This window comes from Tenacibaculum tangerinum (assembly GCF_029853675.1).
GTDB classification, from domain to species: Bacteria; Bacteroidota; Bacteroidia; order Flavobacteriales; family Flavobacteriaceae; genus Polaribacter; species Polaribacter tangerinum_A.
The window spans coordinates 3485141-3600483 of sequence record NZ_CP122539.1 but is presented as its reverse complement, the minus strand read 5'-3'; the positions used below and the strand labels follow the sequence as shown (position 1 = coordinate 3600483).

Below are 115343 nucleotides of genomic sequence, written 5' to 3'. Positions count from 1 at the left end.
TAACAAAAACTGTAATTCTGTTTTCAATACTCCGTCTCCAACCCCGTGAATTAACACCAATTTTGATATCCTTTTAGAGATACAATATTCTAATTTGTGTTTTGCTGTGTTGATTTGTAATGTTAAAATATCGTAATTATCCATACCCCTTGTAGATTTGACCAACTTTTCAGCGTGCAAATCTACCTCCATTACCACCTCTTTTTTATCTTTTATAAAAGAAGTTGATTTCTTTTTTTCTTTGGATGTAATTTTAGCTTTTAACATTGGGTTATTTATATCAAAATACTTACTAAGGTCATTTTGATCTACTTCTACTTTTACCAATTCCTTTTTTGTAAAGCAGTATTCCATTCCTTCATCATCTAATACGTACACTTCATCTCCTATTAATTTCACCACTACTCCTCTAATATCGGCATCGATAACTGCTACTTTATTTCCTATTTCTAAACACATTCTTAACCATTATTTAATTAGCTAAAAGAGCATTAGCCTGTATTTTTGCAAATAATTTCACTTTACAAAAGAACTGCAAATAAATGATAAACACTAAGAATATTCACACAAAAGTTTTCTTTGAAGAAGCAAAAAAAGAGTTAATTCTTACCAAAGAAAGAAAGGATTTATTACTCGATATTGCTGATATTATTTTTGAAGAATACTCGGATAGAGATAAGATAAACTTAAACTTTATTTGCACTCATAATTCTCGAAGAAGCCAATTTGCACAGGTATGGAGCTTTTTTGCTATTGAATATTTTAATTTAAAAAACATATTCGCATATTCTGGCGGAACTGAAACTACTTCTTTTCACAGAAACACAGTTAAATGCTTACAAAAAACAGGCTTTACTTTTAGTGTTGTTGATTTTTCTCATCAAAATCCTAGATATTTGATTTCTTTTAACGGAACTGAAAAATCTATTCTAGGTTTTTCAAAATTATACGATCACCCTGAAAATAGTTATCCTTTTATCGCCATAACTACTTGCGATAACGCAGATGAAAATTGTCCGTTTATACCCGATATTATAGAGCGTTTTCACTTACCATATAATGACCCTAAAACATCAGACAACACTGAACTAACTGAAGAAACTTATCTTCAAACAAGCAAACAAATAGCTGGTGAATTATTTTTTATTTTTAATAAAATTCAACAACGATTAGCGTAACTATACCTCGATGTCTTTATCGTAAGGAATCCTTTTTAAAATATAATTAATCACGTTTATCCTTGCTGTTGTTTTCTTATTGGCTCGAATAACTTTCCATGGAGATATTTGGGTATTAGTTTTTGAGAACATTGCTTTTTTATACTCTGTGTAATCATCCCAAAGTTCTTGTGCCTTCTCATCAACAGGAGTCATTTTCCATTGCTTTAAAGGGTCGTTTTTTATTTCATTAAACCTTTTTGCTTGTTCTTTTTTATTGATTGACATGTAAATTTTTACTAGACGTATACCCGACTCTAAAATCATACGCTCAAAATCATTTACCTGATTCATAAAAATTTCATACTCCTCTTGTGTACAAAATCCATTTACAGGTTCTACAACAGCACGATTGTACCAGCTTCTATCGAAAAACACCATTTCTCCTGCTTTTGGAAATTGTTCTACATATCGTTGAAAATACCATTGGGTTTTCTGATCTTCATTGGGTTTTGGCAGAGCTACAATTCGCATGTGACGGGGGTTTATACGTTCTGATATTCTACGAATCGCGCCCCCTTTTCCTGCGGCATCTCTTCCTTCAAACAATATAATAATACGTTCATTTTCTTCAATTGCCCAAGTTTGTAAACGAATTAATTCTAACTGTAATTTTTTTAGTTTACGTTCATAATCTACATATCGAATTGCTTTTTCTAAATTAAAAGATTCAGAAAGCAAAGCCTTTAATCCTCTAGATGTATTTAATTTATTGACGTCTTTTTGTGTTAACTTTTCCATATTTAATCTAACTGTTTTACTGAACGATAATAACGCATCACTATGTTTGGATCTGGTGTTAAATCTGTTTGTGCTATTTCCTTTCCTTCATAATTAAACTGCGATAAAACATAACGCATACATTCTACTCTTGCTTCTTTTTTATTGTTCGTTTTTACTAATATCCATGGACTGTAGGTAGTATGTGTCTTACTAAACATTTCTTCTTTATAGTACGTGTACTCATCCCATAATTGTTGTCCTTTTCTATCTACAGGACTAAATTTCCAACGCTTTAACGGGTTGTTGTTTCGAGAATTAAAACGTCTTTCCTGTTCTTCTTTTGATATAGACAACCAAAATTTAATCACCACCACTCCATCTTCATACAACATATGCTCAAACTCTGGAACTTGAACCAAAAACGTATTGTACTGCTCTCTAGTACAAAAGCCCATAACAGGCTCAACAACCGCTCTATTATACCAACTGCGATCAAAAAAAACAAGTTCTCCTGGATTGGGTAATTCTTTAATATATCGTTGAAAATACCATTGCCCTTTTTCTACCTCGGTTGGTTTATTTAAAGCAACTAAGCGTGTAGAACGTGGGTTTAAATGCTCCATAAATCGGCGAATACTCCCCCCTTTCCTGCTGCATCTCTCCCTTCAAAAATAACAGCAACTCGTTTTTCATATTTTTCAACCCATCGCTGTAATTTTACCAATTCTACCTGCAATTTTCTAAGTTCTTCTTCATAGTCTAATTTTATTTGAACACTCTCTATAGGAATTTTCTTTTCTTTAATAATTTCCAAAAGCTCTTCTTTTGTTGAAACGCTCTCAAAGTCTTTAATAGTTAATTTTGGCACTTCCTTCATATCTTAACACTGGGTTTCATTAATATTTCACATACATACTTTTGCTAAAATAACACGATATTTACAGCTATAAAAAAAATATTCTATTTTTATTTATCTTGTTGTACCTTACCATCTTTACGTCAATATAAATATAGCAAAGAATTTAGCTTTTTAGATGATAATGATTTATTGCATCTACTCATCAAGACAGATATTATACAAATGGTATTTTTTTTAAAACATTACAGATGATGTAAGCAACCAATAATTCAAAGGAATATTAAAAAGAATTATAGAATTCAAATTATACATCAAATACACACTCCTTTTAAAGCTATTGTTAAAACTATAGAAGAATATGACAAAACTTTTACTGGTCATTTGTTTGGAAGTTTTTTGAACAGTGAAAGCCTGTTACTCTTGAAAAAAACCTTTAAATTCACTTCAGAATTCGGTATCTGTTTTACTAGCAATCATTTTAACTTTGTTTACTGTGTAATTTCTCATACCAAAAAATTGAAAAGTACTCGCATAACTGAAGGAAATTCTTATGGTAGTGCACCAATAAATTACCAATTTAACTAAGCTTAAAGCACCCGTGAAAAAATAATTTTTAAAATCATCAAATTAAGATATATTTGTACATCTAATAAATAGAAAAATTACTCAATGAAATTTATCGTATCTAGTTCACAGTTATTAAAACAACTACAAGTTTTAGGAGGAGTTATAAATAGCAACAACACGCTACCAATTTTAGATAACTTTCTATTTGAACTATCTGAAAACGAATTGAAAGTATCTGCTTCCGATTTAGAGACCACCATGTCGTCGGTTATTGAAGTTGAAAGCACAGATACTGGAGCAATTGCCGTTAATGCTCGTTTATTACTAGATACTTTAAAGACATTTCCTGAGCAACCACTTACTTTCAAAATTGAAGAAAGCAGTACTATTGAAATCATATCTGAACAAGGAAAATATGACATGGCTTATTTTGGCAGTGACGAATTTCCTAAAGCTGTAGAATTACCTTCTCCAAGTAGCACAGAAATTCCATCGCATATTTTAGCAACGGCTATTTCTAAAACTATTTTTGCTGCTGGTAATGATGATTTACGTCCAGTTATGAGTGGGGTATTTTTTCAATTCAACTCAAAAGAATTAACTTTTGTAGCTACCGATGCTCACAAATTAGTAAAATATACGCGTACTGATATTACCGCTGATAAGTCGGCAGAGTTTATCATGCCTAAAAAGCCTCTAAATTTATTGAAAGGGATTTTAGCAGGTTCAGAAAATAATGTTACTATTGATTATAACGATACCAATGCTAAGTTTACTTTTGACAACGTAGTATTAATTTGCCGATTAATTGACGGAAAGTATCCTAATTACGAAGCAGTAATTCCAAAAGAAAACCCGAATAAATTAACGGTAGACAGGGCTTCTTTCTTAAACTCTGTTCGTCGTGTATCTATTTTCTCAAGTAAAACAACACATCAAATCCGTTTAAGAATGGCGGGTACTGAGTTGAATATTTCTGCAGAAGATTTAGATTACTCAAATAAAGCTGACGAACGATTAAATTGTGATTATCAAGGTGACGATATGCAAATTGGATTCAACTCTCGTTTTTTAAGCGAAATGTTAAGCAACCTGAATTCTAACGACGTTTTAATTGAAATGAGTTTACCTAACAGAGCAGGAATTTTAACTCCAATTGATGGAACTGAAGAAGGCGAGTTAATTACCATGCTTGTCATGCCAGTGATGTTAAACGGATAGTAAAAACTACACATAAATTAAGAAAAAAAAGGTCGTCTATAAAGTAATTTTTAGACGATTTTCTTTTTACTATTTTTGGTTTAGTTAACAATTATTTTGTTTAACATTATTTCTAACTGTTTTTTGATAGCTTCTTTACTCATAGTTTTTTGCTTTTCACATAGCCATTCTTTGACTTTTTTTAAGTTTTCAAAACAATGGTTTTTAACTCTTCTTTTATATACGCTCAAAAAGATAGTCTTTCAGATAACAGTATTTTCACCAACACTCTTATGTTGCATTAAAATTGAATACATTTGCTTTTGTAAATTTTCGATACATGAAACTCGTTTTTGCAACCAATAATTTAAACAAGTTAGCCGAAGTACAAAAAATGCTTCCTAGTAGTATTGAGTTACTATCACTAAAAGACATCAATTGTTTTGATGAGATTGAAGAAACCGCCACTACGCTTGAAGGAAATGCTAAACTAAAAGCGAATTATATAACCGAAAAATTTGGGTATAATTGCTTTGCTGATGATACGGGCTTAGAAGTTGCCGCTTTAAACGGAGCTCCTGGTGTATACTCTGCACGATATGCTGGTGAACCTGCCAATGCAGAAAATAATATGCAAAAACTACTCACAGCGCTCGATGGCAAACCTCATCGAAATGCGCAGTTTAGAACTGCCATTTGTTTAAACTTAAATGAAAAGCAATTTTTGTTTGATGGAATTTGCAAAGGGTATATTTTAACCGCTCAACAGGGAGAAAAAGGTTTTGGATACGACCCTATTTTTCAACCCGAAGGATACAACAAATCGTTTGCTGAAATGACTACTGAGGAGAAAAACAAGATTAGCCACAGAGGATTGGCAATTCAGCAATTGGTCGCATTTTTAAAATCAATTCACTAATTGAGTTTATCTAAAACATATACTACATATTTTTTTGTACTATCAGTATTGCTGGTTGTTTTTCTCCTACTTAATATTAGTTTAGGTTCCGTTTCTATTCCTTTAGACGAGATTTTCAATTCCTTAGTCGGAGGCACCGTATCGAAAGATAGTTGGGAAACGATTATCCTAAATTACAGATTGCCCAAAGCGATTACTGCCATGTTGGTGGGTTCTGGACTCTCTATAAGTGGTTTGTTAATGCAAACCTTATTTAGAAATCCGCTTGCTGGTCCTTTTGTATTAGGTATTTCTTCTGGAGCGAGTTTGGGTGTAGCGTTGCTTATTTTAGGCTCTAGCATTTTTGGTGGTTTTTTTCTGGTAACCATGTATGCGAACTGGGCATTAGCCATAGCAGCTAGTGTTGGATCTTTCATCGTTTTGTCTGCTGTGATTATTGCAGCCAATAAAGTACGTAATACTATGTCTATACTAATTATTGGACTAATGTTCGGTTCTTTAACAGCCGCAGTAATTAGTGTACTAACCTTTTTTAGTCGAGCAGAACAAATACAGCAATACCTATTTTGGAGTTTTGGTAGTTTAGGAAATTTAACTTGGCAAGAACTTACCATTTTTGGAATTATTTATTTGATAGGAGTTCTTGGAACACTTTTAGTTATAAAGCCTTTAAACAGCTTTTTGTTAGGAGAAAGTTATGCTAAAAGCTTAGGCATTAATATTAAAAAAAGCAGAACTATTATTTTAGTCATCACCAGTATTTTAACGGGGGTTATTACTGCTTTTTCTGGCCCTATCGCTTTTGTAGGTCTCGCTGTTCCGCATATTGCTAAACTGATTTTCTCGACCTCTAATCATAAAATTTTATTACCTGCCGTAGCTTTAATTGGTGCTATCATTTTATTAATTTGCGATAGCATCGCCCAATTACCCACCAGTGAATTTACCTTACCTATTAACGCTATCACATCGTTGTTTGGTGCTCCTGTTGTTATTTGGCTATTGGTACGAAAAAAGAAGATTTATGTGTAGTACTTTTGGTTGTTAGTTATTATTCAAAGATTGAAAAATTGGAAAAATTAATCGTACGAAAAAATCCCTTCTCTCTTCTCTCTTCTCTCTTCTCTATTTTCTCTATCCTCCTAACTTCTAGCTATTAGTCTTGGTTCTTAGCTCTTGGTTCTTGGTGCTATTCAAAAAATCAAAGATTGAAAAATTGAAAAATTGAAAAATTTAATCGTACAAAAAACCTCTCTTCTCTATTCTCTATTCTCTCTTCTCTATTTTCTATTTTCTATTTTCTATTTTCTTAACTTCTAGCCATTAGTCTTGGTTCTTAATTCTTGGTTCTTGGTGCTATTCAAAAATTCAAAGATTGAAAAATTGAAAGATTTAATAGTTTTCAAAAAAACCTCTTCTCTCTTCTCTCTTCTCTCTTCTCTATTTTTTCAGTTTATAACTCTTGACTTACAGCTTATCGCTGTTATAAAAAATATAGTTAGTACATTTGAAACATTAAAAATTTAACATCGGTACTATTAACAAGCTAGAAAAACATATCGTTTTACAAACAGAAAACCTTTCTATAGGCTACCCATCAAAAAAGCAACAAACTGTGATTGCTTCCGATATTAATTTAGCCATTGAGAAAGGAAAATTCGTTGCATTGTTGGGTAAAAACGGTATCGGAAAATCAACCTTACTTCGTACCATTTCAAAGGTTCAAAAACCACTTACGGGTACGATAAAAATCAATCAAAAAAAGCTTACTGAATACACGAGTCAAGAACTATCAACGACCTTGAGCTTGGTTCTTACAGAACGCTTACCTTTGAGTCAGCTTACTGTTTTTGAATTAGTTGCCTTAGGACGCCAACCGTACACAAACTGGATTGACAAATTGACTCCCAATCATTTAAAAAAAATTCTTTGGGCACTAGAACAAACTGATATTACACACCTAAAAGACAACCGATTTCACGAACTAAGTGACGGACAATTGCAACGTGTACTTATTGCCAGAGCATTAGCACAAGATACCGAGATTATTATTTTAGATGAGCCGACTGCACATTTAGACATTCACCATACTTTTAAGGTATTTTCGTTGTTAAAAAGATTGGTAAAAAGCACAGGAAAAACGATTATTATTTCTACTCACGAAGTAAATTTAGCCATTCAACTAGCCGATGAGTTTATCCTTTTATCTGAAAAACAACTCTATACAGGCACTTCACAACAGTTAATCAATCAAAATGCTTTCGAAGAACTTTTTCCGAAAGAATTAATTAGTTTTAACAAAACATTAGAACAATTCGTTATTAAGAAAAGTTAAATTTGAACCAATTTAACATTTTAGCACATTTGAATACTAATCAAATAACAAAATCGTAATTACATATTGATGAAAAAATTACTTTATACATTTAGCGCAGTTGTATTTGTTGCTTGCGGAGCTAGTAAGGATACGGCTACCGATAATGAGACCAACATAGATGATGCTGTACCCTACGCAAAAACGATTACCGCAAAAGATTTAGGAAAACATCTTTTTGTGTATGCCTCAGATGAATTTGAAGGAAGGGATACAGGAGAACCTGGACAAAAAAAAGCAGTAAATTATTTAAAAGATTTTTATGTAAGCCAAGGCATTGCTTCTCCATTAGGAGGCAATGATTATTTTCAAGAAGTTCCTTCTGAATATTTAAGCAACAATCGAAGAGGAATGACTTTAAAAGATTCTGAAAATGTGGTTGCTTTTATTAAAGGAACCGAAAAACCAGATGAAATCGTAGTGCTCTCTGCACATTTAGACCACGAAGGTGTTAAAAATGGAGAGATTTATAACGGAGCTGACGATGATGGCTCTGGTACAGTAGCTATCTTAGAAATTGCGGAAGCCTTTAAAAAAGCAGCAGATGCAGGTAAGGGGCCGAAACGCTCTATTTTATTTTTGCACGTTACCGGAGAAGAAAAAGGATTGTTAGGCTCTAAGTATTACACTGAAAACCCAATCTTTCCGTTAGCTAATACAGTTACTAACTTAAATATTGATATGATTGGTAGGGTTGACGAGCGTCATAAAGGAAACCCTAACTACGTGTATTTAATTGGTTCTGACAAATTGAGTACGGATTTACACAATATTTCAGAAGCAATCAATAAAAAGTACACACAAATTGAATTGGATTACAAATACAACGATGAAAATGACCCAAATCGTTTTTATTACCGTTCTGACCACTATAATTTTGCAAAGCACAATATTCCTATTATTTTTTATTTTAACGGAACACATGCCGACTATCACCGACCAACTGATACTCCTGACAAAATCAACTATGAAATGTTAGAAAATAGAACTCGCTTAGTTTTTCATACTGCTTGGGAAATTGCGAATCGCGAAAATCGTTTGGTTGTGGATAAAGCCACAGAATAACATCTATCCAAATTTAAATTTCAAGTTTATTTTATATTATAAAGCGCATCAAATGGATGCGCTTTTTTTATTACCATGAATCTAATACAGTTTGTGAATAATTTTTTCATGTACTGTCATAGTTCAAGAGTGATTTTCAAGAATTGTAATGAATTAAAAACTGTACTTCGGCTAGGCTTAGCAGACCTACCAATAGAGAACGATACTATCACTTCTCAATACAAACTATTTTCATTCAATTCAACTAATTTACTCTGATAAGAACATAACCAAATTCTAAATAATAAACCTAAAATGATAATTTATTCTAGAAAATCTAAAAATTAGTTTTCTAAATAATAATTAGAATTATATTTGCAGCCTTATTTATTAACTAAAAAAATTATCATGAAAAAACTAGTATTATGCGCAATGTTGTGCGTATTGTCTGTTGCTTATGGACAAGAAAAAGTTCAAAATGAAAAATTAACTATTGAAAAAGGCACTTACTTTTTAAACGGAGATTTTTCTGTAAATCATTCAAATAACATTATAAAAGATTTTTATTATGGGTCTTCTTATGAATCCAATATTTTTAATTTTTCTATCGCGCCAAAAATAGGATATGCGATCAAAGATAATTTACTTATTGGGTTAGGAGTAGGATATGGATATTCGGAAGTTGAAGCAATAAACCCTTTTAACGAAAGCAATGCTACTACTTCTTTTAACAATTTCAGCATCCTTCCTTTCATAAAAAAACTTTTCCCTGTAGGTGAAAAATTAACACTATCTATACGAGGAGAGTTTAATTATACCTATACCGAACAAAATCAAATTTATTATATCGATAGTTTTGACCATGCTGAATCGTATTTTGTTGGAATTCGCCCAGGTATTAGTTATTTCTTAACAAAGGCAATCGCATTGGAAGCTACTATGGGTGTTTTAGGATATACCTATCAAAGTTATAAAGACACAGACGGAGATAGAAACTCCAATAATTTTGGCGTAAATTTGAATTCTAATAATTTATTTTTTGGTCTTTCTTATTACTGGTAGTCCAGCTAAAACATGAAACGAAGAACGCTAAGAGAATTTTCTTAGCGTTTTTTTATACATTCTATTATTTGAAATTTTTTGTTCTGTTGTAGAATTTTTACAGAAGTAAAAAGCTGTGTTAACTGTGTGCTGTAATTTAAGTGTGAATTGGCTACCAATACAAATCTTCCTGCTGGACTTAAACATTTTTTCACACCTTCAAAAAGATTCAGTGCTATCTCAATATTGTTTTCATGTTCAAAATGAAAAGGCGGATTTGACACTACCAAGTCAAAAGAAGCTTCTTTAAAACCTTCTAAGGTATCTGAGCAAATAAAATCTGCGTTTTTTCCTTGTAAATTTATTTTTGAGGACGCAACAGCCAAGTTAAAATCATCTACTAAGCTAACCTCAACATTGGGGTTTTGTTCAGAAAACCATCGGGCAATTACTCCGTTTCCAGAAGCAAGATCTAGTATTTTTTCTTCGTTTGCTTTTAACTCAATATGTTCTAAAAAGAATTGTGTTCCTATATCAATACTGTTCGATGAAAACACTCCGTAATATTGCTGATACTCTTTTTCTTTCCACAGAAACGAATGCATCAATCTTTTGTATTCAGTAATAGGCTTAGGCTTTTTTAAAACTAACAAACGCGCTTTTTTCCATGCTTTAGATTGCGTGACTTCTTCAAAATAGTGCTCGGCAACCTTTACAAAAGAAGGAGAAAAATACTTTGTCATAAACCCACAGACAACTTCTGTGTTTTCGTGAGAAGCCTTATGAATTTGCTGCAAAAACATCTCAAATAATTCTATTGACTTCGGTATTTTAACGAGCGCTAGGTTTACGGTTTGCAGGTCGTCGAGAGGTGTTTTAAAATCAATTACTGTTGAAAACTGATTTAATTTTAAGTTTTTCTCAATGGCTTTCTGTTGGCTTGCATACGTCCAAATAGTAGTGAGTTTTTTTTCTTGCAAAGCACAATTCCACACACCAAAACGGTCGTTAAAAAGGTGTACATGCGCACTACTTTTATCGGCTATATACTTTAATACCAATAATTCAGCGTTGCTCCAAGCTCGCAAACTTTTATCAAAAGTCTTAGGATATCGCTGTAACTGGTACGTTGTTGAATTAATGGTGACTGTTGTTTCCAATGATATGGTCTTAACTCGCTAAAACGGTATCTTCTGCGTAGTAAATGTTATCTAACGAGGTAATGTCTCCAGCTTTATTTCTTCTAAAAATATGCTTAGGCTCCACCTCTGTGATAGATTCTTTCCCCATAGCTGCAACCACCTCTTTAACCGCACTTATTGTTTTATTATGATAATTCTTTACACGAACATTTTTATATTCTACTACCAATGCTTTTACCAAGTCTTTTTCTTGTGTAGCTACTCCTACAGGACAAGTATCTAAATTACACTCACGTGCTTGAATACACCCCAAACTCAACATAAAACTACGTGCCATACCAATAGCATCAGCACCCAAAGCTAGGTATTTAACTACATCGAAAGCGTCGATAGCTTTACCACTTGCGATGATCTTTACCTGCTCTTTTAATCCGTATTTTTTCAACATCTTATTCACAAAAGACAATCCTTCCAATAGCGGAGTACCTATGTAATTCGAAAACTCTAACGGTGCAGAACCTGTTCCTCCTTCACCTCCATCAACAGCTATAAAATCAGGATAGTTATTCGCTTCGGCAAATGTTTTAATCATGGTTTCAATTTCATCGTTATCTCCGACACAAAACTTGATTCCTACGGGTTTTCCTTCCGATAATTCTCTTACTTGTTGAATAAATGCTATCATTTCATCGAAATTAGAAAAAGCATCGTGGGCGGGTGGCGAATCTACTCTTGTATAGGGTTCTACAGCCCTAATTTCAGCAATTTCTTCAGTATTTTTTTTGGCAGGGAGAATTCCTCCATGACCGGGTTTCGCTCCTTGAGAAAATTTAATTTCAATCATTTTTACCTCAGAACGCAGGGCATTTTCCTTAAAAATTTCAGCATCAAAAACTCGCTTACCATTCACGCTTTTTCCTGCTCCAAAATAGCCTGTTCCTATCTGAAAAATTAAATCTCCTCCTTGCAAATGGTAAGGTGATATTCCTCCTTCGCCTGTATTGTGCGCAAAATTCCCCATCTTCGCCCCTTGATTCAATGCCATGATAGCATTTTTGCTTAACGATCCGAACGACATTGCAGAAATATTAATAATAGATGCGTTGTATTTTTGACTGCATTTATCTGAACCTATCACTACTCTTTCTCCTTTAATCTGATGATGATCTTTAGGAAAGATAGAGTGTTTTACAAACTCATATCCCTTAGCATAAACATCATGCTGTGTACCAAAAGGAAGCGTTTCTATTTGCTCTTTTGCACGTTGATATACAATACTTCTTTTCTCACGATTAATGGGTCTTCCATTCAAATCATCTTCTATAAAGTACTGCTGAATTTTCTCTCGCTCTTCTTCAAATACCCAACGTAAACGAGCCACTATAGGAAATGCACGCATTAACGAGTGCTTTTTTTGAATAAAAGCATCGTAAATAGCCAATAGGGTTACTGCTGAAGCTATTGTTAGCAAAATATAAGTTCCCATTTGGGGCATAAAGTATACCAACACACCACACAAAACATTCACTATAATTACTACAGATAAAATAGTATCTCTCATTTTTTAAATTTTAGGGTAAAAATACAATTTTAGCACAAAAAAAGCCCTGACTTATCGCCAGAGCTTTCTAATATATTAAAATACCCGAAATTACTTTTTGAATTTTGCGTATTTGCTTTTGAACTTATCAATACGCCCTGCAGTATCTACCAACTTAGACTTACCTGTGTAGAAAGGATGTGAAGTTCTTGAAATTTCTAATTTGATTAATGGATACTCAACGCCTTCTACCTCTAAAGTTTCTTTCGTATTAGCAGTTGAACGTGTTAAAAAAACATCTCCGTTAGACATATCTTTAAACGCTACCATTCTATAATTTTCTGGATGTATACCTTTTTTCATCTCTTGTAAATTTAAAATCTTTTATTTTTGTTGAAAAAATTATAAAGTTGGTAAAGCTTTATAGTTGATTCATATATCAAAAACCTGCAATGGCTATTTGAGGATGCAAATTTAACTCTTTTTTTTATTTGCAAACAAATAATTTGCTTTAATTTGTATGACATCTAAATAAACTACAGAAAATAATAATTGTATATGCGTTTTTATAAACTTTTAACTCTTGGATTAGCTACGGTACTTGTAACCTCTTGTAGCGAAACAAATTACAAATTCAAATTAAACACTACTAAAAAAACCACTTTGGGTGAAAAAGCCGCCATAAAATTTGAACAGCTTAAAGGCGAGCAAATAGATTCTGTACAACTATATGTAAATGCAAAGCGTGTAAACAAAAACGAAACAAGTGTTACGATAAATACGACAGATTTTGGCGTTGGAAAACATGCAGTTACTGCCATTGCCTTTTATCCTAATAAATCTAAAAAATTAAATAATTCTATCGAAGTTTTAGCCCAGCAAGCGCCTGAGGTGTATTCGTATAAAATTGTAAATACATTTCCCCACGACAAAGGTGCTTATACACAAGGTTTAGAATATAAAAATGGGTATTTATACGAAACTACCGGTCGTAGAGGACAATCTTCTTTGCGAAAAGTAGATGTAAAAACAGGTGAAGTACTACAAAAAGTAGACCTTGACAAAAAGTATTTTGGAGAGGGAATGACTATTTTTAACAATCAAATTTATTGGTTAACCTGGAAAGCACGTAAAGGTTTTATTTACGACTTTGAATCTTTTAAACAACTAGGTTCTTTTGAATACAACAATAGTAATGAAGGTTGGGGATTGACACATAACGATGCTGAATTGATTAAAACTGATGGAACTAACAAAGTTTGGTTTTTAGACCCCACTACCAAAAAGGAAAAAAGAGCTATTCAAGTATACACTAATAAATACGCCATTGGTAATTTGAATGAAATTGAACTTATTAATGGAAAAATTTATGCAAATAAATGGCAACAAAACTCGATAGTTATTATAAATCCTGAAACAGGAGTCGTTGAAGGGGTAGCTGATTTAAGTGGATTGAGAGATATTGTTGCGAAAGGTCAAAATTTAGAACCCCAAGACGAAGTGTTAAACGGTATTGCTTACGATGCTGAGAACAATCGCTTATTTGTTACGGGTAAACATTGGGGCAAGTTATTTGAAATACAACTAATTAAGCAATAACCAACTAGTACAACAATTTATGAAAAAATCCCTTCCCATACTAGCAATCATCTTAGCTACTCTTGTAGCATCGTGTAGAAAAGACTTCACCACAGTGCCTAGTTATGGGAAATTGCAATTTTCTAAAGACACCGTGTTTTTAGATACTGTTTTTAGTACTATTGGCTCTTCAACCTATACCCTTAAAGTATATAATAAGAGTAACAAAAACATTACCATTCCTGAAATTAAATTAGAAAACGGTACAGCCTCTAATTACCGACTAAATGTTGATGGAGTACCTGGTAACACCCATGAAAACATTGGTATTTTGGCAAACGATAGCTTGTATATTTTTATAGAAACAACCATTGATTTTAGTACTGTAACCAACCCTTTACATACCGACAAAATCTTATTCGACAATGGAGAAAATCAACAAGACGTAGATTTGGTTACCTTGGTACAGGATGCTCATTTTATTTTTCCTTCAAAAAATAGTATGGGGATTGAAAAACTTACCATCAATGGGCAGGAAACAGCAATTCAAGGTCGATTTTTAACAGATGAAGAGCTTACCTTTACCAATGAAAAGCCGTATGTTATTTATGGGTATGCTGCAGTAGCTTCGAACAAAACATTATTGATAGAGGCTGGAGCAAAGATCCACTTTCATAACAACTCTGGTTTAATCATCGACAAAGGAGCTAATGTACTAGCCAACGGTACGCTCAATGAGAAAATTATCTTTGAAGGAGATCGTTTAGAGCCTCAGTTTAGTGAAATTCCAGGGCAATGGGGAGCTATTTGGATACGTGAAGGAAGTCTAAACAACGAACTAAACCATACCCAAATTAAAAACGGAACTGTGGGAATTTTAGTGGACGGGCGAGACAATACCTCTCCTACCTTAACGCTAAAAAACATAGAAATTTATAACAATACGAACTATGGAGTATTGGGTAGAAATACTCATATAGAGGGAGAAAATTTAGTGATTGGTAATACAGGACAAGCTGCTTTGGCTTGTACTTTTGGTGGTAAATATCGTTTTACACATGCTACTTTTGCTAACTTTTGGAACAATAGTATTCGCCAATTACCCGCCGTTTTAGTCAATAATCATATTTCTTATATTGATGAAAACAATCAAGAAATCACAGAAATTAACGATTTGGCTGCGGCTGACTTTACAAATTGTATTATAAGCGGAAACAACAGTATTGAATTTATTCTTGATAGAATTGAAGGAACTATCTTTAATTATAATATAGCAAATTGTTTCCTTCAATTTAACGACTTCAACAATTCATTTAATAATATTGATGACTTAAACTTTGAAGACACTTCACATTACCAGAATATTATTTTAAACGGAAATCCAGACTTTAAAAACAGCTCTGAAAATGAGTATATTATTGGTGAAAATAGCGATGTAATTAACAAAGCAAAACCATCTACTGTTTCGTTAGATATTTTAGGTGTTAACAGAGAAAACGCTCCAGATATGGGAGCTTATCAACATACAAACTTTAACTAGAAGCTACTATAAAGTGAGTGATTTTATCACAACAGCTCTACATAAGATTTATCTTTCTTAATCTTTCCTTCTTGTTCTAGTTTTTTTATAATTCTAGTAATTACTTCTCTTGCTGTTCCTAATTCGCTGGCAATCTGTCTGTGAGATATTTTTATTGGGTTTTTACCTGTTGTTTCTGTTTTCTTTCTTAAATAATCTAGCAAACGTGAATCGATTTTTTCAAAAACAACTTGATTAATAGTACCAACTAATTCGTTATATCTAATTCCGAACTCTTTATAAAACAATATGTTTATTTCAGGGTATTTATTCGTCCATTCCCTAACTTTTTCTATGGGTAGTAACAATGCCCTTGTATCTTCTTCAATAGATGAATATACTTTACTTGGCTCATTTTCTATCCCTTTTAAGAAAGACAGTATACAGCTTTCGTTAGGTCTTATATAATATAAAAGGAGTTCTTTATCTTCATTTCTTGAAAACACTCTTACTACACCATCTAATACTATAGGAATTATCTTGATATACTGACCCTCTCTAACAATTTCTAAACCTGCAGGCACTTCCTTTAAAATAGCATGAGACGCTATTTCTTGTTGCAATTCAGTTGAAAAATAAGGGAATTTTTTAAGTACTTGTTCAACGTTCATGAGGGACTTTTTAAAACATTAATTATACCCTCAAATATATATTTAATATTTTTAAATAAAAAAGTTATTGCGCTTGAAAGTACATTGTTAACATTCCCCCCCAGAAACTCAAACATTGTTTTTTCAAGTATGCAATAACTAGTTTATACACTGCAAAGTAAGCACTTATTCAGTAAAATATATGTAACAAAAGTCACATATTTCTAATTTTTATTAATTCTAAATAACAAAAATTCAATATTCTTTGACAATTTTTCCATTTTGCATTACAAAAACCACTTTCTCCATAGTATTAATGTTTTGTATTGGATCGTCATTAACCGCAATTATATCGGCTAAAAAACCTTTTTTAACCTGACCTAGTTCTTCTTTCATGCCCAATAAGGCTGCATTGGTGATGGTAGCAGACTGTATAGCTTCCATAGCTGGCATGCCTGCTTCTACCATATATCCAAACTCCTTTCCATTTTTTCCATGCTCAAAAACTCCCGCATCCGTTCCGAAAGCTATTTTCACCCCTTTCTTATATGCCTTACCAAACGTACCTTGTATTTGTGGTCCAACAGTTAATGCTTTAGGCACGACTATTTCAGGATAAAAACCTTCTACTTTTGCTTTTTCTGCCACTTCTTTACCTGCTGTAATTGTTGGAACTAAGTACACATCGTACTTTTTCATCAATTCCATGGTAGCATCACTCATATACGTTCCGTGTTCAATCGTTTTTACCCCTCCAATGATGGCACGCTTCATTCCTTCATCTCCATGAGCATGAGCAGCGACATGCATTCCATAATCTTTTGCTGTTTCGCAAATTGCCTTTACTTCTTCGATAGTAAATTGCGGATTGTCTCCACTCTTCGCAACACTCAACACACCGCCAGTAGCAGTGATTTTAATACAATCTGCACCATTCTTATAACGTTGTCTTACTGCTTTTTTTGCATCTTCTACCGAGTTTACGACTCCTTCTTTCGGACCAGGATTACCTATCAACTCTCTACTACTTCCATTCGTCGGGTCTGCATGCCCGCCAGTGGTTGCTAATGACTTTCCAGCGGTAAACACTCTAGGTCCTTTAATTTTTCCTGCTTTGATTGCTTTTGCCAACGAAATATTAACACCTGTTCCGCCCAAATCTCTCACTGTAGTAAAACCACTGAGCAAAGTGACCTCTGCAAAACTTACAGAATTATAAGCCCTATCAGCCTCATTCAATATGTATTTTTCTACTCTAGATTTCGGACTATGCTGACTTTCAATATGCACATGCATATCAATCAACCCAGGCATAACTACCTTTGTTTTTAAATCGATTATCTGATCATTTGAATTTTCAGGACTTACATATCCGTTTAAAACATCAACTATCTTATTTCCCTTAACAATGACCGTTTTTTGCTGCACTATTATTCCTTTTTCAGTATCAATTAATTTTCCGCAATGTAAGTACGTCTTTTGACCGAATGTGATTGTAGAAATTAGTAGAATCAGAATTAAAAAAAAGTTGTTTTTCATGATAATTTAAGAATGATTAAACGATAAATGTAGTGATTTTTATGTAGCTTGCCCTTTTAAATTTTGACAGTTACATGAAAAACATTGTTATTACTGGAACCAGCAGAGGTATTGGTTTTGAATTGGCTCAGCAGTTTGCTAATCAAGGGCATCAGGTGTTGGCACTATCTAGGAGCACACAACCTTTAGCGAAAATAAGTCATTCAAATATTACAACTATTGCCGTTGATTTATCTGAAGAAAAGGATATAAAAAAGGCACTTGATTTTGTAGCAACCGAATGGAAAAAAGTAGATATCCTCATTAATAATGCTGGAAAATTAGTTAACAAACCCTTTGAAAAATTAACGAAACAAGATTTTGAAGCCGTATACAAAGTAAATGTTTTTGCTGTTGCTGAACTCACTAAAAACCTGCTGCCTTTTATGCAAAAAGGAAGTCATGTAGTAACAGTGAGTAGCATGGGCGGAATTCAAGGAAGCATGAAATTTCCGGGTTTAGCAGCTTATAGTTCTGCCAAAGGTGCCGTAATTACTTTATCTGAGTTATTGGCCGAGGAGTATAAAGAACAACACATCGCTTTTAACGTATTGGCATTAGGAGCGGTGCAAACCGAGATGTTAGAAGAAGCTTTTCCAGGTTATGTTGCTCCTTTATCTGCTAAAGAAATGGCGAATTATATTTTTGATTTTGCTTTAACAGGTAACAAATACTACAACGGAAAAGTATTACAAGTTTCTAGTTCAACACCATAATATTTCAAAACAATACTTTTGAAAAAAACACTTATCAAGTACATTCCTGAAGAAGCTATTCCCTTAGTTGAATATTTAATTATTAAACATAAAATCAACTTAAAAATAGTAAACCAACGTCAAACCAAACACGGTGATTTTCGTCGTTTGCCCAACGGTTTTATGCAAATTACGGTGAATAACAATTTGAATCCGTATCAGTTTTTACTAACCTTAATTCATGAAATTGCGCATCATGTTACGTATCAAAAATTCGGAAGAGTACAGCCCCATGGTAAAGAGTGGAAGACTGTTTTTCAGCATTTAATGTTGCCTTTTTTACAACCTGAAATCTATCCTAAAGACATACTTCCTCATTTAGCGAATTATTTAAAAAATCCAAAGGCAAGTACCGACACAGATGTAAAGTTATCGTTAGCTTTACGACTAGGTAAATCAGAAAGCGGAAAGAATTTTATCTTTGAAGTTCCTAATGGAAGTGTTTTTCAGTATAAAGGAAAACTATACAAAAGAGGAAATAAGCGGAGAACGCGTTACGAATGTTTACATTTAGAAAACAAGCGTGTGTACCTATTCAATCAAAATGCAGAGGTAAAGCTAGTAGCTTCAACTAAATAACAGCTTTTATGAACAGTAATTATTATGCAGTAATTATGGCGGGAGGCGTAGGTTCTCGTCTTTGGCCAGTAAGTACCGAAAAATACCCAAAACAGTTTCACGACTTGTTAGGAACTGGTGAATCGTTACTGCAAAAAACCTTTAAGAGAATTAACCAATTAATTCCCTCAGAAAATATTTTAATTGCCACCAACAAATGTTATGAAGCATTGGTATTAGAACAACTTCCTAATATTAGCACAAAGCAATTGCTACTCGAACCTGTAATACGCAATACTGCGCCCTGTATTTTGTATGCTGCATTGAAAATTAAACAGCAAAATGAACATGCTGTAATGCTGGTAGCCCCTTCTGACCATTGGATAGAAAACGAACCTGAATTTATTAAAAACATCGACACTTCTTTAAATTCTTGTACTCAAAAAGATATGTTACTAACCTTGGGTGTGCATCCTAATCACCCGAATACAGGATACGGCTATATTCAGTTTGAAGAAAATGCTGCTAAAATTAAAAAAGTAACACTCTTTACTGAAAAGCCAAATCTCGAAAAGGCAACACAATTTTTAGCAAGTGGTAACTACTTATGGAATGCTGGTATTTTTGTTTGGTCAGTTGTTAGTATCATCAGCGCTTTCAAAAAACACCTTCCAGAAATGGTAGGGATTTTAGATAGCGAATCTCAGCTCTACAATACCCCATTAGAAGAAGAGTTTATCAATAAAAATTACAAAAAATGTGAGAACATTTCTATTGATTTTGGAATTTTAGAGCACTCTCAAAAAGTATATGTACTTCCCATAAATGTTGGTTGGGACGATTTAGGCACCTGGAATTCTTTATATAAAAAGCTACCAAAAAACAACCAACAAAATTCGATTGTGGGTGCCAAAAGCATTTGTAACAATGCAAGTGGCAACATCGTTCATACACCTCATGGTAAAAAAGTAGTCATACAAGGACTACACGATTTTATAGTGGTAGAAAAAGACGATGTGTTGATTATCTGTCCGCGTAAAGACGAACAAGACATCAAACAACTCCGAGCCCAAGCCAAAGATGTTTTTGGTAAGGATAGTGTATAAACACAACGCACATTACTACTATTTTTAGGAGATAACCGCTTACTTACTGAAAAAACCATAGCTTAATTCTTTTGATGGAAGGCAATTATACATTTAATCATTTTTATTAACGTCTTTCACTTTCAAAAACCATAAATAATTGTAAATTTACCTCTTTCAAACTTTATAAATTATAATGGGTAGAATTATTGCAATTGCAAATCAAAAAGGTGGTGTAGGTAAAACTACTACCTCTGTAAACCTAGCTGCTGCTTTAGGTGTTTTAGAAAAAAAAGTATTGTTAATTGATGCTGACCCCCAAGCAAATGCTACTTCTGGTTTAGGTTTAGACGTTGAAAGTATAGAAATTGGAACCTATCAGGTTTTAGAACATACGGTTTCTGCTAAGGATACTGTTTTAAAGACAAACTCTCCTAACGTCGACTTAATCCCTGCTCATATAGATTTAGTAGCTATTGAAATTGAATTGGTCGATAAGCATCAACGTGAGTACATGCTAAAAAAAGCTTTGAAGGATATTAAAGATGATTATGATTTCATTTTAATAGATTGTGCTCCTTCTCTGGGTTTAATCACCTTAAACTCTCTCGTTGCAGCAGATGCTGTTGTGATTCCTATTCAATGTGAATATTTTGCATTAGAAGGTTTAGGAAAACTATTAAATACGATAAAAAGTGTTCAAAGAATACACAATCCAGAATTAGAAATTGAAGGTTTGTTATTAACCATGTTCGATTCTCGTTTACGTTTATCTAACCAAGTAGTTGAAGAAGTGCGTAAACACTTCAGTTCTATGGTTTTTGAAACAATAGTACACAGAAATATCCGTTTAAGTGAAGCACCAAGTTATGGTGAAAGTATAATTTCATACGATGCTACGAGTAAAGGTGCCGTAAATTACTTAAATTTGGCGAACGAAATTTTAACTAAAAACGCATAATTATTGTACATGGCAAAAGCAACCAAAAAACAAGCTTTAGGTAGAGGTTTATCAGCATTACTAAAAGAAACTGCAGAAGTAAATTCAGCAGAAGATAAAAATGCAGATAAGTTAGTAGGAAACATTATTGAAATCGACATCAACTCGATAGACGTAAACCCATACCAACCTAGAACTTATTTTGATGAAGAAGCGTTGCGTGAATTGGCTAGCTCTATTAAAGAATTAGGAGTAATTCAGCCCATTACTGTACGTAAACTATCGAGTGATCAATTTCAATTAGTTTCTGGAGAACGCCGTTTTAGAGCTTCTAAACTTATTGGAAATAAAACCATTCCTGCATACATTCGTTTAGCGAACGACCAAGAAATGCTAGAAATGGCGTTGGTAGAAAATATTCAACGTAAAAACTTAGACCCTATCGAAGTGGCGCTGTCTTATCAACGTTTAATAGATGAAATTCAATTAACTCAAGAAGAATTGAGTACTCGTGTAGGTAAAAAACGTTCGACTGTTACCAACTATTTACGTTTATTAAAGCTAGATCCTATTATTCAAACAGGAATGCGTGACGGATTTATATCTATGGGGCACGGTCGTGCATTGATTAATGTTGATAGTAATTCAGACCAATTAACGATTTATGAGAAAATTGTTCGCGATAAACTATCAGTACGTCAAACCGAAGAGTTGGTAAAAAATTTAAAAGCTGGTACTGTAACTAAAACCGCAAAAAAGAAAGCATTACCAACTTATATTTCTGAAAGTGTTAAAGATATTAGCGATTATTTTGGTCATAAAATTGATATTAGCGTAAACAATCGCGGAAAGGGAAAAATTTCAATTCCTTTTCATTCAGAAGAAGATTTTAATCGTATTAAAAACTTATTAAAGTAATTGAACATACGTATCGTCATATTTGTTATTAGCAGTCTTTTTTTGTTTCAAAATATTTTTGCACAAAAAGATTCTATCGCTGTTAGAGCAAAGCAACTTCAATTAACAAACGACAAATACAATCCTTTATCTCCTACGAAAGCAGCTTTTTATTCAGCTATTTTTCCAGGAGGTGGGCAAATGTATAATGGAAAATATTGGAAAGCACCGATCGTATGGGCGGCCATGGGTACTAGCGCTTATTTATATATTGATAACAGTAACGAGTACAAGCGTTTTCGAACTGCTTTTAAGCTACGTAAACTAGGGTTACAAGACGAGTTTACTAGAGACGATGGTACCGTTCTTATATCTGAAGCTGGTTTGGAAAGCGCGCAAAAAACCTTGCGAAAAAACAGAGATTTATCGTTATTATCTGGTGTGCTTATTTATATTTTACAAATTATTGAAGCGAGTGTAAATGCACATTTATTGCAGTTTGACACCGACGATAGTTTATCGGTAAAACCAGTAATAACCCCCGACCCTCTGCTTATTGAAGCACCAAAGGTCGGTTTAACGTTAAAATATTCTTTTTAAGATGAAAATTGCCTTACTTGGTTATGGTAGAATGGGTAAAGAAATTGAAAAAATTGCTTTACAAAGAGGACATGAAATTGTAATTAAATCTATAGGAGAAGAAACATACGATATTAAAAAAGCAGATATCGCTATAGATTTTAGTATCCCATCTTCTGCATACGACAATATTCGTAATTGTATTGATAATAATGTACCTGTTGTTTCTGGTACTACTGGTTGGCTAGATAAATACAACGATATTGTTGATTTATGTAACCAAAAAAAGGGAGCTTTTATTTATGCTTCTAATTTTAGCTTGGGTGTGAATATTTTCTTTGAACTGAATAAGCAGCTTGCAAAAATGATGCGTACTTTAAATCAGTACACTGTTTCTATTGAAGAGATTCATCATACTAAAAAATTAGACGCCCCTAGCGGAACTGCCATTACCTTAGCAGAAGGCATTATTGAAAATAGCCATAAAAAAGCTTGGGAATTAGACACAAAAACTTCAGAAGAAAACATTCCAATCACAGCTGTAAGAACCCCAGATGTTCCAGGAACGCACACCACAACTTATGCTTCTGAAGTAGATGCTATCGACATTAAACACACAGCTCACAACCGTAAAGGATTTGCTTTAGGTGCTGTAATTGCTGCTGAGTGGTTACAAAACAAAACAGGTGTTTTTACGATGAGAGATGTGTTAAACTTAGGTTAATAACGTAACGAATACCTTAAAAAATACACCAATACTATTGAATTTTATTCCTGATTAGGAAACTCAAAAATATATTGATTATGACTTTTACAGAATGGTTTTTATTCTTTGTACTTATACAAATAATTCACTTTCTAGGCACATGGAAATTATATAAAAGGGCTGGTAGAAAAGCATGGGAGGCAGCAGTCCCTATTTACAATGCCGTTGTTTTAATGCAAATTATCAACCGCCCAAAATGGTGGGTAATTTTGTTATTTATTCCTATTGTAAACTTGTTAATGTTTCCTATAGTGTGGGTAGAAACCTGTAGAAGTTTTGGTTTTAATAAAAGACCTGATACTATTTTGGCAATTGTAACTTTAGGATTCTATATTTTTTACATTAATTATTTTACTGATGCACCCTATATAGAAAACAGAAGTTTACAACCTCGATCTACTCTGGGTGAGTGGGTTAGCTCTATAGCCTTTGCTATTATTGCAGCTACTTTGGTGCATACGTATTTTATGCAACCCTACACCATACCCACATCTTCGTTAGAAAAAACATTGTTAGTCGGCGATTATTTGTTCGTTAGTAAATTTCATTATGGTGCTCGTGTACCCATGACTACCGTGGCAGCACCTATGGCACACGATACCATTCCTTTGGTAGGTACAAAATCCTTCTTATCTGACGATAAAAACAAAGATGGTTTACTAAACAAATTGTCTTTACCTTACATGCGTATTCCTGGTTTTCAAAAAATTAAACGCAACGATATTGTTGTATTTAGTTGGCCTGCAGACACATTGGCCTTAATGTGGGGAGATAATTCAGGAAAACCAACCTACAAACCTATTGACAAACGTACCAACTATGTAAAACGTGCTGTGGGAGTTCCTGGAGACAGTTTAGAAGTTCGTGATGGATATGTGTTTATCAACGGAAAAAGAACGGTGCTACCTGACAGGGCAAAACCACAATGGTTACATATTGTAGACACTAACGGAGAAAAGTTTAGTGAAGGAGCTGTAAAGAGATACAACATCAGAGAGTGGGGAATGCAAGGAGATAAATATGTATTAAATTTAACAGATGAAGAGGCAGCTTTAATTGCTAAAAACCCTATTGTAAAAAGCATTGAAAAAAATTTAACTCCTAAAGGAAATTTTGACAAATCTATTTTCCCGCACGACCCTAGATATCTTTGGTCTAATGACAATTTTGGTCCTATTTATATTCCAAAAAAGGGAGCTACCGTTGCTTTGAACTCAAAAACAATTCCGTTTTACGAGCAAATTATCCGCAGGTATGAAAATAACAACCTGACTATTTTTGAAGACGATATTTATATTAATGGAGAAAAAGCTAAAGAATACACTTTTAAGCAAGATTATTACTGGATGATGGGTGACAACCGTCAGCGTTCTTTAGATGCCAGAAGCTGGGGGTATGTACCTTTTGATCATGTAGTGGGTAAACCAGTAATGATTTGGTTAAGTTGGGATCCGAATGCGCCTAATTTTATGGCTAAATTAGGTTCAATTCGTTGGGACCGAATGTTTACAACCGTTGGTGGCAGTGGAAAATCTGTTTCTTATCTATGGGTAGTTTTAGTATTAATTGGTGGATATATGGTCTACAGTTTTAGAAAAAGCAAACGAAAAAAAGCCTAATGTCTCTTTTCATTCCAACATACTTTGCTCCTATTTCGCAGTATGCTGCTATATATCAGTCCGATACTATAACTTTTGAGGTAGAAGATAATTATCAAAAACAAACCTATCGTAATCGCTGTTATATTTACGGGGCCAATGGTAAATTGGCTCTAAACATTCCTGTAAAACACCGAACGAAAGAAGGTAGAAAAAAAACAAAGGACACGCTGGTTGAAAATAATTTTCCGTGGCAACAACAACATTTTAAATCGTTACAATCCGCTTACCGTTCTTCTCCTTTTTTTGAGTTTTTTGAAGAAGATTTACTTCGTATTTTTAACAAGCAATACAAATTTTTGCTAGACGTAACTATTGATTCGCATTTATTTGTAACAGATGCTTTGCAAATAGAACAGCAGTATACAAAAACAAAAAACTATGAGTTAATCCATGAAAATAACGATTTTAGAGCTTTAGCTATTGCTAAGAAAGGAATTGAAATTGAAATGGACTCTTATGTTCAAATGTTCGATGATAAGCACGGCTTTATTCCTAATTTATCTATCTTAGACTTATTGTTTATGGAAGGTGGCAACACGATTAGTTTTTTAGAAAAAATTGATGTAGTTTTGAGATAATCTCATTTTTACGTCGTCAATGGATTTTTTTAGAAACTTTGCTCAAAACTTTCATCCCTCCTTATCTGAAGATACCTTTAAACAAATGCTAGCATTTTTAAGTATTCGGCATTTTCCAAAAAACTACGAATTGGTTTCTTTAGACGAAAAACCTACTTATTTTTACGTTGTAAAAAAAGGAATTATTAGGTCGTATAACATCAGCTCCAAGGGTAAAGAGCATACGAAAACTATTTATACACCCACCATGACTTCAGGTAATTTAGGAGCTTTAATAAAGAACGAACCTTCTAAATTAATTTATGAATGCTTAACCGATTGTGAAGTTTTACAATGTAATTACGAAAAGCTGTATGAACTTTCTTTAAAGAATCATGAAGTATCTATATTTCATTATAAAGTTTTACAAAGCGTATACATTAGAGAAGAATCAAAAATTTTAGAGCTCCAAATGCTAAACGCTACTCAGCGATATAAAAAACTTCAGAAGCAATTACCAGGTATTGATAACCTGATAAATCAATATCATATAGCCTCTTACTTAAATATTACTCCTGTCCAGCTCAGTAGAATTAGAAAAAACCTGATTTATTAACATATGTTAATGATTTTGTGATACAATAAATATATTTTCGTGGTATATATTACAAGTTATCTTACTTAAAAACAGACCCTGCTCTTTTTTAAGTGTTTTTTTGCACCCCTATTTTAGGTATTTTTAGTATTTTGGGGCATTACTCTCTATAACTTGTGAATATATGAATGATGACCTCAGCTGTTTTCTAGAAAAATATACTGACTCTCCTGAGTTTTTACTTTCTCATTTCAAAGACGTTATTTCTTATGCCGAATATGAACCTAATCATTTTTTAACAAAGGCTGGAGAGTATCCAAAACATTTTTTTATAATTTTAACTGGCATCGCACGTTCTTTTGTTATTAATGAAAAAGGGATAAATACAACACGTACTTTTTTTACAACTGGCGATATTACTGGATCAAATTCTGCCATGATGCAAAACATTCCTTCTGAAGTAAATTACCAAACCTTAACTAAAGTAACTTGTTATGTAGGAGATTTTCATAAACTTATTGAGTTAACTTTAAAGTATAAAGAATTTAGCTTGTTTTATATTAAAACTCTCGAACAAGGATACCTAAAAGCCGAAGAAGTTCTTTTAAACATTTCTACACTCAACGCAACAGAAAGATATTTAGAATTGCGAAAAAAAATTCCGAACATTGATAATTTAATTACACAACGCAACATAGCTTCTTACTTAAACATTTCTCCTGTACAATTAAGTAGAATCAGAAAAAAATTATTGAAAGAAAAAAATCTTAACATTTGTTAACGATTAATTCGTAAATCTTCTATAAATTTGCACCTGAAACAACCCCTTATAATTGTTTCAATTTCCCTTATATTAAAGACTTACTCCCTTGTGTGTGAGTCTTTTTTTATGTAATGTCAAATCATATATTTCTTTACCTTCCAAATTAATATAACCCAAGAGAAAAAAATTCTTAGAAATTTACTGATTTTAAAGTATCCCTTTTCTTACAGGGTATTTTCTGTAAATCTTAAACTTTTCTGTTGCGTGTAACAATCTCTGAATAGTTTCTTAGACTTTTTCTTTTAATACACTTCAAACATCCATTTTTTTACTGGCTTATAAAAAGCAATGACGAACAAACCTATGATTGCTGAAATGACTCCTAGATTGGCATACACAGAAACATACGTATATAATTGATGAAAATCCTCTGATTGCTCTAAAACTGTTCTCGACGACAAACCTGTAAATACCGTAGTTACTTTTCCAAAAAAGCCTTCTGAAAACACTCCTAAACTACCGTTTACAACAGTTGTTAAATTTGCTATTTTTCCTGCGAAAAAATGCCCGTAAAAGTTCGCTGAAAACCACACTCCCATTATAAAAGCAGTGTACTTTAGTGGCGACAACTCTGTCATTTTAGACAATCCTATAGGAGACAAGAACAGCTCTCCAGTTGTTAGTATAAAGTATCCTACAATTAAATACATCATTGGTGTTTTGGCCAATTCATCAACCTGATAACCCGATAAACCGAAGGTTATAAAACCTACTCCTAAAAAGAACAACCCTAATCCGAATTTTACCACAGAATTTGGGTTTCTATGAATTTTATGTAAATACCCCCAAAGCATTGAAAACGGGATTGCCATTAAAATGATAAAGGTTGAATTGATACTGTTGGTTTGCGCTGCATTCATACCTACTAAATTAACATTCCTGTCAGCAAACAGTGTTAACGAACTACCTGCCTGTTCAAAAATTGCAGCAAACAGCGTATATAAAACTGTAAAGAATATAGCTACAGCTAATTTTTTACGTTCTTTAGCAGTTACACTTCTAAAAATTTTAAATAAAAAAAGCATAAGTACTACCGATACTATCCAAACCAAATAATGTTCAAATTGATAATAATAAATAATCAATGCGAAAATTGGTACTGACAGAAATGCTACGATGGTTACCAAATTCCCTTTTTTAACTCCAAACTGCTTTTCATCATATAATGCTTGATCTGGAACCAAGCCTTGTCCTTCAAAAACGTTGTACTTCACTCCACCTTTAAAAACCAATAAGCCTACTAACATCCCTATGCCCGCCAAAATAAATCCGTAATGCCAACCATACACTTCAGCTAACCATGCACACAATAGTGGTGCTAATGCACCTCCAATATTTATTCCCATATAAAAAATGGTAAAACCAGCATCTTTTCTAACATCTCCTTCTTTGTACAATTTTCCAACAAAAGAAGAGATGTTGGGTTTAAAAAAACCATTTCCGACAATGATTAGAGATAGTGAACCATAAAAAAAAGCAGGGTGTTCAAAAGTCAAAAAGAAATGTCCTAATGCCATCAACAACCCTCCCAAAACAATTGCCTTTCTAAACCCCAAAATTTTATCAGCTAACATTCCCCCTATCATCGGAGTTACATATACTAAAGACATATATGCTGCGTATATACCAAAAGACATCTCATCTGTAAACAACAAGTGTTTGGTCATATACAAAACCAGCAAAGCTCGCATTCCGTAAAAAGAAAAACGCTCCCACAATTCAGCAAAAAACAAGTATAATAGTCCCTTAGGATGACCTAAAAAATCAGTTTTTGAGTTCATATCTTCCATAAATTTTAAGTTTCTGCGAATGTATTTTTAGACATACGAATACCGAAGACATGTAGTAAATTGTAGCAAAAAATAAGCTTATGTAAGTTTTTGTAACTCTTATAAGCAAAAATTTAACATCAATTTAATAGTAAGCATCATTAAATTAAAAGTAATACTATTATATTTGCGCTTTAAATTTTAAATAATGAAAAAATTACTATCAAATTTAAAAATTGAAGTCCCTTCTGGTATTTACATAAAAGATCCAGAAACTTCTGATTTAGGGAAGAGAATTATAGAAAATAGTATTATCTTAATCGAAGAAATTGGATTTGAAAACTTCAATTTTAAAAAGCTAGGTAACTTAATAGGTTCTAATGAAAGTTCTATTTATCGTTATTTTGAAAGCAAACACAAACTTTTAATTTACCTAACTTCTTGGTACTGGGGCTGGCTTCAATATCAATTAGTGTTAGAAACGTATAGCATACATAATCCGAAAGAAAAATTAATCAAAGCAATAGAAGTTCTTACTAGAAGAACTGAAAAAGATAATAACTTTACCCATATTAATGAAGTTTTACTAAATTTAATAGTAATTAATGAAAATGCTAAATCATACTCAACAAAAGAAGTGGATATAGAAAATAAAGAAGGTTTTTTTAAACTGTATAAAGAAGTCGTGAAACGTTTTGCTGAAATCATTATGAATTACAATAATGCTTACCAGCATCCGTTAACACTGGCCAGTACTGTAATTGAAGGAGCTTTACACCAACAATTTATAAAACAACACTTCAAATCACTAACGAATTGTGATGAAGACCTAACTCCTACATCCTTTTTTATTGACTTAACTTTAAACACACTTTTTAATGAACGAAGATAAAAAACTAACCCCTTGGCAACGCTTTTTGGGGTTACTAAAGCTAGAAAAAAAGACACTTTACAAATTGCTTACTATGCCATTTTTGAAGGTGCTGTAGCCCTATCTCTCCCTTTAGGGGTACAAGCCATTATAAATTTATTGCAAGCGGCACAAGTATCTGCTTCTTGGATTGTATTGGTTATATTGGTTACCTGTGGTGTTGCCTTTAGCGGCCTTTTAAAACTAATGCAGTTTAGAATTATTGAAACCATACAACAACGAATTTTCACCCTATCTTCTTTAGAGCTTAGTTATCGATTTCCTAAAATTAAAATGAGTGAGTTGCGCAACTATTATCCGCCAGAACTCGCTAATCGATTTTTTGATACCTTGACTATTCAAAAAGGAATTTCAAAAATTTTGATTGATGTTCCATCAGCACTGCTACAAATTATTTTTGCTTTGCTTTTGTTATCTTTTTACCACCCGTTCTTTATCATTTTTGGATTGCTTGTTTTGCTGTTAATTTACATTGTTTTTAAGTATACAGCGAAAAAAGGACTAGATACTAGTTTAAAAGAGTCTAAAAACAAGTATAAAGTTGCACATTGGTTACAAGAAACAGCTCGAACTATTATAAGCTTTAAAGTATCTGGTAAGACACAATTAGCTATTGCGAAATGTGACACTTTAGTAAATGATTATTTAAAATCAAGAGAAAGTCACTTTAATGTACTCGTATTGCAGTACATTCAAATGATTAGCTTCAAAGTAGTTATCACGGCGGGTTTGCTACTTATGGGAGGTTTTTTAGTATTAACACAACAAATGAATATTGGTCAATTCGTTGCTGCCGAAATCATTATCATCTTAATTATTAATTCTGTAGAAAAACTCATTTTAGGATTGGAGTCTTTTTATGATGTACTCACCTCTTTAGAAAAGTTAGGAGAAGTTATAGACAAACCTATTGAGTCACAAAAAGGAAGCGATATTAACCCAAATATTCCTTTTAAAATTGAAGTTCAAAATGTTTCCTATGTTGTAGAAAACAGACGCAGTCCTGTAATTAGTAACGTTTCCTTTGAAATAAATCCAAATGATAGAATTTTAATTCAAGGAGGCAGTGGTTCTGGAAAATCAAGTTTAATACAACTTATTGCAGGAATAATTGAACCTACTGCAGGACATATTTTTGTAAACGACCTATCTTTAAAAAGTATTTTCATTAATAATTACCGCTCTAATTTAGGCTTGTCTTTTTCAGAAGAGTCTCCCTTTGAAGGAACCATCAGAGAAAATGTCACTTTTGGTAATAAGTCTATCTCAGACGAAGAAATTCATACTGCGTTTAAAATAGTTGGTTTAACTGACTTTTTAAAACAGCAACCCAATGGCTTAGACACCTATTTAAAACCTGAAGGAAAACTTATAGGTTACACCATAGCCAAGAAAATTATTCTTGCAAGAGCCATTATTAAAAAACCAAAATTACTCATTTTAGAAGACCCACTAGATCAGTTTGAAAAGAGTGAAGCTAAAAATATTATTAATTTTATTACTGATATTTCTCAACCATGGAGTTTAATTATTATAAGTCGTAATGATAACTGGCAAGACAAATGTAATAAGCAAATTACCCTTAACAAAGGTAGTATCGTTAACTTCAAATCATAGGCACTTATGTTAAACATATCAAATAACAGAATTTCTGACCAAATTGACATAACAAAATTAAAGTCTGGGAAAGAAATTTTTACCAAAGAGCATCATAAAACGTTTAAGAAATTCTTACTTGCTTTTTCAATTATATTACTAATTATATTGTTTTTACCTTGGACACAGAATGTATCTAGCAAAGGGCAAGTAACCACATTAAAACCCAATCAACGTCCACAAACCTTACAATCTCAAATTCCTGGGCGTATCGAAGAGTGGTTTGTTCAAGAGGGTGATTTTGTAAAAAAAGGAGATACAATTTTAAGAGTCTCTGAAGTAAAAAGCGGCTATTTTGACACGAAACTCGCCGAAAGAACAGGCAATCAGTTAAACTCTAAAACACTATCTGCAAAGGCATATAACAACAAGATTATAGCCCTACAAAATCAAATAAATGCGATTAAACAAGAACGTGTACTAAAACTAGAACAAGCAAAGAACAAATTAAAGCAGGCGTATTTAAAAGCCAAAAGTGATAGTATCGATTTAGAAGCAGTTAAAATAAAACAACAAATAGCACAAACACAGTTTGACCGAGTGGTACTGTTAGAAAAAGAAGGTTTAAAAGCGGTGAAAGATGTTGAAGAAAAAAGAGCTAAACTGCAAGAACTCTCTGCGAAGCTAATTTCGCAAGAAAATAAATTTTTTACCACAAAAAACGATATTATTAACGCACAATTGGCTATAAGCAGCACACAGGCCTCTTATGCCGATAAGCTTTCAAAAACAGAAAGCAGTTTATACAGCGCTCAGTCGGGAGCATACGATGCAGAAGTTCAGGTTTCAAAGTTAGAAACAAGCTTAGCCAATTACAGCAAGCGAAACTCCTTACTTTTTATTACTGCTCCGCAAGACGGATATATTAACAAAGCCATTAAATCTGGTATTGGAGAAACCTTTAAAGAAGGAGAGCAATTGGTAAATATTATGCCTTCAAATTACGACTTGGCTGTTGAAATGTTTATAGAACCTATAGATTTGCCTCTGATACATATAGGAGAAGATGTTCGTGTACAATTTGATGGTTGGCCTGCTATTATTTTTAGCGGTTGGCCCAATGTTTCTTACGGAACGTATGGTGCTAAAATCGTTGCCATTGAAAACTTTATTAGTAGTAACGGAAAATACCGTGTATTGATTGTTCCTAACGAAAATGAAGAGCCTTGGCCAGAAGCAATTAGAGTAGGTTCGGGTGCAAAAACCATTGCTTTGTTAGAGAATGTTCCTATTTGGTTTGAGTTATGGAGACAAATTAACAGCTTCCCTCCTAACTTCTATCAGCCTGAAAATAAAGAATCTGATGAAAAAACCAAGAAGAAAAAATAAGCAATTACTCTTAACTTGTTTGTGTCTTATTAGTATGTTGCATTAAAATTAAAGAGTTTCTTTAAAAAATATTCAATGAAAAGAATAAACATCCTTTTTTTATTACTGAGTTTTGTAGCAACAGCACAAAACAACAACACTACTCTACTTAGTTTAGAAGAATACTTAGGGTATGTAAAAAAATACCATCCAGTAATTAAGCAAGCCCAGCTTATTACCAGTACTAACGAAGCTAAACTATTGAAAGCAAGAGGTGCTTTTGACCCTAAGATAGAAGTAGATTATAGTAAAAAAGAGTTTAAAGATACTGAGTACTACAAAAAACTGAACTCAACTTTTAAAATTCCGACTTGGTACGGAATCGAATTGAAGGGGAATTACGAAAATAACTCTGGCCAGTACCTAAACCCAGAAGGCAATACTCCCGATAATGGTTTGTACAATGTAGGCGTATCTGTTTCACTTGCCAAAGATTTATTTATCAATAAGAGAATGGCTACTTTAAAACAGGCCAAACTATACACAAAGCAGGGCGAATTAGAGCAGCAATTAGTAATTAATGATATTTTGTTTGAAGCCATAAACACCTACTTAAATTGGTTACAGTATTACCAAAACTATACGGTGCATAAAGACTATTATAACAATGCTAGTGTTCGATTAAGAAATGTAAAGAAAAATTTTGAGGCTGGAGATAAACCTGCAATCGATACTTTAGAAGCCAATATTAACTTAAAGAGTAGAGATTTAGATTTAGAAAAAGCCAATATTAAATACATCAAATCTACCTTAGAACTTTCTAATTATTTATGGATTGGAAATAATATTCCTATGGAATTAAAAGAAGGTATCATTCCTGACACCGATACCTTTTCTAATATTGATATTATTTTAAAAACATCGGTAAGCGCCTTATTTGATAATCAAATTGAAAATCACCCAAAACTAAAAATTCTTGAGTTAAAGAAAAGAAATTTAGAAATCAATAAACGATTAAAAATAAATAATTTATTACCTACAATAGATTATCAATATAATTTCCTAGCTTCAAAAGTGAATAATTTTGATGCTTTTAATACCGCTAATTATAAAAGTGCTCTTCAAATTAGTGTTCCTTTATTTTTACGAAAATCAAGAGGAGATTTACAACTTGCTAAGATTAAATTACAAGATATTGATTTTGAAATTGCATCGACAAGAGTCTCTTTGCTAAATAAAATTACCGCTACTGAGCGAGAAATAACTTCATACAAAAAACAAAATGAGATTTTAAAAAACCTGGTAAACGACTACATGGTTATAGTAAAAAGTGAAGAACGTAAGTTTTTTTTAGGAGAAAGTTCTATTTTTTTAATTAACTACCGAGAAGTAAAATTAATTGAAAGTAAGTTGAAAGAGATTAAAAATGAGTACGAATACGCTAAAACTAAAAGCAAACTTATTAAACTACTGGGTAGATTACATACGCTATAATTGTTGTTTATATTCTTCTAACAATGCTTCGTCAATAACTATATGCTCTGGAAGGATTCGCAAACGGTATTTACTTTCTCCTATAAAGGTAATTAGGTCTTTTCGTGCCAGCTTTTCTTCTTCTAATTTTAAAATAGAATTCATATTATCTATGATTCTAGTAATGTATGTTTGACTTTTTATATCGCCTCCTGAATTTACTATAATCGATTGTTTTTCAGCCTCTAAAAACTTTCTTCTATATGCAAATGTTAGTAAGTTTTTATATTGTGTTGTTTTCGAACCAAAATCTATTTTAGCATTGATGATTCCTTTAGATGGAATGGTCAATTTTATTAGCGACCAATCTAAAAACTGAATCTTCATTTCATTGGGTTTTGGCGTATGTGCCAACTGTATTACCCAACTTGTGGCTAATACCAAAAAAACCGATAGTAACGATGTTTTTGCTATAACTCTAATTAACTGATTGACGAATTGGTTATCAAACCCTATAAAAACATCTGATAATTGAGAAACAAATAGTAAAACGATGACTATAACAGATATAAAAGCGACCAATTTTAAGTCTCTGTACATAAAAGTCCTATAAAAAGAAACTCCCATTAAAAAACATAAAAAAGTCGTTAGTAAAACATCAGGAAGCGATGCTATTTTTATTCCATAATAAAAATTTGCACCATACAAAGAAGATAGTAAAAAAGTTATAGAGGCTACTACAACGATGATAAATGCAATAATCTTTACATTCTTTTCATTTCTATAAATGAACTTAGGAGCATCGTGTACATAATACAATGCTAGCAACCAAAATAAATTATTGATAGTTGACAGGATATTTACCCCTATCTGATACATAGTTGTATTTTGAAAAGAAAAGTGGTTTGCCGAAAGAGCCCAAATACCAGAAACTACCCATACTAACATTCCAAAACTGAAATATAGCAGACCTTTATCGACTCTTTTAATTGCATTTCCTTCTTCTAAAACTTCTTTAAATCGCTTGGTAATATTGTAGTAAATTGCTAATAGTAACACAGCTCCAATAAAAGAAATACAAACATGTAGTAGATTATGAAACTGTGTTACTTCAGTCATTTATTGTAAGATTTTAGAAACTAAATCTTTTTTTGCTTTTTCATCGTCTCCAAACAGCCATTGCAATACATTATCTTCCCACATTTTATCTTTCTCTTGCTCGTTAATAATACTTCTTTCAATTGCTAAGTCTAAAATTTTTCCTGGATACGATGACTGATTTTCACTTTCCATTTCTCCTAACGGATACGGATCATCTAATCCTATAAGCACTTGTTTTGACCCTTGATTTTTAATCAACAACTCTAAAGAACCCGTATCGTGAACTAGGGTATCGAAGAAAATATTTTTATGTCCAACTGCTTTACGTGGGTGCTGCTTACCCTCAAACAAATCAGGTCTACCATCAAATCCCTGAATACGTCGACCCAAATTCATTTGTGCTAACTGACCGCCATGTGCAAAACAAATACGCATGTTTGGATACTTTTCGTAATAGCCATTTAACGTTAAAAAGTGATAGGCATCTGCACATTGTGCCAACATCCAGATTAAGTGAAAACGCCACGATGTATTTTGTAGTTTAATGAATTTCTCTCCATCATACGGATGAATTTCTACCGCTAAATTATACTTGTTTGCTAACTCAAAAATAGGTTCGTTTTCTTCATCGAATATACAACGCCAAGTACCAATGGTATCCATATAATGGGTAGGCAAACACAACAAACGCATTCCTAACACCTCAACACAACGTTCTATTTCCCATAAAGCACCACGAACAAAACCTGGATGCACTACGAAACCGGTTGTAAATTTCGATGGATTTTCATGTTGCACACGCGCATTAAAATCGTTTTGAAAACGTAGAGCCTGCTTCATTTCTTCTAAACGCAATCCGTTTCCATATAACTGAGATAGATTTAAAACTACCGCATGGTCAATTTTAAAATGCTCCATCCATTCCAGTTTTTCATCTAAAAAGAAACTAGAGTCTGTTACGGGTCGACTCCAATCTTTTTGCAGCATAAACTTTCTGTCTTTATCCACCCAAAAAATCCCTTTGTCTTTCATAAACTGCGGAATTTGTTCTGGATAAGGTAACAAATGTGAATGTCCGTTTATTCTAAGCTTTCTTTTTTCCATTTTTAGTGTGTGATTGTGAGGCTTTGGCTATGGTAACCTGTTTTTTAAGTTGAGATATGACTTCGGCATCATTTCGACTTTGCTCGATGAACACCTTGCGTTAACAATTCTATTTTGATTACATCTGCTGTCTTCCTAGAAACGATAGGTTACTATATCTTATTAGGCGCTTCCATAACAGTACCACATATATCGCAAGTACATTTCTCTTTATCAGAATAGAACTTATCAAAAATTACAGGCATATCGGTTTCAATATTATCTAACGCAAATTCTTCTCGATACAATTGATTTCCACAACTTTCACAATACCATTCTAAGGCATCCATCATACCTTCATCTCGTGGATATTCAATAACCAACCCTACGGTATTCGCTTTGCGTTGTGGTGAATGTGGCACTTTTCCTGGCAACAAATAAATATCGCCTTCATTAATTTCAACATCAATCATTTTACCGTTGTCGTCAATGATTTTTAGCACCATATCTCCTTCTAATTGATAGAAAAACTCAGGTGTTTCATTATAGTGATAATCTTTACGGTTGTTTGGACCACCTACTACCATTACAATATATTCTCCGTCTTGCCAAACTTGCTTATTACCAACAGGTGGTTTTAATAAATGACGGTTTTCATCAATCCACTTTTTAAAATTTAAGGGTTGTACTAATTTGCTCATTTTTTATGCCCCTCCTAACCTCCCCAAGGGGAAGGAACTCATCACTGGGCGAATCGGAGTTATGATTTAATTACTTCTTAAAGATACTTATTTTTTCAAATATTCACCATCAAGCAACGTTCGAATGTATTTATAATGATTTTGTTCTGCCGCCATCTACTGGAACATTAATTCCGTTGATAAAACTTGCTCTTTCACTTGCTAAAAACACAATCGCATAGGCTACTTCTTCGGGTTTTGCAAAACGCTTTGCTGGCGAAGCATTTTTCATCATTTCTGCAACCTCCTCTGTCGATTTACCTGTTTTAGCAGCCTTATTATTTATAATTTCTGTTAAACGCTCAGTCGCAGTAGCACCTGGTAATACGTTATTTACGGTAATGCTGAATTGTCCTAGTTCATTCGCTAACGTTTTGCTCCAATTAGCCACTGCACCACGAATCGTATTCGAAACTCCCAAGCCATCTAACGGTTGCTTTACCGAGGTAGAAATTACGTTAATAATTCTACCATAACCTTCTTCTTTCATAAATGGCACCACTGCTTGTACCAATACATGATTGCATTTTAAGTGCATGGTAAAAGCGCGTTCAAACTCTTCTAATGTAGCATTGAACACTGGACCTCCTGCGGGACCTCCTGTATTGTTCACCAAAATATGAAACTGCAAATTTATTGCTGCTAACTTTTCTTTTAAATCTGTCGGGTTGGTAAAATCTGCTACGATATAGTTGTGTCTTTGACTGTGCTGAGACACCTCATTCAATTCAGCTAACACTGCTTGTAGTTTTTCCTCATTTCGAGCTACTAAGGTTACATCTACTCCTTCTTCAGCTAATTGTATTGCCGCTGCTTTTCCTATTCCTTGGGTACTGCCACATACCAAGGCGTTCTTATTTTCTAAATTTAAATTCATTTGTTTTAAGATAAAAAGAATCAAGAATGAAGAATCGAGATTTTGTCTTGGTTCTTTGTTCTATCATCTTGGTGCTTTATTCATATTTTATACATACATTTTTGGGTTCTGTAAAGAAACGCAAGGCTTCAAAACCTCCTTCACGTCCTACTCCACTTGCTTTTTGACCTCCAAATGGGGTTCTTAAATCACGTAATAACCACGTATTTACCCAAACAATTCCTGTATGGAGTTTTTTAGACATACTCATGGTTCTTGTTAAATTATTCGTCCATAAGGTAGATGATAACCCGTATACCACATCATTGGCTAATTCTAAGGCTTCTTCTTCTGTTTTAAAGGACATCAACGTCACTACAGGCCCGAAAATCTCTTCTTGATTTAATCGACATTGATTGTTGGAAACTTCAATAATGGTTGGTTCTAAGTAATAGCCATTTTCGCTTCCTTCTACCGTAATTGTATTTCCTCCAAAAAGAATTTTACCTCCTTCTTGTTCGGCAATATCAATATAAGATTTTACCTTTTCTAAATGAGGCTTCGACACCAAAGCGCCGATATGAGTATCTTCATCAAAAGGATTTCCTACTTTTAATTGTGATACTTTTTGAACAAAATCTTTTTTAAATTGTTCATAGATCGTTTCTTCTACAAAAATTCTACTTCCGCATAAACATATCTGTCCTTGATTGGCAAAGGATGAACGAACTGTAGTTTCTAACATCTTCTCATAATCGCAATCTGCAAAAATGATATTTGGATTTTTTCCTCCTAACTCTAACGACAATTTCTTAAACATCGGTGCTGCTGTACGAGCTATATGCGCTCCCGTAGCCGTTCCTCCTGTAAATGAAATCGCTTTGATATCTGGATGCTCAATAATGGCTTGCCCTGTGGTAGTCCCTAGTCCGTGGACTATGTTCAACACGCCTTTTGGCAAACCTGCTTCGTTACAAATCTCCCCTAATAAATAAGCAGTCATTGGCGTAACTTCACTAGGTTTTGCTACGACACAGTTTCCTGCTGCAATCGCAGGAGCAATCTTCCACGTAAACAAATAGAGTGGTAAATTCCATGGAGAAATACACCCCACTACTCCGATAGGCTCACGCAACGTAAAATTCATGGCTCCTAAACCAACACTTTCGTGAGCTTCGGAAGAAAATTGCGTAATCGCATCGGCAAAATACTGAAAATTTGACGAGGCTCTCGGAATATCAATCGCTGTAGCTAAGCTTAAAGGCTTTCCATTATCTTTAGCTTCCGCTTCTGCCAATTCAGGTAATTTCTGTTGAATTAACTGTGCTATTTTCGATAGAATATTGCTGCGTTCATTTAAAGTAGTATTCGACCACTGCTTAAAAGCAGCTTTGGCACTTTGATATGCTTTTTCAACATCTTCAGTAGTAGAATTTGGTATTTGACCATACACTTCTCCAATAGATGGATTGTGATTGTCTATATAATTGTTTGCCACTGGTGCTACCAATTCTCCGTTTATGTAATTTTTAATGTTCATTTCATTTACAGATTCAAGAAAAAAAGAAAAAAGAAAATAGACTTCTTTTATCTTGGTTCTCGGTTCTTTATTCTTTTTTTTATACGCCACTACTTTAATTTCAATCAATAAATGTGGGTGTGGTAATTGATGTACTGCTACGGTTGTTCTAGTAGGGCCGTTATAGTCAAAATATTCAGCATATACTTGATTATAGCCTCCAAAGTCATTCATATTTACCAAGAATGAAGTCACATCTACGATATCTGACAGGTCAGCGCCTACTTCTTGTAAAATATCACGAATGTTTTCGATTACTGCACGAGTTTGTTTTTTAATATCTAAGTTGGTTGTTCCGAATTCATCTACTTCAACACCTTCAAAAGAGTTGTCGGGTCTTCGAGAACTTGTTCCTGATACATAAATGAAATCTCCTACTTGTTTTACATGCGGAAATTTCCCTCTAGGTATTGCTTTTCCTTTGATGACTTTACTGTCCATGTGTTATGTTTTTAATCGTCATTGCGAAACTTTTAAAAGTTGAAACAATCTTTTTATAAGATTACTTCGTCATTTCTCTCCTCGTAATGACGTTTACGAATTGGCTAATTCTATTAATTTATTTGAGGTCTTAAAGTTACGGGTAGTTGCTGAAACTTTTAACTTTCTTTCAAAAAAATTATTCGTCAATTTTGTTTTTCCGTATCCTCCTACTGCATTTACATAAACTACATCTTTTAAAATGGTGAATTCATCTTCTTTCGCGTCTACTTCTACTTCATTTATTTGAGTTTCATGAAACAAAAAGGTAAGATATCGTTGCTTTTCGGGCACATGACGATAGGGATTGTTTTGAAGTATTTCTTCTATTTCTTTTACTTCTTTTGCCAACACAGGAACATCGTAGCTATATTTTTCTTTAATTTTTATGTGAATCTTGTTTGCTACGTCTTTCAAAGTTTCATCAGTTTTCAACACAATATTTCCGCTTTGGATATAGGTTTTTACATCATGATATCCGAGTTCTTCTAACAGGGTTTTTAATTCTGTCATAGGTAATTTGTTTTTACCTGACACATTAATTCCTCTTAATAAAATAATAACTGTACGCATTTTATCCTTCTAGTCCTTTCTTTAAAACTTCTTTAATTCCTTCTAAATTATCTGAAAACGACATCATTTGATTTAATATTTGTGCCATTTCATTTTTATTTCCGAAGCCTTTTAACTTGTTATTCTTAACAAAAATTTCTTTTATATCGCTCCATCGTTTCGCTTCATTGTCTGATATATCGCCTATCAACTCTTTATATTTCAATAAATTTGCTTCCGCAGAAGAAGTCAACGTTTGAGACTCGCTTTCATAATGAGACAACACCAATCTTTTTAACTCACTGTCATTCATTATGGGTACTACTTTCGCTACCAATTTGTTCATATCTCGGTACGAACCTTGTAACTTAAAAGAGGGTTCTGTTCTATACTGATCTTCTTTTGCTGCAGATTCAATATATGTTTTATTCACTTTTAAGATGGTATTTCTTATGGCTATTACTTTTTCTAAAACTGAAATATAATCTTGAACTTCTTGTTTCGTGTGATTTCCTTTCAACTCATTTTCTTGAGTATTGTTTTCAACTCTATCTATCAAGGCGTAAACATCTTCAAAATACTTACTACTTAATTGGTGTAGTATAGGGTTCGATGTTAATGAATTTTCTATCAAACTAAGTTTAAATAAATGATCGGTGTCTCCTATAATATCTCCTAAGTTATATATGTCTGCTCGGTTTGCCAACATATCGGGTATTTGAAACTTATCTCCGCTTTCGGTGTAGGGGTTTCCTGCCATAATTACGCAAAACTTTTTTCCTCTTAAATCATAGGTTTTAGGTTTTCCGTTGTAAACTCCTTCTATTTTTCTTGTTCCGTCAGAAAGGGAAATGAATTTTTGCAAAAACTCCGGATTACAGTGTTGAATGTCATCTAAATACAACATCACATTATCTCCCATTTCAAATGCTAGATTTAACTTTTTGAGTTCTTCTCTAGATGCAGAATTTGTCGCTGCTTCTGGGTCTACTGATGTTACTTCGTGTCCTATGGCTGGTCCGTTAATTTTCATAAAGACAAGTCCTAACCTATTGGCCAAATACTCCATTAACGTCGTTTTTCCGTAACCTGGTGGTGATATTAAAAGCAACATACCCATTCTATCTGTACGTTTGTTATCTCCTACCGTACCTAATTGCTTCGATAAATTATCTCCTATTAAGGGAAAATAAACCTCATCTATTAATTTATTTCTAACAAAAGAAGACAATACCCTTGGCTTGAATTCATTTAACTTTAATGTTTCTTTTAAATTTTCTACAAGTAGGTGCTTGGCTTCTTTATAGGCTAGAAAATTTGGGACATCTTCTTTTGAAAAAGCTTCTAGCTTTTCAATAAATTTATGATAATTAAATTCAAAGTTTCCTTCAACAATAGTCGTATGCTCTCCTTTTAGTCCTTTAATTATTTCTTGCGGATTTACATGTAAAACTGCATTCGGCTCTTGGTGAAATAGCAATAACGAAATTACTTCATCTGTATAATTTTCGTCTCCTTCAATAGATGCTATAAATGAGCTTACCCATTGTTTCGTTAACTGAATTTTTGCTTTATAATTTGTAGTTTTTTCAAGATTGCTTTTAAACACGTGCAAGGCATCTTGTTTTGTTAGATATTTTATAAAATCTTCTTTTATTCCCAACGCAATAGCACTAACTACAAATGAATTTGCTGCTCTTAATTGGTTGAATACATAACTAGCGATTGTTTTTGCTGCTTCTTTTGAGAATAATAATGTTTCTTCTGAAAAAGCAATTATTTCTTTTTCTAACTTATCGATTAAGAAGTCGTACTCTTTACTTTCTGGAAAAAATCGTAAAACGTCTCCGGAAGCTTTTATCGTAAAGTGATAGTAATCTTGATTTTCTTTAGACAAAGAGTTCCAAAAATATTGGGCATACCCCCTAATTTTTGCAGCATATATTAATAGTCCTAATTCGTGATGTTTATGAACTAGCGTGTGTAATATCTTACACGTATCAATATCATGCACTCCTTTTACATATCCTTCTGCAAACAAGTTTCCGCTTTCTTTCTGAATGAGTGTTAATAAATCTTGTTCGTTTAGCTTTAACAATTCTTCTGTCGCATGAGTGGTAAATAATTTATACGCCAAGTAAGAAGCTCTATACACCACATTGTTCTCTGAAACAAGTTCTTGATTCCAATATTTTTCAGACTTGAGTAGCATCTCGTTTTCAACTTCTTGATAGAAATTTGTTCCTGTTAGATGGTACTGTAAGGTTTGATTTTTATATACTATGGATAGGTCTAAGGGTTGTTTATTAACTCCGAATTTATGTTTTCCTAAGCGAATTATGTTTTCACCATCTTCGTATAGTTCTTGTTTGTCTTTTAACTTTCTTAAAGCATCTTCTTTAGCTACTTTAAGTTGTGTTTCTATAGCTTCGGCTTTACCAACTGCCTCTAATTCTTTTAATTGACTAACAATATCTCTAACTTTGTTAATCATTAAATCAGCCGCAAAATACCCGTTAATATCCTCAACTGAAGAGTAACTTTGTGCTTTTTTTGCTATACTTTTTAAAATTCTTTCGGAAGCGGCACTTAAGGCTTCTATTCTTTTGTTTCTTTTTTCTAGTATGGTATTTTTTCGGGCATCAAAAGCATTATGTACTTCTTCTCTCTTCTCTATAATTAAAGAAATAAATTCTTCAAAATCGGCAAACTTGCCTTCAATTTCCTCTAACTGAATTGCTATTTTTGTTAGGTATTCATCGCATTTTTCTGGCGTGGTAGCCATATCAATGTAATTGATGATGCTTTGGTCGATGAGTTTTAACTGCGCCGCAAAGTCAGCCTTCGCCTCTTTACTTCCTAAGGTTTTAATTGCGTTTTTAATCCCTGCTTTTAATTGATTTAATGTGGCAAAGATTAAAGAGATATTATCAATAATTCTGGTTGATTGGGAAGTATCTTCTATTTCTAAATTTGTTACAATTTCAATTAGGAGTTCTAAATCTGTGGTTATTTGGTCTACTTCTTTTTCAAGTTTCTTAGCTTCTACTACCTTTTTGATAGCTGTTAATTCGTGCTGTTTTTCTTTAACACGTTTATGGTAAGGCTTTAAAGCTTGGTCGTTTAATAAAAACTCTACGCATCTTTTTGAGATAATCGTACTTTGTTCTTCAATCGAGTTTTCTATTTCTTCTAAGATATCAGTGGCTATGTAACGAACATCTTTTAAGCTGATTACTTGCCCTCTTAATACGCGTAATTGGTTCAACAATTCAACAAAATCTTCTATGGTCTTAAAAGAAGTACTTTTAATCTTGCTTAAAAGTTCATTTGATTTTTCTTGAATACTCTTGCCTTCTTTGGCTGCTTGTTGCTTTAATTGAGTTACCCTTTCAAATTCATCAATAGCAGCATTTGCTGCTTCATTAATTTCGGCAACTGGTATGCTTAATTGTTCTGTTTCTGGTTCATTTATCCAATAATAACTACTATTGATATCGTTAGATTTTTTAGCGATGTCACTATATAAACCAGCGTAACTATCTTCTTTGTTTAAAAGTGTTATTAATTCATGGCACTCTGCCATTGCTTTTACAATATCTTTATTACCAATTTTATACAGCAAGGTATCTTTGTGTAATGAAGGGATGTTATCTGTTTTTACATAAGGAGTTTGCCAAATCTGTACGACATGATGTTTTGTTTGCTCGTTTTCTGTTTTGAAATAACACAATTCTCCATTCTCTAAAATCGTAAAGCCGTTACAAATAATTGGTGTTTTTACCTCTTGTTCAATGATATTGTAAGACATTAAAATGTATAACCCTCTTATTGTTGCATAAAACACGTATAAAAAGTCTTCTCCGTTAGGAGATACTATTTTCTCTTGAAACTTTACTTTTTTAGTATCATTTTCAAAAAGTTTATACTCGCCTGTTTGTAAATAATATCCGTTAGGAAAAATAAGCCCTTGGTCATCTGGCAGCAATACCGCACAGTCTTTAATGCTGTCTACTTTTTGAACTTCTTGTAATTTGTGGTTATAAATAAAATAACGTGCTTCTTCTTGAAATGGTTTTATTTCAAGTAAAATAAGGTTTCCTAAATCTGCATAGCGAAACTGACCATCATCTAATGTTTGATCGATATGTTCTACTGGTTCTTCAAGAATTCCTTTTCCTTCATCTGTATTGTCTTCTATCTTAATCGTTAAGTCTCCTCCAATGGTTTCAACAAAAACTTTATCTAAAATAGAAATATGAGAATGCGTACCATAACGGTGCATATCTCTGGTTACTTCTTGCCAGTTAAATTCGTGTTGTTTTGGAAACTTGTATTCGTGTTCGCTTCTATTATCGACATAGACTAGTTCGTTTTCCTTAATAAACCATTTAAAGGTTTTTATATCCGTTTTATTCTCACTTAGCTGAAAAACCATGTGAAGGTAATTATCGATGATTGCAAATTTTGCAAAAATGGTATTTCGATAATATTTATATAAATTCGTGAAATCGGTTATAAAAGTTTCGTTATATAGAAAGTCTAGAGACTTAGGCTGAAAGCGATTCTCTTTAAACTCATAGGCACTAAAAACATCTGATAATTGAATGTCTGTTCTTAGTCCGAAGTGAACATTGTATCCAAAGATTGACGTATTTCCCAGAGAAACGATATCTCTCGCGATACAGTTATTTTCTGTATTGATTCTATCGTTGGCAATTAGCTTCGTTTCAATAGTACCAAATACATGCTTTCTAGCGTCATTTAATCTTTGTAACCTATCAAGTAGCTCTTTTTTTTGTTTTTGAAGACGACTCTGAATAATCTCATAAGTTCCGCCATCAAGTTGTTGATTATCCATACAAAATACGAGTTAAAATTAATTTTTAAAACACCTTAAACAAGTTCCGAGTATTGAAAAGTCAATACTCGGAGACAGGTATTCTTCTAACTCATTTTTTTATTAGAAATATCTAAACCTTTTGCTAGGCTAAAGAGATTGCTTAAAAATGTTTGATCTTCATCAGAGGTAGCTCTTTGTTTCAGGGTCATTAGTAAATTTGCAATCGTTACGTTTTTAATATCTTCAGAAGATATTCCGTATTTCACGCCAAAATCTCTTATCCGCTCCATTAAGTTTCCTTTTACATCATCACTACTTAGTATGGCGTCTTTTACCTCCTGTAAATTGGTGCTGTTTTCTATCATCTTATCCAATCCTTTCGCCTTGGTAATTTGTCCCATTATTTGCTCAAAGAACATTGTTTCTCCACCTACGATATCAATCTTAGCAGATTTTAAAGCTTGCGCAATCACATTGGCTTGAGCATCTGCGATGTCTTTTTGGATGTTGATATGTGCTAAGTCTACTTTTAAATCTTTCTCAAGACGCAATTTAAACTCTTCGTGCTCTTTACCAACTCCATCAAGTTTTTTCATTGCTGCTGCTTTCTCTTCAATTCCTGCCGCATCTGCTAAGGCTTTTTCTCTGATAATTTCTGCTTCAGCCATTCCTTCTTTTCTCAAGGCTTCTGCTTTGGCTTCAATTCCTACTGCCTCTGCCTTCGCTTTCTTCTCTATGATAAGAGCCTCCATAGTACCAAATCGTTCACTAGCATCTGCTTTCGCATGCATTACTTGTGCTTCAGACATTCCTAAAGTAGCTTCTTCTTTTGCTTTTGCATCGGCTAATGTTTTACGAGCCTCTGCTTCTTTTTCACTTGCTTCTTTATGTGCTTGTGCTTCAATATTAATTTCTTCAGCCTTTTGTTTTGCTGCCTCTTTTTGTGCCTCTGCTTCTTTAATCGTTTTAATTAAATCTTCTTGGGCTTTTGCTTCTGCTAACGTAATGGTTACTTGCTTTTCTCTTTCTGCTGTTTTAAATGCCTGAATATCTTTCATATTCTCTTGCTCTTGAACAACTCCTTTTTCTAAGGTTACGCGATCGCGAATAACATCTTGTATATTCTTCTTCTCTACTTCAACTACTTTTTCCTTTTCGATTTGGGCTAGTGTAACAATACGTTCGCGCTCAGTGGCTTCTAACATTCTATCTTTCTCTACTCTTTCGGTTTCCACTACATCGGTACGCAATTTATTTTTAGCTGCTACAATAACTTGGCGTTGTTTATTTTCTTCAGCAACCTGTACTTTTTCTTCTGTTGCTATTCTTGCTGTTTCAGATTTTAACAGCTCTTCTTGATTCACTTTTAATATTTCTGCTTCTTCGCGAGCTCTAATATTGGCAATTTCTCGTTTTTGTTGCTCTTCTTTTTCCGCCAATTGTTTATCTAATTCTAAAATAGCCTCACGTGCTTCTACATCTTGCTTTCTGATGGTTTTTTCTTCATCTCTTTTAATCAAGTTTGCTTTGATATTCTGTGCAGCAGTTAATTCGGTAATTTTTTTGATTCCTTCGGCATCTAAAATATTATCTGCTTTTAAATACGATACTGAGGTTTGCTCTAAGTAATCGATTGCGCAATCTTCAAGCGTGTAGCCATTCAAATCGGTTCCAATAATATCTACAATTTCATCTCTAAATTCTCTACGAGCTTCATATAACTCTGTAAAATCAAACTTTTTACCTACTGTTTTTAATGCTTCAGAAAACTTAGCTTCAAATAAATCTTCTAATGTCGAAATATCCGACGCTCTGTCGCAACCTATGGTTTGAGCTACTTTTTTAATGAATTCTACCTCGTTATTTACTCTTACAAAAAAGGCAACTTTTATATCGGCTCGCATATTATCTTTACAAAGCAATCCGTCGTTACCTAAACGTTCTATTTGGATTTTCTTTACAGAAATATCCATGATTTCTACTCTGTGAAACACTGGAATTACGTACATTCCTTTATCGGTTGCTACTTTAGTTCCTCCAAAACCAGTACGCACCAAGGCTTGTCCTTGTGGTACTTTTTTGTAGAACATTGCTATGATAGCAAAGTATAGAATAATAAGAAATAGAATTAGCCCTATTCCTGTTCCGATAATTTGTAATAAACTGTTTGTCATAGTTCTTTTTTTTATTTGTTGTTAATTGATATATGATTGTGCATAATAAAAAGATTTGTCTTGGCTTTGTTTGATAATCAAGATTTGCTCTCTGTATTGGATCGGACTTCCGTCCAACGATTTAATATTAATTGATAAATGAGTGCCCTCTGCTTTTACTTCTGCTGAACCTAATTTTTTGTCCTTGATGTTAGACAAAGAAACTCCCACTCTACCTACAATATCGATAGGAGCATCACCATGCTGGTTCAAATTTTTGAAAAAACTTTTAAATGGCGTTGTAAATATTTTATTGATGAATAACGAAGGAAGGAATCCCGCCAGCATTAACACAAAACCAAAACTATTGTTTATACTACCTGTCAATACGGTTAGCACCGCTGTTAAAATCCACCAGATAAAAATCCAACAGGTAAAGGTGAACATGAATGGCAACCCTACAAAGTTGAAATAAATGAGAAAAACTTGCCACCATTTTAATGGTTTCTTTCTGTTTTTTAGTACGTCTTCTTTGGTAACCTCTGCGTTTGAAACATCGTGAAAATCTGCATTTCCGCCTTCAATACCTGAATCTGAATCGATATCGAAATCGGCATCCATATCTACATCTACGTCGACATCAACATCTAAGTCAAAATCAATTCCAGATATCATCGTTACTACCCAGTACAACAACAGAATCATTACTAAAATTGTTAAGGGTAGGTTTACAGGCGAAAAAATAATATCAGTAAAAGTGTTCAATGTTATGCGTCTTTATCGTTTATTTTTAAACTTTCTTTTAGTTTCAACAAACTTTCTTCAGCAGAAGTTTCTGTTTCATCGGCAGCTTCTGACAGTTCTTGGTCTAAGGACTTAGAAGATTTAGCGATATCTCCATACGCCTCTGCTAAAGCTTCTTCTTGGCGTACTTTATCTTTCATACGTTCAAGCATAGAAACTGTACTTGCGCTGTCGATATCTGCCATTTGCTTGTTTAAGTTTTTAGTTGCTTTTGAGACTTTAACTCTTGCTTTTAATGTTTTTAGTTCGTTCTCCCATTTGTTAATACTCTGCTTAATTTCTTGAACATTATGCTCTAATTGACTCACCGAAGTATTAAATTGAACCATTTCTTTTTTTGCCATGGTAATTTTTTGATGCATTTCTTCCTTTTGTATCAAAGCTTCTTTTGCGAGTCGGTCTGCTTCAGAAGTTTCTATAGCTCCTTTTTGCGCTTTTTTCAAAATTAAAATGGCTTTTTGTTCGTAATCTTGCGCCTTAGAAGTTAATTCTTCTACATCGCTTTTAGCTCGTATTGCTAACGCTTTTACCTGCGCCAGCGATTCTAAGTTTTTTTCTAGATTTAATTTTAAATCTCTAATTCCTTGTTCTGTCATTTTAATAGGGTCTTCCATTTTATCTATAGCAGAGTTTGCCTCAGATTGCCCTATTTTAAAAAGTCTTTTAAAAAAATTCATCTTTTGTTTTTTAATATTTTGAAAAGTTAATTATTTGGTCTGAATACTCGCTTAGCAGCAAACTAAGCGAATTTAAACTTGCTTCAAATTCATTTGCGTCCAAATTTTCTAACTGAAGCGTATCTCTAAAAATAACACGTTCACCACTTTCATCTAGCACAAAAGCTCCGTGTATTATATCTCTATTCTTTTGCAATAAACTTTTAAAAACATCTTGATTTGGCTGTTTGATTTTAAATATATATTGCTCAAAAATTATAATAGGGTCTGCAACTCCTATAATTAAATTTTTAATTCCTTCGTTTTCTTTTTCTATAACAAAAATCCCATCGTTTAGGTTTTCTCTTGTGATATTGAAATTTAACTCAAGTAAAAAACCTTTTATTTTACTGAAATATTCATTCATTTTTAAGTAGTTTGATTAATTTAATATAGCTCTCTTTTTAAGCAATAATATTACAAAAAAGTTTCTAAAACTAAAGACCCTAAGTACACTATTATTAACACCATAATTTTAACAATTTTTAATTACACAATACATTTTTTAAATTTTTAACTAAAAAAAATAGCAAAAACAAAACTTATTAGCTAATATTGTTTGCTCAAATATACGTATTTAAAATTAATTAGCAAATAAAATTAGCAAAATATGTCATTTTTTGGTAAAAACATAAAAAAAATTAGAGGAGTAAAACGCTTGAGCCAACAGGCATTTGCTGAAATATTTGACTTAAAGAGAGCTACACTGGGGGCTTACGAGGAAGGAAGAAGCGAACCAAAGATTGATACCATTATCAAAATTGCTAATTATTTTAGCATTCCGATAGACAATCTATTAACTTCAGAGCTTACCGTTAATAATTTACTCCAATTCAAAGAAAATTTAACTCTTGAATCTGGCGACACTCCGAAAGAAACCTATGCTAAAATTCCTTGCATTACCGAAAATACAATCGCACAATATCTTGAACATTATAATAAACCTGCATTTATTAATGATTTACCTGAAATTCAACTACCTATTAATCCTCAAAAAAAATTCAGGGCATACACCGTTACAAATTTAGAAATGGCGAATCATGACAGTGGTTTGTATCCAAAAGATATGGTAATAGGAGAATTTGTACCTAACAACATCATTAAAAAGCTAAACAACGGAGAACTGGCACTTACCCTTGCTAAAGGTGAATTGATCCTGCGAAGATTATACTGTACCAATGATTCGATTGTATTAAGGGCTGATCATAAAAATGTACCTGATAAAACATTTTCTATCAAAGAAATTAAAGAAGTATGGAAAATACGATATGTGTTTTTTAGAAGAGTTCCTGATTTCAATTTCTCTGTTGAAGACAAGCTTTCTTTTTTAGAACAAGAGTTTTTTAAACTTAAAAGAGGGCTAAAATAAACTATCTTAACCCCGCTATTTCATCTTCTTCTAAGATTTCATTGGTTTCTTCTTGTACTTTTTTTAATACTTCGCTCAAATCGGTAATAGCATCTAAATCGTTATGGGCTACCATATTTAACAAGGCTTTGTCTTGTGCACGTCCTTTTTTCATTGCTTCTGCATAGGGAATCTCTTCATTAAAAGTCACCATTGAGTATTTTGAAAAATATTGATTTGGAAACGTTTCTTCTAAATCCATTTCTAATTTTCTCTTTTGCTTAAATAACGGATTGGCAACATGATCGCGCATTTCATAAAAATTGTCAATCGCTAAATCTGCAATCGCATCGGTATCTTTTTTGCGTGCTTTTTCATACACTTTAAAAGTAGCTTGCCAATCTCCTTCGTGTGTATCTAAAATTGCATCAAAAACCGTAACATCTTCAAAAGAAGCATTCATACCTTGTCCGTAAAAAGGAACTATCGCATGTGCCGCATCTCCCATTAGCAGGGTTTTATTTTGATAATGCCAAGGTGAACATTTTACCGTTCCTAAAGCTCCTGTAGGATTGTTGAAAAACTCGTCTTTTATACTCGGAATCAACTCTAACGCATCTGAAAATTCTTTTTCAAAAAACTCCGTAATTTTTTCTTCAGAAGTTAAGTTATTGAAATTGTACGCTCCTTCGTCGTAACTTAAAAATAGGGTTACGGTAAAACTTCCATCCAAGTTTGGCAACGCAATTAGCATATACTCTCCACGTGGCCAAATATGCAAATGGTCTTTACTTATCTGATGCTTTCCTCGTTTGTCTGCTGGAATTTCTAACTCTTTGTACCCGTGCGTTAAGAAATTCTGTGAATAGCTAAACAAAAATTTTCTTTCTAAATAGTAACTCTTTCTCAATGAAGATCCAGCGCCATCGGTACCAAAAATCACCGTTCCATCTACTGAAAATTCTTCTTTTGTGTCCTGATTTTTAAAATGCGCTATGGTATTTTCTATATCTACAGAGGTACACTCCGTATTGAAATAAATGTTTACGTTCTCGTGTTTCTCTGCCTCAGTTAACAAAATTCCGTTTAAATCGCCACGTGAAATAGAATTGATATACTCTCCTTCTCTGCCCGAATAGTTAGATGTAAAGGTGTTCCCTTCTCTATCGTGCATTAGGCGTCCATACATCGGAATACAAATTTCACGAGCTTTTTCTTCTACGCCACATAAACGAAGCGCTTTGAATCCACGGTCAGATAATGCCAAGTTGATAGAACGTCCTGCTGAAATATCTGTAACGCGTAAATCTGGACGGCTTTCATATACATCAACTTTATACCCTCTTTGTGCTAAACGAAGTGCTAATAAACTTCCGCATAAACCAGCACCTATAATTACTATGTTGTCTTTATTATTCATTTGTATTTGTCATTGCGAAGCAAATTTTAATTTGCTGTGGCAATCTCTTTGTTTTTATGAGATAACTTCGTCATTACCTTCCTCGTTATGACGCCTTACTTGTTTTATAACAAGGTTTTTAAAATTTCTACCATTCTATACACATCCTCAAAACTATTATACATAGGTACTGGTGCACAACGAATGACATCAGGCTCTCTCCAATCGGTAATGATATTGTTTTCGGTTAGTTTTTGGTGTAAGCTTTTATCGGCGTTCTGTACTTGAATGGATAATTGACATCCTCTTTCTTTTGGATTTGACGGGGTTATGATTTTAATCCTATCCGTATCAATCTGGTTGATTAAATATTCAAAATATCCTGTTAATTTCTCTGATTTTGCTCGCAAAGCTGGCATTCCCACCTCTTCAAACATGTCTAACGAGGCTCTAATGGCTGCCATCGATAAAATAGGCGGATTCGACAACTGCCATCCTTCTGCTCCTGGCATAACGTCAAATGGTTGACGCATGTTGAAACGGGTTTCTTTATTATGATTCCACCAACCAGCAAAACGTGGCAATTCTTTGTTATGTGCATGTTTTTCGTGCACGAACAATCCTGCTAAGCTTCCTGGACCAGAGTTGAGATATTTATAGGTACACCAAGCCGCAAAATCTACTCCGCTATCGTGTAATTCTGGAGAAATATTTCCTGCACCGTGTGCTAAATCAATCCCTACCATACAGTTTTTAGCGTGTCCTATTTCAGCAATTCGTTTGATATCTAAATACTGACCTGTATAATAATTCACACCTCCGATTAACAACAGCGCTATTTCATCACCTTGTTCGTCTACTATTTTTTCTAGGTCTTCTATACGTAACAATTCCTCACCTTCACGTGGTTTCCACGCTATCAATCCTTCCTCTGCATCAAATCCATGAAATTCTAATTGTGATTGCACAGCATATCTATCTGAAGGAAAGGCATCACTCTCAATGACTATCTTATATTTTGTTTTAGTAGGTTGGTAAAACGACACCATTAACAAGTGTAAGTTAGTCGTTAAGGTATTCATCACTACTACTTCCAAGGGTTTTGCTCCTACAATTTTTGCCATCGAATTAGTTAAAAATTCATGGTAAGGCATCCATGGATTTCTGGCTTCAAAATGTCCTTCAACTCCATATTTTGCCCAATCGTCTAGTTCTTGTTGAATGTATTGTTGTGTTTGTTTTGGTTGCAGTCCAAGAGAGTTTCCTGTAAAATACAACCAATCATTCCCTTTTGTATCTTTCGGAATATAAAACTGTGCTCTTAAATGAGATAAGTTGTCTTCTTTATCTAGTTGTTGTGCGTAGTCGAGTGTTGGTTTATACATGCTTATCTATCTTAATAAAACCATTTTAGAAACACTAAAGATACTTTATTTTCAACTTAAAATAAAATTAAAAGTGTTTCATATAGTAAAACGGTGTTTTATAAAAATATGTATTTTTTATGAAATGTATTCCTATATTTTTATTTTTTTTAGAAGATTTAAAAAAACAACCCTCTCTTTGAAAATTTTATAGAAAACTTTAAAATAGCAATTGCCAGCTTAGGTGTATATGCTATGAGATTATAAGGTTATCTTGCTAATTCTTTTAAACAGTAGTTTTTGTGATTTTCTGACATCAAATTTATTATAACATCTTGCTGCTAAACCATTTTTTTGCATAATGAGACACCACATCGTTTTTAAAATAGATGTATACATATCTTTTTCTAAAAATAGCGGTTTTATTAATTTTATATATCCACACATTACCATAATGGTTTTTATGACAGGGCCCCATTATTTTTTCTACATCAGACTTATTTAAATTGAGTAGTGCATCAAACTTTTTCAAAAATGAAGGTGTTGTTTTCTTAATATCTACCTTGACATTCTTAAGCATTTTTTCAAATAAAAAATTGTTTTTTGCTTCAGAACCAGATGTTTTAGAAAGTTCTCTATCATTAAAAACACTTTCTTTTTCTTTAGGAATTTCAACATCTTCATCTGCATTTTTTATGATTGATTTTTTTGCTATAATTTCATTCGCCAACTGCAAATAGTCTTTAGCTCCACCACTACTAATATCGTATTCTAAAACACTTTGTCCATAACTTGGTGCTTGGGTAATTTTAGAGCTCCTGTGTATAATCGCCTCAAAAACTAACTCTCCAAAATAGCTACGCATATAATTTACAATGTCTTTAGACATATTTAATCTTTTGTCAAACATAGTTAACAAAAGACCTTCAATATGCAAATTATGATGTAGCTTTTTTTGAACAAAACGTATTGTTTTTAAAACTTTATGCAAACCTTCTAGTGCGTAATAATCACACTGTACTGGAATAATTGTTGAATCTGAGCTCATCAAAATATCTATGTTTTCGGTCTTTAAAAAAGGAACACAATCAATAATAATATAATCGTATAAATTACGAATGCTTTCCAATGCTTTTTTAAATTTCGATATTTCTGGTGTTCGTTTGAAAAAGTTTACATCTTCACAAAAAGGCAACAAATCTACATTAGGACAATTGGTTTTTATAATATTATTGGTAATAACAGACGTAATATCCATAAACTGAAGCGCTGGATTATTTAGTTTTATCGAAGAAAACCCAAATGCTACAGAAGCATTTGCCTGAGGGTCTGTATCAATAACCAAAACCTTATGCTCTAACATTCCTAAAGCTGCTGAAAGATTAACACATGTAGTTGTTTTTCCTACGCCTCCTTTTTGGTTACAAACAGAAATTATTTTCCCCATTTTAGTATAAATAACTAGATAAAACTAAATAATTAAAACATAACTTGGCAGACTATTTACAAATAACTTAAAATCACTTTACTTTTTAAGGTGGATTCTATAAATTTATACATTTTTCTTACTTTATCAAGAAATTACGTCGAAAATATGAGCGATTTTGAAAAAAACTTAAATAAATCTATTATAAAAGCTTTTTATGTATTGGAAGCTTTTACCGATGAAAAAAGTTTCTTGGGGGGTTAGAGAATTAGCTGCTAAAACAGGCTATAATAAAAGTACTGTATATCGATTGCTCAGCACATTAGTTTCGTTAAATGTGGTACAACAAAACGACAATGAAAAATATCAGTTAGGAAGCAAGTTATTTGAGTTAGGAAATCGTGTTTCTATATACAAATCGCTAAAAAATCTAACCAACGAACCTATGCGAAAAGTTGCTTTAGAAATTCAAGAAACGGTTTTATTAGGTATTTTAAGAGAGCATGAAGTATTTCACATAAATAAAGCTGATAGTTTACAAGGACTCAAAATAAGCACCTCGGTTGGCTCTTATGCTCCTGTTAACGGGAGTGCTATTGGAAAGTTACTTTTAGCTTTTTGTTTGCCAGAAATTCAGGATGCTTTTTTTAACTCAACTAAATTACAATCATTTACCAACAATACAATTACAGCTAGCTCAAAACTTAAAAAAGAGTTTACACAAATTCAACAGCAAGGGTATGCCTTAGACCTTGAAGAGTCAGAACTCGGTTTGGTATGCATCGCCATTCCTATTTATAATAAAAAGGGAAAAATAATTGCGGGTATTAGCGCATCTGGACCTTCTAGCCGATTTAAGATGAAAAATGTTGCTAGGTATATCGAAATATTGCAAAAAGGGGCCACTGAAATAGAAAAAAAACTAGACAATATTGATAGGTTGTCTTAAAAACAACTTCTATTAGACCGAATTTCCCCCTTTAATTCTTGAATTATCAACGCTCGTGCAATTTAAAGTCTATGATTCATATATAGTGAGTAATTTTTGCTTGTTAACCAAAATTTAATCTTTCATGAAACCACAAAAAACAATATACGTACTATTTTTTGTTTCGCTCTTATTTTTTAACTGTACAGAGAAGAAAACTAAAAACAACTATGCAGCTATAACCGACAATTATGAATATCCAACAGATTCTACGACTGTTAACAACTGGATTAAAGCCAACAATTTTAACGCTATGTATAAGCATAGTTGGTATATTTGGAAACATTTAACTTCTCCAGTTAACGATGGTAAGTTACGATACCAAACATGGTCTAGCCCATCTCAAATTTTAGATAAACTAAACAATTCAGACAAAAAAAGTTTGATTAGTTTAAAATTTAACAAACCTAATCAGTTTTTACATGCAAAGCTCAACAGTCAAGTGTTTAGCGATACGAAGGTTGTTGAGGTTGTGGCCTATAATGAGGCTGCCGAAAAATATGCGCTTGACAACAAAATTTTTTACTTGTCTACTTTGAAAAAGTTACAAGCAAGTACGTACAGTCAAATACCTGATTTTCCTTCAGAGGCAATTACCATCAAACCAGTGTACAAAATAATTACTCAAAACAAGTTAAATAATGAAGGAATATACACTATGGAAGCTTGGCCTGGCCCTAAATATTTGGAAGATGGATATCCTGAAAAAGATTGGAAATCTCGTATTTATGTAAATACAAAAGAAGACAAAAGCAATCCAAATGGTCGTATTGATTATGATAGTGGTAAAATGACAGCAGAAAACACCTATTATTTAAACGACTTTATTCACTTCCGTATAGATCAGGCTTTAGCGGATTCTTACAACAGCGAAAACAATATAACCGATGACTCAGAAAAAGCCAGAAGTAACGACATCGCTGTTCTTGTTGCTATGCATGTGGGAACTAAAGAAATTAAACGTTGGGTATGGCAAACTTTTTGGTGGTCTGCCAGTCCTTTAACCCCTTCAATACCTAGCTCAAATGACATTGCTTCTGCAAAAAATGGTATTGATTTACATGGCGCTGCCAATCACTATGCTATGGATATTGCCTATTCGATGGTCATTCCGGCACAACCTTATATTGGTGGAAAAAATGAAGGAGGTATTGTAGTAGGTTTCAACCCCTATTTAGAGTCTGGGTTTGGCACAAAAGTCTTTAATCAAGAAATGAGTTATGTCGTAAATAATGGCAATAAAATCAGCACCAATCTTGGAGCTACCTCTAATTGTATGAGTTGTCATATGGCAGCTGCAATAAAAACGAATGGAAAGCCTTCTGAAGGTTATAACGCACCGCCATATATCGGAGACAGATATTTGAGTTACAAAGACTCTATATTTAAAAATAGATTGATGCTAGACTTTGCTTGGTCTATTCAATCAAACATCGATTCTCTTAAGTAAAAAACAATACTTATTATTTATTTAGAAAATCATATCAATTCATAAAAATACAAAAGCACTGTTTTAGACTAAAACAGTGCTTTTGTATTGAAGTTTAATATCAGAGACTTTAATACAATACTCTAAACTTTATCGTTCCTTCAACCTTTTTAAGTTTTGTAATTACTTCTTGATTGTATTCTTTATCTACATCGGTAATAACATATCCTACTTTTTCATCGGTAGATAGGTATTGTCCGGTAATATTTAATTCATATTTTGCTAATACTTTGTTGATTTTCGCCATGACACCAGGTACGTTTTTATGAATATGTAAAAAACGGTGTGCATTTTTATGCTTTGGTAGGCGAATATTTGGGAAATTAACCGCATCTACCGTATTTCCAGAGTTAATGTATGCCATGATTTTATTCGGAACAAAATCAGCAATATCTTTTTGTGCTTCCTCAGTGCTTCCTCCTACATGCGGAGTTAAAATTACATTATCTAAGCCTTTCAATTCGGTATAAAACTCACCATTTTTACTGGGTTCTTCAGGATATACATCCACCGCTGCACCAGCAATTTTACCCGATTTTAATCCTTCAACCAAGGCTTCAACATCTACTACAAATCCACGAGAAAGGTTCACTAAATGAACGCCGTCTTTCATTTGGGCAATTTCTTCTTTCCCTATAAAATTTTTGTTTGCTGAATTGTCGTCTACGTGCAATGTAACTACATCAGAAATATTCAGCAGTTCTTTTAAAGAATTCATTTTGGTAGCATTTCCTAAAGCAAGTTTATCTTCTACATCATAATAGTACACATCCATTCCTAAAGCTTCTGCCAGTACCGATAATTGTTTTCCGATGTTTCCATACCCAACAATTCCTAACTTTTTACCACGAACTTCTCTTGATCCTTCTGCTGTTTTATTCCATTGCCCGTTGTGAATTTCTGTACTCCTCTGAAATACACTACGCATTAACATAATAATTTCTCCAATCGCTAATTCTACTACTGAACGGGTATTACTATACGGCGCATTAAAAACCACTACCCCATTCTCTTTACACGCTTCTAAATCGATTTGTTTAGTACCTATACAAAAAGCAGATACCACCATTAATTTTTCAGCAGCTTCAATAACCTTACGGGTTACTTGTGTTTTAGAACGGATTCCTAGCACATGAACGTCTTTTAACTTTTCTATCAACTCATCTTCTGACAAACTTCTAGAAATGGTTTCTACAGAAAATCCGTCGCTCGATAGCTTGGTAAAAGCATCAGAGTGCACATTTTCTAATAATAAAATCTTTATTCTATTCTTTGGATAGGATAAGTTTCTAGGCAATTTGTTAACATATAAAAATTCATCTAAATTTGGGGTAACATGGTCGGCATTGGCAATTGTTTTATCTCTCGATACATTTTCTGTATATGCAAAAAAAGTATCGGCAACACCTGCTTCTTTGGTAACTGCATCACTATAGCCATCACCAATTACTTGTATTTCACCCTCTAAATTTAAAGATTTTAAACAAGCTATCTTTCCGTTATGCTGCGAGAGTGGATTTTCAGTATCAAACCCAACAATAAATCCATCTTCATCAAATTCAAAAGTATTAGCGTATACTCTTTCTGGAGGAATATTGTACGCTGCAACGATAGGCTCTATAAATTCTTTAAAGCCTGCCGAAATCACATAAATATCTTCAGAAAATAGCTCAAAAAACTCTTTATTTCTTTCTATGGAAGGAGACACTTGTTGCTTCAATTTCTCAATGAGTATTGGTAAATCGGTCTTTTTTGCTTTTAGCAATCGAATACGCTTTTCTAAGGACTCTGTAAAAGACATTTCTCCATCAATTCCTTGATTCGTGATTTGAGTTACTTCCTTAAGAATTTCATCTTTTTTAGGGTTTGTCTTTAAGGTAATTTCGGCTAAAACATCTAATGCTTCTACACTGGTTAGTGTACTATCGAAATCGAAAACGAAGTTTCGCTTTACTAAATTCATCTTACTTTTTATTTGTACTGTTGTTGTGTTGTTAAGCCGACTAATGTACAAAGGTTTTCTTAAAAATCAATGACTTATAATTGTTTAGTGCCAATTTTTAATCAAACCACCATGTGCTATACGGTTGGTTTTTCTTTTAATTTAACATCTATCGTTTGTTTTTTAAATTGACTGCACAAAATTTAGTTTATCGGGTGAGTTATTTTCTAAAGAATGGAACTAGGGGTTGGGTAAATTTAATTTGATTTTTACCCTCTAAAACGATAACTTAGCTATCGGACAATATCAGTTTGTTAAAACGACGGATGTTCACGCTATTAGGCTTCATTAAAAACTGAAATGAAATGGAAAACTTTATTGAATTGAACGCAAACAACATTGCATCAGAACACATTTGCTGTGCCATATCTGATAAAAAATGTGCTGACAGCTATCAAGCTAAAAAGAATTGGCTGAAAAGAGAGTTTAACAATGGATATGTTTTTAGACGACTTAACGAAAGAGCAAAGGTTTTTATTGAATACGGACCAGCCGAATCTGCTTGGATTCCAATTACTGCACCCAATTACTTAAATATCAACTGCTTCTGGGTGTCAGGCAGGTACAAGAAAAATGGATACGGAAAGGCACTCCTTAAGTCTGCAATTGATGACGTAAAAGAACAAGGTAAAAATGGACTTGTAACTGTAGTAGGCACGAAGAAATTCCATTTTATGAGCGACACGAAATGGTTCTTAAAACAAGGATTTGAAGAAGTTGAAAGAATTTCAAGCGGATTTAGTTTATTAGCAATGAAGTTTGACAAAAGTGCAGAAAATCCAAAATTTAATGAATCTGTAAAAAGTGGCGAATGTTCTGATAAAAACGGAATCGTGGTATATTATTCCAACAGATGTCCTTTTGCTGAATTTCACGCTAAAGAATCGTTGGTAGAAACGGCAGCAAACAGAAATCTACCATTGAAAGTAATTAAAATCCAGACTATAGAAGAAGCCCAAAGTGCACCAAGTCCTGCGACCATTTTTAGCCTATTTTTAGACGGAAAGTTTATGACAACTGATTTGAGCGTGTGCATGGACAGTCGATTTGACAAAGTAATTGATGCTTTAAAAAACTAAACCACAATAAACTAAAAACAAATGGGACTAGGGCTGGGTAAATTTAATTTGATTAGTTGCTGTAGTTTTTATGCACTATAGCTAATTGTTTTTTAAAACTAAACTTGTTTTTCTCATTAAATTTTGTTTTCTTTATAGTAATTAGAAATTTTTAAAAAATTACATTATGTTAAAGTCTATTTTAAATTTTGAAGGAGTACAATTATTAAGCAAAGAACAGAAAAAGAATATAACAGGTTCTACAGATGTTTGTGATTATCCTTGTTATGATCCAAAAAAATCTTATCCATGTATCTGCTTCAACTAATTTTAAAGTGAACTATGGTTCGCTTTTCAAGAACATATTTCGCTATTTTTCTAGTATAAGTACATCCCTATAAGGAAGGTTATAAAATATGTAAATATTACATGTTTATATTCTGATAGAAAAATAAATCTTGAGGCTATTTTTTTAATCGACTATAAAATGATTTTTTTATATATTTTAATAGATTTAGCAGTTACAACGCTTTCCCAAAATCTCAAATTACCGTATCTTGCAGCTTCTTAAAAAACACCGTAAATGCAAGACGACAAACTACGTAATTATATAAAAAATGTACTTCAGAATATGCCAGCAGATTGGTTAAACTTAACCACTCACCGACTGGATATCTACGAAGAAAAACTAGCCAAAACACAGTTTTTAGAGCAGTTTGAAAATTTGTATAATAACAACAATGCAACTACTAATGCATTGCGTGCATTACCTACCGCATACGACTATATCCGTTTAGGACACCCTTTATCTTCGGTTTTGGAGTGGACGCTTGCTAAATTGTATCGTACCAACCCAGAAAATATCATTAGTTTTTCGTCGCAAACCATTCCCGTATTGGCGGTACTAAGAGCTAATTTATTAGCCAACAAAAACACGCAAATAGTCTATACGAGTGCATTACCTGCGTCTTTTGATTCCGAAGTACTTAACCATGTGTACGGATATCAGTTTGAGCTAAAAAAAGTTGATAGCCTTGAGGCTATTCCTGAGTTTGACGGTAGCACGGTACTTATTGTTGAACAAGAAGCTATTTGTGATTTTACGATCCCCACCAATGTTGACTTCTATATCAATACTCACCCAGAGCTAGGAAGTTTTGTAGTCGTTAACGGTGAGCAAAACGATGCTTATATTCCAGAAATACAGCATGTACGACGAAGAGAAACGATTGCCATGACGCCTGCGAATTCGTTCAAAGCGTTGAAAGGTCTTATCGATGAACCGTATGATGCTGTCGTTACTGACGTAGCACAAAACAAGGCGAAGGTTACAAAACTTATCAATGAAATTACCAACACCCATACCAAGGCTTTGGTGGGTTCGAGCGGACTTTCAATTCAATATGCCATTGTAATGGGACTCATCGATTATGCTCTTGAAAATCATGCAGGAAAAGACATCAAAATTGTGGTGCCTCCGAACTGTTATGGCGGTACGAACGACCAAGCAAGACGTGTGGCTGCTTGTTTAAACAATGTTGAAGTTGTTGATTTTGCAGTGGATGGAAACAACGATATGGTAGAAAGCATTGATACTGTATTAAGCAACATTGCTGCACAAGATGCCGTTCCTTTTATCATTGCTGAAATTCCGACCAACCCAAGAGTGGAAGTGCCAAATCTTACCGACTTAAGCAATGTTTTACGAAAAAAACGAACCACTCCGAAAGGGGAAACAGCCGTTGAACCTATATTTATTCTAGACCAAACATTTTGTCCGAATGTCCACTTTTTAGGAGATACAGATATCCTTGCCGACGTGAGCACCATTTCTTATGCAAGTGGATCGAAATTCCCAAGTGGCGGAAAATGTACCGCTGGGTATTGTGTTGGAAACCATAAAACCAGTGTGTTCATCGAAAAAATAGAAAAACATTTACATCTTTGCGATAACGAAGCTACGCCCCTTCAGTACGAAATACTGGCAACACAAATGCCATCCATGACACAACGAATTAAAGATGCGTATGCAAATACTCGTGAGTTTGTAAGCTTTATTCAAGAGGTGTTACCCGATGCGAACATTAATTTTGTATCAGAGGAACTAGCAGCACAAGGATTTACCCCATCGGTATTTTCATTAGACCTTCCTACGAAAGGAAACACTGCGGAAGAAAAAGAAGCGTATAAAAGAGCTTTAAACTTAAAATTGATTGATTTAATGATTACTGAAATCCCTGAGGAAAGTAAGTATTGTGTAAGCTACGGACAGTTAAAAGGGTGTTATTGGACGATTCCTGCAACCTCAACACAAGGAACTACCAAAGAAGGTGATAAAGATTATATTGCTCGTGTAGCACTTTCGCCTAATATGGATTTGGAACGTCATAAAAAAGTATTCCTTGATTTTGTAAACAGTATATAAAGCAATAAAACATAATCGAATGAACACTGTGCGAAGTGGAAGTGGTATATAAAGTGCGCTGATAATCGAAGAAAAGATAGCCATGTTCCTACCATTCCTCGCTATGAAGTTGTTTTTCGTCATTACGAGGAGTGATAACGACGAAGTAATCTGTTTATCAAGAACTCATAATGAACAGATTGCTTCGTACTACTCGCAATGACGGTTTTTTGTCTTTGCAAATGGACACTGTGCGAAGTGGAAGTGGTATATAAAGTACGCTGATAATCGAAGAAAAGATAGCAACGTTCCTACCATTCCTCGCTATGACGTCGTGTTTCGTCATTACGAGGAGTGATAACAACGAAGTAATCTCTTTATCAAGAACTCATAATGAACAGATTGCTTCGTGCTACTCGCAATGACGGTTTTTTGTCTTTGCTAATGCACGCTGAACGAAATGGAAGTCGTATATGAAGTACGCTGTTAATCGAAGAAAAGATAACAACGTTCCTGCCATTCCTAGCTATGACGTCGTGTTTCATCATTACGAGGAGTGATAACGACGAAGTAATCTGTTTATCAAGAACTCATAATGAACAGATTGCTTCGTGCTACTCGCAATGACGATTCTTTGTCTTTGCTAATGCACACTGTGCGAAGTGGAAGCCGTATATAAAGTACGCTGATAATCGAAGAAAAGATAGTCACCGTTCCTACCATTCCTCGCTATGACGTCGTGTTTCGTCATTACGAGGAGTGATAACGACGAAGTAATCTGTTTATCAAGAACTCATAATGAATAGATTGTTTCGTGCTACTCGCAATGACGGTTTTTTGTCTTTGCAAATGGACACTGTGCGAAGTGGAAGCCGTATATAAAGTCCGCTGTTAATCGAAGAAAAGATAGCAACGTTCCTACCATTCCTAGCTATGACGTCGTGTTTCGTCATTACAAGGAGTGATAACGACGAAGTAATCTGTTTATCAAGAACTCATAATTAACAGATTGCTTCGTGCTACGCGCAACGACGGTTACTAAGCAAACCTCCAACATGCAATACGGGTTACTTTGTTTCCTTGGTGCATAGGAATGATTTTAAATTCTTTCACTCCTAATTTTTTCCCTGAACTTTGTAAGCTTTCTACATTTTCTTTTTTAGATACCAAACTCGTAAACCATTTACTTGCTTTTGGTAACTGCGAACTTTCGTACAAATAGGTGTGTAAAAACGCTTTTTCTCCGCCTATATACCATAATTCATTGGAATTTCCTGCAAAATTACGGACTGCATTGTTTCCTAAGTTTCTCGATTTTCTTCGGTTCGCTCCCCTCGCCTCTTCTGCCGATTTATAGAATGGCGGATTGCACATCGTGATCGTAAACATATCTTCTTGCCTTATAATACCTTGTAAAATATGGGCTTCATCCTTTTGGTAACGGAGTGTTATTTTTCCCTCTAAATGATTGCTATCAATAATTTTTTGAGCGTTTGAAAGTGATGCAGCGTCAATATCTGACCCTACAAATTGCCAGCCATATACCGCATTTCCTAACAGTGGATAGATACAGCTTGCTCCTATACCAACATCTAACACTTTTATGTTTTTTTCGTCAGCAACCAAATCGGCTAGATGATGTATGTAATCTACTCTTCCAGGTATGGGCGGACATAAATTTTCATCAGAAAAATTCCAATGTTTAATATTGTAGTGAGCTACTAATAATGCCTTATTGAATTCTTTTACTGCTATAGGATTCGAAAAATCAATCGTTTGTTTTCCAAATTTTTCAATAATAAACTTAGAAAGTTTCGGATACTTTGCTACTAATAATGTAAAATCGTATCCTTGGTTATGTATATTTTTAGGGTGTAATCCTTTTTTAGTATTCATTAAAGTGTAATAAGAGCAAACTCTAGTTGCAGTGGGTGTAAGTTTTCTTTCAGAACCTTGATAAAATCGGCTCCATACTCTAAATAAAACTCTGAAAAATTACGTTGGCGTTCTTCTAAACTTTGATTCGGTACTAATTCGTTTTGCAAGGCTACAATTCTTTCAACCAAATCTTTTTGACGTCGTTTTTCTGCACGCAACCATCTTTTTTCGAGGTTTTCCAATCCTTTTAGCTGCTTTCTTTCTTGTGCATTTACCGCTCCAACGAAAGAAACATCTGTTTTTTTTGCGAGTGCACGTAAATCGTCAAACTGTTGTTGTAAAAACTGTTTTTGCTGGGTAAAATCTACCTTAGTCTCACCATTTTCTACTACTTTTTTTGCTAGTAAATCGTCTTGTTTTAAAAACAATTCTTCTTTTGAAACGTTTAGTTTTTCTAACTTTTTTTGTTGTTTTTCTGAAAGTATTTGCGCCGAATTTCTCAATAATAAAATAGGAAACGGAACAGCTACCTTATCAAAATATCCCTTTAATTCCAACCAATACGCTAATTCACCTCCACCACCGATATAACATAAGTTTGGCAAGATTACCTCTTGGTATAGCGGACGCATAATAACATTCGGTGAAAAACATTCAGGCTTACTATGTAAATGATCTAAAATTTCTTCTTTAGTCCAAGAAATATCCGTGTCATTTACTTTATAGATTCCATTTTCAAAAACAATACGTTCACGAATGCTATCGGTAATATAAAACAGGTTTATTTCACGCGGATTTACTTGTATTTTATAGTTTTTTTCGAGTGCTGTAATGGTTTTAGAAACTTCTTTGTACGATGTTTCATGTAACAAATCGTACTCTATATAAGGTATCAATGCTCTTTTTAGCTCCCTTTCGTCGGCATCTAAGATGACCAAACCATACTTTCCGAAAAGCTCATTGGCTATGTATCGAGTTGCATTTGCCAAAGTTTCGTGTTCTAGGTAACCTTTTTTAAATATTTCTTTTATTTCAATTGCATTTCTTGAAGTTCCTAAATGTTCAGAAAATACTTCAAAAACATCTTCAAGTCCTTCGGTAGAAAAACGCCCTACAGGTCCTGTTTGATTCGAATTCCACTGTACTTTTTTTCCTTTGAAATTAAAATAATTAATTTCTTCAAAATCGTGGTCTTCGGTCGCCATCCAATATATAGGTACAAAATTTTCATTCGGATATTGCATCGCTAAATGCTCGCACATATTAATCGTAGAAATAATTTTATACAAAAAATACAATGGCCCGGTAAATAAGTTTAACTGATGCCCTGTAGTGATGGTAAATGTATTTTCTTTAAGTAAGTTCTTTATATTTTGCTGTGTCTCAAAAGACGTTTGTGTGTTGTTGTATTGGTTTCTTAATACCGCAACCAGTTGTTGTCTTTGCGTTGTAGAAATGTTGTTCGCTTTCTTTTCTTCTAGTTGTTTTCCAAAATTTTGTAAACTAGGATAACGATTGTAAAAAGGTTGAATTTTTTCATCGCTATCTAGATAATCTTTCATGGTTTCAGAAAAGAATCCTGTGTCTTTATACGATATATGGGTAACTTTCATTTACTTGCTCTTTCTTTGAAATAATGTGTAAATATAGGGGCGTTCTCCTCCGTACGGATTTACAAATGTGTGGTTAAAACTATCTATTAAAACAAAATCGTTTCCTAGTTTTTCTTGTAACATTGCTGTATTGTAACGTTGTAATTGCAATCCGCAACATTTTTCAGCTCCGTCTAAAGCAAAAACAGCAATAATTACAAATCCGTTAACTTTTACGAGCTTCTTTAATAGACTAAAATAGGCATTTTGTTCTTCTTCTTTTAAAAAGAAGTGTAGTACCGCTCTATCGTTCCAAACATCAACTTCATTAAGCTCTTGTAGTTTGGTTGGCGTCATTAAATCGTCGGTAATAAACCTAACTTTTGAGGCACTTGCTCCCAATCGATTTTGTATATCATTCAATGCTTTTTCTGATAGATCGTTCGCAATTAAACCTGAATATCCATCGGCTACTAATTCGTCGATTATCATAGAAGAACCTACCCCAACGTTTAAGATTTTAGCGTCTCTGGGTACTTTAGCTGTTTTTAGTAATTGAATTGTTTCTTTCGAACGTTCTTCGAACCATCCTAATTTTTCTGTCGGATTTTTTACATAGGCAGCATTCCAGTGTGCTGTATAGTCAATTTCTTCTGGAATGTTACACTCACTCTCTTTTGTAGTCATAGTTCAAAAATAGGAAAATTTAATCCTTTGTCGAAAACTTAACAGACTTCTAACAGATTTTTAACTACATTCTTTTTTTAACCATCTATTTGGGTATTTTTACAGTTAGTAAATTATAATTATGCAATTTAAACATCCTGAGGTTTTATATTTCTTAGCTCTTTTACTCGTTCCTATTTTGGTACACTTGTTCCAATTACAACGATTTGTAAAAGTTCCGTTTACCAATGTTGCTTTTTTACAAAAATTGGTACTGCAAACGCGTAAAAGTTCACGTATAAAAAAATGGTTAATTTTAGCTACTCGTATGTTGTTACTTACGGCTCTAATTTTTGCATTTGCCCAACCTTATTTCAGTAATCAAAGGCTCGACGAAAAGCAACACTTTTTTATTTATTTAGACAACTCTTTAAGCACAAATGCGGTAGGTGAAAAAGGAAATTTATTGCCTGTTGCTACCCAAGAAATTATTGAAAACATTACAGAGAAAACAAGTTATTCTTTACTTACAAACAATCATTTTTACAGTCGTAAAACGGCATCAGAACTAAAGGAAAAACTGCTAAAAACAACAACGACTGCAAAAAAGAGTAATCTTGCTAGTGTATTTTTAAAAATGACTAGCGAGCATAAATCTGCGACTTCTCCAACCAAAAATATTGTCATTTCTGATTTTCAAAACATTAAAAGAGAAGAAATTGATAATGCTCCTGAACATACTTTTTTTGTAAAATTAGTACCTGAGCAAAAAAGCAATATTTCTATTGATAGTGTTTTTGTAGAGGATACTGGCGGTTCTAATATGAGCGTACACGCCATCCTTAAAAATCAAGGAACGACTAAAAACAACATACCAATTGCTATATACAATAACAACAAGTTATTGAATAAACAAACGGTTGCTATTGAAGAAAATGAAACCACAGAAATTACTTTTTCGGTTGTAAAAACTCCTGTGTTTTTGGGTAAAATTGATATTAATTTTAACGACATGTATGCGTTTGATAATTCTTTTTATTTTACCATAAACACGGCTAAAAAAATTAATGTATTGGCAATCGGAGAGTCGAATAGTTTCTTACAACGAATTTATACTGAAGAGGAATTTAATTTTACTTCTTCTTCTGTGCAGAATGTAAATTATAATTTGATAGACAAACAACATCTTATCGTATTAAATGAACTAAAAAACATACCTGAAACACTCTTAAAAAGCCTGGAAAGCTATACAAAAAAAGGGGGAAGTCTTGTAGTAATTCCGAGTAAAGAATCGATACTTTCTTCTTATAATACGTTTTTTAATACGTTGGGGGTTGGAGAATTACTTTCACAAAGAAATGATAGTTTAAAAATTACTTCGATTCATTACAGCCATCCGCTTTTAAAAGATGTTTTCGAAAAAAAAGTGACTAATTTTCAATATCCTTATGTAAAAACCTCATTCAATACTGCCTTTAACAATGCCAGTACTATTGTTTCTTTTGAAAACAAGCAAGGTTTTATTAAACAGATTGATTTACCAAATGCTGCTATGTATTGGGTAGCGGCTCCGCTACAAAAAGACAACAGTAATTTTACGAACTCTCCCTTGATTGTACCTGTTTTTTACAATATCGGAAAACAGGGCTTGCAACTTTCTGAATTGTACTATACCATAAACAAACAAAATACTATTGATATTGACGAGGGGCTGGGTAAGGATGAAGTGTTACGTATTGCTTCTGATAAAGATTCTTTTATTCCTTTACAACAAACTTTTCAAAACAAAACACGTATTACAACTAAAGACCAACCTTTAGTCGCTGGTTTTTATCAAATACAAGAGCAAAATGAGGTGCTTAGAAGTGTTGCTTTTAACTATGATAAAAGTGAAAGTTTGCTAGATTTTTTATCATTTTCTGAGACTGACGGTATAAAGATAGCTACTTCAGTTAAAAATACTTTAGAAAATATTAATAATGAAAACAAAATTCGATGGCTTTGGAAATGGTTTTTGGGCTTGGCTATTGTATCTTTGTTTTTAGAAATTTTGATTTTAAAATTCTTTAAACCATGACAACGCTGCTTAAATCGGCAACCATCATAGATACTTCTAGTCGTTACCACAAACAAACTAAAGATATTTTAATTACGAACGGTTGTATTGCAAAAATTGGCAACAACATTCCTACTAAAGCAAATTACGAAGTATTGGCACTTGATAATCTTCATGTATCTCCAGGTTGGTTTGACACGAGTGTTTCTTTTGGTGAACCTGGTTATGAAGAGCGTGAAACCTTGCAACATGGTGTACAAGTGGCTGCTAAAAGTGGTTTTACCCATGTAGCTGTGAATCCAAACACAAATCCTGTTATTGACAATAAATCAGCCGTTGAATTTTTAATTAATAAAACAAACGGAGCTGCTACTACTGTTCTTCCTATTGGTGCTTTAACTCAACAAAGCAAAGGCGTTGAAATGTCTGAAATGTACGATATGCAACAATCAGGAGCGATTGCTTTTGGCGACTATAACGCCCCTGTTAGCAATGATAATTTGCTAAAAATAGCATTGCTATATGCTCAAAATTTTGACGGTTTGGTATTAAGTTTCCCTAAAAACAATGCAATCGCAGGCGAAGGTGTTGCTAACGAGGGAAAAAACAGTACCCTTTTAGGATTGAAAGGAGTTCCTGCCCTTGCAGAAGAACTTCAAATTTCTCGCGATTTATTTTTACTAGAGTATACTGGAGGTAAACTACATATTCCAACAATTTCAACAGCAAAATCTGTCCAGCTTATAAAAGAAGCAAAAGAAAAGGGGCTCGATGTAACGTGTAGTGTTGCGGTACATAATTTAATTTTAACAGATGATGAACTACATGGTTTTGAAGCTACTAAAAAGGTAACCCCTCCGCTACGTACTGAGGAAGATAAAAAAGCCTTGATACAAGGGGTAAAAGAGGGGGTGATTGATATGATTACTTCTGATCATAATCCTATAGACATCGAACATAAAAAAGTAGAATTTTCTACTGCAAAAGACGGAACTATTGGTTTAGAGAGTGCTTTCGGAGCTTTAAACACCATATTAGATTTAGAGACTATTGTAAGCTGCCTATCTACTAACCCGAGAAAACGCTTCAACGTTGAATTGGTTTCTATAAAAGAAGGCGAAAAGGCCAGTTTAACTATTTTTAATCCGAATCGCAGCTATACTTTCTCTAAGCAACGTATTATTTCTACCTCGAAAAACAGTATCTTTCTAGGAAAGAAACTCAAAGGAAAAACGTACGGTATTTACAACAACAATCAACTAATTTTAAACTCATAAATCATGGAAAACCAAACAGTAAGTCAAGGAAAAACAGCAGCTATCATTAGTCATTTTTGGGTAATAGGACTCATCATCGCATTTGTTTTAAACATGAATAAAAGAAACCCTTTTACTAGTTTTTACATCAGGCAAATGCTCGGTTTAAATATTCTTCAGCTTTTAAATGGTTGGATTATTTACAAGTACTTAGGAAATATTGCTGGATGGATTGTAGGCGTATTATTATTTGTACTTTGGATTATTAGTCTTATTGCCGCTATAAAAGGAGAAAAAAAACTCGTACCCGTTGTTGGAGAGCAATTTCAAAACCTATTTAAAGGAATTTAATACATGAGTTTACAGTATATTGTAAGAGAACCTAAAACCTCAAATGTAAATCCGCCATTATTAATTTTATTACACGGATATGGCAGTAATGAACAAGATTTATTTTCGTTTGCAGAAGAATTACCCGAAGAGTTATTAATTGTAAGTGCGAGAGCTCCTTTCGATATGGGCTATGGCGGTTATGCTTGGTATGCCATCAATTTCGATTCAGTAAATGGAAAGTTTTCAGACTTAACGCAAGCTGCAGCATCGGTTCATACGATTGCTTCATTTATTGATGAAATTAAGGAAAAGTACCACACAAACCCCGATAAAACATTTTTATTAGGATTTAGCCAAGGGGCTATTTTAAGTTATGCCTTAAGTTTTACATATCCTAATAAGGTACAACACGTAGTAGCGTTAAGCGGCTATCTTAATGAAGAGTTATTACCTGCTGAGATAGACCATGCTATAACAACAGAGTATTATATTTCGCATGGAACCGTAGATCAGGTACTTCCAGTAGATTGGGCTCGCAAAGCTCCTGTTTTATTAAATCGTTTAAATCTAAAAAATGAGTATTCAGAATATCCTGTAGGACACGGGGTTGCCCCTCAGAACTTTTATAGTTTTAAAAAGTGGATTGAAGAACGGTTATAGAAAAAACATACATTGTATTACTTACTCATAAAAGCTATAGTAGCATCTAAAAATTACTTTTTTATGTGCTAAAACGAACTACTGTCTGTTGCAAACTCAATTTTCCAACGCTCCCAATCTTCACTAAAATAGTTTAGAATAATGGGTTTATCTAACCTATTTACTTTTGTTTCTTGAATTTGAATATCTCTCGGAAGCGTTAAGGCATACGCTAGCTCTTTTTTATCTAAGAATTTCAGCTTTTCTTGTGGTAAGTTTTCTGTAGATATACTATCCATATCTTTCTTAGACCCTATAACAAATCCCCAGTTTCCAAACGAAGGAATATATACTTGATATGCTTTTTGATATTCAAAAACACTTCCTACTGTGTTGTAAATACACGAAAATGTTCTGTTTGAAAAATAAATTTCTCCTGCCTGTGTTACCGATATTCCTTCAGGTTTTAAACATCTTTTAATTAGTGAATAAAATTCTTTAGAATACAGTCTCGCAATGCTTTCGTTTGCAGGGTCTGGTAAATCGGCTATGATTAAATCGTACTTTTTCTCAGTTCTAAATAAATAATTAAAAGCATCGTTTGCGATTAAGTTTACCTTGCTGTTATTTGCCGCTCCTTCGTTAATGGTAAGCAAATCACTATTCGTTTTAGCTAATTTGAATATCTCTGGGTCGATATCAACTACATCAATACTTTCAACAGTACTATGTTTTAATACTTCTCTACTGGCCAAATTTTCTCCTCCTCCCAAAATCAAGACATTTTTCACCTCTTTTTTATAACACATGGGTACATGAACTAATAATTCGTGGTACCGATGTTCATCTAAAGAAGAGAACTGAATGGCTCTATTCAAGTACAACCGAACATCTTTGTACTTATTTTTTGTTAGCACCATTTTTTGATACACCGTTTGCTTTTCAAAAGCCACTGGATGTTTGTAAATTCTATTTTCCCAAATATTCAATAAACTTCCAGCATATACAATAACGATTAGTAATACTGCGCAAGAAGCCACTCCCCACCAAATAAATTTCTTTTCTAATTTTAACACAAATACCGCTACAATTAATCCTAAGAGAATATTGATAATTCCAAATAATAAAGAGGAATAAAACAAGCCTACAAAGGGCAGCAGTATAAAAGGGAACAGCAAAGTAGCAAAAAGTCCACCTATATAATCGAGTGAAAGTATTAATGATAATTTTTCTTTTACCTGCGTATTTTCAAAAGCAAATGTTAAGAGCGGAACCTCTGCCCCAGTTAAAAGTCCTATTAGAAAAATAATAAACATACTATAAAACTGAAAAGCGGTTGGAGAAACCTTTACGAATAGAAAATACAAAATAGGTACCGATAAGCCTCCGATAAGCCCTAATATGTATTCAAGATAAATAAATGTTTTTAAGGAGTTTTGTGTAAAAAACCTCGAACCATAAGCCCCAATTCCCATAGAAAACAGGTAAACCCCTATGAGAATTGAAAACTGCTTAACACCGTCTCCTAAAAAATAAGAGGCTGTTGCGCTGACCAATAATTCATAAACTATGGAACATAATCCTGCTACTATAACGGTTAAAATCAAGTAGTTTTTAATTTTCATATCAATTTATTTTAAAAAAATCATATATTGCGTACAAGTTTAACGAATTTCAAAAAACTATGAAAAAAACTACTACGATATTTACTATTGCTGTACTTCCTTTTTTAGTTTCTTGTGGTGGAGATGGTGCTCCTAAAATTAAAGATGCCACAGAAGTAACCATTTACGAACCCACAAAAGGAACTGTTACCGAGGTAAATGAAATTGAACCTGGTAATGAATACAAGATTTTAGACGAGCGACTTATTGACAAAAAAGAAGATTCGTATGCAATCGTTCACAACCTCAATGGTACTACAGACACGTTAAGTTTAAGAACCATTGAAAGAGATCATTCTGACGGAACGAGAACATATAGCCCTTTAAGAGGATTGTTATTTTACTCTTTAGCTTCTTCTTATTTTAACAACAGAGTACCTAGCTCTTCTGGTGCGAGAAGTTATTACGCAAACAATGAAGCTTTTCAAAAGTCTCAAGGGTTGCAAAACGAAATGAAATCTTCTGCACGTACAAGAAGAGTAAAATCGCCAGGAGTGCGTTCAAGAGGTTATGGTTCAGGAAAATCTTTCCGTTCGTATGGAGGATAGTAGATTTACTGAAATCAAAAGAATTAAGAAAAAAGATGCTCCACATTCCTTACACTGGTTTATGAAAGAGGAGGTTTTTTCTGAAGAACTGTTTGGTTTTTTTAGTGCCGAAGTGAATAGCTATAAATCTATCGCTTTACAAGCCTATACCTTATTTGAAAAAGCAACGTCTTTGTATCTTGAAAAAGGAAATCTTTTTGGTATTCCTACTGAAATGTTTGACTTGATTACATACACATGGAACCACAAAGAGCAGCACCCTTTTTTAATCGGAAGATTTGATATTAATGGCGGTTTAGACAATTTGATAGCCAAAGTAATTGAATTTAACGCCGATACGTGTTCTACTTTTCCAGAAACCGCTTTGTGGCAAGATTTACAGTTACAACAGTTAAAAGGGAAAACCCACTTTAATGAACTGAAACAAGGTTTGGTAGAAAAACTAAGCGTGTTAAAATCTAAAATCCCTCATGAAAAACCAATTTTTTTAGCTACTTCACTAGGCTATATTGAAGACCAGCTAAATTGCAACATCATCTTAGACGCTGCCCTAGAAGCTGGTTTTACACCAAGATATGCAGACTTACCTGATGTAATTTTTGGAGATGACGGCATATTTTTACAATTTGGGGATGAATACGAACCTGTAGACGTTTTTTTTAAGATGTTTCCTTGGGATTGGATATACAATGAAGAACCCGACCTTTTAAATGATTTATCGTACTTGATTAAAAATAATAAGGTTATGGTGGTAAATCCTCCTTACACCTCATTATGGCAAAACAAACAGTTTCTAACATTTATAACCGATTATTTTCCAAACGAAGTCATTGCAAAAACGTATAACAACCATCCTAACACCGAATCTTGGGTTGAAAAACCTATACTAGGCAGGATTGGCGAAAATATTACCATAAAAAATAAACAAAACACCTATCAAAGCAAAGGAGATTATGAAAATCAAAGTACGATTTACCAAGAGTACCTTCCTTTAGCTAAAGATGTAGAAAATTATTATTATCAAATCGGTATCTTTTTCTCAGATAGGCCTTTGGCTATTAATCTAAGATGTCAAGAGCAACCTATCATTACCGAAGATGCTGAATTTATGTCTCATTATATACTATAACATTATGAAAAAGTTACTAATTATTTTTGGTATTGCTTTCGGAATAGTAAGCTGTACCTCTAAAGTAGATTTAGCAATAGATAATCCTTCAAAAAATCCAATACTTGTATCAATCGATACCTTAACAGTCGAGATTCCTCCTAAAGAAGTAGTTTGGGTCGAAATGGGTAAAGGTCCTAGAAAAATTACCCTGCCTAACGACAGTATCGTAAATTACGATTTTCAAAGATCGGTTTATATGCTAAATCCAACACTTTCTCAATATCTGAAATACGGAGAAGTATATGGATCAAACCCTATGGCTAAATTTAATTATAGACTTAATGATACGGTTAATTTCTACGGTTTTGAGTTTGTTGGAGACTATAAAGTAATAAAAGATTTAGTTAATACAGTGAATTGGGATTACGGCCCACGCGAATCTTTACCATCAATGGTACAGGTTGAAGAGGGTAGCTCTTTTACCACTGTTTATAAACTTATGGATATTAATGAATTTATTGAAGAAATAAATAAAAGAGCACAAGAAACAGCAACTACAGAAGAAAACAAAACAAAGTAAGTTTGAAAAGATTAGGTTATCATGGATTATGGGAAATTAACGATTCCCCATCAGAATTGCTAAAGTTTGAAAAAACGATCAAACCCTTTATGGATGCTGTTGCCGATACGGCAAACTTAACTGTTTTATCTAGAAATTTTAAGCAATTCAGTCCGTATGGAGTTACTGGAGTGTTTTTATTATCAGAAAGTCATTTAAGCATTCATACTTGGCCAGAGCACGGTTATGCTGCATTAGATTTATTTTCTTGTAAAAAATTCAATGCCAGTCTAATAAAAGAACTAATAAAAGAACATTTCGAAACCGAAACTATTGTTTTTACCTCAATTGAGAGAGGGTTGATAGATAGGCTTGAGTTAAAAAGCCAATAAATTACCCTTATGCGAGCATACAGGATATTCAAAAAAATCATGTAAGAATTTCGAGACAATACTCTGATAATTAAACCCGTGGATATCGCCCTTCGATTAAACAAAAAAAGCTCATCAGTTACGATGAGCTTTTTGTAAATCAGTTTAAAATCTGACTGGCGTGTTCTTTTGTTTTTACTTTTGTAATCACATCTTCAATCACGCCATTTTCATCTATTACAAACGTTGTACGATGAATTCCGTCGTACTCTTTACCCATAAATTTTTTAGGTCCCCAAACTCCAAAGGCATTGATTACCTCTTTATTTTCATCAGCCAATAAAGGAAAAGGCAACTCATTTTTATCAATAAAATTTTGCTGACGTTTTGCCGAGTCTGCACTTACCCCTAAAACATCGTATCCTTTAGCTAAAAAAGTATTGTAATTATCGCGTAAGTCGCAAGCTTCGGCTGTACAACCAGGGGTGCTTGCCTTAGGATAGAAAAACAATACGAGCTTTTTTCCTGCATAATCAGAAAGTTTTACAACATTCCCTTTTTCATCTACCGATTCAAAGTTTGGTGCGTTATCTCCTATTTTTAGTGTTGTCATATTATTTGGTTTCAAAGTTAATATGTCAAAGTTACAAAGTTGATTTTGATTATCCATAAAACATACGAAGCTTCTTTGTACCTTTGGTTTTTTCAAATTTTAAAAGCAATGACAAAAGCAGAAAAAGTTCAATTTGTTATCGATACCTTAGAGGAATTATATCCTGAAACCCCTATTCCTTTAGACCATAAAGACCCTTATACACTGCTGATTGCTGTGTTAATGTCTGCCCAAAGTACCGATGCTCGTGTAAATACCATTACACCGTTATTGTTTGAAAAAGCAGATAACCCATACGATATGGTAAAACTTTCTGTTGATGAAATTAGAGAAATAATCAAACCCGTTGGATTATCCCCCATGAAATCAAAAGGAATTTATGGATTGTCAAAAATTTTAATTGAAAAATACGATGGAAAAGTTCCAGCTGATATGAATGCTTTAGAAGAATTACCTGCCGTAGGGCACAAGACAGCTAGTGTGGTAATGTCGCAGGCATTCCATATTCCTGCTTTCCCAGTAGATACCCATATTCATAGATTGATGTATCGTTGGAATTTATCTAACGGAAAAAATGTTACACAAACCGAAAAAGATGCCAAACGCTTATTTCCGAAAGAATTATGGAACAAGTTACACTTGCAAATTATTTATTACGGACGAGAATACTCACCTGCTCGTGGTTGGAAACTAGAAAAAGATCTTATTACCAAAACTATTGGGCGAAAATCGGTTATCGACGATTATATTAAAAGTAAGGCATAAAAAAAGCCTCAACTTAATGTTGAAGCTTTTTCCACTCTTAATTCAAATTCAATTCAATGAGATAGTTTGATTTTGTTTTAACTACTGTTAGCGATTTAGAAAAATTAATCAAAAATTGAATTGTTTCTTGTTTTGGTTTCATTTTATAGTCAGGAGACTTCTCTGAGTAAATTTGCATCATATTATATTCCCTTATTATCACTTATAATCAATGATTTAACGATGCTTTTTTTCAAATATTGTTTAACTCACTAAAATAATTTTATTTTTTTCTATTATTTTTCTCAAATTAATTAAAGCATAACGCATTCTACCTAATGCCGTATTAATACTCACCCCTGTATTTTCTGATATTTCGTTAAAGCTCATATCGTTGTAAATACGCATTTTTAAAACTTCTTTTTGTTCTTCTGGTAGTTCTTCAACCAACCCTTTTACATCATTTAAAATTTGTTCTCTTATAATTTTGGCTTCTGCATTCAAGGTGCCATCACCCAATACTGAAAAAATATCAAAATTTTCAATCGTATTGTTAAAAATAGGTATGCGGTTGTTCTTTCTAAAATAATCTATAATCAAGTTATGAGCTATGCGCATAACCCAAGGTAAAAATTTACCTTCCTCGTTATAGCTTCCTTTTTTTAATGTTCGTATTACCTTGATAAAAGTATCTTGAAAAATATCTTCTGTAGTATCTCGATTCTGTACTTTACTATAAATAAAGCTATACAGTCTTTGTTGGTGGCGTTTAATCAATAATTCTAAAGCAAATTCATTACCATTAATGTAGTTCTTTACTAGAACGCTGTCATCTACTGTGTCTCTCATAATAATTACTTTTTAAAGACTAGTAGCCTGCTGGCTATTGTCTTCTTGTTAGGGAAAATTAAGTTACAAAGTAATAATTATGCTATAGGCTCTTTTATTTATTGATTAATAATAAGTTACAAATATTCAATTTTTTATTAATAAATACAAAAAAAACTATAAAAAATAAGAAAATACTATCATTTATTAATCAGAACCATTAGAATTTGGTATTTTTATCGCTTATTTTTTTGAGTATATGAAGACTGATATTTCAACCGTAAATCCAAAGGAAAATATTATTATAAAAGGAGCCAAACTACACAATTTAAAAGATATTGATGTCGTAATTCCTCGTAATAAATTAGTAGTAATTACTGGACTTTCTGGCTCTGGAAAGTCTTCTTTAGCTTTTGATACCTTGTACGCTGAAGGACAACGTCGTTATGTAGAAAGCTTAAGTTCGTATGCACGTCAGTTTCTTGGAAAACTACACAAACCTAAAGTAGATTATATCAAAGGAATCGCTCCTGCCATTGCCATTGAACAAAAAGTAAATTCGACCAACCCACGTTCAACTGTTGGAACTTCTACAGAAATTTACGACTATATCAAGTTATTATTTGCTCGTATTGGCAAAACCTTCTCTCCCATTTCGGGAAATGAAGTAAAAAAACATACTGTTTCTGATGTTATTACTCATGTACAAACTTTTGAAGAGCGAACAAAACTATTATTACTAGCTCCCATACAAATTACTAAAAACAGAGACCTAAAAACGGTGTTACAAGTACTAACACAGCAAGGCTATGCTCGTTTAAAATATCAAGACACCGTATACAGAATTGACGAATTTCCTGTAAAAAATTTCAAAGGAAATGAATTAGAATTGGTTATTGATAGAATTGTTGTAAAACACGAAGAAGATTTTTACAACCGTTTAGCTGATGCAATTCAAACCGCTTTTTTTGAGGGAAAAGGAATTTGTTGCATTGAAAACTTATCAGACAACAGTACTACCGAATTCAGTAATAAGTTCGAATTAGACGGCATTTCATTCTTAGAACCTAATACGCATTTATTCAGTTTTAACAATCCGTACGGAGCCTGTCCTACCTGCGAAGGGTATGGAAATGTAATTGGCATTGATGAAGATTTAGTAATTCCTAATACTGGACTTTCTATTTACGACAATGCTATTTTTCCTTTTAAAACCGATAGCTACAAAAAATATAAAAATGACTTAATTCTGCATGCTGAAGAATTTGGAATTTCTATTCATAAACCCTGGTTTGAACTTTCTGAAGCCCAAAAAGACTTAGTTTGGAACGGTACCAAAAAGTTTAGAGGAATTAACCATCTCTTCAAAAAATTAGAAGAGAAAAGTTATAAAATTCAAAACCGAGTAATGCTATCTCGCTACCGCGGAAAAACAAAATGTACCGAATGTAACGGAAAGCGTTTACGTAAAGAAGCCAACTACGTTAAAGTATATGGTAAAACTATTGATGAGTTGGTAACCTTACCTTTAGATGAATTAGCCGTATTTTTTAACAACATACAATTAAACAAATACGAAGAAAAAATTGGTAAGCGTTTACTAACCGAAATTAACAATCGTCTACAATTTTTAACCGATGTGGGTTTAAGCTACCTAACTTTAAACAGAACGTCTAACACACTATCGGGTGGAGAAAGTCAACGAATTAATTTGGCTACTTCGTTAGGGAGTTCGTTGGTAGGTTCTATGTATATTTTAGATGAACCAAGTATAGGCTTGCATCCAAAAGACACAGAACGTTTAATTGGTGTGTTAAAAAATCTGCGTGACTTGGGTAATACCGTAATTGTAGTAGAACACGATGAAGACATTATGAAAGAGGCCGATTACATTATTGATATTGGTCCTGAAGCTGGTACCTATGGCGGACATGTTGTTGCTGAAGGAACTTTTAACGACATTATACAATCTGACTCTTTAACAGCCAAGTATTTATCGAATAGGTTAACTATTGAAGTTCCTAAAAAAGAAGGACTTCTAAAAATTCAATAGATATTATTGGGGCTAGAGAAAACAATTTACAAAATATCGATGTTTCTTTTCCTCTGAATACATTAACCGTAATTACGGGAGTTTCAGGCAGTGGTAAAAGTACCTTGGTAAAGAAAATATTATATCCTGCAATGCAAAAAAAACTGGTTGGATATGGTGAAAAACTGGGACAACATACCGCTATTACTGGTAGTTTTGAATCGTTAAAGCATGTAGAATTTATTGACCAAAACCCCATCGGTCGTTCTTCTCGCTCAAACCCCGTAACCTATATCAAAGCATACGACGATATTCGTAAATTACTTTCAAATCAAAAATTAGCTAACATACGAAACTACCAACCCAAACATTTCTCTTTTAATGTAGATGGAGGACGTTGTGAAGTTTGTAAAGGAGAAGGTGAAGTTACAATTGAAATGCAATTTATGGCTGATGTACACTTAGAATGTGAAACCTGTAACGGAAAACGCTTTAAAAAAGAGGTTTTAGAAGTAACTTTTGAAGGAAAATCAATTGACGATATTTTGAATATGACTATTGATGATGCCGTTGCTTTTTTTACAGAACATCAACAAACCAAGATAGCTAAGAAATTAAAGCCATTACAAGATGTTGGTTTAGGATATGTACAATTAGGGCAATCGTCTTCTACCCTATCTGGTGGTGAAGCGCAGCGTATAAAACTAGCCTCTTTTTTAGTAAAAGGACATACCAAAGACAAAGCCTTATTTATTTTCGACGAACCTACTACGGGACTGCATTTTCATGATATTAAAAAACTGTTAGCTTCTTTCAATGCACTGATTGAAAGAGGACACTCTATTATTGTGATTGAACACAATATCGAACTCATTAAATGTGCTGATTATATTATTGACCTCGGTTTGGAAGGTGGAAAAAAAGGCGGAAATTTAATTTTTGCAGGTACTCCTGAAGAATTAATTAAAAACAAAAAATCATATACCGCTACGTATTTAAAAGAGAAAATTATTTAATCCTAGAACAATAGCCAAGTATTTGATTTACAATAGTATTCAACGGAATTTCTAACGTTCTTTTTTGAATACCCAGTATGCTTATATCTGGGTAGTCTATTTTATTTATACGATTTATCTTTTATTATTTTGCATTTAGATCCATTGTCTTTTCAAGTAAAATTAATTGAATGAAATGGAAATAATTTTGTATCGAGAAATGATAGCATGGTTATCGATAGCTCTGCTGAACTTAGGCGAAGTACAACTTTTAATTCATTATTATTCTTAAAAATCACTATCATTAACATCTTTTCTTAACGACTTAGATTTTACATAGAATAATCTTTTTCTAAGCTATTTTCTTTTTCCATTAATGAAAAAGAAACAAAAAATCTAGTCTTAACCAGCCTGCACTCAAAAATAATCATCCTCGAACCTAAATTAAAATAACTCACTATCGCTCAAACAGATTTTAATTTTAACGGTTCTTGTGGTGTTATTTTTGGCTTGTCTGCTTATGACAGTGTGCTTTTTAGTATTCTCGTTAATCAAAGTAATTTTGCCTTTCAAAAATAATTCTATAGCTGTCATTGCATTTGCTTGACATTTTTTTTGTCTGAAGTGTCGAAGAGACAGAATAAGAAAAAATTGTTCGTAAATTTTATAATTTGAAATGACCGTAATAAAATGCATACAGCTTACTGCGTATTGCCTAGTGCCTAGTGCCTAGTGCCTAGTGCCAAATAACGAATTCTAATTTATCTACTACGAATTCTAATTAACTCCCAATTCACCTCTATTACTGTGGTAATTTTGACTATATAAAAAACAACAATTATGTGGTCAAACAACAATTATGCATCAGTATTAAAAATGTATTTGGAAAAATACAACAGTCTGAAACTACAAATAAACACAAGCGGATTAATCGCTTCTGTTGAAAAACAAGAAAATGGAAAATGGATTAACGATCGAAATCTTCCTAACATTTTAAATAAACTATCAACCAATCTAAACTTGGGAAAAGATGTAACCATCATCTTACAGCAATAACCGTATATATTAACCTTAAAACAAAAAACTATGAAACAACACATCTTAAAAGTAGGTACAGTAATGGGATTACTACTACTTATCGGAGTATTTTCAAATTGTAACAACACAAAAAAAGACAACAAAAATCAAGAACTGGGAAATATTGCTACCACAGAAGAAACCATTGAAAAACCTGTTGTAGAATACCGAAAACCGGTAGTTTTTATTACTGGTAACGACAAAGGCAATAGTCATTTTTACGATAGCGCCAGAGTTTATTTCAAAGAAAAAAATTACGAAATAATCAATGGTAAGTATTCGGTAGAAGAAATTATTTCTTGGATGAATAAAAACGCTACTAAAAATCCTTACGGAGAAGTTCATATTGTAAACAACAATAACCCGTTTCGAGCAATGAGCTTAGAAACAGTAGTAAACGGAGAAAAAGTAACCGCCGAAACCTTACAAAAAACAATTACTAAAGGCACCTTGCCTTCCGTAAAAAATGAAGCGATTACCGATGATACTAAAATTATTTTTCACACCAATCAATTGGCTGAAAACACCAACTTAGTAAACACGCTAAAAAGCGCTTTTATAACTGAAAACAAAATTCCACAAGTAGTAACTTCACCGTATTACAATATCTTTGGAGGCGAATTTTCAAATCACTATTTAGCACAACCTTACTACGTATTTTATCCAACAGCAAATTCTCCAGGAAAAGTAGACTTATCGAAAGAAATTGCTAAAAAATATCCTGAAGAAAAAGAAATCTCTTGGTACGACGCTCTAAATAATGAAAGAGAGCGTTATGTAGGCGAACCTTATACCATTCAGTTTACTATCCCTGTAAACTTAGAATTAGACTATCACAATTCTGATAACGAAATTCCACAGTTTACAATGCAAGAAGAGATTATGGATTTCATTGCTGGTGAAAAAAGTTTATTGAAGGAAGTTGAAAAAACAAACATTCCTGTAGAAAAATTTAGATGGACATACACCATTAAAAACAGTCAATTAATTATCAAAGGAAAAGCTTCTGCATTATGTGTTTTAAAGCCTTTAATAAAACCTTACGGAGACTTAAAACACGTAAAGCCCGACCCTAACAACAAACGTTTATATGCTATGAAATAAACGATGATAAGAAATTAATAATTGTTGCACAAACGTCATTATGAACTAGGAAACACCTATCTTTCATAGTGACGTTTAATTTAAGTATGTTTGTTACAATGAATTTCCTAAATTACACATATAGCTTACCAACTCGTTTTGTATCGAGAACCCAAAACTATGCGATACAAAATGTTACTTTTTTAATACTCTGCTACTTTTGCTTGGGAACAATTGACGGTACTGCTCAAAACCAACCGTTAAAAAATTATACTCAAAACAACGGTTTACCTAGCCTGCATATAAACAAAAGTATTCAAGACCATACTGGTTACCTTTGGTTGGCTTCTAAGAACGGATTGATTCGCTTCGACGGAGATGAATTTAACACCTATACTACCAAAAATGGATTGATTTCTAACAATATCACGACTGTTGCCACCAGGGAAAACACTCTTTTTATAGGAACTGACAAGGGTTTAAGTATTAAAGATTATCGTGGGTACACGAATTTTGAAGGCAATCATATCAACGCTATCTTAACCACCAAAAACCATACTTTTTTAGGAACTAACAAAGGAATTTTTCGGGTTCGTGAAGAGTACCTCTCTCCGCTTCGCACCAACTTTCAAATTGACCTCAACCGTATAAACGACATTGCTTTTGACGGTAACTTTTATTGGGTGGCTACCAACAAAGCGTTGTGGAAAATTGACGAACTTATCAATCCAAAAGTTTTAAAACGAATTGATACTGATAACTACACCTCAGTATTAATTCATCAAAAAAATATAATTGCGACTACCTACAACAATGGCATACAAGTGGTTTCTAATGATAAGGTAACACCACTAACCACATCGATAAAAAAAATTACTGGAATTAAAAAAATTGACAATCAATTTTGGATTCTTTCGGAAGATGAAGGTATTGAAATACTCGATGCCGGCTTTAACTTTGTTAGAAACATTAACAAATACAACACCCTAGCCACGAATAAAATTACAGATGCTTTTCAAGACAATGAAAAAAACACGTGGATAACGACAAAAAATAACGGTATTTATTTCATTCAAAATAAGAAATCTGAACAAAAAAAGCCTACCATTTCTTTTGAAAACATCGAAGTTGTGTTCTCTTCAATAGATAGTATCGACATCAATAATTACCCTAAAACACTTCAGCTTCCATCAAATAAAAACCATATTTCTTTTTATTACAAAACAATAAATATCAATCGCTTAAACAAGGTAACATATCGCTACAAGTTGAACAATCAAACAAGTCCGTGGAGCACAAAAAATGTTGTCGATTTTGCCTATTTAGCCCCTGGAAACTATACTTTTTCAGCTCAATCGAAAGTTGGAAACATGGAAAGCGCTCCGATTGAGTTTAACTTTTTTATCGATACCCCTATCTACAAGAAAAGCTGGTTTATTTGGTCTGTAATTGGATTCATTTCTTTGATAGTAGCGCTGATTATTTGGTCGTACGTTCGAAGAATCCAAGCCAAGAATAAAGCAAAAGTAGCCAAATTAAAATTAGAGAATCATTTGCTATCACTAGAGCAAAAAGCCCTGCAATTACAAATGAATCCGCACTTTATTTTTAATGTTTTAAACGGAATCAAAGCCTTAGGAAATTCAGGAAAATCATCCGAATTAAACGCCACCATTAGTAAATTTGCCACCCTTTTAAGAGGGGTTTTACAAAACTCTAGACAAGAAGAAATTAGTTTAGCAGAAGAAATAACTACCCTAGAAAATTATATTGAATTAGAACAACAAATCAATTCAAGAACTTTCGAATATGCAATACACACAAAACTCCCTGTAGATCCTGAAGAAGTATTAATTCCACCAATGCTCATACAGCCTTTTGTAGAAAACAGCATAAAACACGGGATTTCATCTACAACAAATGGAAAAATTACTATTGATTTCTTTGTGAAAAATGATTTTTTATATTGCTCTGTGATTGATAATGGTATTGGAATCGAGCAATCAAAAAAACGTACCAAGGTAAGTTCGCATACTTCTGTCGCCTTAAAAGTTACCCAAGAAAGAATACAAAACTTATCAAAAAACTGTACCTTTTCCATTCATGAATTGTATGAAGGAAATAAGGTAACAGGAACGAAAGTACTTTTTAAAATTCCTTTTAAAACTGATTTTTAAACTATGAAAAAACTTACTGCTATTTTAGTCGATGACATGCCAACAGCATTAGAAATGTTGCAAAAAGACCTTACCCAAAGATACCCAGAAATAGAGATTATAGGTACTGCAAAAAGCGTTGTGGAAGCATCTAAACTTTTACGAAAAGAACAACCTGACATCTTATTTTTAGACATTATGTTGGGAGATGGAACTGGATTCGATGTTTTAGAAATTCACCCAAATCTATCTTCAAAAATTATTTTTGTAACGGCTAGTGATGAGTATGCGATTAAGGCTTTTAAATTCGCTGCGATTGATTATGTACTAAAACCCTATTCCGATGAAGATTTAGCGAATGCTATTAGCAAAGCAAAAAATCAAATCCAGCCCGACAAAGAGCAGTTAAGCGTGCTACAACAATCTATCACCAAACCCAATCAACGCCCTAAAAAAATATCGTTACATACTTCTGATAAGATAATGGTTGTAAGTTTAGATGATATCATCCGTTGTCAGTCAGATAATAATTATACCGAGTTTTTTATGAGTGACGGACAAAAAATACTGGTTGGAAAAACGTTAAAGCACTTTTCAGACATGTTAAAAGAATATGATTTTTTACGTGTACATCAAAGTCACCTTATTAACATTCAATATATTAAAGAATTTATAAAATCTGATGGTGGGTATTTGGTTTTGAAAAACAAAACTACGATTCCTGTTTCTGTACGTAAAAAAAATGAAGTCATTACTGTTTTAGAAAAGATATAGCACGCACAATTCTTACGTTTTTGGTAGATTTCTAACACAATTGTTAAATATTTATTAAAAATTTATTTATCTTAGTAATTATAAAACTAAAAATTATGGTTGCACTTAAACCAGAAAAAGGAAGGTTGTTAATTGCAGAACCAGCAATTTTAAATGATAATTCTTTTAAAAGAGCTATCATTTTGCTTACTGAACATACAAAGAAAAGTTCGGTCGGTTTTATTCTAAACAGACCCTTAGACTATGTCCTTAGTGATTTGGTACCTGAGATAGATTGTGACTTTACCATATATCAAGGTGGTCCTGTAGAGCAGGATAATTTATACTTTATTCATAAAGTTCCGCATTTACTTCCTAACAGTGTTGAGGTAGCCAATGGTATTTATTGGGGTGGTAATTTTGAACTTCTAAAAGAGTTATTAAACACCAAGCAACTAAAAGATACTGATATTCGTTTCTTTTTAGGGTATTCGGGTTGGGGTGCCAGTCAGCTAGAAGAAGAGTTGTTAATGAGTTCTTGGTTTATTGCAGAAAACGACTACAAAAATATTTTAACAACCAATAACCAAACGCTTTGGAAAGATAAATTACTGCAAAGAGGAGGTCGATATAAAATTTGGGCAAATGCTCCTAGTGATATTCAAATGAATTAACTTGTAACAATACTCAAATTTAAACTGCTCTTTATTTTTTTAGTAATTTCTGTAGAAAACTCTTTTTTACGATAATTCGTAACCGATTGTATACCCGCAATCGCATTTGTGATAAACACCTCATCTGCTTTCTGAATCTCAAAAGGAGAAATGGTCGTTTCCTCAATCGTATATTCAGGATGTTTTTCTATCATTTCGATAATCTTTTTTCTAATAACCCCTTTAATACATCCTTCTGTTAAAGCTGGAGTTTTGATTGTATTTCCTTTTACTATAAAAATATTTCCGTTAATAGCCTCTACTACTCCTTTTCTCTCATTGAGGAGAATACAATTGTCTAAGTCGTTTTCCTCAGCAAAAACAGCCGCTAGTGTATTTAGCATTCTGTTTGTTGTTTTGATGGTTGAAAGCAATCCTGAATAATTATAAAAATCTTTAAAAACATCTATCCTGTAAACCTCCTTTTCTTCTACTTGCTCTAGTACGCTGGCTTCAATAACATAATCTATTTCGTTGGTAGCAGGAGCATACAAACCTCCATCTTTTCTAAAAACAGTTAACCGTACTCTGTAGGTTGAAGAGGTTGGCAACTCGTGTGTTACTTTAAGAATTTCTTCTTTTAAAAACTCTAGCGTAAACTTCATCGGTATTTTCATACGAAGCATTCGCATAGATGCCATTAATCGGAAGTAATGATCTTCAAAAAAAACAACTTTACCATTCAGTACTTTAATTGTTTCAAAAATAGCATCACCATATTTAAAAGCCCTATTCTTTGTTGAAATTTGTACTTCGCTATCAGAAAGTAACGTTCCATTAAAGTTTACCATTTCTTAAAAATTTTGACTGCAAACTTACAATTTAGGCAAGTATTAACCACAAAAAAACCCGACAAAATTGTCGAGTCTCTCGTTATCGTTAATGTGTTTAAGTACACTAAGCTCCTATGGTGTGTTTTAACTCTTCTATTTGATTTTCCCAAAGCCTTTTTGCTTCTTCTACTTCATCTTCATCTTCAGCAAAATCTGTAACAATTACAGCAACATCTTTTGTTAATGGGTCTACCTGAATTCTAAACTCAAAATAACTATCATCCCCTTCACTCTCTGTCCATTTGAACTTAATACGCTCATCCGATTTTTTAGTTATAATCTTCGCTTCTTCTTCAGAATCATCCCAAAAAAAAGTAATCAGTTTTCCACGTGAATTTACTCGATCTGCAAACCATTCTTCTAAACCTGCTGGAGTCGCAAAATATTGATATAACATACTTGGGGAAGCATGTATTGGAAACTCTAATTCAAATTTAACTTTACTCATTTATTTTTTTGTTTGAGTGCCAATATATAGATTTATTTTTTAAAAAAAAATTTAATTGTTAGTTGCCTAAAACCAAAAAGTAATTATATTTGCACCCGCAATCAGGCGAGGTAGCTCAGTTGGTTAGAGCGCAGGATTCATAACCCTGAGGTCGGCAGTTCAAATCTGCTCCTCGCTACAAAACCCAAATCATTCGATTTGGGTTTTTATTTTTTATCCATTTGTAAACTTTTATAAATGGCTTCTTTTATTTTTTCTTCTGTAATCCAACCGTTATAACTTTTATAGTTCTCAGTGATTACAGCATTGTTTTTTACCTGCTCTAAACTCATGCCTTTCTCTATTTCGGTAGCTACCATAGCTCTGAGGTTTTTTAGCATTTTTACATACACTTCTGCTTCCTTTTTAGAAGTTACATTTCCGTGTCCTGGAATTATTTTGGTGTCGTCGTCGGCAATCCTAATTATTTTTTGTATTCCTTCAATATACCCGTCGATGCTTCCTCCAGAATCTATATCTATATACGGGAATTTTCCCTGAAAATAAGTATCTCCGACATGCAAGACATTGCTGTTTCCAAAATATACCAAAGCGTCACCATCGGTATGTGCATGGTGCACATGAGTAATAAGAATCGGCTCTTCATCAATATAAAACTGCATATCTTCTGAAAAGGTGATAACTGGCAACGCTTCTTTAGGCGAAGCAGGCCTTTCTTTTCCTCTAACCACTTGCACAACACTCATACGTTTGCGTACATTTTTGTGCGATACAATGACCGCTCCTTCTTGTTGAAAATTAGCATTTCCTCCTGTATGATCGCCGTGCCAGTGTGTATTTACTAGGTAACGAATAGGTTTGTCGGTAATCGTTTTTATAGCGGCGCGTATTCTTTCACTTAAAGGAGCAAACTGGTCGTCAATCATAAAAACCTCTTTCTCTCCTATAAAAAGTCCGATATTTCCACCTTGCCCTTTTAAAACATAACAATTTTCTGTCAGTTTTTCAGGAATGATTTTCACCTCTTTTTGTTGAGAAAAAATAGTTACATAAACAAAGGAACAAATAAATAATAATAACACTTTCATAATAACTGAATTTTAATTTGAGAACTTACCGTACAATAAAACACTAACGCACAAGATAATACATTTTGTAGTGAGGCCCTACTTTTTCTACTTCAAAATCCTCTCCTATAGTTTGAAACCCTACATTTTTATAAAATCCCACAGCTTCTTTCCTAGCATTGCACCATAAAGCTTCAACCCCTTGAGTTTTTAAAATTCTTTTTGCTTCTTCTATCAACATTTTCCCTGCTCCCATTCCTCTTACTTCTGGTAGTGTTGCCATTCCTCTTAACTGGTATTGACTTCCTTCAAAATCACCAAAACTATTTTTCATAAAACTTGCAATACCTACCTGCTTGCCCTTGTTGAAAGCGCCTAAATGAAACGTATTGTTATCTTCATCTCCTTGAAATTTGTGAGGTAAATCAATATTTTTTCGCAAAACTGCTAATCGTATCTTATATGTTTCTTGAGCGGATATATTTTTTATTTTTATCATTTTTTAAATTTCTTTAATCCAAAAATACAGAATGAATATACGTTTTAATCCAATATCTAAGGAAGATATTCTTACCATTCTTCCACTCCTAAAAAAAATAAACACAACAACACCGCACGACATCTTAGAAACTAGAGTTTTAGAAATGGTTGATTACTCGAACTACGAATGTGTTGGAGCTTATGACGGAGATAGTTTGATAGGTATTTGCGGACTTTGGTATAGCACCAGACATTATATTGGTAAAAGTGTGGAACCTGACCATGTAATTGTTGATGAAACTTATCGTGGTAAAAATATTGGGAAAGAATTTTTTAAATGGATTTATGAGTATACCCTAGCCAAGGGATGTGAAGCCGTAGAATTAAACACCTATACTGCCAATCGAAAGTCTCATAAATTTTATTACAACGAAGGTTTTGAGATTTACGGTTTTCATTTTCTAAAAATTATAAGAGACGAAAAGTCTTTCTTCTAGAATGCTTCAAATAAGCACAAAAAAGTAATGTAAAACCGTACTTTTTTTACGGTTTTTTTTAATCAATTACATTTTTAAATACCTAAATTTCAGCGAATTATTAAAAAAACTAAAATTATGTTAGAAAAAATTTCAAATTTAGGTATTGCACTAAACAAAAACGAACAAAAAACGATTAATGGTGGAACCAACTGCCGTACTTGTTATGCAAATAACGGTGGAGCATACAACTCTAGCGACCCTAATTGCTGGGAGTGTCCCATACCATACATTCTTTAAAAAATTACAATAACTATTTTTTTGCGGTCTTAGGATCGCTTTTTTATTTTTAACACACTTACTTTTTCATACTACTTTTTGCTCCGCTTTTTAACACTTCAAAGGAAATCTAATATAAAAATAACCTGCTGTTTATAAAACAGAAAATTATTGGTTACCTAATATTTGTTATTAAAGTCAGGATAATAACACTGAAAAACAGAGCATTAATCTAATTTTTTGTTTACATACTGTACGCTACAATTTAACAGATTTACTCTTTTATGGTAAAACCTTACTTTTTTTATGGTTTTTTGTACTTCTGTTCATTAAATTATACTTACCTTTACAGTGCTTAAGAGACGTCTTAAGTTCTTTTTCATAGCAATTTTCCCACTCAATCTTTTGAGTGGGTTCTTTTTTTAAAAAAAGATGATAAATTACAACCAATAATTCATTTGTATTAGTAGAACGTATAATTTTTTTACTATTTTTGATTTATGAAACATCTCGATAAATTACCTGATACCAAATACGTTGACGTTGATGTTGAAACTAGAAAAGTTTCACTTTTCATTAAATACACGGCTATTCTTATGGGGCTTGTCTTTGCTTTCATCCCATTAGCTGAACTCGTTCGTGAATTTGACTATAACCGTATTGAGTATAAAGTTAGTTTTTCAGGTTGCTTCGTTGGTGATGAGCTGAATTCATTCCCTTTACAATTCAAAGAATTGAATTCAAACAAATAACTACGGTTCAGAAACAATCTTAATCATTCGTTTTATTTTAGGAAGGCACATAAACATAAAAAAAGACCATCTTTTCAGATAGCCTTTTTCGTATAGTTATTCGTTGCATTTTAACCTTTAATCTACAATTTCTACGTTAAAAGCATTTAAGCCTTTTTTACCTTGTTCGGTATCGTAACGTACTTTGTCATTCTCTCTAACATCGTCTATCAGTCCTGAATTGTGTACAAAAATGTCTTCTCCTGATTCTGATGATGTAATAAACCCAAATCCTTTTGAGTTGTTAAAAAATTTTACTGTGCCTTCTTGCATCTTGTTTAAGTTTAAATTATTATATATTATTTTGTAAAAGAAGAACCTTTATATAACCTCTATAATGTGACAACACAATTATAAAAAGCTATTATGCTTATAAACACTTAAAAAATAAAGGAATAATGAAATAAAAAAGACAAGAAGAGAATCGACTCAAAAAACTAATTACTGTATACTACTTTGAAATAATTAAGGTGTTCTACTTGAACGGGACAAAGATAGTCTTTTATAATTAATTATTGAGAAATTTACTTCTTTTTAATTTTATGTGTTAGACTTCATGATATGTTACCGGAATATTAAAACCGTTGCTACGATGCAAAATTAGATTTCTAATTCATTTTACAGAAGATTCTTGAGTTACTCAAAGCTTTTAAAATTTTATCGTATTCACTTTCTGAAAGTTATCTTCAAAAAGTAAAATCTCTGTTTATTTTTTAAAAAAAGTCTTTGCAAATCCTAGAAACAGTCTTATATTTGCAACCGCTTTACTGCGGGAGTAGCTCAGTTGGTAGAGCGTCAGCCTTCCAAGCTGAATGTCGCCGGTTCGAACCCGGTCTCCCGCTCTAATTAGAACACAGCAAGCAATTGCAAAAAACTTTACCAATGCGGGAGTAGCTCAGTTGGTAGAGCGTCAGCCTTCCAAGCTGAATGTCGCCGGTTCGAACCCGGTCTCCCGCTCTAAAGTAAGTAAACATCTCCTCTTTAAAAGGGCGAGAATTTTATCCCGAGCGAAGCTGAGGGAAACCCAGTCTCCCGCTCAAAAAATCCGAAATAGTAATTTCGGATTTTTTTATTTATTCAAGCGTAATTTATCTCCGAAGAAAAACAATCCTGCAATAATCAATGCCATGATAGCGATCATTGGTGTATGGTTTGCAACGATATTGGGTCGTAAAATGAGTGTTATCAAATAACCACCGATAGCTCCACCCAAATGTGCTGAATGACCAATATTTCCTGTTTGATTTTTCATACCATAAATTGAGTACAGCAAATACCCTATACCAAAAACATATCCTGGTATCGGAATTGGTATTGGCAGCATGATTAGCTCCATTTGCGGGTACAACATAATCGAAGAAAAAATAACTCCCGATACAGCTCCTGATGCTCCAACGGCACTATAGTAAGGTTCTGTTTTGTGCTGATATAATGAATACATGCTTCCTGCTAGTAAACTTGCAAAATAAATAAGTAAAAAAGGACCTGTTCCGAAGTTCACAATAACCACTTTACCAAACAAATAGAGTGCATACATGTTGAACCCTAAGTGCAACCAATCGACATGCAAAAAACCAGATGTTAGCATTCTGATTTTTTCTCCTCCTAAAATCCTTTGGACTTGAAACTTATAGCGGTCAAAAAAAGCAACGTCGTTAAACCCTTTCATTGACACGAATACATTGGCTACTATTAACCCTATGATAATTTTACTCATAACTTTCTATATATCTACAAACATAAACAAAACTTACCAAAGTAAATCTGGCAAATTCGTATCTCTTCTAACAGGGATGATTGACAATTTAATACGATATTTGTATTTTTAATTTTATGACATGAAATTCTTAGCTTTTATTTTTATTTACCCAATAGTTTGGTTCTTTTCTATATTACCAATGAGGATATTATATATTGTTTCTGACTTCCTTTTTTTCTTAACTATTACATCATTGGATACAGAGTAAAAGTAGTTGAGAATAACTTACGTATGGCATTTCCTGAAAAATCAGATACCGAAATTAAATTACTCACCAAAAAATCACTCCACCACTTTTTTGATTTTATGGTAGAAACCGTGAAAACATTCACTATTTCTAAAAAAGAAATTCAAAAAAGGTTCGTTTATACCAATGTTGAATTGTTGCAGGAACTCGAAAAATCTGGCAAGAGTATTATTTTAATGGGCGCCCACTATGGTAACTGGGAATGGACAATTCATTTAGGTCAACTTATTAATTACAAACCCTATGCTGCCTATACTAAAATTAGAAATTCTTATTTTGAAAAAATTATAAAATCATCACGAAGTAAGTTTGGAGGTCGTTTTATAAGAACCTCAGATACAATTAAAACCATTGCTAAAAACAAGCAAGACAACTTACTATCTTTATACGCTTTGCTAGGAGATCAATCACCTCAACTGCATAAAACGCATTATTGGGGACATTTTTTTAATATGCATGTTCCTGTGATTACAGGTCCTGAAATGCTTGCCAAAAAGTACGATTTTAACGTGGTTTATTTTGACGTTTCTGTGGTTAAACGAGGATATTACGAAGCTACCTTTAAACTCATTACCCAAACTCCTTTAGAATATGAGAATTATGAAATTACCGATATCTTTTTAAAAATGACGGAAGCGCATATTCGTAAAAATCCTGAATATTATTTATGGACACATAAGCGTTTTAAGCATAAAGATAAATACGAGCAATGGAAAGAGAATAGAAAAGCTTCTCAGATATAAAAGAACCATTTTTCTATTTTTAAGCAATGTGAATTCGGTATATCATTGTGTTGATTTTAAGATTTTTAACTCTAAATCTTATTTAAAAACGTCATTCCGACCAAAGGAAAACCGTAAGGTTCAGCGGAGCTAAATCTCATGCAAACAAGTAACTCATAGTATTGAGATGTTTCATCACTCTTACTTCACGCTATCGACATTACATTGTCTCGATTTTTAATAAATTCTATTTCATATTGTATCCCGAACTCACATTAAAACAGTAAATTTTGAGCACAAAAAAACCTCCTCGAGATGAGAAGGTTTTGGGTGAAAGACCGGGTTCACTTCGGCTTGGCTCAGCATAAACTTCTCACCCTTATTCTAGTTCTAAAACAGTAAATTCCAAAAACAAAAAAACCCCCTCGAAATGAGAAGGTTTTGGGTGAAAGACCGGGTTCGAACCGGCGACCTCTGGAACCACAATCCAGCGCTCTAACCAGCTGAGCTACAATCACCATGTAACTTGCGGGTGCAAATATACAAGCTTTTCATATTTTGGCAAAATTTTTTTTTAAATTAATTTGTCTAAATTTTCTACTGCTACATAACGTTCTGACGTAAAGCCCTCTGCATACTCCACTCCTATCAACCTTCCTAAATCTCTAGCTCTATACTCAATGCTATCCGTAAAATTTTTACTCGTTATTGGGGTTTCTGGTTCGTTGCTTTTAGGGTCAAAAAACTGAGAGGAATAGGCCATTACTGACGCTATTTTTTTATCTATAAACCCTGTGACATCGACTACAAAATCGGGTGCTATATTCTTCCATTGTATGTAGTGATATACTTGCTTTGGACGCCATTTTTCTTGTTGAACTCCGTCTAATTTGGTTTCAATTTTTAACAAGCCACTTAAAAAGCAAGCGTCAGACACCAATTGGCTTCCTTTTGGGTGATCGATATGACGATCGTCAATAGCATTGCATAGTACTATTTCTGGCCGATACTTGCGTATCATTTTTATAATTTCTAGTTGATGCGCTTTGTCATTCGTAAAAAAACCATCGGCAAAGCCTAAGTTTTCACGTACTGAAACGCCTAGAATTTCAGCTGCTTTCGCTGCTTCTTGGTCTCGTAGTTCGGCAGAACCTCGTGTGCCCAATTCTCCACGAGTTAAATCAACTATTCCTACTTTTTTTCCGAGCGAGATTTCTTTGGCTATGGTGGCAGCACATCCTAATTCAACATCGTCTGGATGCGCTCCGAAAGCTACTATATCTAATTTCATCTATGGTATTATTGTATCGTTTTTTGCAACGCTTGTTCAATATCTTTAATTAAATCTTTTGTTTCTTCTATTCCTACCGAAAAACGAATCAATCCGTCTTTAATGCCTTGTTTGGCTCTTTCTTCTGGTGAGAGTAAGGCATGTGAGGTTTGTGTAGGACTCAACATCGTACTTTCCACTCCTGCCAAGCTCATAGACGGTTTTATCAAACGTAAATTACGTTGAAAGATCATTGCATCGATTTCTTCTTGCAATTCAAAAGACATCATCCCGCCGAAATACTTCATTTGAGACTTTGCCAAGGTATGATTCTCGTGCGATTTCAATCCTGGATAGTATACCTTAGCAATATGCTGACTTTTTTCTAGGTATTTTGCCATTTTCAACGCATTTTTACTTTGACGTTTTACACGCAAATTCATCGTTTTTAAGCTACGCTCTAGCATCCATACCGTAAAGTCGCTTAAGCTTCCGCCTAAATTTTTTGCTACATTCCATATACGTTGTATGTGTCCTTCGGAAGCAGCTACAGCTCCTGCCAAAATATCGGAATGACCTCCCATGTATTTTGTGGCGGAGTGTATGATAATATCAATTCCGAAATCAACAGGTGTTTGATTGATTGGTGAGGCAAAGGTATTGTCTATCATAGTGATGATTCCGTGCTGTTGTGCCAAATCGCCCACCTCCTTCATATCAACCACTTTTAGTAAGGGATTTGAAGGTGTTTCAATAAAAATTACCCGTGTATTGGGGCGGATTTCTTTTTCAAAATCTTTAATTTTCAAGCTTTTGGTAAACGAATATTCGATTCCGAATTTATCAAACTCTTCGACTACAAAATTATAGGTTCCTCCATACAAGGTTTCTTGCAATACTACATGGTCTCCTTTTTGTAAGAATGCTAATAACGCTGTACTTATTGCCGCCATACCAGAACCAAAAATTAAACTAGCTTCCGTTTTTTCAAGGGCTGCTATTTTTTTACACAAGGCTTCTTGGTTGGGCGTATTAAAATAACGAGGGTATCTTTTTATATCGACTTCGTCAAATTGATAAGAGGTTGCCATATATATGGGTGAAATAGCCCCTTTAAACTGCTCGTCTTTTATCTCGCCTACATGCGTGCAAATGGTATTGATGCCTAATGTGTGCTTGGTATCCATGGTGGTAATCGTTTTTTAAAGCGTAAACTTGATTTTCTTGAACTTTGTTAGCTAAATTACAAAATCTACCTTATACGTTAACAGATTTCCATGTTCCTTTTTTAAATAGCCAAATACCAATAATAGCAATTAAGATTTCTGCGAAGGTTATTGCTAAAAAAACTCCAATAGGACCAAATTCTAACGTAATCGCCATGATGTATGCAAATGGCAATTGGAATAACCAGAAACACACAAAATTAATATAGGTTGGTGTTTTGGTGTCTCCTGAACCGTTAAACGATTGAATAACCACCATTCCGTAAGCATAGGCAATGTAGCCCGCTGCTATAATTTGCAAACACAAAGCGCCATTTTCAACAACTTTTGTGCTTTCAGAAAACCACCCTAAAAAAGTTGGGGCAAAGAATATGTAAATGAGCGAGACAGTTCCCATAAAAAAAGCACAGTATTTACTGGTTAACCAAACGGATTTCTCTGCTCTTTCTGGTTGTTTCGCTCCTAGGTTCTGACCTACCAATGTAGCGGCGGCATTGCTCATTCCCCATGCTGGCATTAGGGTAAACATCATAATTCGAATGGCAATCGTATATCCTGCTAGCACTTCGCTACCAAATTCAGACATAATTCTCATTAAAAATACCCAGCTAGAAGTACCAATAATAAACTGCCCTATACCGCCTAACGATACTTTAATTAAGCTGACCATTACCGAAACTTTGACCACTAAGTCTTTAACCGCTATTTTTACTTTGCCTGCACCAAAAAACAATACGGCTAGTTGCGCTATAACTGCCGTTCCTCTTCCAATGGTTGTTGCGATCGCTGCTCCTTCTACTCCATAAGCTGGTATCGGACCTAATCCAAAAATAAAAATAGGGTCGAGTATGATATTTAATCCGTTCGATAAAATCAAAGTCCACATGGCAATAGATGCATTTCCTGCTCCTCTAAAAATAGCATTGATTAAAAATAGCAACATCACCGTACTATTTCCTCCTAACAATACCCGAGTATACCCATATCCTTCAGCAATTAAATCAGGCTCACCACCCATGAGTACCAATATTTCTTTCGGATATACAATACCGACAATACTAATAAGAATAGAAATAAAAACGCCTAAAAAAATAACTTGTACTGCTGTTTGGTTGGCACCTTCGGGGTCTTTCTCTCCTGTTCTTCGAGCAACCAAAGCGGTTGCCGCCATGCTTAAACCTATGGCTACCGCATATACTAAAGTAAGTACCGATTCGGTTAGTCCTACAGTGGCTACTGCATTTACACTTACTCTCGATACATAAATAATATCTACCAAGGCAAAAATAGATTCCATCAGCATTTCTAAAATCATCGGAATTGCTAATAAAAAAATAGCCTTGCGAATACTTCCTGTCGTAAAATCTTGCTGTCTTCCTAAAACAGCATCTTTAAAAAGTGAAAATATGGTTTGTTTTGAAGTTTGATTGTAATCGGTCATTGTAAAGTTTATAGATATATAAATTGTCTTAACAAAGAGTAAGACCTAACTATTTGTTGCTCAGGCAACACTATTATTTGAAGTGACTTATACAATCATAATGGCGCAAATATGCGAAAATAATTTTAATTAATTTCAATATCTTCGTGCTATGATTCAAGTTGCCATTATAGGAGGCGGTAATGTGGCTAACCATTTAGCCAATGCTTTTAAAAAAGCAAGTGAGGTATCTTTGGTGCAAATGTATGCTCGAAATATTGAGCAAATTGAGCATTTAAAAGAAGTAACCTCTATTACGAACAGTATAGAACTTTTAAGAGAAGCCGATGTGTATATCATTGCGGTTTCTGATGATGCTATTGGCACTCTTTCTAGTAAAATAATACAAAAAAAGGAGTAGTCGTACACACTTCTGGCAGTGTAGCGATGCACGCATTACAAAACTCAGGGCCTAAGGGTGTTTTTTATTTACTACAAAGTTTTTCAAAAGATAAAGAAGTAAATTTTAATGAAATTCCGTTTTGTTTAGAAGCTGAAAATAAGGAGGATTTACAATTATTAGAAACATTAGCTAAATCCATTGGAAAAAACATCTACCATATCAACTCAGAACAACGCAAACAATTACATGTTGCCGCTGTTTTTGTAAACAATTTTACCAATCACATGTATAAAATTGGCGCTGATATTTGTAACGAACATCGAGTTCCTTTTGAAGTGTTACAACCTTTAATTCAAGAAACAGCTCAAAAAATAATTACGTTGAGTCCTGAGGCAGCCCAAACAGGTCCTGCGAAAAGAAATGACCAAAAAACTATTCAAGAACATTTAGCGTTGTTGAATACTGAACAAAAAGAAATTTATAAACTTATTACAAAATCAATCCAAAACCATGGAAAAGAGTTATAAAGAATACTTACCTCAAATAGATACTTTTATTTTTGATGTAGATGGTGTATTGACTAACGGAATTGTAACCGTTTTTCCTGACGGACAACTGGTACGCCAAATGAATATTAAAGATGGATATGCCTTAAAAGCAGCCGTACAAGCTGGTTACAGAGTTTGTATTATTTCTGGTGGAAAAAATGAAGGAGTTCGTACCCGTTTGGAAGGCTTGGGTATTACAGATATTTATTTAGGGGCTCATAACAAAATTCAGCAATTTCATGAATTAGTTGAAAAATACAAACTAAATCCTGAGAATGTAGTATATATGGGGGATGATATTCCTGATTACCCCGTAATGCAACTTGTAGGCATGCCTACTTGCCCTAACGATGCAGCTCGTGAAATACAACAAATTTCAAAATACATTTCTGACAAAACTGGGGGCAACGGGTGTGCTCGTGATGTTATAGAACAAGTACTTCGAGTACAAGGAAAATGGGATAGCAACTTTGATGCACAATACGATTAATCAAATATCAATAAATTCTTCTAATCATGAAAAAACCATTTTTAACCTTACTATTTACCTTTGTTATTCTTTCTGTAAATTCCCAAACTATTTTCGGAACATGGGAAAACCGCAACGAAGAAACCAATAAGGTCGATTCTGTGATAGAAGTGTATGAAAAAGATGGAAAAGCCTACGCTAAAATTATCGAAATAACCGACAAAAATCGTCAGGATGCTATTTGTGATAAATGCGAAGACGCTAACAAAAACAAACCTATCTTAGGAATGAATATTTTAACGGGACTATCTAAAGATGGTAATGAATGGAGCGGAGGAAAGATTTTAGACCCTAAAAATGGAAAAGTTTACGAGTGTTTTATCAAGCTCGTAGGTGAAAACAAGCTTAAAGTTCGAGGTTTTTTAGGTATTTCTTTATTTGGAAGAACCGTATATTGGCACAGAAAAAAGTAAATTTTCTTTTAGGTACTATTGCCGCAAAACAAAAGAATACAAGCGACTAAGACAACTCGACTATAAAATCAGAAGTCGCTCAAAAGCCTGAATTTATAAAGAGCTTTTAAAAAAAACCAAAAATGATGATTAAAATAGAAACTCATACATAGAGTAAAGGGAGCGAATCGCTACAATGAAACGTTGTCTGATAAAAGAGCCAAAGCTACGAGAGATTATATTATATCTAGAGGTATTGTACCAAACAGAATTGAAAGTTCTATAGGGTATGGAGAAAAATACTTAGTAAACAACTGTGCCAACGGCATTCCTTGTACCGAAGAAGAACACCAAGAAAACAGGCGATCAAAATTCATAATACTTAACGAGTATAAAAACAACCCTCGATAAAGAGTCAACCGAACAGTAATATCGTACAACCCAATTCAGTTTTTTAAAATTGAATTGGGTTGTGCACTTAAGTCCATCAACTACTTTTCAATATAATACGATTTACGAATAATTCTTTCGTACACTATCAATTCGAGACAACAGACAAAAAAAATTGTCAACAAATGTAATAACAGCTATAGAATTACTTTTGAAAGGCAAATTGCTTTGATTAACGAGAACCGTCTTAAGCAAACAAGCCAAAAGTAACACCCAAAAAGCCGTTAAAATCAAAATCCGTTTGAGCTACAACGAGTTATTTTTATTTAAGATCCAGGATGACTATTTTTAAGTCCAAGCTAGTTAAGACTCGGTTTTTTGTCTTTTTTTATCCTGAGCGTAGCGAAAGGGTTTTCTTCAATGGAAAAAGAAAAATAGCTTAGAAAAAAATGTCAATGATAGTAATTTTAAGAATGACAATGAATTAGAAATTGTACTTCGGTTAAGCTCAGCAGAATTATTAAGAACCATGCTATCACTTCTTGATACAAAATTGTTTCCATTTCATTAAACTAATTTCACTCGAAGATACGATGGGTATAAATGCGAAATAATAAAACATAAATCGTATAAAAGGTTAAAAACCTTTTATATTCAATATATTTGCACTCCAAAATAATGATATGTTTTCAAAATCTTGTGAATATGGACTTAGAGCAACTATTTTTGTGGCAGAGCAATCTGTCTCAGACACAAAAGTTGGCGTAAAAGCCATTGCCGCCGCCATCGATTCTCCTGAAGCGTTCACAGGAAAAATATTACAAATTTTAACCAAAAACAATATCATAGATTCTATTAAAGGACCCTATGGCGGATTTACAATTGATAAAGATAACCTTAAAAAAATTCGCTTAAGTGATGTGGTTCGTGTATTGGATGGTGATCGAATTTATACTGGTTGCGGACTGGGGCTTAAACAATGTAGCGACAACTCTCCATGCCCTCTCCACTTCAAATTTGTAGAAATTAGAGATAACTTAAGAAAAATGTTAGAAGGCAATACGCTATACGATGTATTATATACAAATGACGAGAAAAACACTTTCTGGCTAAAACGGGAATAAAAAGCTTTCCCTAATATAAGAACACCTCCACATCATTACAAACAGACACTGAGCCTTTCGACTGACACTCCAAATAAACTAAAGTCGAAGTGGAAAGTGACATAAACTCATGAATAAAAGTTACTCATACTATTAAGATTTCTCCCTCTGATTGAAATAACAGTCTTCGAGGATTTCTCCCTCTGATTTAAATGACAGTTTTCGAGGAAAAGATTGCTTCGTACCTCGCAATGACGGGAACCAACAAACAACAACGTCATTACGAACGGACACTGAGCGAAGTCGAAGTGGAAAGTGACGTAATCTCATGAATAAAAATTACTCACAAACACCTACTTTCATTTTGTCTTGATACAAAACGAAACAAAAAATCAAGACTTATTTTTCTTTTCATTGAATTCTACGTTGTATTCCGTATACGAATCCAGACCGTAAACTCTTTGGATTCTCTTGCACTCCATAACCTTGAATTCTACTAAAATAAAAATAGGTGACTTCAAAGATAATGAGAGAAAATTGAAGCCACCGATATATATATAAAAAGAGTAATCAACTAAAAAATAAACTTCGAGATAGTTTATTATATTGATAGTATAAAAATGGGGGGGAATCTTTTTTTGTTTTTTTTCTTATTGCATCCGTGTTTTTCTTTAATGTAATGCAACTTAAGTTAGGTATGATTCGAATAAATGATTTATTAAAACAATAAGATATTGGTAAGCAATAAAAACTATTCACTGCTCTTTTTTCATAAAAGTCGATATAATTAATACAACTAGCTATGTAGTTCAGTATTCTATGTATACTGGTTCTCACTAATTCATAATGATTATAAATGGTGGCTTCAAAAAAAGAGTTGTATCTGAAGCCACCAAATAGTGAAGAAAAGGGAAAACTAAACGAAGAAAAAGTATGTCTAATGGTTTTGTTATCTATGTGTGTATGCCACGTATAATTATTATGAATGGTTTTTGTACGTTTTTTATTAAAAAATGATAGTCGTTTTCTAAGAGTATTGTATTCAGAAATTGTACTGTATTTTCTAATAAATAGAATTACATCGTTATAACATTCCTTTACTGTTTTGGTGTATGCCTTTGTTACATTGAGTAATACCACAAATGCAAAAAGCAAAACTTTAATTGGGTTTGTATGGAACGTTACTTTTTTCATGTTAATAATTTGTTGAACCAAAAATTTAATTGCAGTTTTTGTTACTGTTTTTGATTACTTCAAAATTATGGCTAAAAAAAGCTCATTTTCAAGGCGAAGTGTGTTTGAAGGGGCAAAAATGCATTATGTAGTGGTAATGACGTTGTATTTTTTAAGAAATTTAGGGAATGAAGTGTTTTTGAAATGTGAATTTTACATTAAAAAATAATAAGCTCTGTGTTTTATTAAAGGGAAAATGAAAAAATAAGAGCTTCAATTCAAAATATATTTTTAAAACAATAAATAGTTAAGTTTAATATTTTACATATTGAGACATGTATTGAATTATGATCATCGCATTAAAGCGATTAAAAAAGTTACATGTTATAGAATATACTCTTTATTTTTTTACTATTTTTACTTGTAATTAGGGAGATTACGCAATTATTTAATTAGACTGAATAAAAAAAGTATCCAATACTTCACTAAACATTTTTTACAGAAATTCAGCAAGAAGAAATAATTCGGGCGCATATTTTTACACACTTGTAAACAAATTGATTTATTAATCGTCGCTTTTTTTTACATGATAAGTAATGCATAAAATAACAAGGAAGTTTAAAATTTAAGTCTTCAAAACAAATATGAGAGAGAGTAAAAAAATAGGAATCAATTTTTTTTATGTAATAACTCTTGTAATATTACTGTTGTGTCGCTGTAGTGAAGCTGAAGATAAATCTCTCCCAAAAGAATCAGAATTAAGCTATGTAAAAAATACAGAAGTACAAACTCTTTTGACTAATATTAAGAAAGTAGAACATGTAAGTTTGTCGCAACTAAGACACCATATTCAGCTTTTGGATGGCATAGCCGATGATAAATATAAAGTATTTGTAGAATACTATACATTAAAAGCAGCTTTTTTTAGAGATTACAATCGGAAAAGTTTAGAAGAGTACATTTCAATCTATCCAAAGCTAAAAGATAGAGAACTATACAAGTTAATGATTGAGGTTGATATTTATGCAACTTATTTTTACTATGACAACTCTCTTTACAAAGAAGCAACACATCATGTAAAACAAGCTTTTGAGTATTGCTTTAGAAAAGAGTTACTGCTGGAAAGAACGGCACTTATTTATGGACTTTCTCCAACAACTTTAATAAATACACCCGAAGAAAAGGAACAAGAACTACTTGCAGCAATAAAGGAAATAGAGAATTTAGATTGGAGTTTCTATCACTCTAGAATATGGTATAGCTTAGCTAAAGTGAAGTTTATTTTAGGAGACTATGGAGAATCAAAAAAAATTATTCTAAAATGTATTGAAAATGACAAAAAAATTAATTCTAATTTTTCATTAGCAAGTAACTATATGCTATATGCTTGGATAGATGAAAAAGCAACAAACGACTATAAAGCATTTATAAATCATTTTCTAAAAAGCTTAGAATACAAAAATGAGTATGGGAATAATTCAATAGTTAATTACCGAATGATAGGACACATGTACTTTGAAAATGACAAATTTGAAGATGCCTATAATTACTATCAAAAGTCTGTATATCATTCTCATAAAGATAGTTTTTCATTAAGCCATGATTACGCATACATGGGGTATGCTTATTTTAAAATGAATCCAATTCAAAATTTTAATCAGGCTAACAAATATTATGACTTGGCTATTAGCTACTCTAAAGAGGGAGAAACAGGAAAAAAAATGGCTTATGAGCGTAAAATATGGTCATTGAGAGAATTAGGAAGAACAGAAGAGTCAGAAGCATACGAACTAAAATTTTTACGTGCTAAAAGTATAGCTGATAAAGATTTAACGGACAAAAAGTTTGAAGACTTTCGAGTAAATACCATGTTAGGGCTACGATTAAAGAACTATAGGATTAATACCTTAAGAAAATTAAATGCGTTAAAAGACAATGAGTTAAAAAGTAAAAAATTGGTAGAAAAATTCTTTATAGGTGCCGTTATCATGTCGTTAACACTACTGCTTTTAGTATTTTTCTTACGAACCAGTCTTCGAAAAAATAAAAAATTAAACACTAAATTATCTCACTCTCTTACAGAGATAGAAGAAATGAACTCAAAGTTAGAGTTTAGAAACAATGAGAATTCAAAACTGTTGGAGTTAAATGAAAAAACATTATTTTCTAAAGTATTAAAAATATCAACCTATAAAGATGCTATCAATAGCTTAGCGAAACAAGTAGGACAATTGTTAGACAACGACGAAGTTAAAGCAAGAGATCTTTTAATGATAGAAAAGGGGCTTAAAACATTAATTACGGAAGATGAAATTTGGATTGATTTTCAAGTACAATTTGAAAAAACAAGACCCAATTTCTTTAAAAAACTAAAAGAAATAGCTCCAGATTTAACGGTTAATGAATTAAAACATTGCACGTATATCGTTTCTAAACTACGTATAAAAGATGTTGCAAATCTTACAAACAGATCTCCTCGTAGTGTAGAGACTGCTAGATATAGATTGAAAAAGAAAATTGGTTTACAAAGCGATGATGATTTTTTAGAATTTTTACAAAACTTATAATAGGCTAAGCTTATATAATGTGTTCTTTGAAGTTCCTTTCCCAATTTGACTAAAATTTACGAGTGTAAATAGTACACGCTATCTTAGTGGTGTATGTATAGAGATTGCCATATTTTTTGAATCTAGTTTTAAAACCAGTCAAATTCATTATTCTCAAAAAAGTCTTGTTAGAAAAGCAAAACAACTATTTTAAAGACATTCTAAAAACAAATCATTTCTCTTCTCTTTTTATTCACCATAGAATAATCGTTTGAGAAATTTTTAAAAGAAAAGTGAAATGTTATCATATAGAGTTTATATACAGCTACTAAAAAAGGTATAAAATTAAAATAAGGATTATATGCACGTAAACTATTTGATAAAAGATGACCTTATATTTTTTACTGATTATGGGAAACTGATAAAAAGTAGTACCGCTTATTTAAACAAACTTTAAAAAGCATACATGAAGTGGTTATAAAGTGATTTTTATAACCGAAAAGATTACTTTTTTTTTATTAGTAGTATATATGTAGTGCATAATAATTGTTAAAAATCGTAAATAGACCGTATCTTTGTTATAATATTAATGATATAAAAATCAGATACTTACGATATACAATTATGTTTTATTCACAAAGAGATACCACCATTGTACCAAGAAATATTTACACTCAAATTTTCCTATTAGCACTATTGGTAAATCTGATGGGATGTAGTAATAAAGATAGTGCAAATACAGGAGACTCAAAAAGAAAAGTTACAGAGAATGCACAAGTTGTTATCGATAGTATTGAAGAAGTTCAGTACACCAGTTTGCCAAAAATGCGCCAGTACATTAAAAAGCTAGAAAAATTGAATGACGACAACGCACAAATTTATGCAGACTATTACACCCTAAGAGCGAAGTACCTTTCAAATAACGAATATGCTTCATTGCAAGAATACACGAGTATTTACGATCGTCTTAAAAGACGAAAGCTATACAAATTAATGATAGAAATAGACAAATCAGCTTCTTTTTTTTACAGCAAAATAGGTCGCGACAAAGAGGTGCTAAGCTATGCAGAACGCTCTTTAGAATATGTTTACAAATGCGATTTGTTGGTTGAAAGAACTCTTATCGTATATGCGGTAAATTTCTTTTTTCAGACGATGAGCGTACAAGAAAGAGAATTGGAACTTGAAAAAGAATTAATCAAGCTCGAAAATAAAGAATGGCAAGTACATAAATTAGATTTATGGTACTTACTAGCCAGTACCAAAGAGTATTTAGGAAAATACGAGGAAGCAAAAAAAATTACTGAAATGTGTATTGAGAAGAGTAAAGAAATGAGAAATAATTATTCTTTAGCACGCGGGTATTTGGTTTTGGGTAGGATTGAAGAAAAATCAGGGAACAATCATAATAAAAGTTTACAGTATTTTTTAACAAGTATTGAAGTTGAAAAAATGTATGGCGTTAAAAACAGTAAATTGAATTACTTATATGCGGGTAAACAGTATAGAAAATTAAAGAATTATAGAAAATCGTATGAGTTTTTTAAAAAGCTAGAAAACTATGAAAGAATCGATAGTTCTCGTTTTGCACGAGATCTTGCGTATATGGGCGAGTCTTTTTTTTATATGAATCCTGAAAACAATTATGAAGGGGCAATACGTTATCTAGACAAAGCTATGGAGTATGTAACTATCAAAGATTTTACTTTTCCTTTAGTTATTGAGAAAAAAATTGCAATATTGAAAACTTCTGGGTTTGAGAAAGAGGTAAAAAATCTACAAAATTTATTAAAAACATATCAAAGTTCTAAAGAAAAAAGGAACAATAAAATACCATTTGATGTAAAGCCTGTATTAAAACTTCATTTAAAAAACCATAAGTTAGAACAATTAGAAAACGATAATAAGTTAAAAGAAGCACAATTAGAAAATAAAAACCTGTTAGAAGACTTTTTTATAGGTTCCATCATCATTCTTCTAATCTTGGTAGTTTTGATTTTAATCACTACTAAAAGTTTGTTAAAAAACAAAGTATTAAACGAAGAGCTCTCTCAAACACTTTCTCAAATAGAAATAGTGAACTCTGAGTTAGAAACTAAAAACACAGAGAACTCTAGACTATTAGAGGTAAATGAAAGAACGTTGTTTTCTAAACTTTTAAAAATTTCAATGTATAAAGATACTGTCGATAACGTAAGTAAATATGTTAGTCAGTTAATACAAAACAAAGAAAATGTAAAAGTAAGCGATCTTTTTTGTGTGGAAAAGAAACTTAAAACATTGATAAGTGAAGAAGATATTTGGGTTGATTTTCAAATTCAATTTGAAAAGACAAGACCCGACTTTTTTACAAAACTTAAAGAAATAGCCCCTAAATTAACCATTAATGAGTTAAAACACTGCGCCTATATTACTACAAAGTTAAATGTTAAACAAGTAGCCAGCTTAATAAGCGTATCTCCAAGAAGTGTTGAGACTGCCAGGTATAGAATAAAGAAAAAGTTAGGGTTGGGTAGAGATGAAAGTATTTTTGATTTTTTAGAAAAAATCTAAAAACACCATTTAACACGATTTATGGTTTACTATTTCGCATTTACACCCATTGCTCTTCGAGTAAAATTAGTTGAATGAAATGAAAATAGTTTTGTATCTAGAAGTAATGGTATGGTTCTCGATAGCGCTACTGAGTCTAGCCCAAGTACAATTTTTAATTCATTACCATTCTTAAAAATCACTCGAACTGACAGTATACGAGAAAATCATTCTTAAGTTGTATAACTTCAATCTAAAGGAGTTCGACATACTATAGTTTTGCTTTTATTTTATATGCTAATTAAAATCCTCTGTCTAAAAGAGAGAAACAGTCATTCCGAACGACAGAGAGGAATCTCATCCATATAAGTAACTCCCCAAACTGAGATGTCTCATCACTTATACTTCTCGCTATCGAGATGAAATTGCGTTGATTTTTAGCAAATTCTACTTGATGTTGTATCCCGAACTCACGTGTATTAATAATTTCTTCCGTATAACAACACTTTGTCTTTATCGGTAGACGAAAAGGCAAAAGACATTTTTTTACCGATATACGATTTATTGGGTTTGTATATAAAAAAAGAGGCTGAATTTGGTACTTTTAAATTCCAAGTAGACGACTGCGATAAGGTTCCTGGAAGTATCAATGCAATGTGCCCATGTACATCTCCTTTATAAACGGCCACTACCGCCTTTTTTAAATTCGCATATCCTTGTGCGTTGTTTAGTGTATTTTGATCACTAGCTTTTCCTAACAACGTCCATTTAGAACTGGTTTTTAAGTAGCTATAAATTTCATTGGCTATCAAATGCCTGTTTTTTTCTGTACTGTAAAAATCGTTTACTCCATAGGCTGATTGTAGCGCTTCTGAAACAAATTTATTGCAAGGTGAAATATCGTCTATAGGCTCATTGCATTGCAAAAATTCGTGTAACATATTGGTTAAATCGCTTTTCCAATTTGGATTCAACTCCTGTGCTGTAACAGCATGGCTTGTTAACAATAGCGCTAATATGGCATATATAGTTTTCATATAGTTACTTTTTTATGATGGTTATTTTAATAGTGTTAATGAATGTACAAAATCGTTGTCTTTGCTAAACCAATCTTTTGTTGGTATGTATCCTTTTTTAATAAACTTAACAAGCTCTTGCAACGTATACGATTTTGAGTGTATAGAATTTACTAATTTCAATTCAGCTTTTGTATGGTGTGTACTCATTAGGGCCGCATTGAACACAGTGCGTTCAAATTTTCTACTTCCAATTTCTGTACCATTCGAGTTTTCCCAAATTATATGTAGGTCTGTTTTGTCTAAGAGGTAAGCTACTAATTTCGATTCGTTTTCTTCTAGTACAAGCTCAACGTCTTTTCCTGAACTTATAATTGAAAATAATGTGTTAAAAAATGTAGCGTGCTTTTTAACAGCTTGGGGCTTATTAAAAATATCTCCTGCTTGTTCTTGATTACTATCTTTAACTAATGTGTTAATATCTAGGGCGGTTTTAATAGTCCATAGCGAGTCTTTCGACTGTATTTTTAACTGATTACTACTTTGAAAAAATAAATTGTCTTGACTTTTTCCTAAATACACATCGCCATTAAATAACCTACCATCCATAATATGTATAAGCGTGTTAGAAACCAACCTATTCGTTTTAAATATATTTTCAAAATCTACAGCAGTGCTATTTTCTATAGCCAAATCTTTGGTAAGGTCGCTATTGGTAATTCGTAAAGTTGGAGGTATATAATTAAAAAAGTTTGTGTGTTGTTTAGGGGTAAGATTTACCAAGGTTTTGTTATTCGTATCGTTGTTTGTTGTTAAGAGGTACTCTCTAGTATCTAACGGAATTACCCTTGTATTTGGAACTACGTTGTCTTCTAGTAAACTTTGTACCAAAGCCTCAAAACTTCTATATGCTTTTGTTTTTATTTTACCTTGGTAGGTATTGGATTGTAATGTCTTTATATTTTCGTGAAATTTTTTACCGCTATTAAACCAAGGTTCTTGACCAAAAACTGCGTTAATGGCACTTTGTGGTATTTCTATCCACACTTTTCCTAAAGTATCGGCGGTTTTTTCTAATGCTTGTTTCACCTCATCTTCTTTCTTTATTTTAAAAGCAGTAATTACCTCAAAATCATCATCTTTTAGTATTAGTAAGTTTCTATCAGACACTGCAATGGCTTTTATCGTCTCAAATGTTGGGTATTGTCTTTTTAGCTTTCTTATCGTTGAACCTTTGATAAGATTGGTACTCGTGATATTTTTTCCTTCAGTATTAAAAAATTTATTTCCCCTTTTAAAGAATAGCGTATTGGAAGACAAGTGTACTACTGAATTTCTATAATTTACAAAAGCTCTATTGGAAATCTTCAAAGGTACCTGTTGCACGATAAAGGTGTTGTCTTGGTTTACAACCAATTGTTCTCTATTGGTAAGGCGTAACCTTATGAAATCATAATCAGTAACCCATTCTTTTTGTAATTCTGAAAATTCAAATTCATCCGCCTGATAGGTGTTCACATAAGGTTGAGATAAGTACAGGTATACGTTATTGTTGTTATTAAAACATACATTCCAACATATTGATGGATAATAAGAAGTTTCTAAAATTTGTTTGTTAAACTTATAGGTTGAAACATTTTTCAATCTCTTTATAGGAGATACGATTTGTTGGGTAATCCAATAATTGAACCCTGATTGTATCTGTGAAGCTGTTTCATTGGCTAAATAATTAACTGCCGATTGTGCATTGTTTCTTGTATCAACCGTTACAAGTGCTCTTGTAACATTTTCTGGAAATTTCGATTTCTGTTGTCTTGGGAAACTTTGTATGCTTTGTAAGGGTAGCAATTTTACCTTAAGATTGCTTGCAAACGCTCCTGATGTTACTTGTACATTGGCTCCATTATCTACCAACTTAGATACGGCTTTTTTTGTCGACTCTTTACCGTTTGTAACTGAAGCATCTTCATTTATAGCAACTCCTCCTCCACTGTCATTGTCTGTTCCTTCTTTACCCCCTTTACTCTTTTTACCAATGCCCATTGGGGCTATTTTAAATGAAATTTTTGTTGGGTTTTTTAAAATTTCTAAAATCATTTCTGGGTCGAAATCTAAAAGGCTTAGTATTTTTTCTAAAATCATATCTTCAGAAAAATTACCTACAGTAGGTACTTCAATTCCCAGATTTACTCCTAGTACTTCAAAATCTAAATAAGCACTGTTATAATTCGCATCTAAGCTTAGCTCTGATAACTCAAAACGGTCAATCTTTAAATTTCCTGCTAAAGAAATGGTTGCGTTTTTTGCAAAACTCGTGACATCACCTGTTTGTAATTTTGTGGCAACGGCTCCTCGCAAATAGGCTGTTTCTAAAAAATTATAGTTGATGTTACCAGCTAATTTTATTGCTGAGTTTGATACTTTTTCAGCACTCATATCAGAATTCATCTTAACACCAAGAACATCCATTGCCATTTGACTTCTAAATAAGATATCGTCACAGTTAACCGTTACTTGGTTATTAAACTTTACTACTTTACCTAACGGTCCTTTGGTTTTAGAAGACATGCTAAAACAACCTTTTGTGGTTTCCAACGCTCCTTTTCCTTCCAATACATTCAATACCGTAATTAGGTACAGATTCGCTTCTAAATCTAAATTCCCAAATTTTCCTTTTGCATAATATGCTCCTAAGCTACCTTTTAAATTTAGTAATCGGCTACTTGCTTCGGCATCTGCGGGTGTGCCTACGGTAATGTTGGTATTTAAAGAAATGCGTTTTTCTTCTAAATCTAACCAAACATAGGTACCATATAAGGTGAGTGGCGGAGAGGCAGCAATTAAATAAGCTCCTGGTAAAGGGAATGATAATGAAGGATGAAATCGAATGTTGTTTTGAGTAACCTCAAACCGCATTGACGGAAAGGTTAAGTTGTTTACTTCAAGTTGCAAAAAACCTTCTATTCGAACAGGGTTTGCATAGACATTCATTTTTTCGATACGCGCATTTAACCCAGGAACAATTTCGGCGCTTAAATCATTCATTAAACTTGTATTGGCAAGCAATGCATTGATAATGGCTGTATTGGGTAAATCGATTCGAATTGCCTTCAACATATCTTCCTCTGCTAGGTTGATGGTAATTGTAAACCCAGGAACTATGATGCCTTTTAAATTAGCTTGCGCTTCAAATACAAGCCTTCTACCCGACCCAAACAATAGAACCTCTTTAATGTCTGTAATGGATAATCCATCGGCTTCTTTAGAAAACTCAAGGGTTAGTTTTTTATCTTTTATGAGTTCTTTTATGTTTTCTTTTACTTTCGAGTTTACCTTGCTTTCAAAGGCTGTTTGTAAATCAAATCCGTTAAATTTAGCATCTAAAATGTTCTTGGTATCTGGAGCTATTTCAAAAGTTCCTGCTTGTTCATACAAACCAATAGCTTCTATTTGAACAAATGCATCAATTTTTAAGATTCCTTTTTCAAATCTTGGATTCTTTACTTTTAGATATTTAAAATCTGTATACTGGGCAAGGTTTGTTTCTATTTTCGTTACAATGTTTCGTTCAATTACAGGGGCATTTAACTCAAGTATTTTGAGATTTCCTGAAGCATCGAATTGAATGCTCGCAAAATTGGCGGGGTCTTCTTTGTATACTGCTTTAAAAGAGGCGCTTGTATTTTGAAGGTTGCAGTTTATATCTTCAAACCTAAAATCGAAAGTAAACAATGAAACTTCTTTGTTGGCTACAAATTCATGACATTTTTTTTGAATGGTTTGTTCAAATTGAGATACAACATAGGTTTCAAATGTTGATTTGATGATTTCTTTAAATACCGCTTCTATATGTTCTATTCGCAATCCTCTTTTTGTAATCGATATTGGCATTTTTTTAGCAGCAAAACCTTCAATCCACATCTTTCCTGTAATTTCTTTAGTACGGTAGTTCAATTGAAATTTAGAAAACTGTAGTTTTTGAGAAAGGTTTAACATTAAATTTCCTACTTCTGAAGCACTTAATGTTCTGTTTACCGATTGTAATAATGAATCTTTTGAAGTATTCAAATATCTGTTTACATAGGCTCGTATACTTGCTTCATACGGTAACGATGTATTTGAAATGCTTACCGCTGCCTTTCCGTTTTTTAAAGATGTTTTAAAAAGCAACTCAACCGAAGCTGTTTGCTCAAATTTCTTATTCAATGCAGTAAACCCGATAGGTACATAGGTAACATGCCCAACAATATAATCTTGGCTATACGTCGCTTTGGCGGTAAGAATACTGTCTGCCAACAGTAAATTTTGTAAGTGCTTTTCATTTTCGGTATCGTCAAGAACTTCTTGCAGTCGAGACGCTATTTTTTTTCCAGCCAATTCTCTTAGCTTATCTGAAATAAATTGAGTTTCTTTTTGAATTTCACTCAATGTAAATTCAAATGAATTGGTTTCTTTTTGAATATTAAGTAGGTCGCGAACAATACTACTAGACCCTACATGAAATGAGAATGTAGCGTCAAAATTCTTAGGGTTTAGAGTTATATGGTCTAATTGTAAGCCTAATTCTTTACTTACTTGAAGTCTGTTAAATACTTCTTTTTGTTCTTTAAGAATTGTTTTAAAGTTTGTCCATGGGCTATCTTGTGGAATCGTAATTTGTAGGTTATGAAGGGGGTCATTTTTTCCGTCATACCCTGTACAGGTTAGTGCCGTATTTTGAGCATCTTTTTCTTCTATTGCTAGGTTCGCTATTTCTATTCCTAACGGAATTTCTGAAACGATTTTTTGTAAAGATTGCTTAAGCGAATTAATTTGTGCAGAGTTCATATCTACTCCTGGTATAAATGATGTTCCGCTTAGTGTTGCTTTGTCATCAAACACCTTGGTTTTATAAACTAAATAGAGTTTTCCTGAAATTCCTTTGATTTCTTTGTGCTCTCTTATATATTCAACTGTGTTTTCTGGTAGTTTTACTCGTAACCAACAATCGGGTTTCTTTTCTAAATAATTAGGAATAATATCTATATAGTTGTGAGAGCCTAGAATACCGTCTACGTGTTCTTGCGCTTTTACAACCGCTTTTGTTACTTTTTTGTTAAGTAGGTCTTGAAGTGATTCGTATTCTTTGAGAAGTGCTTTTTCAAAATGTAGTATGTTGTTTGTTACTTGGGCTATTTTTGCTTCTAAGCGTTCGTATTCTTCTATGTAATACGCATTTTTTTGTAAGGTTTGTTCTTTTAAAAATGTTTTGAGTTGCTCTTTGTATACTTCTTCTTCTTTATATTTTTTTAAAGCACCGAGATGAAGCTGCACAACTGCTTCATACTTTAAAATTTCTGCTTGTAATTCTGAAGCTTCTTTAGTTGATATAATTTCATGTAGCAGTTCTTTAGGAACGTCTTTGAGCATGTTTTTAACTATGGTAATGTTAAGTTTGGCTATTTTTGCTTCATAAAAAGCTGTGAGAAACTCCTCTTCTGTTATCTTTTTGTTTTGTGCTAATAGTTTTTTTAATTTAGGTACTACTTCATTCAATACATATATATAATTATATGCTGCCGATGTAAGTACTACTTTTGTATTTGTGGTAAGAATTTCCTCTCTTGCTACTTCAAAGTCTTCTTTTAAGTGTTTTGGCAGTAGTGCCGTTGTTCCTTCAGAAATTACAGTTTCTAACAGTGCTGAAGTGTTTTGTGTTCTTAATGAATCTAGATGTTTGGTAATGTCTTCTAATAATTGTTTTGTTTCTTCTAGTGCTAAATTTTCTTTAGAAAATATCCCTCCAAAACCATGAATACTGTTCAATACTAGTTCGGGTTTGCTATGTGTTTTTAATTGATCTACAAACTGAAAAAGACTCACGATAGCTGCTGCATCATGATGTTCTATTACTTTTTTGGTGGTTGTAGAAAGTCGTTCATCAGAATTATTGTCTACCACATACCCCACCAGTATGAATACTGCGAGAACAATTACCGATAATTTTAGTGCATTAGTCTTCATTGGTTATTTTTATAGTAAATACTTGGGTCTCTCCTATGGCAAGTGCTATTTTTTTCTCAGTTAGGGCTGTACTGTTTTTATTTCTAAGTCGATATACTAAATTAATTTTAGGGAGTTTTTGGGTGCTGATAATTTTATCGGGTAACGCTGCTGTTGACTTCCAGTCGAGTTGTTGGTCTGAAATATAGGATGCACTAAATTCCCAGTTCGATTCGTTTTTACCATGTACGCCATAAATTCCAAAAAAGCTTTTATTGGTCTGATAGCTTTCTCCGTTTTTTTTGTAAAACGGTCCACACGCATAGTAACTATCCATTTTATGCAGCGCATTATTGGTAAGGTTAATAAAACCGTTATGGTACTTTAATTGGGCATTGTTATTTAGCTGTAGCTTCCTCCATACCCCTCCTTTGGGTCTTACCTGAAAAATTACGTAAGCTTGGGGCTGCTGTAGTTCAATTTCACAGTACATAAAATCTTTAGGCGCTCCAATACTTTCTGCTTTTGCGGCATCTTCTTTAGATTTAGCAAAAACCAACATTAACAAAATAGAGGCTCCTAAGGCACATGCCAACAAATCAATAAAGCTAATAAGTGTTCTTGCTTTTTTAAACATCTTAATAATTATTTATTTCTATAAGCTTTTGAATGTTTACGGTATTTTTTAATGCTCTTTTTTTAAATGTTACCGTTAGGTTTTTAAATCCTGTTTCTGTTCCATAGGTATTGGGCAATGTTTCATAGAATCCTGAAAATACTTTTTCTGAATTTTGTGCTGCAGCTCCTTCAATAAGCTTTGCTTTTACACGCACACTTCTTGTAGCCATCGTCGGGTTTTTTCTCAGAATTTGTTTGTTTAGCGTAAATTTTATCTGATTGCTAATCACAGCATCTGATAGTATGCTGTACACCACCATTTGTTCTTCTGGAACAAAATAAACCTGTTCGTCAACAAGTTGTAATGCTTTTAAATCCTGGTCGTAGTTCCAAACTCCCACATTCATGTTTTTCTTAAATAGTTTAAAATCTTGAATCGATTGACATGTAAGAGCAACTTGCCGTATAAAAACCATTTTTCCTTCTGATATCTCATGAGAAAATAGCGAAAGTGAAGTACCGTTAAATTTCTCACCAGATTTCGTACCATTTCCTGAGCTATTTCCTACGTTGACTACAAAAACCAGCATTAATACAATACAGGCTCCTAAGGCACATGCCAACATATCGACACTACTTAAACTAACTCCTTTATTTTGAGCCATTGCTAATCTAAATTTAATTTGTTAGTAGGATCGATAAACAGCTTTAATAAACCTAATAGTAATGTTAATAGT

The 115343-nt window shown here is 33.2% G+C and carries 97 protein-coding genes, 4 tRNA genes and 4 pseudogenes (2 of these 105 running past the window's edge); 59 read left to right on the top strand and 46 right to left on the bottom strand.

Going from position 1 to position 115343, the window contains the following annotated elements; all coding sequences use genetic code 11:
* On the bottom strand, positions 1 to 459 hold the 5' portion of the coding sequence (locus P8625_RS16200) for a Smr/MutS family protein (protein ID WP_279651451.1). It extends 87 nt beyond the left edge of the window; 459 of the gene's 546 nt are visible here — the first part of the coding sequence; the start codon lies at positions 457 to 459; its stop codon lies beyond the left edge, outside the window.
* An 83-nt stretch (positions 460 to 542) separates the two neighbouring features.
* On the opposite strand from P8625_RS16200, the gene P8625_RS16195 reads away from it, so the two are divergent.
* Complete coding sequence (locus P8625_RS16195; RefSeq protein WP_279651450.1) at positions 543 to 1178, top strand: low molecular weight phosphatase family protein; 636 nt, start codon at positions 543 to 545, stop codon at positions 1176 to 1178.
* Here P8625_RS16195 and ppk2 (P8625_RS16190) read toward each other — a convergent pair whose 3' ends face one another.
* Together ppk2 (P8625_RS16190) and ppk2 (P8625_RS16185) are read right to left on the bottom strand one after the other, a co-directional pair.
* A complete protein-coding gene (ppk2, locus tag P8625_RS16190; RefSeq protein WP_279651449.1) occupies positions 1179 to 1958 on the bottom strand; it encodes a polyphosphate kinase 2 in 780 nt (259 codons plus the stop codon).
* 2 nt (positions 1959 to 1960) lie between these two features.
* Positions 1961 to 2817: pseudogene (gene ppk2, locus P8625_RS16185) on the bottom strand (polyphosphate kinase 2).
* Positions 2818 to 3468: 651 nt separating this feature from the next.
* Between ppk2 (P8625_RS16185) and dnaN the strand changes: the two are divergent.
* From dnaN to P8625_RS16155, 6 genes are all read left to right on the top strand, one after another.
* Entirely contained in the window at positions 3469 to 4587 is a 1119-nt protein-coding gene (dnaN, locus tag P8625_RS16180) for a DNA polymerase III subunit beta (RefSeq protein ID WP_279651448.1), read from the top strand.
* 319 nt (positions 4588 to 4906) lie between these two features.
* Entirely contained in the window at positions 4907 to 5485 is a 579-nt protein-coding gene (locus P8625_RS16175; protein ID WP_279651447.1) for a non-canonical purine NTP diphosphatase, read from the top strand.
* The gene (locus tag P8625_RS16170) at positions 5486 to 6517 is read left to right on the top strand and encodes a FecCD family ABC transporter permease (protein ID WP_279651446.1); all 1032 of its coding nucleotides are present in this window, start codon (positions 5486 to 5488) and stop codon (positions 6515 to 6517) included.
* Between the two features lie 583 nt (positions 6518 to 7100).
* Positions 7101 to 7820 carry an ABC transporter ATP-binding protein gene (locus P8625_RS16165; RefSeq protein ID WP_322790499.1) on the top strand — a complete coding sequence of 240 codons (720 nt, stop codon included), beginning with the start codon at positions 7101 to 7103 and terminating at the stop codon, positions 7818 to 7820.
* Between the two features lie 69 nt (positions 7821 to 7889).
* Positions 7890 to 8924, top strand: a complete 1035-nt coding sequence (locus tag P8625_RS16160; RefSeq protein ID WP_279651445.1) for a M28 family metallopeptidase — start codon at positions 7890 to 7892, stop codon at positions 8922 to 8924.
* 387 nt (positions 8925 to 9311) lie between these two features.
* The gene (locus P8625_RS16155) at positions 9312 to 9965 is read left to right on the top strand and encodes a hypothetical protein (RefSeq protein ID WP_279651444.1); all 654 of its coding nucleotides are present in this window, start codon (positions 9312 to 9314) and stop codon (positions 9963 to 9965) included.
* Positions 9966 to 10006: 41 nt separating this feature from the next.
* On the opposite strand, the gene P8625_RS16150 is transcribed toward P8625_RS16155, so the two are convergent.
* From P8625_RS16150 to P8625_RS16140, 3 genes are all read right to left on the bottom strand, one after another.
* Positions 10007 to 11104, bottom strand: a complete 1098-nt coding sequence (locus P8625_RS16150; protein WP_279651443.1) for a class I SAM-dependent methyltransferase — start codon at positions 11102 to 11104, stop codon at positions 10007 to 10009.
* Positions 11105 to 11114: 10 nt separating this feature from the next.
* Positions 11115 to 12647, bottom strand: coding sequence for an FMN-binding glutamate synthase family protein (locus P8625_RS16145; RefSeq protein ID WP_279651442.1), 1533 nt, complete (start codon positions 12645 to 12647; stop codon positions 11115 to 11117).
* Positions 12648 to 12737: 90 nt separating this feature from the next.
* On the bottom strand, positions 12738 to 12989 hold the full coding sequence (locus P8625_RS16140; protein WP_279651441.1) for a type B 50S ribosomal protein L31: 252 nt from the start codon (positions 12987 to 12989) through the stop codon (positions 12738 to 12740).
* A gap of 195 nt (positions 12990 to 13184) precedes the next feature.
* Between P8625_RS16140 and P8625_RS16135 the strand changes: the two genes are divergently transcribed.
* The gene (locus P8625_RS16135) at positions 13185 to 14225 is read left to right on the top strand and encodes a glutaminyl-peptide cyclotransferase (protein WP_279651440.1); all 1041 of its coding nucleotides are present in this window, start codon (positions 13185 to 13187) and stop codon (positions 14223 to 14225) included.
* Positions 14226 to 14244: 19 nt separating this feature from the next.
* A complete protein-coding gene (locus P8625_RS16130; protein ID WP_279651439.1) occupies positions 14245 to 15744 on the top strand; it encodes a hypothetical protein in 1500 nt (499 codons plus the stop codon).
* Between the two features lie 26 nt (positions 15745 to 15770).
* On the opposite strand, the gene P8625_RS16125 is transcribed toward P8625_RS16130, so the two are convergent.
* Both P8625_RS16125 and P8625_RS16120 read right to left on the bottom strand, forming a co-directional pair.
* Entirely contained in the window at positions 15771 to 16394 is a 624-nt protein-coding gene (locus P8625_RS16125; RefSeq protein ID WP_279651438.1) for a Crp/Fnr family transcriptional regulator, read from the bottom strand.
* 234 nt (positions 16395 to 16628) lie between these two features.
* A complete protein-coding gene (locus P8625_RS16120; RefSeq protein ID WP_279651437.1) occupies positions 16629 to 17912 on the bottom strand; it encodes a metal-dependent hydrolase family protein in 1284 nt (427 codons plus the stop codon).
* 74 nt (positions 17913 to 17986) lie between these two features.
* Between P8625_RS16120 and P8625_RS16115 the strand changes: the two genes are divergently transcribed.
* From P8625_RS16115 to P8625_RS16065, 11 genes are all read left to right on the top strand, one after another.
* Positions 17987 to 18667, top strand: coding sequence for an SDR family NAD(P)-dependent oxidoreductase (locus P8625_RS16115; protein WP_279651436.1), 681 nt, complete (start codon positions 17987 to 17989; stop codon positions 18665 to 18667).
* An 18-nt stretch (positions 18668 to 18685) separates the two neighbouring features.
* Positions 18686 to 19285, top strand: coding sequence for a SprT-like domain-containing protein (locus tag P8625_RS16110; RefSeq protein WP_279651435.1), 600 nt, complete (start codon positions 18686 to 18688; stop codon positions 19283 to 19285).
* Between the two features lie 8 nt (positions 19286 to 19293).
* Positions 19294 to 20370, top strand: coding sequence for a mannose-1-phosphate guanylyltransferase (locus tag P8625_RS16105; protein WP_279651434.1), 1077 nt, complete (start codon positions 19294 to 19296; stop codon positions 20368 to 20370).
* A gap of 175 nt (positions 20371 to 20545) precedes the next feature.
* Positions 20546 to 21310, top strand: a complete 765-nt coding sequence (locus P8625_RS16100) for a ParA family protein (RefSeq protein ID WP_279651433.1) — start codon at positions 20546 to 20548, stop codon at positions 21308 to 21310.
* A gap of 9 nt (positions 21311 to 21319) precedes the next feature.
* Positions 21320 to 22207: a ParB/RepB/Spo0J family partition protein gene (locus P8625_RS16095; protein ID WP_279651432.1), complete on the top strand. Its 888-nt coding sequence runs from the start codon at positions 21320 to 21322 to the stop codon at positions 22205 to 22207.
* Positions 22208 to 22249: 42 nt separating this feature from the next.
* On the top strand, positions 22250 to 22786 hold the full coding sequence (locus tag P8625_RS16090; RefSeq protein WP_279651431.1) for a DUF5683 domain-containing protein: 537 nt from the start codon (positions 22250 to 22252) through the stop codon (positions 22784 to 22786).
* A 1-nt stretch (position 22787) separates the two neighbouring features.
* A complete protein-coding gene (gene dapB, locus P8625_RS16085; RefSeq protein ID WP_279651430.1) occupies positions 22788 to 23489 on the top strand; it encodes a 4-hydroxy-tetrahydrodipicolinate reductase in 702 nt (233 codons plus the stop codon).
* 80 nt (positions 23490 to 23569) lie between these two features.
* The gene (gene lepB / locus P8625_RS16080) at positions 23570 to 25150 is read left to right on the top strand and encodes a signal peptidase I (RefSeq protein ID WP_279651429.1); all 1581 of its coding nucleotides are present in this window, start codon (positions 23570 to 23572) and stop codon (positions 25148 to 25150) included.
* Complete coding sequence (locus P8625_RS16075) at positions 25150 to 25770, top strand: WbqC family protein (RefSeq protein WP_279651428.1); 621 nt, start codon at positions 25150 to 25152, stop codon at positions 25768 to 25770. Before lepB ends, P8625_RS16075 begins: the two co-directional genes overlap by 1 nt.
* 19 nt (positions 25771 to 25789) lie before the next feature.
* Positions 25790 to 26365, top strand: a complete 576-nt coding sequence (locus tag P8625_RS16070; protein ID WP_279651427.1) for a Crp/Fnr family transcriptional regulator — start codon at positions 25790 to 25792, stop codon at positions 26363 to 26365.
* Between the two features lie 163 nt (positions 26366 to 26528).
* The gene (locus tag P8625_RS16065) at positions 26529 to 27125 is read left to right on the top strand and encodes a Crp/Fnr family transcriptional regulator (RefSeq protein ID WP_279651426.1); all 597 of its coding nucleotides are present in this window, start codon (positions 26529 to 26531) and stop codon (positions 27123 to 27125) included.
* A gap of 284 nt (positions 27126 to 27409) precedes the next feature.
* Here P8625_RS16065 and P8625_RS16060 read toward each other — a convergent pair whose 3' ends face one another.
* A complete protein-coding gene (locus P8625_RS16060) occupies positions 27410 to 28948 on the bottom strand; it encodes a peptide MFS transporter (protein ID WP_279651425.1) in 1539 nt (512 codons plus the stop codon).
* A gap of 196 nt (positions 28949 to 29144) precedes the next feature.
* On the opposite strand from P8625_RS16060, the gene P8625_RS16055 reads away from it, so the two are divergent.
* The 4 genes and pseudogenes from P8625_RS16055 to P8625_RS16040 all read left to right on the top strand — a co-directional run bounded on the left by P8625_RS16055 (position 29145) and on the right by P8625_RS16040 (position 34325).
* A complete protein-coding gene (locus P8625_RS16055) occupies positions 29145 to 29828 on the top strand; it encodes a TetR/AcrR family transcriptional regulator (RefSeq protein WP_279651424.1) in 684 nt (227 codons plus the stop codon).
* Positions 29815 to 31484, top strand: a pseudogene (locus P8625_RS16050) (peptidase domain-containing ABC transporter). The gene P8625_RS16055 and the pseudogene P8625_RS16050 overlap by 14 nt, the downstream one beginning before the upstream one ends.
* 6 nt (positions 31485 to 31490) lie before the next feature.
* Positions 31491 to 32852, top strand: coding sequence for an HlyD family secretion protein (locus tag P8625_RS16045; protein WP_279651423.1), 1362 nt, complete (start codon positions 31491 to 31493; stop codon positions 32850 to 32852).
* A 75-nt stretch (positions 32853 to 32927) separates the two neighbouring features.
* The gene (locus tag P8625_RS16040) at positions 32928 to 34325 is read left to right on the top strand and encodes a TolC family protein (RefSeq protein ID WP_279651422.1); all 1398 of its coding nucleotides are present in this window, start codon (positions 32928 to 32930) and stop codon (positions 34323 to 34325) included.
* On the opposite strand, the gene P8625_RS16035 is transcribed toward P8625_RS16040, so the two are convergent.
* The 12 genes and pseudogenes from P8625_RS16035 to P8625_RS15980 form a co-directional block, all read right to left on the bottom strand.
* Positions 34320 to 35423: a hypothetical protein gene (locus P8625_RS16035; RefSeq protein WP_279651421.1), complete on the bottom strand. Its 1104-nt coding sequence runs from the start codon at positions 35421 to 35423 to the stop codon at positions 34320 to 34322. The two genes, P8625_RS16040 and P8625_RS16035, sit on opposite strands and share 6 nt — an antisense overlap.
* Positions 35424 to 36509 (bottom strand): amidohydrolase family protein, encoded by a 1086-nt coding sequence (locus P8625_RS16030; protein WP_279651420.1) that lies wholly within the window; start codon positions 36507 to 36509, stop codon positions 35424 to 35426.
* A 152-nt stretch (positions 36510 to 36661) separates the two neighbouring features.
* The gene (locus P8625_RS16025) at positions 36662 to 37189 is read right to left on the bottom strand and encodes a 3-hydroxyanthranilate 3,4-dioxygenase (protein ID WP_279651419.1); all 528 of its coding nucleotides are present in this window, start codon (positions 37187 to 37189) and stop codon (positions 36662 to 36664) included.
* 130 nt (positions 37190 to 37319) lie between these two features.
* Entirely contained in the window at positions 37320 to 38105 is a 786-nt protein-coding gene (locus P8625_RS16020) for an SDR family oxidoreductase (RefSeq protein ID WP_279651418.1), read from the bottom strand.
* 76 nt (positions 38106 to 38181) lie between these two features.
* Entirely contained in the window at positions 38182 to 39624 is a 1443-nt protein-coding gene (locus P8625_RS16015; RefSeq protein WP_279652977.1) for an aldehyde dehydrogenase, read from the bottom strand.
* 93 nt (positions 39625 to 39717) lie between these two features.
* Positions 39718 to 40104 (bottom strand): annotated as a pseudogene (locus P8625_RS16010) (RidA family protein); the annotation flags it as partial.
* Positions 40105 to 40197: 93 nt separating this feature from the next.
* Positions 40198 to 40716 carry a DUF1697 domain-containing protein gene (locus P8625_RS16005; protein ID WP_279651417.1) on the bottom strand — a complete coding sequence of 173 codons (519 nt, stop codon included), beginning with the start codon at positions 40714 to 40716 and terminating at the stop codon, positions 40198 to 40200.
* A gap of 1 nt (position 40717) precedes the next feature.
* Positions 40718 to 45556: a DNA repair ATPase gene (locus P8625_RS16000; RefSeq protein WP_279651416.1), complete on the bottom strand. Its 4839-nt coding sequence runs from the start codon at positions 45554 to 45556 to the stop codon at positions 40718 to 40720.
* 86 nt (positions 45557 to 45642) lie between these two features.
* Positions 45643 to 47712 (bottom strand): flotillin family protein, encoded by a 2070-nt coding sequence (locus P8625_RS15995; RefSeq protein WP_279651415.1) that lies wholly within the window; start codon positions 47710 to 47712, stop codon positions 45643 to 45645.
* A gap of 21 nt (positions 47713 to 47733) precedes the next feature.
* Complete coding sequence (locus tag P8625_RS15990; protein ID WP_279651414.1) at positions 47734 to 48456, bottom strand: hypothetical protein; 723 nt, start codon at positions 48454 to 48456, stop codon at positions 47734 to 47736.
* A gap of 2 nt (positions 48457 to 48458) precedes the next feature.
* Positions 48459 to 49172 carry a PspA/IM30 family protein gene (locus tag P8625_RS15985; protein ID WP_279651413.1) on the bottom strand — a complete coding sequence of 238 codons (714 nt, stop codon included), beginning with the start codon at positions 49170 to 49172 and terminating at the stop codon, positions 48459 to 48461.
* A gap of 10 nt (positions 49173 to 49182) precedes the next feature.
* Positions 49183 to 49578, bottom strand: a complete 396-nt coding sequence (locus tag P8625_RS15980; protein ID WP_279651412.1) for a type III secretion system chaperone family protein — start codon at positions 49576 to 49578, stop codon at positions 49183 to 49185.
* A gap of 243 nt (positions 49579 to 49821) precedes the next feature.
* Here P8625_RS15980 and P8625_RS15975 point away from each other — a divergent pair, with 243 nt between their 5' ends.
* Entirely contained in the window at positions 49822 to 50580 is a 759-nt protein-coding gene (locus P8625_RS15975) for a helix-turn-helix domain-containing protein (RefSeq protein WP_279651411.1), read from the top strand.
* A 1-nt stretch (position 50581) separates the two neighbouring features.
* Here the strand turns inward: P8625_RS15975 and P8625_RS15970 are convergent, their stop codons facing one another.
* The 3 genes from P8625_RS15970 to P8625_RS15960 form a co-directional block, all read right to left on the bottom strand.
* Positions 50582 to 51979, bottom strand: coding sequence for an FAD-dependent oxidoreductase (locus P8625_RS15970; protein ID WP_279651410.1), 1398 nt, complete (start codon positions 51977 to 51979; stop codon positions 50582 to 50584).
* 104 nt (positions 51980 to 52083) lie between these two features.
* Positions 52084 to 53343: a kynureninase gene (gene kynU, locus P8625_RS15965; protein WP_279651409.1), complete on the bottom strand. Its 1260-nt coding sequence runs from the start codon at positions 53341 to 53343 to the stop codon at positions 52084 to 52086.
* A 304-nt stretch (positions 53344 to 53647) separates the two neighbouring features.
* Positions 53648 to 54769, bottom strand: a complete 1122-nt coding sequence (locus tag P8625_RS15960) for a ParA family protein (RefSeq protein WP_279651408.1) — start codon at positions 54767 to 54769, stop codon at positions 53648 to 53650.
* A 196-nt stretch (positions 54770 to 54965) separates the two neighbouring features.
* Between P8625_RS15960 and P8625_RS15955 the strand changes: the two genes are divergently transcribed.
* Together P8625_RS15955 and P8625_RS15950 are read left to right on the top strand one after the other, a co-directional pair.
* Entirely contained in the window at positions 54966 to 55697 is a 732-nt protein-coding gene (locus P8625_RS15955) for an IclR family transcriptional regulator (protein ID WP_279651407.1), read from the top strand.
* A 124-nt stretch (positions 55698 to 55821) separates the two neighbouring features.
* Complete coding sequence (locus P8625_RS15950; RefSeq protein ID WP_279651406.1) at positions 55822 to 57186, top strand: hypothetical protein; 1365 nt, start codon at positions 55822 to 55824, stop codon at positions 57184 to 57186.
* A gap of 109 nt (positions 57187 to 57295) precedes the next feature.
* Here the strand turns inward: P8625_RS15950 and serA are convergent, their stop codons facing one another.
* Positions 57296 to 59188: a phosphoglycerate dehydrogenase gene (serA, locus tag P8625_RS15945; RefSeq protein WP_279651405.1), complete on the bottom strand. Its 1893-nt coding sequence runs from the start codon at positions 59186 to 59188 to the stop codon at positions 57296 to 57298.
* 344 nt (positions 59189 to 59532) lie between these two features.
* Between serA and P8625_RS15940 the strand changes: the two genes are divergently transcribed.
* Both P8625_RS15940 and P8625_RS15935 read left to right on the top strand, forming a co-directional pair.
* Positions 59533 to 60306 carry an N-acetyltransferase gene (locus tag P8625_RS15940; RefSeq protein ID WP_279651404.1) on the top strand — a complete coding sequence of 258 codons (774 nt, stop codon included), beginning with the start codon at positions 59533 to 59535 and terminating at the stop codon, positions 60304 to 60306.
* Between the two features lie 562 nt (positions 60307 to 60868).
* Complete coding sequence (locus P8625_RS15935; RefSeq protein ID WP_279651403.1) at positions 60869 to 62710, top strand: PLP-dependent aminotransferase family protein; 1842 nt, start codon at positions 60869 to 60871, stop codon at positions 62708 to 62710.
* Positions 62711 to 63727: 1017 nt separating this feature from the next.
* Here the strand turns inward: P8625_RS15935 and rlmF are convergent.
* The 3 genes from rlmF to P8625_RS15920 are packed head-to-tail and all read right to left on the bottom strand — an operon-like array spanning position 63728 to position 66846.
* Positions 63728 to 64585 (bottom strand): 23S rRNA (adenine(1618)-N(6))-methyltransferase RlmF, encoded by an 858-nt coding sequence (gene rlmF / locus P8625_RS15930; protein ID WP_279651402.1) that lies wholly within the window; start codon positions 64583 to 64585, stop codon positions 63728 to 63730.
* Entirely contained in the window at positions 64585 to 66180 is a 1596-nt protein-coding gene (gene bshC, locus P8625_RS15925; protein ID WP_279651401.1) for a bacillithiol biosynthesis cysteine-adding enzyme BshC, read from the bottom strand. Before bshC ends, rlmF begins: the two co-directional genes overlap by 1 nt.
* Positions 66181 to 66846, bottom strand: a complete 666-nt coding sequence (locus tag P8625_RS15920; RefSeq protein ID WP_279651400.1) for a class I SAM-dependent methyltransferase — start codon at positions 66844 to 66846, stop codon at positions 66181 to 66183.
* Positions 66847 to 66967: 121 nt separating this feature from the next.
* On the opposite strand from P8625_RS15920, the gene P8625_RS15915 reads away from it, so the two are divergent.
* Genes P8625_RS15915 through P8625_RS15900 form a run of 4 tightly spaced genes read left to right on the top strand, consistent with a single transcriptional unit; the run spans position 66968 to position 71130 of the window.
* Positions 66968 to 68902, top strand: coding sequence for a BatA domain-containing protein (locus P8625_RS15915; RefSeq protein ID WP_279651399.1), 1935 nt, complete (start codon positions 66968 to 66970; stop codon positions 68900 to 68902).
* Complete coding sequence (locus tag P8625_RS15910; protein WP_279651398.1) at positions 68899 to 70158, top strand: dihydroorotase; 1260 nt, start codon at positions 68899 to 68901, stop codon at positions 70156 to 70158. Before P8625_RS15915 ends, P8625_RS15910 begins: the two co-directional genes overlap by 4 nt.
* 3 nt (positions 70159 to 70161) lie before the next feature.
* Entirely contained in the window at positions 70162 to 70488 is a 327-nt protein-coding gene (locus P8625_RS15905; RefSeq protein WP_279651397.1) for a hypothetical protein, read from the top strand.
* Between the two features lie 3 nt (positions 70489 to 70491).
* Positions 70492 to 71130: an alpha/beta hydrolase gene (locus tag P8625_RS15900; protein ID WP_279651396.1), complete on the top strand. Its 639-nt coding sequence runs from the start codon at positions 70492 to 70494 to the stop codon at positions 71128 to 71130.
* 68 nt (positions 71131 to 71198) lie between these two features.
* On the opposite strand, the gene P8625_RS15895 is transcribed toward P8625_RS15900, so the two are convergent.
* Positions 71199 to 72734, bottom strand: a complete 1536-nt coding sequence (locus tag P8625_RS15895; protein ID WP_279651395.1) for a polyamine aminopropyltransferase — start codon at positions 72732 to 72734, stop codon at positions 71199 to 71201.
* 59 nt (positions 72735 to 72793) lie between these two features.
* Here P8625_RS15895 and P8625_RS15890 point away from each other — a divergent pair, with 59 nt between their 5' ends.
* Genes P8625_RS15890 through speD form a run of 4 tightly spaced genes read left to right on the top strand, consistent with a single transcriptional unit; the run spans position 72794 to position 75383 of the window.
* A complete protein-coding gene (locus P8625_RS15890; RefSeq protein ID WP_279651394.1) occupies positions 72794 to 73321 on the top strand; it encodes a hypothetical protein in 528 nt (175 codons plus the stop codon).
* Complete coding sequence (locus P8625_RS15885) at positions 73311 to 74450, top strand: glutathionylspermidine synthase family protein (protein WP_279651393.1); 1140 nt, start codon at positions 73311 to 73313, stop codon at positions 74448 to 74450. The genes P8625_RS15890 and P8625_RS15885 overlap by 11 nt, the downstream gene beginning before the upstream one ends.
* A 4-nt stretch (positions 74451 to 74454) precedes the next feature.
* Entirely contained in the window at positions 74455 to 75012 is a 558-nt protein-coding gene (locus P8625_RS15880; protein WP_279651392.1) for a hypothetical protein, read from the top strand.
* A gap of 2 nt (positions 75013 to 75014) precedes the next feature.
* On the top strand, positions 75015 to 75383 hold the full coding sequence (gene speD / locus P8625_RS15875; RefSeq protein WP_279651391.1) for an adenosylmethionine decarboxylase: 369 nt from the start codon (positions 75015 to 75017) through the stop codon (positions 75381 to 75383).
* A gap of 139 nt (positions 75384 to 75522) precedes the next feature.
* On the opposite strand, the gene bcp is transcribed toward speD, so the two are convergent.
* The gene (gene bcp, locus P8625_RS15870) at positions 75523 to 75975 is read right to left on the bottom strand and encodes a thioredoxin-dependent thiol peroxidase (RefSeq protein WP_279651390.1); all 453 of its coding nucleotides are present in this window, start codon (positions 75973 to 75975) and stop codon (positions 75523 to 75525) included.
* Between the two features lie 108 nt (positions 75976 to 76083).
* On the opposite strand from bcp, the gene P8625_RS15865 reads away from it, so the two are divergent.
* Positions 76084 to 76740 (top strand): endonuclease III domain-containing protein, encoded by a 657-nt coding sequence (locus P8625_RS15865; protein ID WP_279651389.1) that lies wholly within the window; start codon positions 76084 to 76086, stop codon positions 76738 to 76740.
* Between the two features lie 243 nt (positions 76741 to 76983).
* Here P8625_RS15865 and P8625_RS15860 read toward each other — a convergent pair whose 3' ends face one another.
* A complete protein-coding gene (locus P8625_RS15860) occupies positions 76984 to 77568 on the bottom strand; it encodes an RNA polymerase sigma factor (RefSeq protein ID WP_279651388.1) in 585 nt (194 codons plus the stop codon).
* A 238-nt stretch (positions 77569 to 77806) separates the two neighbouring features.
* Between P8625_RS15860 and uvrA the strand changes: the two are divergent.
* The 6 genes and pseudogenes from uvrA to P8625_RS15830 all read left to right on the top strand — a co-directional run bounded on the left by uvrA (position 77807) and on the right by P8625_RS15830 (position 86317).
* Positions 77807 to 80595, top strand: a pseudogene (gene uvrA / locus P8625_RS15855) (excinuclease ABC subunit UvrA).
* Between the two features lie 819 nt (positions 80596 to 81414).
* A complete protein-coding gene (locus tag P8625_RS15850; protein ID WP_279651387.1) occupies positions 81415 to 81630 on the top strand; it encodes a hypothetical protein in 216 nt (71 codons plus the stop codon).
* Between the two features lie 30 nt (positions 81631 to 81660).
* Entirely contained in the window at positions 81661 to 82755 is a 1095-nt protein-coding gene (locus P8625_RS15845) for a hypothetical protein (RefSeq protein ID WP_279651386.1), read from the top strand.
* A 203-nt stretch (positions 82756 to 82958) separates the two neighbouring features.
* Entirely contained in the window at positions 82959 to 84911 is a 1953-nt protein-coding gene (locus P8625_RS15840; RefSeq protein ID WP_279651385.1) for a sensor histidine kinase, read from the top strand.
* Positions 84912 to 84914: 3 nt separating this feature from the next.
* On the top strand, positions 84915 to 85664 hold the full coding sequence (locus P8625_RS15835) for a LytR/AlgR family response regulator transcription factor (RefSeq protein ID WP_279651384.1): 750 nt from the start codon (positions 84915 to 84917) through the stop codon (positions 85662 to 85664).
* 95 nt (positions 85665 to 85759) lie between these two features.
* Complete coding sequence (locus P8625_RS15830; RefSeq protein ID WP_279651383.1) at positions 85760 to 86317, top strand: YqgE/AlgH family protein; 558 nt, start codon at positions 85760 to 85762, stop codon at positions 86315 to 86317.
* Here the strand turns inward: P8625_RS15830 and P8625_RS15825 are convergent.
* A complete protein-coding gene (locus P8625_RS15825) occupies positions 86314 to 87147 on the bottom strand; it encodes an aminotransferase class IV (protein ID WP_279651382.1) in 834 nt (277 codons plus the stop codon). The genes P8625_RS15830 and P8625_RS15825 overlap by 4 nt on opposite strands.
* A 106-nt stretch (positions 87148 to 87253) precedes the next feature.
* Positions 87254 to 87637: an START-like domain-containing protein gene (locus tag P8625_RS15820; protein WP_279651381.1), complete on the bottom strand. Its 384-nt coding sequence runs from the start codon at positions 87635 to 87637 to the stop codon at positions 87254 to 87256.
* 104 nt (positions 87638 to 87741) lie between these two features.
* Here P8625_RS15820 and P8625_RS15815 point away from each other — a divergent pair.
* A tRNA-Met gene (locus P8625_RS15815) sits at positions 87742 to 87815 on the top strand.
* A 28-nt stretch (positions 87816 to 87843) separates the two neighbouring features.
* Here P8625_RS15815 and P8625_RS15810 read toward each other — a convergent pair.
* Both P8625_RS15810 and P8625_RS15805 read right to left on the bottom strand, forming a co-directional pair.
* On the bottom strand, positions 87844 to 88725 hold the full coding sequence (locus P8625_RS15810; RefSeq protein ID WP_279651380.1) for an MBL fold metallo-hydrolase: 882 nt from the start codon (positions 88723 to 88725) through the stop codon (positions 87844 to 87846).
* A gap of 43 nt (positions 88726 to 88768) precedes the next feature.
* The gene (locus P8625_RS15805; RefSeq protein ID WP_279651379.1) at positions 88769 to 89203 is read right to left on the bottom strand and encodes a GNAT family N-acetyltransferase; all 435 of its coding nucleotides are present in this window, start codon (positions 89201 to 89203) and stop codon (positions 88769 to 88771) included.
* Between the two features lie 31 nt (positions 89204 to 89234).
* Here P8625_RS15805 and P8625_RS15800 point away from each other — a divergent pair, with 31 nt between their 5' ends.
* The 3 genes from P8625_RS15800 (at position 89235) to P8625_RS15790 (ending at position 90691) form a co-directional block, all read left to right on the top strand.
* Complete coding sequence (locus tag P8625_RS15800; RefSeq protein WP_279651378.1) at positions 89235 to 89681, top strand: GNAT family N-acetyltransferase; 447 nt, start codon at positions 89235 to 89237, stop codon at positions 89679 to 89681.
* Between the two features lie 117 nt (positions 89682 to 89798).
* Entirely contained in the window at positions 89799 to 89960 is a 162-nt protein-coding gene (locus P8625_RS15795; protein ID WP_279651377.1) for a hypothetical protein, read from the top strand.
* 479 nt (positions 89961 to 90439) lie between these two features.
* On the top strand, positions 90440 to 90691 hold the full coding sequence (locus P8625_RS15790) for a hypothetical protein (protein ID WP_279651376.1): 252 nt from the start codon (positions 90440 to 90442) through the stop codon (positions 90689 to 90691).
* Positions 90692 to 90808: 117 nt separating this feature from the next.
* Here the strand turns inward: P8625_RS15790 and P8625_RS15785 are convergent, their stop codons facing one another.
* Complete coding sequence (locus P8625_RS15785; RefSeq protein WP_279651375.1) at positions 90809 to 91003, bottom strand: cold-shock protein; 195 nt, start codon at positions 91001 to 91003, stop codon at positions 90809 to 90811.
* A gap of 496 nt (positions 91004 to 91499) precedes the next feature.
* Between P8625_RS15785 and P8625_RS15780 the strand changes: the two genes are divergently transcribed.
* Positions 91500 to 91572 (top strand) — tRNA-Gly (locus P8625_RS15780).
* Between the two features lie 42 nt (positions 91573 to 91614).
* Positions 91615 to 91687 (top strand) — tRNA-Gly (locus P8625_RS15775).
* 112 nt (positions 91688 to 91799) lie between these two features.
* On the opposite strand, the gene P8625_RS15770 is transcribed toward P8625_RS15775, so the two are convergent.
* Entirely contained in the window at positions 91800 to 92447 is a 648-nt protein-coding gene (locus tag P8625_RS15770; protein WP_279651374.1) for a rhomboid family intramembrane serine protease, read from the bottom strand.
* A gap of 273 nt (positions 92448 to 92720) precedes the next feature.
* Between P8625_RS15770 and P8625_RS15765 the strand changes: the two genes are divergently transcribed.
* Complete coding sequence (locus tag P8625_RS15765) at positions 92721 to 93479, top strand: lysophospholipid acyltransferase family protein (RefSeq protein WP_279651373.1); 759 nt, start codon at positions 92721 to 92723, stop codon at positions 93477 to 93479.
* Positions 93480 to 93901: 422 nt separating this feature from the next.
* On the opposite strand, the gene P8625_RS15760 is transcribed toward P8625_RS15765, so the two are convergent.
* The 4 genes from P8625_RS15760 to P8625_RS15745 all read right to left on the bottom strand — a co-directional run bounded on the left by P8625_RS15760 (position 93902) and on the right by P8625_RS15745 (position 97395).
* Positions 93902 to 93977, bottom strand: a tRNA-His gene (locus P8625_RS15760).
* A gap of 55 nt (positions 93978 to 94032) precedes the next feature.
* Positions 94033 to 94749 (bottom strand): bacillithiol biosynthesis deacetylase BshB1, encoded by a 717-nt coding sequence (bshB1, locus tag P8625_RS15755; RefSeq protein ID WP_279651372.1) that lies wholly within the window; start codon positions 94747 to 94749, stop codon positions 94033 to 94035.
* Positions 94750 to 94757: 8 nt separating this feature from the next.
* A complete protein-coding gene (locus P8625_RS15750; RefSeq protein ID WP_279651371.1) occupies positions 94758 to 95915 on the bottom strand; it encodes a trans-sulfuration enzyme family protein in 1158 nt (385 codons plus the stop codon).
* 70 nt (positions 95916 to 95985) lie between these two features.
* Entirely contained in the window at positions 95986 to 97395 is a 1410-nt protein-coding gene (locus P8625_RS15745) for an MATE family efflux transporter (protein ID WP_279651370.1), read from the bottom strand.
* Between the two features lie 151 nt (positions 97396 to 97546).
* On the opposite strand from P8625_RS15745, the gene P8625_RS16305 reads away from it, so the two are divergent.
* The 8 genes from P8625_RS16305 (at position 97547) to P8625_RS15710 (ending at position 107011) form a co-directional block, all read left to right on the top strand.
* Positions 97547 to 97795 carry an NAD(P)-binding domain-containing protein gene (locus P8625_RS16305; protein WP_322790498.1) on the top strand — a complete coding sequence of 83 codons (249 nt, stop codon included), beginning with the start codon at positions 97547 to 97549 and terminating at the stop codon, positions 97793 to 97795.
* 26 nt (positions 97796 to 97821) lie between these two features.
* Positions 97822 to 98304, top strand: coding sequence for a Rossmann-like and DUF2520 domain-containing protein (locus P8625_RS16300; RefSeq protein WP_322790497.1), 483 nt, complete (start codon positions 97822 to 97824; stop codon positions 98302 to 98304).
* Entirely contained in the window at positions 98288 to 98815 is a 528-nt protein-coding gene (locus P8625_RS15735; RefSeq protein WP_279651369.1) for a KdsC family phosphatase, read from the top strand. The genes P8625_RS16300 and P8625_RS15735 overlap by 17 nt, the downstream gene beginning before the upstream one ends.
* 26 nt (positions 98816 to 98841) lie before the next feature.
* A complete protein-coding gene (locus P8625_RS15730) occupies positions 98842 to 99267 on the top strand; it encodes a DUF2147 domain-containing protein (protein WP_279651368.1) in 426 nt (141 codons plus the stop codon).
* A gap of 183 nt (positions 99268 to 99450) precedes the next feature.
* Entirely contained in the window at positions 99451 to 99657 is a 207-nt protein-coding gene (locus tag P8625_RS15725) for an OmpA family protein (RefSeq protein ID WP_322790496.1), read from the top strand.
* Positions 99658 to 100319: 662 nt separating this feature from the next.
* A complete protein-coding gene (locus P8625_RS15720; protein WP_279651367.1) occupies positions 100320 to 100760 on the top strand; it encodes an RrF2 family transcriptional regulator in 441 nt (146 codons plus the stop codon).
* Positions 100761 to 102556: 1796 nt separating this feature from the next.
* Entirely contained in the window at positions 102557 to 104479 is a 1923-nt protein-coding gene (locus tag P8625_RS15715; RefSeq protein ID WP_279651366.1) for a hypothetical protein, read from the top strand.
* A 603-nt stretch (positions 104480 to 105082) separates the two neighbouring features.
* Positions 105083 to 107011: a hypothetical protein gene (locus tag P8625_RS15710; protein WP_279651365.1), complete on the top strand. Its 1929-nt coding sequence runs from the start codon at positions 105083 to 105085 to the stop codon at positions 107009 to 107011.
* A gap of 458 nt (positions 107012 to 107469) precedes the next feature.
* On the opposite strand, the gene P8625_RS15705 is transcribed toward P8625_RS15710, so the two are convergent.
* The 5 genes in view from P8625_RS15705 to P8625_RS15685 are tightly spaced (at most 21 nt apart) and all read right to left on the bottom strand, a layout consistent with a single transcriptional unit that may run on beyond the window.
* Positions 107470 to 108027, bottom strand: coding sequence for a hypothetical protein (locus P8625_RS15705; protein WP_279651364.1), 558 nt, complete (start codon positions 108025 to 108027; stop codon positions 107470 to 107472).
* Between the two features lie 21 nt (positions 108028 to 108048).
* Entirely contained in the window at positions 108049 to 114009 is a 5961-nt protein-coding gene (locus P8625_RS15700; protein ID WP_279651363.1) for a hypothetical protein, read from the bottom strand.
* Positions 113999 to 114625 carry a hypothetical protein gene (locus P8625_RS15695; RefSeq protein ID WP_279651362.1) on the bottom strand — a complete coding sequence of 209 codons (627 nt, stop codon included), beginning with the start codon at positions 114623 to 114625 and terminating at the stop codon, positions 113999 to 114001. Before P8625_RS15695 ends, P8625_RS15700 begins: the two co-directional genes overlap by 11 nt.
* 1 nt (position 114626) lies before the next feature.
* Positions 114627 to 115271: a hypothetical protein gene (locus P8625_RS15690; RefSeq protein WP_279651361.1), complete on the bottom strand. Its 645-nt coding sequence runs from the start codon at positions 115269 to 115271 to the stop codon at positions 114627 to 114629.
* Between the two features lie 2 nt (positions 115272 to 115273).
* Positions 115274 to 115343, bottom strand: the final stretch of a protein-coding gene (locus tag P8625_RS15685; RefSeq protein ID WP_279651360.1) for a MotA/TolQ/ExbB proton channel family protein. It continues 1058 nt past the right edge of the window; 70 of the gene's 1128 nt are visible here — the last part of the coding sequence; the start codon falls outside the window, past its right edge; the stop codon is at positions 115274 to 115276.

Excerpts from the sequence above, each read along its gene's own strand:
- P8625_RS16195 (WP_279651450.1), top strand. The coding sequence starts at position 543 with ATGATAAACACTAAGAATATTCACACAAAAGTTTTCTTTGAAGAAGCA.
- ppk2 (WP_279651449.1), bottom strand. The coding sequence starts at position 1,958 with ATGGAAAAGTTAACACAAAAAGACGTCAATAAATTAAATACATCTAGA.
- dnaN (WP_279651448.1), top strand. The coding sequence starts at position 3,469 with ATGAAATTTATCGTATCTAGTTCACAGTTATTAAAACAACTACAAGTT.
- P8625_RS16175 (WP_279651447.1), top strand. The coding sequence starts at position 4,907 with ATGAAACTCGTTTTTGCAACCAATAATTTAAACAAGTTAGCCGAAGTA.
- P8625_RS16160 (WP_279651445.1), top strand. The coding sequence starts at position 7,890 with ATGAAAAAATTACTTTATACATTTAGCGCAGTTGTATTTGTTGCTTGC.
- P8625_RS16155 (WP_279651444.1), top strand. The coding sequence starts at position 9,312 with ATGAAAAAACTAGTATTATGCGCAATGTTGTGCGTATTGTCTGTTGCT.
- P8625_RS16145 (WP_279651442.1), bottom strand. The coding sequence starts at position 12,647 with ATGAGAGATACTATTTTATCTGTAGTAATTATAGTGAATGTTTTGTGT.
- P8625_RS16140 (WP_279651441.1), bottom strand. The coding sequence starts at position 12,989 with ATGAAAAAAGGTATACATCCAGAAAATTATAGAATGGTAGCGTTTAAA.
- P8625_RS16135 (WP_279651440.1), top strand. The coding sequence starts at position 13,185 with ATGCGTTTTTATAAACTTTTAACTCTTGGATTAGCTACGGTACTTGTA.
- P8625_RS16130 (WP_279651439.1), top strand. The coding sequence starts at position 14,245 with ATGAAAAAATCCCTTCCCATACTAGCAATCATCTTAGCTACTCTTGTA.
- P8625_RS16125 (WP_279651438.1), bottom strand. The coding sequence starts at position 16,394 with ATGAACGTTGAACAAGTACTTAAAAAATTCCCTTATTTTTCAACTGAA.
- P8625_RS16120 (WP_279651437.1), bottom strand. The coding sequence starts at position 17,912 with ATGAAAAACAACTTTTTTTTAATTCTGATTCTACTAATTTCTACAATC.
- P8625_RS16115 (WP_279651436.1), top strand. The coding sequence starts at position 17,987 with ATGAAAAACATTGTTATTACTGGAACCAGCAGAGGTATTGGTTTTGAA.
- P8625_RS16105 (WP_279651434.1), top strand. The coding sequence starts at position 19,294 with ATGAACAGTAATTATTATGCAGTAATTATGGCGGGAGGCGTAGGTTCT.
- P8625_RS16100 (WP_279651433.1), top strand. The coding sequence starts at position 20,546 with ATGGGTAGAATTATTGCAATTGCAAATCAAAAAGGTGGTGTAGGTAAA.
- P8625_RS16095 (WP_279651432.1), top strand. The coding sequence starts at position 21,320 with ATGGCAAAAGCAACCAAAAAACAAGCTTTAGGTAGAGGTTTATCAGCA.
- dapB (WP_279651430.1), top strand. The coding sequence starts at position 22,788 with ATGAAAATTGCCTTACTTGGTTATGGTAGAATGGGTAAAGAAATTGAA.
- lepB (WP_279651429.1), top strand. The coding sequence starts at position 23,570 with ATGACTTTTACAGAATGGTTTTTATTCTTTGTACTTATACAAATAATT.
- P8625_RS16075 (WP_279651428.1), top strand. The coding sequence starts at position 25,150 with ATGTCTCTTTTCATTCCAACATACTTTGCTCCTATTTCGCAGTATGCT.
- P8625_RS16070 (WP_279651427.1), top strand. The coding sequence starts at position 25,790 with ATGGATTTTTTTAGAAACTTTGCTCAAAACTTTCATCCCTCCTTATCT.
- P8625_RS16065 (WP_279651426.1), top strand. The coding sequence starts at position 26,529 with ATGAATGATGACCTCAGCTGTTTTCTAGAAAAATATACTGACTCTCCT.
- P8625_RS16060 (WP_279651425.1), bottom strand. The coding sequence starts at position 28,948 with ATGAACTCAAAAACTGATTTTTTAGGTCATCCTAAGGGACTATTATAC.
- P8625_RS16055 (WP_279651424.1), top strand. The coding sequence starts at position 29,145 with ATGAAAAAATTACTATCAAATTTAAAAATTGAAGTCCCTTCTGGTATT.
- P8625_RS16045 (WP_279651423.1), top strand. The coding sequence starts at position 31,491 with ATGTTAAACATATCAAATAACAGAATTTCTGACCAAATTGACATAACA.
- P8625_RS16040 (WP_279651422.1), top strand. The coding sequence starts at position 32,928 with ATGAAAAGAATAAACATCCTTTTTTTATTACTGAGTTTTGTAGCAACA.
- P8625_RS16035 (WP_279651421.1), bottom strand. The coding sequence starts at position 35,423 with ATGACTGAAGTAACACAGTTTCATAATCTACTACATGTTTGTATTTCT.
- P8625_RS16030 (WP_279651420.1), bottom strand. The coding sequence starts at position 36,509 with ATGGAAAAAAGAAAGCTTAGAATAAACGGACATTCACATTTGTTACCT.
- P8625_RS16025 (WP_279651419.1), bottom strand. The coding sequence starts at position 37,189 with ATGAGCAAATTAGTACAACCCTTAAATTTTAAAAAGTGGATTGATGAA.
- P8625_RS16020 (WP_279651418.1), bottom strand. The coding sequence starts at position 38,105 with ATGAATTTAAATTTAGAAAATAAGAACGCCTTGGTATGTGGCAGTACC.
- P8625_RS16015 (WP_279652977.1), bottom strand. The coding sequence starts at position 39,624 with ATGAACATTAAAAATTACATAAACGGAGAATTGGTAGCACCAGTGGCA.
- P8625_RS16005 (WP_279651417.1), bottom strand. The coding sequence starts at position 40,716 with ATGCGTACAGTTATTATTTTATTAAGAGGAATTAATGTGTCAGGTAAA.
- P8625_RS16000 (WP_279651416.1), bottom strand. The coding sequence starts at position 45,556 with ATGGATAATCAACAACTTGATGGCGGAACTTATGAGATTATTCAGAGT.
- P8625_RS15995 (WP_279651415.1), bottom strand. The coding sequence starts at position 47,712 with ATGACAAACAGTTTATTACAAATTATCGGAACAGGAATAGGGCTAATT.
- P8625_RS15985 (WP_279651413.1), bottom strand. The coding sequence starts at position 49,172 with ATGAATTTTTTTAAAAGACTTTTTAAAATAGGGCAATCTGAGGCAAAC.
- P8625_RS15980 (WP_279651412.1), bottom strand. The coding sequence starts at position 49,578 with ATGAATGAATATTTCAGTAAAATAAAAGGTTTTTTACTTGAGTTAAAT.
- P8625_RS15975 (WP_279651411.1), top strand. The coding sequence starts at position 49,822 with ATGTCATTTTTTGGTAAAAACATAAAAAAAATTAGAGGAGTAAAACGC.
- P8625_RS15970 (WP_279651410.1), bottom strand. The coding sequence starts at position 51,979 with ATGAATAATAAAGACAACATAGTAATTATAGGTGCTGGTTTATGCGGA.
- kynU (WP_279651409.1), bottom strand. The coding sequence starts at position 53,343 with ATGTATAAACCAACACTCGACTACGCACAACAACTAGATAAAGAAGAC.
- P8625_RS15960 (WP_279651408.1), bottom strand. The coding sequence starts at position 54,769 with ATGGGGAAAATAATTTCTGTTTGTAACCAAAAAGGAGGCGTAGGAAAA.
- P8625_RS15955 (WP_279651407.1), top strand. The coding sequence starts at position 54,966 with ATGTATTGGAAGCTTTTACCGATGAAAAAAGTTTCTTGGGGGGTTAGA.
- P8625_RS15950 (WP_279651406.1), top strand. The coding sequence starts at position 55,822 with ATGAAACCACAAAAAACAATATACGTACTATTTTTTGTTTCGCTCTTA.
- serA (WP_279651405.1), bottom strand. The coding sequence starts at position 59,188 with ATGAATTTAGTAAAGCGAAACTTCGTTTTCGATTTCGATAGTACACTA.
- P8625_RS15940 (WP_279651404.1), top strand. The coding sequence starts at position 59,533 with ATGGAAAACTTTATTGAATTGAACGCAAACAACATTGCATCAGAACAC.
- P8625_RS15935 (WP_279651403.1), top strand. The coding sequence starts at position 60,869 with ATGCAAGACGACAAACTACGTAATTATATAAAAAATGTACTTCAGAAT.
- rlmF (WP_279651402.1), bottom strand. The coding sequence starts at position 64,585 with ATGAATACTAAAAAAGGATTACACCCTAAAAATATACATAACCAAGGA.
- bshC (WP_279651401.1), bottom strand. The coding sequence starts at position 66,180 with ATGAAAGTTACCCATATATCGTATAAAGACACAGGATTCTTTTCTGAA.
- P8625_RS15920 (WP_279651400.1), bottom strand. The coding sequence starts at position 66,846 with ATGACTACAAAAGAGAGTGAGTGTAACATTCCAGAAGAAATTGACTAT.
- P8625_RS15915 (WP_279651399.1), top strand. The coding sequence starts at position 66,968 with ATGCAATTTAAACATCCTGAGGTTTTATATTTCTTAGCTCTTTTACTC.
- P8625_RS15910 (WP_279651398.1), top strand. The coding sequence starts at position 68,899 with ATGACAACGCTGCTTAAATCGGCAACCATCATAGATACTTCTAGTCGT.
- P8625_RS15905 (WP_279651397.1), top strand. The coding sequence starts at position 70,162 with ATGGAAAACCAAACAGTAAGTCAAGGAAAAACAGCAGCTATCATTAGT.
- P8625_RS15900 (WP_279651396.1), top strand. The coding sequence starts at position 70,492 with ATGAGTTTACAGTATATTGTAAGAGAACCTAAAACCTCAAATGTAAAT.
- P8625_RS15895 (WP_279651395.1), bottom strand. The coding sequence starts at position 72,734 with ATGAAAATTAAAAACTACTTGATTTTAACCGTTATAGTAGCAGGATTA.
- P8625_RS15890 (WP_279651394.1), top strand. The coding sequence starts at position 72,794 with ATGAAAAAAACTACTACGATATTTACTATTGCTGTACTTCCTTTTTTA.
- P8625_RS15885 (WP_279651393.1), top strand. The coding sequence starts at position 73,311 with ATGGAGGATAGTAGATTTACTGAAATCAAAAGAATTAAGAAAAAAGAT.
- P8625_RS15880 (WP_279651392.1), top strand. The coding sequence starts at position 74,455 with ATGAAAAAGTTACTAATTATTTTTGGTATTGCTTTCGGAATAGTAAGC.
- bcp (WP_279651390.1), bottom strand. The coding sequence starts at position 75,975 with ATGACAACACTAAAAATAGGAGATAACGCACCAAACTTTGAATCGGTA.
- P8625_RS15865 (WP_279651389.1), top strand. The coding sequence starts at position 76,084 with ATGACAAAAGCAGAAAAAGTTCAATTTGTTATCGATACCTTAGAGGAA.
- P8625_RS15860 (WP_279651388.1), bottom strand. The coding sequence starts at position 77,568 with ATGAGAGACACAGTAGATGACAGCGTTCTAGTAAAGAACTACATTAAT.
- P8625_RS15850 (WP_279651387.1), top strand. The coding sequence starts at position 81,415 with ATGTGGTCAAACAACAATTATGCATCAGTATTAAAAATGTATTTGGAA.
- P8625_RS15845 (WP_279651386.1), top strand. The coding sequence starts at position 81,661 with ATGAAACAACACATCTTAAAAGTAGGTACAGTAATGGGATTACTACTA.
- P8625_RS15835 (WP_279651384.1), top strand. The coding sequence starts at position 84,915 with ATGAAAAAACTTACTGCTATTTTAGTCGATGACATGCCAACAGCATTA.
- P8625_RS15830 (WP_279651383.1), top strand. The coding sequence starts at position 85,760 with ATGGTTGCACTTAAACCAGAAAAAGGAAGGTTGTTAATTGCAGAACCA.
- P8625_RS15825 (WP_279651382.1), bottom strand. The coding sequence starts at position 87,147 with ATGGTAAACTTTAATGGAACGTTACTTTCTGATAGCGAAGTACAAATT.
- P8625_RS15820 (WP_279651381.1), bottom strand. The coding sequence starts at position 87,637 with ATGAGTAAAGTTAAATTTGAATTAGAGTTTCCAATACATGCTTCCCCA.
- P8625_RS15810 (WP_279651380.1), bottom strand. The coding sequence starts at position 88,725 with ATGAAAGTGTTATTATTATTTATTTGTTCCTTTGTTTATGTAACTATT.
- P8625_RS15805 (WP_279651379.1), bottom strand. The coding sequence starts at position 89,203 with ATGATAAAAATAAAAAATATATCCGCTCAAGAAACATATAAGATACGA.
- P8625_RS15800 (WP_279651378.1), top strand. The coding sequence starts at position 89,235 with ATGAATATACGTTTTAATCCAATATCTAAGGAAGATATTCTTACCATT.
- P8625_RS15795 (WP_279651377.1), top strand. The coding sequence starts at position 89,799 with ATGTTAGAAAAAATTTCAAATTTAGGTATTGCACTAAACAAAAACGAA.
- P8625_RS15790 (WP_279651376.1), top strand. The coding sequence starts at position 90,440 with ATGAAACATCTCGATAAATTACCTGATACCAAATACGTTGACGTTGAT.
- P8625_RS15785 (WP_279651375.1), bottom strand. The coding sequence starts at position 91,003 with ATGCAAGAAGGCACAGTAAAATTTTTTAACAACTCAAAAGGATTTGGG.
- P8625_RS15770 (WP_279651374.1), bottom strand. The coding sequence starts at position 92,447 with ATGAGTAAAATTATCATAGGGTTAATAGTAGCCAATGTATTCGTGTCA.
- P8625_RS15765 (WP_279651373.1), top strand. The coding sequence starts at position 92,721 with ATGGCATTTCCTGAAAAATCAGATACCGAAATTAAATTACTCACCAAA.
- bshB1 (WP_279651372.1), bottom strand. The coding sequence starts at position 94,749 with ATGAAATTAGATATAGTAGCTTTCGGAGCGCATCCAGACGATGTTGAA.
- P8625_RS15750 (WP_279651371.1), bottom strand. The coding sequence starts at position 95,915 with ATGGATACCAAGCACACATTAGGCATCAATACCATTTGCACGCATGTA.
- P8625_RS15745 (WP_279651370.1), bottom strand. The coding sequence starts at position 97,395 with ATGACCGATTACAATCAAACTTCAAAACAAACCATATTTTCACTTTTT.
- P8625_RS16305 (WP_322790498.1), top strand. The coding sequence starts at position 97,547 with ATGATTCAAGTTGCCATTATAGGAGGCGGTAATGTGGCTAACCATTTA.
- P8625_RS16300 (WP_322790497.1), top strand. The coding sequence starts at position 97,822 with ATGCACGCATTACAAAACTCAGGGCCTAAGGGTGTTTTTTATTTACTA.
- P8625_RS15735 (WP_279651369.1), top strand. The coding sequence starts at position 98,288 with ATGGAAAAGAGTTATAAAGAATACTTACCTCAAATAGATACTTTTATT.
- P8625_RS15730 (WP_279651368.1), top strand. The coding sequence starts at position 98,842 with ATGAAAAAACCATTTTTAACCTTACTATTTACCTTTGTTATTCTTTCT.
- P8625_RS15720 (WP_279651367.1), top strand. The coding sequence starts at position 100,320 with ATGTTTTCAAAATCTTGTGAATATGGACTTAGAGCAACTATTTTTGTG.
- P8625_RS15715 (WP_279651366.1), top strand. The coding sequence starts at position 102,557 with ATGAGAGAGAGTAAAAAAATAGGAATCAATTTTTTTTATGTAATAACT.
- P8625_RS15710 (WP_279651365.1), top strand. The coding sequence starts at position 105,083 with ATGTTTTATTCACAAAGAGATACCACCATTGTACCAAGAAATATTTAC.
- P8625_RS15705 (WP_279651364.1), bottom strand. The coding sequence starts at position 108,027 with ATGAAAACTATATATGCCATATTAGCGCTATTGTTAACAAGCCATGCT.
- P8625_RS15700 (WP_279651363.1), bottom strand. The coding sequence starts at position 114,009 with ATGAAGACTAATGCACTAAAATTATCGGTAATTGTTCTCGCAGTATTC.
- P8625_RS15695 (WP_279651362.1), bottom strand. The coding sequence starts at position 114,625 with ATGTTTAAAAAAGCAAGAACACTTATTAGCTTTATTGATTTGTTGGCA.
- P8625_RS15690 (WP_279651361.1), bottom strand. The coding sequence starts at position 115,271 with ATGGCTCAAAATAAAGGAGTTAGTTTAAGTAGTGTCGATATGTTGGCA.